This is a genomic window from Pseudomonas sp. T1.Ur (assembly GCF_023516725.1).
Taxonomy (GTDB): Bacteria; Pseudomonadota; Gammaproteobacteria; order Pseudomonadales; family Pseudomonadaceae; genus Aquipseudomonas; species Aquipseudomonas alvandae.
This window is the reverse complement of record NZ_JAMGSN010000001.1, coordinates 1,197,931-1,313,273: the sequence shown is the minus strand read 5'-3', so window position 1 is coordinate 1,313,273 and position 115,343 is coordinate 1,197,931. Positions and strand designations below refer to the sequence as shown.

The 115,343-nt window shown below is 61.3% G+C and carries 99 protein-coding genes (2 of these 99 only partly in view); 46 read left to right on the top strand and 53 right to left on the bottom strand.

The features are described 5' to 3' along the window. Nucleotides 1–2,785: the 5' portion of a non-ribosomal peptide synthase/polyketide synthase gene (locus M8Q45_RS06055; protein ID WP_249873938.1), read on the bottom strand. The gene continues 9,998 nt to the left of window position 1, outside the view; only the first 2,785 of its 12,783 coding nucleotides appear in the window; the start codon lies at nt 2,783–2,785; its stop codon lies off the left edge, out of view. Nucleotides 2,786–3,264: 479 nt separating this feature from the next. On the opposite strand from M8Q45_RS06055, the gene nirB reads away from it, so the two are divergent. From nirB to cobA, 4 genes are read left to right on the top strand one after another with little or no spacing between them, the layout of a single operon-like run. Further along, the gene (nirB, locus tag M8Q45_RS06050) at nt 3,265–5,718 is read left to right on the top strand and encodes a nitrite reductase large subunit NirB (protein WP_249873937.1); all 2,454 of its coding nucleotides are present in this window, start codon (nt 3,265–3,267) and stop codon (nt 5,716–5,718) included. Next, the gene (gene nirD / locus M8Q45_RS06045) at nt 5,715–6,035 is read left to right on the top strand and encodes a nitrite reductase small subunit NirD (protein WP_030141942.1); all 321 of its coding nucleotides are present in this window, start codon (nt 5,715–5,717) and stop codon (nt 6,033–6,035) included. Before nirB ends, nirD begins: the two co-directional genes overlap by 4 nt. Continuing rightward, nucleotides 6,032–8,749, top strand: coding sequence for a nitrate reductase (locus tag M8Q45_RS06040; protein ID WP_249873936.1), 2,718 nt, complete (start codon nt 6,032–6,034; stop codon nt 8,747–8,749). Before nirD ends, M8Q45_RS06040 begins: the two co-directional genes overlap by 4 nt. Before the next feature lie 10 nt (nt 8,750–8,759). After that, nucleotides 8,760–9,515 carry a uroporphyrinogen-III C-methyltransferase gene (gene cobA / locus M8Q45_RS06035; protein ID WP_249873935.1) on the top strand — a complete coding sequence of 252 codons (756 nt, stop codon included), beginning with the start codon at nt 8,760–8,762 and terminating at the stop codon, nt 9,513–9,515. A gap of 254 nt (nt 9,516–9,769) precedes the next feature. On the opposite strand, the gene M8Q45_RS06030 is transcribed toward cobA, so the two are convergent. The 8 genes from M8Q45_RS06030 to ppsA form a co-directional block, all read right to left on the bottom strand. Further along, nucleotides 9,770–10,804: an OmpA family protein gene (locus M8Q45_RS06030; protein WP_181288936.1), complete on the bottom strand. Its 1,035-nt coding sequence runs from the start codon at nt 10,802–10,804 to the stop codon at nt 9,770–9,772. Nucleotides 10,805–10,911: 107 nt separating this feature from the next. Continuing rightward, on the bottom strand, nt 10,912–11,502 hold the full coding sequence (gene sigX, locus M8Q45_RS06025) for an RNA polymerase sigma factor SigX (RefSeq protein WP_025212681.1): 591 nt from the start codon (nt 11,500–11,502) through the stop codon (nt 10,912–10,914). 91 nt (nt 11,503–11,593) lie between these two features. Then, the gene (locus tag M8Q45_RS06020) at nt 11,594–12,418 is read right to left on the bottom strand and encodes a mechanosensitive ion channel family protein (protein WP_003199523.1); all 825 of its coding nucleotides are present in this window, start codon (nt 12,416–12,418) and stop codon (nt 11,594–11,596) included. Between the two features lie 2 nt (nt 12,419–12,420). Then, on the bottom strand, nt 12,421–12,666 hold the full coding sequence (locus tag M8Q45_RS06015; RefSeq protein WP_014337331.1) for a hypothetical protein: 246 nt from the start codon (nt 12,664–12,666) through the stop codon (nt 12,421–12,423). A gap of 63 nt (nt 12,667–12,729) precedes the next feature. Continuing rightward, a complete protein-coding gene (gene cmaX / locus M8Q45_RS06010; protein ID WP_249873934.1) occupies nt 12,730–13,725 on the bottom strand; it encodes a divalent cation transporter CmaX in 996 nt (331 codons plus the stop codon). Between the two features lie 24 nt (nt 13,726–13,749). Continuing rightward, nucleotides 13,750–14,241, bottom strand: coding sequence for a ribonuclease E activity regulator RraA (rraA, locus tag M8Q45_RS06005; RefSeq protein WP_030141937.1), 492 nt, complete (start codon nt 14,239–14,241; stop codon nt 13,750–13,752). Nucleotides 14,242–14,368: 127 nt separating this feature from the next. Beyond that, nucleotides 14,369–15,358 (bottom strand): alpha/beta fold hydrolase, encoded by a 990-nt coding sequence (locus tag M8Q45_RS06000; protein ID WP_249873933.1) that lies wholly within the window; start codon nt 15,356–15,358, stop codon nt 14,369–14,371. 221 nt (nt 15,359–15,579) lie between these two features. Further along, nucleotides 15,580–17,955, bottom strand: a complete 2,376-nt coding sequence (ppsA, locus tag M8Q45_RS05995; protein WP_249873932.1) for a phosphoenolpyruvate synthase — start codon at nt 17,953–17,955, stop codon at nt 15,580–15,582. A gap of 184 nt (nt 17,956–18,139) precedes the next feature. Between ppsA and ppsR the strand changes: the two genes are divergently transcribed. Next, complete coding sequence (gene ppsR / locus M8Q45_RS05990) at nt 18,140–18,958, top strand: posphoenolpyruvate synthetase regulatory kinase/phosphorylase PpsR (protein ID WP_188251198.1); 819 nt, start codon at nt 18,140–18,142, stop codon at nt 18,956–18,958. Nucleotides 18,959–19,039: 81 nt separating this feature from the next. Here the strand turns inward: ppsR and M8Q45_RS05985 are convergent, their stop codons facing one another. Further along, nucleotides 19,040–19,885, bottom strand: coding sequence for a type 1 glutamine amidotransferase domain-containing protein (locus M8Q45_RS05985; protein WP_249873931.1), 846 nt, complete (start codon nt 19,883–19,885; stop codon nt 19,040–19,042). A gap of 103 nt (nt 19,886–19,988) precedes the next feature. Here M8Q45_RS05985 and M8Q45_RS05980 point away from each other — a divergent pair, with 103 nt between their 5' ends. Next, a complete protein-coding gene (locus M8Q45_RS05980) occupies nt 19,989–20,885 on the top strand; it encodes a LysR family transcriptional regulator (protein ID WP_249873930.1) in 897 nt (298 codons plus the stop codon). Between the two features lie 186 nt (nt 20,886–21,071). Here M8Q45_RS05980 and M8Q45_RS05975 read toward each other — a convergent pair whose 3' ends face one another. The 4 genes from M8Q45_RS05975 to M8Q45_RS05960 all read right to left on the bottom strand — a co-directional run bounded on the left by M8Q45_RS05975 (nt 21,072) and on the right by M8Q45_RS05960 (nt 25,046). Beyond that, nucleotides 21,072–21,299, bottom strand: a complete 228-nt coding sequence (locus M8Q45_RS05975) for an MbtH family protein (protein WP_030141931.1) — start codon at nt 21,297–21,299, stop codon at nt 21,072–21,074. Between the two features lie 84 nt (nt 21,300–21,383). After that, entirely contained in the window at nt 21,384–22,793 is a 1,410-nt protein-coding gene (locus M8Q45_RS05970; RefSeq protein WP_249877272.1) for an aspartate aminotransferase family protein, read from the bottom strand. Nucleotides 22,794–23,043: 250 nt separating this feature from the next. After that, entirely contained in the window at nt 23,044–24,369 is a 1,326-nt protein-coding gene (locus M8Q45_RS05965; RefSeq protein ID WP_249873929.1) for an ATP-binding protein, read from the bottom strand. Further along, nucleotides 24,366–25,046 carry a response regulator gene (locus M8Q45_RS05960; RefSeq protein ID WP_249873928.1) on the bottom strand — a complete coding sequence of 227 codons (681 nt, stop codon included), beginning with the start codon at nt 25,044–25,046 and terminating at the stop codon, nt 24,366–24,368. The genes M8Q45_RS05965 and M8Q45_RS05960 overlap by 4 nt, the downstream gene beginning before the upstream one ends. A 172-nt stretch (nt 25,047–25,218) precedes the next feature. On the opposite strand from M8Q45_RS05960, the gene dsbD reads away from it, so the two are divergent. The 3 genes from dsbD to dsbG are packed head-to-tail and all read left to right on the top strand — an operon-like array spanning nt 25,219 to nt 28,558. Next, complete coding sequence (gene dsbD / locus M8Q45_RS05955) at nt 25,219–26,946, top strand: protein-disulfide reductase DsbD (protein ID WP_249873927.1); 1,728 nt, start codon at nt 25,219–25,221, stop codon at nt 26,944–26,946. Then, nucleotides 26,946–27,815 (top strand): TlpA family protein disulfide reductase, encoded by an 870-nt coding sequence (locus tag M8Q45_RS05950; RefSeq protein WP_249873926.1) that lies wholly within the window; start codon nt 26,946–26,948, stop codon nt 27,813–27,815. Before dsbD ends, M8Q45_RS05950 begins: the two co-directional genes overlap by 1 nt. Beyond that, on the top strand, nt 27,791–28,558 hold the full coding sequence (gene dsbG / locus M8Q45_RS05945; RefSeq protein WP_249873925.1) for a thiol:disulfide interchange protein DsbG: 768 nt from the start codon (nt 27,791–27,793) through the stop codon (nt 28,556–28,558). Before M8Q45_RS05950 ends, dsbG begins: the two co-directional genes overlap by 25 nt. A gap of 189 nt (nt 28,559–28,747) precedes the next feature. Here dsbG and M8Q45_RS05940 read toward each other — a convergent pair whose 3' ends face one another. Next, complete coding sequence (locus M8Q45_RS05940; protein ID WP_249873924.1) at nt 28,748–29,560, bottom strand: alpha/beta fold hydrolase; 813 nt, start codon at nt 29,558–29,560, stop codon at nt 28,748–28,750. Nucleotides 29,561–29,753: 193 nt separating this feature from the next. Continuing rightward, nucleotides 29,754–42,740, bottom strand: coding sequence for a non-ribosomal peptide synthetase (locus M8Q45_RS05935; RefSeq protein WP_249873923.1), 12,987 nt, complete (start codon nt 42,738–42,740; stop codon nt 29,754–29,756). 282 nt (nt 42,741–43,022) lie between these two features. Between M8Q45_RS05935 and M8Q45_RS05930 the strand changes: the two genes are divergently transcribed. Next, nucleotides 43,023–43,571, top strand: coding sequence for an RNA polymerase factor sigma-70 (locus tag M8Q45_RS05930; RefSeq protein ID WP_030141922.1), 549 nt, complete (start codon nt 43,023–43,025; stop codon nt 43,569–43,571). A 104-nt stretch (nt 43,572–43,675) separates the two neighbouring features. On the opposite strand, the gene M8Q45_RS05925 is transcribed toward M8Q45_RS05930, so the two are convergent. The 3 genes from M8Q45_RS05925 to M8Q45_RS05915 all read right to left on the bottom strand — a co-directional run bounded on the left by M8Q45_RS05925 (nt 43,676) and on the right by M8Q45_RS05915 (nt 46,278). Continuing rightward, the gene (locus tag M8Q45_RS05925) at nt 43,676–44,689 is read right to left on the bottom strand and encodes a GNAT family N-acetyltransferase (RefSeq protein ID WP_249873922.1); all 1,014 of its coding nucleotides are present in this window, start codon (nt 44,687–44,689) and stop codon (nt 43,676–43,678) included. Nucleotides 44,690–44,757: 68 nt separating this feature from the next. Next, nucleotides 44,758–45,534: a substrate-binding periplasmic protein gene (locus M8Q45_RS05920; RefSeq protein ID WP_249873921.1), complete on the bottom strand. Its 777-nt coding sequence runs from the start codon at nt 45,532–45,534 to the stop codon at nt 44,758–44,760. 117 nt (nt 45,535–45,651) lie between these two features. Further along, nucleotides 45,652–46,278: a TetR/AcrR family transcriptional regulator gene (locus tag M8Q45_RS05915; RefSeq protein WP_249873920.1), complete on the bottom strand. Its 627-nt coding sequence runs from the start codon at nt 46,276–46,278 to the stop codon at nt 45,652–45,654. 177 nt (nt 46,279–46,455) lie between these two features. On the opposite strand from M8Q45_RS05915, the gene M8Q45_RS05910 reads away from it, so the two are divergent. Both M8Q45_RS05910 and ppnP read left to right on the top strand, forming a co-directional pair. Beyond that, on the top strand, nt 46,456–46,998 hold the full coding sequence (locus tag M8Q45_RS05910; RefSeq protein WP_249873919.1) for a 3'-5' exonuclease: 543 nt from the start codon (nt 46,456–46,458) through the stop codon (nt 46,996–46,998). Between the two features lie 86 nt (nt 46,999–47,084). Next, nucleotides 47,085–47,369 (top strand): pyrimidine/purine nucleoside phosphorylase, encoded by a 285-nt coding sequence (ppnP, locus tag M8Q45_RS05905; RefSeq protein ID WP_249873918.1) that lies wholly within the window; start codon nt 47,085–47,087, stop codon nt 47,367–47,369. 77 nt (nt 47,370–47,446) lie between these two features. Here the strand turns inward: ppnP and M8Q45_RS05900 are convergent, their stop codons facing one another. Beyond that, complete coding sequence (locus M8Q45_RS05900) at nt 47,447–48,256, bottom strand: MOSC domain-containing protein (protein ID WP_249873917.1); 810 nt, start codon at nt 48,254–48,256, stop codon at nt 47,447–47,449. A gap of 68 nt (nt 48,257–48,324) precedes the next feature. Continuing rightward, a complete protein-coding gene (locus M8Q45_RS05895) occupies nt 48,325–49,248 on the bottom strand; it encodes a chemotaxis protein CheV (RefSeq protein WP_249873916.1) in 924 nt (307 codons plus the stop codon). A 480-nt stretch (nt 49,249–49,728) separates the two neighbouring features. Between M8Q45_RS05895 and M8Q45_RS05890 the strand changes: the two genes are divergently transcribed. From M8Q45_RS05890 to M8Q45_RS05880, 3 genes are all read left to right on the top strand, one after another. Beyond that, nucleotides 49,729–50,199 (top strand): hypothetical protein, encoded by a 471-nt coding sequence (locus M8Q45_RS05890; RefSeq protein ID WP_249873915.1) that lies wholly within the window; start codon nt 49,729–49,731, stop codon nt 50,197–50,199. Between the two features lie 234 nt (nt 50,200–50,433). Further along, nucleotides 50,434–51,327, top strand: coding sequence for a sensor histidine kinase (locus tag M8Q45_RS05885; protein WP_249877271.1), 894 nt, complete (start codon nt 50,434–50,436; stop codon nt 51,325–51,327). Next, entirely contained in the window at nt 51,324–51,983 is a 660-nt protein-coding gene (locus M8Q45_RS05880) for a response regulator (RefSeq protein WP_030141912.1), read from the top strand. Before M8Q45_RS05885 ends, M8Q45_RS05880 begins: the two co-directional genes overlap by 4 nt. Here the strand turns inward: M8Q45_RS05880 and yegS are convergent. Beyond that, nucleotides 51,967–52,884: a lipid kinase YegS gene (gene yegS / locus M8Q45_RS05875; protein WP_249873914.1), complete on the bottom strand. Its 918-nt coding sequence runs from the start codon at nt 52,882–52,884 to the stop codon at nt 51,967–51,969. The two genes, M8Q45_RS05880 and yegS, sit on opposite strands and share 17 nt — an antisense overlap. 301 nt (nt 52,885–53,185) lie before the next feature. On the opposite strand from yegS, the gene M8Q45_RS05870 reads away from it, so the two are divergent. Further along, nucleotides 53,186–53,494 (top strand): hypothetical protein, encoded by a 309-nt coding sequence (locus M8Q45_RS05870; protein WP_249873913.1) that lies wholly within the window; start codon nt 53,186–53,188, stop codon nt 53,492–53,494. 61 nt (nt 53,495–53,555) lie between these two features. On the opposite strand, the gene M8Q45_RS05865 is transcribed toward M8Q45_RS05870, so the two are convergent. Together M8Q45_RS05865 and moaB are read right to left on the bottom strand one after the other, a co-directional pair. Beyond that, nucleotides 53,556–54,746 (bottom strand): molybdopterin molybdotransferase MoeA, encoded by a 1,191-nt coding sequence (locus tag M8Q45_RS05865; protein WP_249877270.1) that lies wholly within the window; start codon nt 54,744–54,746, stop codon nt 53,556–53,558. Nucleotides 54,747–54,768: 22 nt separating this feature from the next. After that, nucleotides 54,769–55,308: a molybdenum cofactor biosynthesis protein B gene (gene moaB, locus M8Q45_RS05860; protein ID WP_030141908.1), complete on the bottom strand. Its 540-nt coding sequence runs from the start codon at nt 55,306–55,308 to the stop codon at nt 54,769–54,771. Between the two features lie 78 nt (nt 55,309–55,386). Here moaB and mobA point away from each other — a divergent pair, with 78 nt between their 5' ends. Continuing rightward, on the top strand, nt 55,387–55,989 hold the full coding sequence (gene mobA, locus M8Q45_RS05855; protein ID WP_249873912.1) for a molybdenum cofactor guanylyltransferase MobA: 603 nt from the start codon (nt 55,387–55,389) through the stop codon (nt 55,987–55,989). 75 nt (nt 55,990–56,064) lie between these two features. Continuing rightward, entirely contained in the window at nt 56,065–56,286 is a 222-nt protein-coding gene (locus M8Q45_RS05850; RefSeq protein WP_030141906.1) for a YgdI/YgdR family lipoprotein, read from the top strand. 76 nt (nt 56,287–56,362) lie between these two features. Here the strand turns inward: M8Q45_RS05850 and M8Q45_RS05845 are convergent, their stop codons facing one another. The 3 genes from M8Q45_RS05845 to M8Q45_RS05835 all read right to left on the bottom strand — a co-directional run bounded on the left by M8Q45_RS05845 (nt 56,363) and on the right by M8Q45_RS05835 (nt 57,973). Then, nucleotides 56,363–57,253, bottom strand: coding sequence for a pseudouridine synthase (locus M8Q45_RS05845; protein ID WP_249873911.1), 891 nt, complete (start codon nt 57,251–57,253; stop codon nt 56,363–56,365). Between the two features lie 72 nt (nt 57,254–57,325). Further along, nucleotides 57,326–57,646, bottom strand: a complete 321-nt coding sequence (locus M8Q45_RS05840; RefSeq protein ID WP_181288911.1) for a transcriptional regulator — start codon at nt 57,644–57,646, stop codon at nt 57,326–57,328. Between the two features lie 90 nt (nt 57,647–57,736). Further along, nucleotides 57,737–57,973 carry a glutaredoxin family protein gene (locus M8Q45_RS05835; protein ID WP_249873910.1) on the bottom strand — a complete coding sequence of 79 codons (237 nt, stop codon included), beginning with the start codon at nt 57,971–57,973 and terminating at the stop codon, nt 57,737–57,739. Nucleotides 57,974–58,162: 189 nt separating this feature from the next. On the opposite strand from M8Q45_RS05835, the gene M8Q45_RS05830 reads away from it, so the two are divergent. Beyond that, nucleotides 58,163–59,875: a cation:proton antiporter gene (locus tag M8Q45_RS05830; RefSeq protein WP_249873909.1), complete on the top strand. Its 1,713-nt coding sequence runs from the start codon at nt 58,163–58,165 to the stop codon at nt 59,873–59,875. 6 nt (nt 59,876–59,881) lie between these two features. On the opposite strand, the gene M8Q45_RS05825 is transcribed toward M8Q45_RS05830, so the two are convergent. Continuing rightward, complete coding sequence (locus tag M8Q45_RS05825; RefSeq protein WP_249873908.1) at nt 59,882–61,090, bottom strand: ammonium transporter; 1,209 nt, start codon at nt 61,088–61,090, stop codon at nt 59,882–59,884. Nucleotides 61,091–61,429: 339 nt separating this feature from the next. Here M8Q45_RS05825 and M8Q45_RS05820 point away from each other — a divergent pair, with 339 nt between their 5' ends. From M8Q45_RS05820 to M8Q45_RS05790, 7 genes are all read left to right on the top strand, one after another. Then, complete coding sequence (locus M8Q45_RS05820; protein ID WP_030141900.1) at nt 61,430–61,744, top strand: ElaB/YgaM/YqjD family protein; 315 nt, start codon at nt 61,430–61,432, stop codon at nt 61,742–61,744. Between the two features lie 2 nt (nt 61,745–61,746). Next, nucleotides 61,747–62,136: a phage holin family protein gene (locus M8Q45_RS05815; protein WP_030141899.1), complete on the top strand. Its 390-nt coding sequence runs from the start codon at nt 61,747–61,749 to the stop codon at nt 62,134–62,136. Further along, the gene (locus M8Q45_RS05810) at nt 62,133–62,468 is read left to right on the top strand and encodes a hypothetical protein (protein ID WP_249873907.1); all 336 of its coding nucleotides are present in this window, start codon (nt 62,133–62,135) and stop codon (nt 62,466–62,468) included. Before M8Q45_RS05815 ends, M8Q45_RS05810 begins: the two co-directional genes overlap by 4 nt. A 148-nt stretch (nt 62,469–62,616) precedes the next feature. Further along, nucleotides 62,617–63,945, top strand: a complete 1,329-nt coding sequence (locus tag M8Q45_RS05805; protein WP_030141897.1) for a deoxyguanosinetriphosphate triphosphohydrolase — start codon at nt 62,617–62,619, stop codon at nt 63,943–63,945. Between the two features lie 364 nt (nt 63,946–64,309). Continuing rightward, nucleotides 64,310–64,936: a response regulator transcription factor gene (locus M8Q45_RS05800; RefSeq protein WP_249873906.1), complete on the top strand. Its 627-nt coding sequence runs from the start codon at nt 64,310–64,312 to the stop codon at nt 64,934–64,936. 11 nt (nt 64,937–64,947) lie between these two features. Beyond that, entirely contained in the window at nt 64,948–68,562 is a 3,615-nt protein-coding gene (locus M8Q45_RS05795) for a transporter substrate-binding domain-containing protein (protein WP_249873905.1), read from the top strand. Nucleotides 68,563–68,636: 74 nt separating this feature from the next. Continuing rightward, nucleotides 68,637–71,582, top strand: coding sequence for an HD domain-containing phosphohydrolase (locus tag M8Q45_RS05790; RefSeq protein ID WP_249873904.1), 2,946 nt, complete (start codon nt 68,637–68,639; stop codon nt 71,580–71,582). On the opposite strand, the gene msrC is transcribed toward M8Q45_RS05790, so the two are convergent. After that, nucleotides 71,583–72,065, bottom strand: coding sequence for a free L-methionine (R)-S-oxide reductase MsrC (gene msrC / locus M8Q45_RS05785; protein ID WP_030141893.1), 483 nt, complete (start codon nt 72,063–72,065; stop codon nt 71,583–71,585). Further along, on the bottom strand, nt 72,062–72,952 hold the full coding sequence (locus M8Q45_RS05780) for an ATP-binding protein (protein WP_249873903.1): 891 nt from the start codon (nt 72,950–72,952) through the stop codon (nt 72,062–72,064). Before M8Q45_RS05780 ends, msrC begins: the two co-directional genes overlap by 4 nt. Before the next feature lie 171 nt (nt 72,953–73,123). Here M8Q45_RS05780 and M8Q45_RS05775 point away from each other — a divergent pair, with 171 nt between their 5' ends. Beyond that, nucleotides 73,124–75,445, top strand: coding sequence for a hybrid sensor histidine kinase/response regulator (locus M8Q45_RS05775; protein WP_249873902.1), 2,322 nt, complete (start codon nt 73,124–73,126; stop codon nt 75,443–75,445). Here the strand turns inward: M8Q45_RS05775 and M8Q45_RS05770 are convergent. From M8Q45_RS05770 to msrB, 3 genes are all read right to left on the bottom strand, one after another. Then, on the bottom strand, nt 75,429–75,890 hold the full coding sequence (locus tag M8Q45_RS05770) for a MarR family winged helix-turn-helix transcriptional regulator (protein WP_249873901.1): 462 nt from the start codon (nt 75,888–75,890) through the stop codon (nt 75,429–75,431). The genes M8Q45_RS05775 and M8Q45_RS05770 overlap by 17 nt on opposite strands. Continuing rightward, entirely contained in the window at nt 75,887–76,372 is a 486-nt protein-coding gene (locus M8Q45_RS05765; RefSeq protein ID WP_249873900.1) for a glutathione peroxidase, read from the bottom strand. The genes M8Q45_RS05770 and M8Q45_RS05765 overlap by 4 nt, the downstream gene beginning before the upstream one ends. 246 nt (nt 76,373–76,618) lie before the next feature. Continuing rightward, nucleotides 76,619–77,014 (bottom strand): peptide-methionine (R)-S-oxide reductase MsrB, encoded by a 396-nt coding sequence (gene msrB / locus M8Q45_RS05760; RefSeq protein WP_030141887.1) that lies wholly within the window; start codon nt 77,012–77,014, stop codon nt 76,619–76,621. A 220-nt stretch (nt 77,015–77,234) separates the two neighbouring features. Between msrB and M8Q45_RS05755 the strand changes: the two genes are divergently transcribed. Together M8Q45_RS05755 and htpX are read left to right on the top strand one after the other, a co-directional pair. After that, the gene (locus tag M8Q45_RS05755) at nt 77,235–78,446 is read left to right on the top strand and encodes a pyridoxal phosphate-dependent aminotransferase (protein ID WP_018603142.1); all 1,212 of its coding nucleotides are present in this window, start codon (nt 77,235–77,237) and stop codon (nt 78,444–78,446) included. Between the two features lie 300 nt (nt 78,447–78,746). Beyond that, a complete protein-coding gene (htpX, locus tag M8Q45_RS05750) occupies nt 78,747–79,634 on the top strand; it encodes a protease HtpX (protein ID WP_003199411.1) in 888 nt (295 codons plus the stop codon). A 93-nt stretch (nt 79,635–79,727) separates the two neighbouring features. Here htpX and M8Q45_RS05745 read toward each other — a convergent pair whose 3' ends face one another. After that, nucleotides 79,728–80,381 (bottom strand): thiopurine S-methyltransferase, encoded by a 654-nt coding sequence (locus M8Q45_RS05745; RefSeq protein ID WP_249873899.1) that lies wholly within the window; start codon nt 80,379–80,381, stop codon nt 79,728–79,730. Between the two features lie 103 nt (nt 80,382–80,484). On the opposite strand from M8Q45_RS05745, the gene M8Q45_RS05740 reads away from it, so the two are divergent. Then, entirely contained in the window at nt 80,485–81,252 is a 768-nt protein-coding gene (locus tag M8Q45_RS05740) for a DODA-type extradiol aromatic ring-opening family dioxygenase (protein WP_249873898.1), read from the top strand. Between the two features lie 220 nt (nt 81,253–81,472). Here M8Q45_RS05740 and ltrA read toward each other — a convergent pair whose 3' ends face one another. The 3 genes from ltrA to M8Q45_RS05725 form a co-directional block, all read right to left on the bottom strand. Then, the gene (ltrA, locus tag M8Q45_RS05735) at nt 81,473–82,765 is read right to left on the bottom strand and encodes a group II intron reverse transcriptase/maturase (RefSeq protein ID WP_249873897.1); all 1,293 of its coding nucleotides are present in this window, start codon (nt 82,763–82,765) and stop codon (nt 81,473–81,475) included. 516 nt (nt 82,766–83,281) lie between these two features. Beyond that, on the bottom strand, nt 83,282–84,955 hold the full coding sequence (locus M8Q45_RS05730; RefSeq protein WP_030141884.1) for a DEAD/DEAH box helicase: 1,674 nt from the start codon (nt 84,953–84,955) through the stop codon (nt 83,282–83,284). Between the two features lie 533 nt (nt 84,956–85,488). Beyond that, nucleotides 85,489–86,244, bottom strand: coding sequence for a spermidine synthase (locus M8Q45_RS05725; RefSeq protein WP_249873896.1), 756 nt, complete (start codon nt 86,242–86,244; stop codon nt 85,489–85,491). A 141-nt stretch (nt 86,245–86,385) separates the two neighbouring features. On the opposite strand from M8Q45_RS05725, the gene M8Q45_RS05720 reads away from it, so the two are divergent. Then, the gene (locus M8Q45_RS05720; RefSeq protein ID WP_249873895.1) at nt 86,386–87,732 is read left to right on the top strand and encodes a class II 3-deoxy-7-phosphoheptulonate synthase; all 1,347 of its coding nucleotides are present in this window, start codon (nt 86,386–86,388) and stop codon (nt 87,730–87,732) included. Between the two features lie 200 nt (nt 87,733–87,932). Here M8Q45_RS05720 and M8Q45_RS05715 read toward each other — a convergent pair whose 3' ends face one another. Then, complete coding sequence (locus M8Q45_RS05715) at nt 87,933–89,162, bottom strand: winged helix-turn-helix domain-containing protein (protein ID WP_249873894.1); 1,230 nt, start codon at nt 89,160–89,162, stop codon at nt 87,933–87,935. Between the two features lie 64 nt (nt 89,163–89,226). Then, nucleotides 89,227–89,448: a DUF1127 domain-containing protein gene (locus M8Q45_RS05710; RefSeq protein WP_249873893.1), complete on the bottom strand. Its 222-nt coding sequence runs from the start codon at nt 89,446–89,448 to the stop codon at nt 89,227–89,229. A gap of 97 nt (nt 89,449–89,545) precedes the next feature. On the opposite strand from M8Q45_RS05710, the gene M8Q45_RS05705 reads away from it, so the two are divergent. Further along, nucleotides 89,546–90,400, top strand: a complete 855-nt coding sequence (locus M8Q45_RS05705; RefSeq protein WP_030141879.1) for a LysR substrate-binding domain-containing protein — start codon at nt 89,546–89,548, stop codon at nt 90,398–90,400. On the opposite strand, the gene M8Q45_RS05700 is transcribed toward M8Q45_RS05705, so the two are convergent. Then, complete coding sequence (locus M8Q45_RS05700; RefSeq protein WP_249873892.1) at nt 90,390–91,139, bottom strand: sulfite exporter TauE/SafE family protein; 750 nt, start codon at nt 91,137–91,139, stop codon at nt 90,390–90,392. The genes M8Q45_RS05705 and M8Q45_RS05700 overlap by 11 nt on opposite strands. Before the next feature lie 146 nt (nt 91,140–91,285). On the opposite strand from M8Q45_RS05700, the gene M8Q45_RS05695 reads away from it, so the two are divergent. The 3 genes from M8Q45_RS05695 (at nt 91,286) to M8Q45_RS05685 (ending at nt 93,538) form a co-directional block, all read left to right on the top strand. Next, nucleotides 91,286–91,747: a MarR family winged helix-turn-helix transcriptional regulator gene (locus M8Q45_RS05695; RefSeq protein WP_181288889.1), complete on the top strand. Its 462-nt coding sequence runs from the start codon at nt 91,286–91,288 to the stop codon at nt 91,745–91,747. Nucleotides 91,748–92,073: 326 nt separating this feature from the next. Next, the gene (locus M8Q45_RS05690; protein WP_198797281.1) at nt 92,074–92,493 is read left to right on the top strand and encodes an organic hydroperoxide resistance protein; all 420 of its coding nucleotides are present in this window, start codon (nt 92,074–92,076) and stop codon (nt 92,491–92,493) included. Nucleotides 92,494–92,527: 34 nt separating this feature from the next. Continuing rightward, nucleotides 92,528–93,538, top strand: coding sequence for an alpha/beta hydrolase (locus M8Q45_RS05685; RefSeq protein ID WP_249873891.1), 1,011 nt, complete (start codon nt 92,528–92,530; stop codon nt 93,536–93,538). A gap of 286 nt (nt 93,539–93,824) precedes the next feature. Here M8Q45_RS05685 and M8Q45_RS05680 read toward each other — a convergent pair whose 3' ends face one another. Continuing rightward, the gene (locus tag M8Q45_RS05680) at nt 93,825–94,394 is read right to left on the bottom strand and encodes an elongation factor P (protein WP_003226785.1); all 570 of its coding nucleotides are present in this window, start codon (nt 94,392–94,394) and stop codon (nt 93,825–93,827) included. 48 nt (nt 94,395–94,442) lie between these two features. Continuing rightward, complete coding sequence (gene earP / locus M8Q45_RS05675; protein WP_249873890.1) at nt 94,443–95,576, bottom strand: elongation factor P maturation arginine rhamnosyltransferase EarP; 1,134 nt, start codon at nt 95,574–95,576, stop codon at nt 94,443–94,445. A gap of 121 nt (nt 95,577–95,697) precedes the next feature. Here earP and M8Q45_RS05670 point away from each other — a divergent pair, with 121 nt between their 5' ends. Together M8Q45_RS05670 and M8Q45_RS05665 are read left to right on the top strand one after the other, a co-directional pair. Further along, the gene (locus tag M8Q45_RS05670) at nt 95,698–96,084 is read left to right on the top strand and encodes a hypothetical protein (protein WP_249873889.1); all 387 of its coding nucleotides are present in this window, start codon (nt 95,698–95,700) and stop codon (nt 96,082–96,084) included. 2 nt (nt 96,085–96,086) lie between these two features. Continuing rightward, the gene (locus M8Q45_RS05665) at nt 96,087–96,569 is read left to right on the top strand and encodes a GreA/GreB family elongation factor (protein ID WP_249873888.1); all 483 of its coding nucleotides are present in this window, start codon (nt 96,087–96,089) and stop codon (nt 96,567–96,569) included. A 7-nt stretch (nt 96,570–96,576) separates the two neighbouring features. Here the strand turns inward: M8Q45_RS05665 and cysB are convergent, their stop codons facing one another. The 4 genes from cysB to M8Q45_RS05645 form a co-directional block, all read right to left on the bottom strand. Then, complete coding sequence (gene cysB / locus M8Q45_RS05660; protein WP_003199376.1) at nt 96,577–97,551, bottom strand: HTH-type transcriptional regulator CysB; 975 nt, start codon at nt 97,549–97,551, stop codon at nt 96,577–96,579. Nucleotides 97,552–97,662: 111 nt separating this feature from the next. After that, on the bottom strand, nt 97,663–98,163 hold the full coding sequence (locus tag M8Q45_RS05655; RefSeq protein ID WP_030141871.1) for a universal stress protein: 501 nt from the start codon (nt 98,161–98,163) through the stop codon (nt 97,663–97,665). Between the two features lie 96 nt (nt 98,164–98,259). After that, complete coding sequence (locus tag M8Q45_RS05650) at nt 98,260–99,165, bottom strand: 5'-nucleotidase (protein ID WP_249873887.1); 906 nt, start codon at nt 99,163–99,165, stop codon at nt 98,260–98,262. 18 nt (nt 99,166–99,183) lie between these two features. Then, the gene (locus M8Q45_RS05645) at nt 99,184–100,137 is read right to left on the bottom strand and encodes a putative 2-dehydropantoate 2-reductase (protein ID WP_249873886.1); all 954 of its coding nucleotides are present in this window, start codon (nt 100,135–100,137) and stop codon (nt 99,184–99,186) included. A gap of 267 nt (nt 100,138–100,404) precedes the next feature. Here M8Q45_RS05645 and M8Q45_RS05640 point away from each other — a divergent pair, with 267 nt between their 5' ends. Beyond that, entirely contained in the window at nt 100,405–101,481 is a 1,077-nt protein-coding gene (locus M8Q45_RS05640; protein ID WP_030141868.1) for a 3-deoxy-7-phosphoheptulonate synthase, read from the top strand. A 175-nt stretch (nt 101,482–101,656) separates the two neighbouring features. On the opposite strand, the gene M8Q45_RS05635 is transcribed toward M8Q45_RS05640, so the two are convergent. Continuing rightward, nucleotides 101,657–101,938 (bottom strand): GNAT family N-acetyltransferase, encoded by a 282-nt coding sequence (locus M8Q45_RS05635; RefSeq protein ID WP_030141867.1) that lies wholly within the window; start codon nt 101,936–101,938, stop codon nt 101,657–101,659. Between the two features lie 636 nt (nt 101,939–102,574). Between M8Q45_RS05635 and oprI the strand changes: the two genes are divergently transcribed. Beyond that, entirely contained in the window at nt 102,575–102,826 is a 252-nt protein-coding gene (gene oprI, locus M8Q45_RS05630; protein ID WP_011335311.1) for an outer membrane lipoprotei OprI, read from the top strand. Nucleotides 102,827–102,950: 124 nt separating this feature from the next. Here oprI and M8Q45_RS05625 read toward each other — a convergent pair whose 3' ends face one another. From M8Q45_RS05625 to M8Q45_RS05615, 3 genes are all read right to left on the bottom strand, one after another. Beyond that, a complete protein-coding gene (locus M8Q45_RS05625; RefSeq protein ID WP_030141866.1) occupies nt 102,951–103,922 on the bottom strand; it encodes a L,D-transpeptidase family protein in 972 nt (323 codons plus the stop codon). 241 nt (nt 103,923–104,163) lie between these two features. Continuing rightward, nucleotides 104,164–104,457, bottom strand: coding sequence for a hypothetical protein (locus tag M8Q45_RS05620; RefSeq protein ID WP_003199347.1), 294 nt, complete (start codon nt 104,455–104,457; stop codon nt 104,164–104,166). Nucleotides 104,458–104,513: 56 nt separating this feature from the next. Then, nucleotides 104,514–105,119, bottom strand: coding sequence for an arylesterase (locus M8Q45_RS05615; RefSeq protein WP_249873885.1), 606 nt, complete (start codon nt 105,117–105,119; stop codon nt 104,514–104,516). Between the two features lie 10 nt (nt 105,120–105,129). Here M8Q45_RS05615 and M8Q45_RS05610 point away from each other — a divergent pair, with 10 nt between their 5' ends. From M8Q45_RS05610 to M8Q45_RS05595, 4 genes are all read left to right on the top strand, one after another. Next, complete coding sequence (locus M8Q45_RS05610) at nt 105,130–105,813, top strand: ABC transporter ATP-binding protein (protein ID WP_030141863.1); 684 nt, start codon at nt 105,130–105,132, stop codon at nt 105,811–105,813. Further along, the gene (locus M8Q45_RS05605) at nt 105,813–108,317 is read left to right on the top strand and encodes an ABC transporter permease (RefSeq protein WP_249873884.1); all 2,505 of its coding nucleotides are present in this window, start codon (nt 105,813–105,815) and stop codon (nt 108,315–108,317) included. The genes M8Q45_RS05610 and M8Q45_RS05605 overlap by 1 nt, the downstream gene beginning before the upstream one ends. Before the next feature lie 34 nt (nt 108,318–108,351). Beyond that, nucleotides 108,352–108,849 carry a transcription elongation factor GreB gene (gene greB / locus M8Q45_RS05600; RefSeq protein WP_030141861.1) on the top strand — a complete coding sequence of 166 codons (498 nt, stop codon included), beginning with the start codon at nt 108,352–108,354 and terminating at the stop codon, nt 108,847–108,849. 150 nt (nt 108,850–108,999) lie between these two features. Next, entirely contained in the window at nt 109,000–109,848 is an 849-nt protein-coding gene (locus tag M8Q45_RS05595) for a PI-PLC domain-containing protein (RefSeq protein ID WP_249873883.1), read from the top strand. A gap of 5 nt (nt 109,849–109,853) precedes the next feature. Here M8Q45_RS05595 and M8Q45_RS05590 read toward each other — a convergent pair whose 3' ends face one another. The 3 genes from M8Q45_RS05590 to M8Q45_RS05580 form a co-directional block, all read right to left on the bottom strand. Continuing rightward, nucleotides 109,854–110,162, bottom strand: coding sequence for a class I SAM-dependent methyltransferase (locus M8Q45_RS05590; protein WP_249873882.1), 309 nt, complete (start codon nt 110,160–110,162; stop codon nt 109,854–109,856). A gap of 250 nt (nt 110,163–110,412) precedes the next feature. Beyond that, complete coding sequence (locus M8Q45_RS05585; RefSeq protein WP_249873881.1) at nt 110,413–110,847, bottom strand: DoxX family protein; 435 nt, start codon at nt 110,845–110,847, stop codon at nt 110,413–110,415. 99 nt (nt 110,848–110,946) lie between these two features. Beyond that, entirely contained in the window at nt 110,947–112,368 is a 1,422-nt protein-coding gene (locus tag M8Q45_RS05580; protein WP_249873880.1) for an MltF family protein, read from the bottom strand. A 236-nt stretch (nt 112,369–112,604) separates the two neighbouring features. Between M8Q45_RS05580 and M8Q45_RS05575 the strand changes: the two genes are divergently transcribed. From M8Q45_RS05575 to M8Q45_RS05565, 3 genes are all read left to right on the top strand, one after another. After that, nucleotides 112,605–113,414 carry a TatD family hydrolase gene (locus tag M8Q45_RS05575; RefSeq protein WP_249873879.1) on the top strand — a complete coding sequence of 270 codons (810 nt, stop codon included), beginning with the start codon at nt 112,605–112,607 and terminating at the stop codon, nt 113,412–113,414. Nucleotides 113,415–113,620: 206 nt separating this feature from the next. Continuing rightward, the gene (locus tag M8Q45_RS05570; protein ID WP_249873878.1) at nt 113,621–114,838 is read left to right on the top strand and encodes a methyl-accepting chemotaxis protein; all 1,218 of its coding nucleotides are present in this window, start codon (nt 113,621–113,623) and stop codon (nt 114,836–114,838) included. Nucleotides 114,839–115,253: 415 nt separating this feature from the next. Then, on the top strand, nt 115,254–115,343 hold the beginning of the coding sequence (locus tag M8Q45_RS05565; RefSeq protein WP_249873877.1) for a terminase. Its footprint extends 273 nt past the window's final position; 90 of the gene's 363 nt are visible here — the first part of the coding sequence; the start codon lies at nt 115,254–115,256; the stop codon falls past the right edge of the window.

Here is a 115,343-nt window from a genome sequence, read left to right as displayed (position 1 = left end):
GCACGAGGCGGGTTTCGATTTCGCCGAGCTCGATGCGCAGGCCGCGCAGCTTGACCTGATGATCGAGGCGGCCGAGGTATTCGATCACGCCGTTGGCGCGCTGGCGCACGCGGTCGCCGGTGCGGTACAGGCGTGCGCCGTCATGGAACGGGCACGGCACGAAACGCTCGGCGGTCAGCGCCGGACGCTGGTGATAACTGCGCGCCAGCCCCGCCCCGCCCAGGTACAACTCGCCCGCCACGCCCCACGGCACCGGCGACAGGTCGGCGTCGAGCACGTGGGTGCGCAGGTTGGCGATGGGCTGGCCGATCGGCACACAATCCGCGCCCTCGTCGACGCAGGTCCAATGGGTCACGTCGATGGCCGCTTCGGTCGGGCCGTACAGGTTGTAGAGCGCGGCGTCCGGCAGTTTGGCGAAGACCTGCTGCTGCGCATCCAGCGGCAAGGCTTCACCGCTGCAGACGATGCGCTTCAAACCTTTGCAGGTGTCCACGCTCGGCTCATGGATGAATGCTTGGAGCATCGATGGCACGAAGTGCAGCGTGCTGACGCCATGACGGTTGATGGTGTCGATCAGTTGCCGCGGATCACGATGGGCACCGGGCGCGGCAATCACCAGTCGCGCCCCGGTCATCAGCGGCCAGAAGAATTCCCACACCGACACGTCGAAGCTGAACGGGGTTTTCTGCAACACCGCGTCGCCGCCGTCCAGGCCATACGCCTGTTGCATCCAGCACAAGCGGTTGACCAGTGCCGCGTGGCTGTTGCCGGCGCCCTTGGGTTTGCCGGTGGAGCCGGAGGTGTAGATGACGTAGGCGAGGTTCAGCGGGTCGACCGTCACGTCGGGGCGACTGTCGCTGTAACCGTCGAGCCAACCGTCGGGCTGGTCGAGCGCGATGAGCTCGATTCCCTCGGTCGCCAGCCCCGCCGACAGCAAACGTTGGGTCAGCAGCCATCCGATGCCGCTGTCCTCGATCATGTAGGCCAGGCGATCCCGTGGATATTCCGGGTCCAGTGGCACGTAGGCGCCGCCGGCCTTGTGGATCGCCAGCAGGCCGACCACCATTTCCAGCGAGCGCTCGACGCAGATCCCCACCAGGCTGTCCGGTCGCACACCGCGCCCGCGCAGCAGATGGGCCAGGCGATTGGCGCGGGCATCGAGCGCCGCATAACTCAGGCTTTGTTCGCCAAACATCAACGCCGGCGCGTCCGGGGTGCGCGCCACCTGGGCTTCGATCAGTTGATGCATGCACAGCTCGGTCGGGTAGCGTTGGGCCGTGGCGTTCCAACCATGGACCAGCGTGGCGTGCTCATGCGCATCAAGCAGCGGCAGCTCGCCGACACGCCGGGACGGATCGGCAATTATCGCCGCGAGCAATCGCAGCCAATGCCGCGCCATGCGCGCGATGGTCCGCGCCTCGAACAAATCCTCGGCGTAGGTCAGCGCGGCGTGCAAGGTGCCGGCTTTTTCATAGGTATCCAGGGTCAGGTCGAATTGGGTGGTGCGGGTCTGCCACTCGATCATGCCGAGTTCGAGGCCGGACGCCGTTCGAATCGTAGTGACGTCAGCCACCTGGGGTTGGTGGTTGTACATCACCTGGAACAGCGGCGTGTGGCTGAGGCTGCGTTCGAGCTTCAACGCGTCGACCAGGCGCTCGAAGGGCAAGTCCTGATGAGCCTGGGCACCGAGCGCGGTCTCCTTGACCCGGTGCAGCAACTCGTCGACCCGGGTCTGGCCATCCAGCTCGGTGCGCAGCACTTGGGTGTTGACGAAGAAACCGATCAGGCCTTCGATTTCATCCCGGTTGCGGTTGGCGATGGGCACGCCGACACGGATGTCGGATTGGCCGCTGTAGCGATGCAGCAGCACGTTGAACGCGCCGAGCAACAGCATGAACAGCGTGACGCCCTGCTGCTGGGCGGTGCTGCGCAGTTGCTCCGCCAACCCTGGGTCGATGGCGAATTCATACCGACTGCCACGGTAGCTCGGCATGGCCGGACGCGAGTGGTCGGTGGGCAATTCCAGCACGGGATGCTCATCGCCCAGTTGCGCCTGCCAGTACGCCAGTTGCCGCGCCTGCTCACCGGCCTCCAGCCAGCGGCGTTGCCACAGGGCATAGTCGCTGTACTGGATCGGCAGGTCAGGCAGCTGCGGCGACACGCCAGCTTCATGGGCGTCGTAGCAGCGGATGAACTCCTCGATCAGCACGTTCATCGACCAGCCATCGGAAACGATGTGGTGCAGCGTCAGCAGCAAAACGTGCTCCTGCGCATCAAGCGTGAGCAGTTCGACCCGCAGCAAGGGACCGTTGGAGAGGTCGAAGGGCCGCATCGATTGTGCCTGCGCAGCCTGGCGCACCGCTTGCTCGCGCTCGGCTGCCGGCAAGCCACTGAGGTCCTGTTGCTCGATCACCAGTGGCGCATCGGTGGGCACTTGCAGCAGGCTGTCGTCGGCCTGGCGCTGGAACACCGTGCGCAAGGTCTCATGCCGGGCCACCAGGCTGGCGAAGGCCTGTTCCAGCGCCGACAGGCTCAACGCCCCCTTGAGCCGCACCGCCCCGGGCAGGTTGTAGGCGCCGCTTTGCGGGTCCAGTTGCCAGAGAAACCACATGCGCCGCTGGGCGTAGGACAGTGCCTGGCGATCCTCGGCTTCGACGCCCTGGGGAATCGGGAAACGGCTGAAGTCCACGCCCTCCTTGTCCAGCGCGGCGAGGAACATCTGGCGCTTGTCCAGGGGCAGCCCGATAAACCGGCGAGCAAGTTTCAAGGCGTCTTCAGCATTCATTTCTGGGTATCCGGAATCAGTGGGCACAAGGCACAAAGGCATGTCGTCCCTATGAAACGAATGCAAACCGGAAAAATTAGCGATTGGGAATAAGTGTCAGCAAGCGCTGATCGACCGGGATCCAGGCCCCCACGCACTGACCGCTTGCCTGCCATTACCAAGCCATCGGGCCCGACGCTCCATTACTGGGCAATACGCTTTGATTCGGTGCAATAAATTCCCCGGCCACTCGCCCGACCTGGGAATCGGCCAGTAGATCCAGGCACCCGGGCCACTTGGCACAACCGCTGCATAACGTCCATCAACATACATTTGGCAACGCCTTCAACGATGAGGGCGGTGCTTCCCGAGAGAACGGGACCAGGACAAAGGCGTCCTCGCTAGTTTTGCTAGCGGGACGCCTTTTTTTGTTTTCGAAAAAATTGCCGAGCCAGCCTGACCGCCGTGATGAGACAGGCCTGAGCCCGCGGAGAACCCTGATGAAAAAACTCAAACTGGTGATGATCGGCAACGGCATGGCCGGGGTTCGAACCCTCGAGGAACTGCTCAAGCTGAGCAACGAGCTCTACGACATCACGGTGTTCGGTGCCGAGCCCCACACCAACTACAACCGCATCCTGCTCTCGCCGGTACTGGCCGGCGAGCAGACCTTCGAAGAGATCGTGCTCAACGACCTGAGCTGGTACCTGGACAACAACATCAAGCTGCTGCTCAACCGCAAGGTCGTGGAGATCGACCGGGTCAAGCGCCGGGTCATCGCCGAAGACGGCAGCGAAGCCGAATACGACCGCTTGCTGATCGCCACCGGCTCCACGCCGTTCATCCTGCCGATCCCCGGCAACACCCTGGACGGCGTGATCGGCTACCGCGACATCGCCGACACCCAGGCGATGATCAACACCGCCAAGACCCACAAGCACGCGGTGGTGATCGGCGGTGGCCTGCTCGGCCTGGAAGCCGCCAACGGCTTGAAGCTGCGCGGGATGGACGTGACCGTCGTGCACATCGGTGAATGGCTGCTGGAACGGCAACTGGACAAGACCAGCGGCCAATTGCTGCAAACCGCCCTGGAAAGCCGTGGCCTGAAATTCCGTCTCAGCGAGCAGACCCAGGCCCTGCACGACGCCGGCAATGGCCGGGTCGGCTCGGTCCAGTTCAAGAACGGCGACATCATTCCCGCCGACCTGGTGGTGATGGCCGCCGGCATCCGCCCCAACACCGAACTGGCGGAAAAAGCCGGCATCCCGTGCAACCGCGGGATCCTGGTCAACGACACCCTGCAGACCTACGACCCGCGCATCTACGCCATCGGCGAATGCGCCAGCCACCGCGGCACCGCCTACGGCCTGGTGGCGCCGCTGTTCGAGCAAGCCAAGGTCTGCGCCAACCACCTCGCGCAACTGGGCTTCGCCACTTACAAGGGTTCGGTGACGTCGACCAAGTTGAAAGTCACCGGCATCGACCTGTTCTCCGCCGGCGACTTCATGGGCGGCGAAGGCACCGAGACCATCACCCTTTCCGACCCCATCGGCGGCGTCTACAAGAAGCTGGTGATCAAGGATGACGTGCTGGTCGGTGCCTGTCTGTACGGCGATACGGCGGATGGCGGCTGGTATTTCCGCCAGATCCGTGAGAATCACGCCATCAGCGAGATCCGCGATCACCTGATGTTCGGGGAAAACGCCTTAGGCGACGTAGGCCACCAGGGCCAGGACAAAGCCATGAGCATGGCCGACACCGCCGAAGTCTGCGGCTGCAACGGTGTGTGCAAGGGCACCATCGTCAAGGCCATCCAGGAACACGGGCTGTTCAGCGTCGATGACGTGAAAAAACACACCAAGGCCGCCAGTTCCTGCGGCTCCTGCGCCGGGCTGGTGGAGCAGATCCTGATCAACACCGTCGGCGGCGCGGCGGACGTCAAGCCGAAAAGCGAAAAAGCCATCTGCGGTTGCAGCGACCTCAACCACGGCCAGATTCGCCAGGCGATCCGTGACCAGCATCTGCTGACCATCGCCGGGACCATGAGCTACCTGAACTGGCGCTCCCCGAACGGCTGCGCCACCTGCCGTCCGGCCCTGAACTACTACCTGATTTCCACCTGGCCTGGGGAAGCCCAGGACGATCCGCAGTCGCGCCTGATCAACGAACGCGCCCACGCCAACATCCAGAAAGACGGCACCTATTCCGTGGTCCCGCGGATGTGGGGCGGCGTGACCAACCCGTCCGAACTGCGGCGCATTGCCGATGTGGCCGACAAATACAACGTACCCATGGTCAAGGTCACTGGCGGTCAGCGCATCGATTTGCTGGGCATCAAGAAGCAAGACCTGCCCGGCGTGTGGAAAGACCTCGACATGCCGTCCGGCCACGCCTACGGCAAATCCATCCGCACCGTGAAGACCTGCGTGGGCAGCGAGTTCTGCCGCTTCGGCACGCAGAACTCCACTCAGTTGGGGATCGAGCTGGAGCACGACCTGTTCAACATGTGGTCGCCGCACAAGGTGAAGCTGGCCGTCTCCGGTTGCCCGCGCAACTGCTCGGAAGCGGGCATCAAGGATGTAGGAATCATCGGCGTCGATTCCGGGTGGGAGATGTACATCGGCGGCAACGGCGGGATCAAGACCGAGGTCGCCGAATTCTTCGTCAAGCTCAAGACCGCCGAAGAAGTGCGCGAATACAACGGTGCTTTCCTGCAGCTCTACCGCGAAGAAGCCTTCTACCTCGAACGCACCGTGCATTACATGCAGCGGGTCGGCATGGAGCACATCAAGAAAGCCGTGCTGGAAGACCCGGAGCGGCGCAAGGCCCTTCACGAGCGGTTGAAGTTTTCCCTGTCGCTGGAACAAGACCCTTGGAAACAGCGGCTGGAACAGCCCCAACTGAAAAAAGAGTTCGAGGTCATCCCCGTGAAAAACCTGGAGGTGCCGGCATGAACTGGCTGGATATCTGCGCGTTGGACGAAATCAACGCCCTGGGTTCACGCATCATCCAAGGACCGAAGGGCGATATCGCGATTTTTCGTACCAGTGACGATGAAGTTTTCGCACTCGATGACCGCTGCCCACACAAGGGCGGCCCACTGTCCCAGGGCCTGATCTACGGCAAGCGCGTGGCCTGCCCGCTGCACAACTGGCAGATCGACCTGGAAACCGGCCTGGCCCAAGCCCCGGACGTGGGTTGCGCCCATCACCACTCGGCCCGGGTCGAGAACGGCCGTGTCATGCTGGCCCTGCGGGAAGCAAGCTCATGAGCCGCCAGACCACCGCCTCGACCTGCTGTTATTGCGGGGTCGGTTGTGGCGTGCTGATCGAGCATGACGGCGAGCGCATCCTCGGCGTCAGCGGCGATCCCAGCCACCCGGCCAACTTCGGCAAATTGTGCAGCAAGGGCTCGACCCTGCACTTGACCGGCGATCTAGCCGCCCGCGCCCTGTATCCCGAACTGCGCCTGGGAAAAGGGCTGGCTCGCAGCCGCACCGACTGGAACAGCGCCCTGGACCACGCCGCCAGCGTATTCGCCGACACGATCGCCGAGCACGGCCCCGACAGCGTGGCGTTCTATATCTCCGGCCAATTGCTGACCGAGGATTACTACGCCTTCAACAAACTGGCCCGGGCCTTGGTCGGCACCAACAACATCGACAGCAACTCTCGGCTGTGCATGTCTTCTGCCGTGGTGGGCTACAAACGCAGCCTCGGCGCTGACGCCCCACCCTGCAGCTACGAAGACCTGGGGCTGAGCGATTGCGTGATGATCGTCGGCAGTAACATGGCCTACGCCCATCCAATCCTGTTTCGTCGCCTCGAAGAAGCCAAATCCCGCCGGCCAGAGATGAAAATCATCGTCATCGACCCCCGGCGCACCGACACCTGCGACCTGGCGGACCTGCACCTGGCGATCCTGCCGGGCACCGATGTCGCGCTGTTCCATGGGATTTTGCACCTGCTGTTGTGGGAAGACTGGATCGACCGCAGCTTCATCAAGGCTCACACAGAAGGCCTCGCGGACCTGAAGAACCTGGTGCGCGACTACACGCCCACCCTGGTCGCCCAGCTCTGCGGTATCAGTGTCGAACACCTGCACCAATGCGCCGAATGGGTCGGTACCTCACCCAGTTTCCTGTCGCTGTGGTGCATGGGCCTGAACCAGTCCACCGCCGGCAGCGCGAAAAACAGCGCGCTGATCAATCTGCACCTGGCCACCGGCCAGATCGGCCGGCCGGGTGCGGGCCCCTTCTCGTTGACGGGCCAGCCCAACGCCATGGGCGGCCGGGAAACCGGCAGCCTGTCGAACCTGCTGCCGGGCCATCGCGAAGCCGCCAACCCGGAGCATCGCACTGAAGTGGCCGATTACTGGGGCGTCGACCAACTGCCCGCGACCACCGGTTTGAGTGCGATCGAACTGTTCGATCACGTGCGCAGCGGCAAGATCAAGGCCCTGTGGATCGCCTGTACCAACCCGGCGCAGTCGATGCCTGACCAAGCCGCGGTACGCGAAGCCCTGCAAGCCTGCCCGTTCGTGGTGTTGCAAGAGGCCTTCCGCACCACCGAGACCGCCGCGTTCGCCGACCTGCTGCTGCCGGCGGCCAGTTGGGGCGAAAAAGAAGGTTCGGTGACCAACTCCGAACGGCGCATTTCCCACGTTCGCCGGGCAATCAACGCACCGGGAGAAGCGCGACCGGACTGGGCCATCACGGTGGATTTCGCACAACGCCTGGAGAAACGCCTGCGCCCGGGGCAATCCAGCCTGTTCGCCTTTGACGCGCCGGCCCAGTTGTTCGATGAATACAAGCAACTGACCCGTGGTCGCGACCTGGACCTGTCCGGGATCAGCCACGCGCTGATCGATCAACTCGGCCCGCAGCAATGGCCCTTCCGCGAAGGCGCCACGGTCGGCACCGCCCGTTTGTACGTAGATGGAATTTTTCCTACCGAAAGCGGCCGTGCCCGATTCGTCGCCGACCCTTATCGCGCCGCCAAGGAATTGCGTGACGCCCGCTATCCGCTGACCCTGAACACCGGTCGCTTGCGTGACCAGTGGCACGGCATGAGCCGCACCGGTACCGCGGCGCAGTTGTTTGGCCACGTGAACGAAGCGGTGCTCAGCCTGCATCCCGACGAATTGATTCGCCATCGCCTGCAAGCCGGTGACCTGGTCAGCCTCAAGAGCCGTCGCGGCAGCCTGATCGTGGCCGTCGACAGCGACGACAGCGTGCGCCCCGGCCAGGCTTTCTTGCCGATGCACTGGGGCGATCGGTTTCTCAAGGGTGGGGTGAACACCTTGACCCAGCCGGCGTTCGATCCTCTATCCAAACAGCCAGAGCTCAAGCACAGCGGCGTGCGCCTGGAAGCTGTGAACCTGCCCTGGCAACTTTTCGCCCTGGTCGAAGGCGATGTCCAACAACATTTGGAGACGTTGCGCCCGCTGTGTGAGGCGTTTGCCTACGTCAGCCTTAGCCTGACCGGTCGTGAACGTCCCGCGCTGCTGATTCGCGCCGCCAGTGCCGTTGCACCCGAACCGCAACTGCTGCAGGCGATTGACGAACAACTGGGCCTGATCGAAGGGCCGGTATTGGCCTACGACGATCCGCGTCGCGCCATCGGTAAACGGGTGCGGATCGAAAACGGACGTATCACCGCCATACGCCTGGCCGGCGAAACCCTGGCTCGGCATTGGCTGCAGAACCTATGGCAGGAAGGTCGTGCCGACGAACAACTGCGGCGTTGGCTGCTGGCGCCTTTGAGTGCGCCACCGGGCAACGCCGGCGCGGCCATGGGCGGCGGGAAGACACTGTGCAACTGCATGAACGTCAGCCAGCGCGCAGTGTGCGCGGGTATCGAGCGCGGCCTGGATTTGCAGGGCCTGAAAAAAGAACTGGGCTGCGGCACGCAGTGCGGTTCCTGCGTACCGGAAATCAAGCGCCTGCTGGTTGCCACCGCGCAACCGGTCGCCGCGATATCGTGAGGAAAACACTATGAACGCAAAAGTCTGGCTGGTGGGTGCGGGTCCCGGCGACCCTGAATTGCTGACCCTCAAAGCCGTGCGCGCCTTGGGCGAAGCCGACGTGGTGTTGATCGATGACCTGGTCAACGACGCGGTACTGGAGCACTGCCCCGGTGCACGCATCATCGCCGTAGGCAAGCGCGGCGGTTGCCGCTCGACCCCCCAGGCGTTCATTCACCGGTTGATGCTGCGTTATGCCCGCCAAGGCAAATGCGTGGTACGCCTCAAGGGCGGCGACCCGTGCATTTTCGGCCGGGGCGGTGAAGAAGCGCAGTGGCTGCGCGAGCGTGGTGTCGAGGTGGAACTGGTCAATGGCATCACCGCAGGGCTTGCCGGCGCCACCCAGTGCGACATTCCCCTGACGTTGCGCGGCGTTGCGCGGGGCGTGACGCTGGTCACCGCCCACACCCAGGATGGCAGCAGCCTGAACTGGCAAGCCCTGGCGCAAGGCGGGACCACCCTGGTGGTGTACATGGGCGTGGCAAAACTCAGCGAAATCCGCGAGCAATTGCTGGCCGGTGGCCTCGCGGCGGATACGCCCGTGGCGATGATTGAAAATGCTTCCCTGCCCCATCAGCGCGACTGCCGCAGCGACCTGGCCTCGATGGAAACCGACGCCGGAGCGTTTCAACTCAAGAGCCCGGCGATCCTGGTGATTGGCGCGGTGGCCGGTGCTGCCGAATTGGCCGCCTCGCCCTCCGCCTTCGCGCAGGCTTCAGTCCTCTAAAAGACAACCCCAAAACCTGTGGGAGCGAGCTTGCTCGCGATAGCGGTGGTCCAGTCACACGTACAATGACTGACACACAGCCATCGCGAGCAAGCTCGCTCCCACAGTTGGATCTGCGTACGCCGGGGGAGATAAGTCGGCAGTAGGGTCGCCTTCGCGAGCAGGCTCGCTCCCACAGGTTTTATGTTCCCTGTACAAATCCCAGGCAAAGAAAAACCCGGCCTAGGCCGGGTTTTTCCAAAGCTTTGGGCTAATTACTTAGCTTGGGCTTCAACCTGCGCTTCTACGCGACGGTTAACTGCACGACCAGCTTCAGTGGCGTTGTCAGCCACTGGGCGGGATTCGCCGTAGCCAACAGACTGAACGCGGGACGATTCAACACCGTACTGGTTGGTCAGAACTTGCTTGACGGCGTTTGCACGACGCTCAGACAGTTTCTGGTTGTAAGCGTCAGGACCGACGGAGTCAGTGTGACCTTCAACAGTGGTGCTGGTGGATGGGTACTGCTTCATGAAATCAGCCAGGTTCTTGATGTCGCCGTAGCTGTTTTCTTTGACAACAGACTTGTCGAAGTCGAACTTGACGTCCAGCTCAACACGTACGACTTCAGCAACAGCTGGGCAGCCATCAGCGTCAACGGTTACGTTGGCTGGGGTGTCTGGGCACTTGTCGACGTTGTCGCACACGCCATCGTTGTCGCTGTCGGAGCAGACTTCAGCCGGAGCTGGAACTGGAGCAGCAGCTGGCTTGGAGCCGCCACCGAAGTTCACGCCGATACCGACGCTAGGAGCCCACTCGGTGTCGCCCTGGTCGATGTTGTACTGAGCTTCAACGCCGGCACGGGCGTAGAAGTTTTCGGTGAAGTACAGCTTGGCGCCGCCACCGACGTTGGCGAAGGTAGAACGGTTACGACCGTTGCTGCCGTTCTGGTCGATGCTCTGGTCCGAGAAACCGGCAGAGACGTAAGGACGAACCATGTCACCTGGGTTGTTGAAGTGGTACAGAGCGTCCAGAGCGGTGTTGGCGCCCTTGACGTTGGTGCCGTCGTCAGTGCGTGCGTTGTGCACTTCGTCGTAAGCCAGACGCAGTTCTACGTCGTCGGTCAGGAAGTAACCAACCGAACCGCCGAACAGGTTGCCGTTGTTCTTGAAGTTACGAGCGCTGTCGAATTGCTCTTTCTTGGCGAAGCCTTCGATTTCAACTGCGCCTTGGCCTTGTGCCAGAGCGCCGAACGAAGTGGCAGCAATCAAAGAACCAATGGCAAAGCCCAAGGTGTTTTTCAGTTTCATCCGTTAAATCCCCATCTGGTGATTGTGAAGCAGTCCCGCAAACCGGGGGACAACTCGGCGGCAAGTCTATCAGAACTTGCCTACACGTAAGAGATATTTGCGCCGAACTAAGTTTCGGCAATGCCTGCAAATTTCTCACGCAGCTTGTCGAGAGCGCGCTTGTAACGCATTTTTGTCGCGCTCAAACCCATGTGCATTATGTCTGCGATCTCCTGGAATTCCAGTTCTGCGACAAATCGTAGCACCAGAATTTCCCTGTCGATCGGGTTCACATAAACTAGCCAGCGATCGAGTCCACCCTTTTCCTCGGGCTTGGGCGCCTTTTCTTCAGACGCTTCCTCGAGAGGGTCAAGGCTCAACGCGTCCATCAACCGACGCTTTCGCCTTTCCTTGCGATACTGTGTGATGCATTCGTTGTAGGTGATGCTATATAGCCACGTCTTGAACTTCGATTTCCCCTCGAAGTTCTTCAAGCCGTACAGCACCTTCAACATCACCTCCTGACAGACATCGTCAGCATCGCGATCGTTCCCAAGATACCGTGCACAAACGTTAAATAATGTTCTTTGGTAACGCCGCATCAGTTCTTCGTAGGCGCGTGTTACGTGGAACAGCTCCGTATGCGCGCGCGCAACCAACTCCTCATCGGAGAGATCACGGGGGTCGTAGCGCGTGGATAGCGATTGGGGTTTGTTCAAAACAAGTCGGGCCGACAGTCTAGGTCAATGTGCGCCGCAATCTGCGATGACAGGCATTTTGCGGCGGCATACATTAGCAGGATTTGCCGGGTTAGCGGCTACTCACATGCTGTTCCAGCAGGATCCGATTGGAAAGCGACACCAGCTCGCCCTCCTCGGTCAGCAATGTGGTTTTCACCGTGCCGATCTCTTCGATCTGGCCTTCGACCTCGCCAACACGCACTTGTTGCCCAACCTCATACAATTCACGCACATAGATTCCCGCAAGAATCTGACCGGCAATTTCCCGGCTTCCCAATCCCATTGCCAGCGCGACCGCCAGACCAACGGTAATCAAGACAATCACGATCACATGGTTGAGCAGGTCTGTCTTGACCTCCAACTGACTGATCGCAACCGAAATACTGATGATGATCACCAGGCCCTGGGCAATTCGCCCGACGCCGGCGGCGTAATCCAGCCCAACCCCCTCGGCCGCGCCGCGCACCAGCCCGTTGGCCAGTTGCGCCAGCAAGACACCGACCAGCAGCACCAGCGCGGCACCGAAGACCTTCGGCAAATACAGCGCCAGCATGTCGAGGGTCGCCGAAACGCGCTCCAGTCCCAGGGACTCAGCGGCGGAGACCAGGAATATAAGCAGGACAAACCAATAGACGATCTTGCCCACCAGCGTGGAGATCGGCACCTGGATGCCGCCACGGGACAACAGCTTGGTCAGGCCAGTGCCGCCCATCAGGCGATCGAGGCCCAACTTGGCGAGCAGTTTGGAAAGCAATGTGTCCAGCAGCTTGGCCACGACGAAGCCCAACAACAGCACCACCAGGGCACCGAAGAGATTGGGAATGAAATTAGCCACCTTGGTCCACAACGCGGTCATTGCCGTGACGAGGCTCTGGGTCCAGAGATCGAGTTCCATATTCAGTCAGCCTTATCAGCGGTGCGAGTAACAGGTTTGCGACGGGAAACCGGCGAGACGTGGGCCGACCCGTTGTTCAGGGCGATCATCAGCGCGGGCAGCCAACGGCCCAGCAGGCTGAACAGATCGCCAGCGCCGACCTGGCGGTTGGCGGTCTTGAGTACACGGCCCAGGCAGGCGTCATCGTCCCGGCTGGACGGCGAGGCCTTGAGCATGTCGCGCAGAGACTGTTCAAACGGATCGTGCATACGCACCTCTCGTGATGTCTGTGGAAGACGCGATCAAATTTCGCCGGGTCACATGAAATCCCATCACACCCAACGCAAACGGCGGAACAGCCACCATTGCCCCAGGGCCACGCAGACCATCAGCAGGCAGGCGACCATGAAGCCGTAGGGGCTTTCGGAAAACGGAATGCCGCCGACGTTGATACCCAGAAGCCCGGTAAGAAAACTCATCGGCAGGAAAATCCCGGTGATGATGCCGAAGCGGTACATGGTGCGGTTCATGCGCACCGAAAGACGTCGGTCCTCGGCCTCCAGCACAAGCCCCACGCGCTCTCGGGTCAATTCCAGCTCTTCGAGGTAACGGGTCAGGCTGTTGTTCAATTCATTCCAGTAGTCGCCATCGTCCTCGACAAACCAGGGCAACTTGGTTCGCGACATCTGCCCGAAAATATCCCGTTGCGGCGCCAGGAACCGCTTCAGCCCGGCGGCCCTCCGGCGGATGTGCAGGATGGCGTCATGCTCAGGGGTATACCGTTCGTCGGTGTCGAGTTTTTCTTCCTCGCCATCGACGATTTCAGACAGGCACGTCACCAGGTCCTGCACTTTGTTGGTCAGGTACTGCGCCATATAAAGGATGAGTTCCGACGCAGTCTTGGGCCCCTTGCCCTCGGCCAGCTCGGCCAGCAACTCATCGGTGGCGCGCAACGGCCGCAGCCGCAGGGAAATCACCCGCTGGGCGGCGGCGAAGATGCGCACCGAGACCATGTCTTCCGGCTCGGCGCCCGGGTTCAGGTTGATTCCACGCAAAAACAGCAGCAGCTCGGCGTTGGGCAGCGGCAGCAGGCGCGGCCGGGTGTTCTCCTCCAGCAGCAGGTCGCAGTTGAACTCACTCAAGCCACTGGATTTGCGCAACCACGTATGGGTCTGCGGATGACTGCGATCCCAATGCAGCCACAGGCTTTCGTGGGCCTGCAGTTGCAGATCGTCAAGTTCGGTCCGGGCTATCGAACGCGCGCCGCCTTTTCCATCCAGCACCAGGGCATGCACCAGCCCCCATTGCGCGTTTTCTTCCTCGAACATCCTCATCCCTTATGGCTAAGACGCTTATTCAGGCATTTTCAGCGGGCTCGGCGAGACGATCACGCCGTTGTTGTCCGCGTAGACATATTCGCCCGGACGGAAGGTCACGCCAGCGAAGGTCACTGCCACGTTGAGCTCGCCGACGCCACGCCGATCAGTCTTCATCGGGTGGCTGGCCAGGGCCTGGACGCCGAGGTCGGTCTGGGCGATGACGTCGACGTCGCGGATGCAACCGTAGATCACCAGCCCTTCCCAGCCGTTTTTCGCAGCTTTTTCGGCCAGCATGTCGCCCAGCAACGCCCGGCGCAGGGATCCACCGCCGTCGACTACCAACACCTTGCCCTTGCCGTCGAGTTCAACCTGTTCCTTGACCCGCGAGTTGTCCTCGAAGCACTTGATGGTGACGATTTCACCGCCAAAGGAATCGCGGCCACCGAAATTGCTGAACATCGGTTCCAGGACTTGCACCAGGTCCGGGTAGGCATCGCACAGGTCGGGCGTGAGGTAATGGTTCATCGAACAACTCCTGCTGGGCTTGAACGTCTGGCTGACTGAACAACCGTTTGTGACCGGAACAACGTAGCGCGTCATATCTTAGCCGCAAGCCGGCCAGAGCGAAATGCCCCTGGCCAGAGCCTCGGTATCAGACCGCTTCGGCCAGCCTGGGCTGATCCGCCAGCAATGACGCCTGCTGGTCTTGCAGCCAGCGCGCCACCAGCGGCCAGACCTCCGCTTGCGCAGCCTTGCTGACGAGCATCTCGACATGTCCAAAATCACCGGTGAAGCCCTGTTCCCGTCCCAGGCAGACAAACTGCTTGTGCTCGGAACCGATCTGCTCGAACAATTTTCGACACGCCCAGGTGGGATCCTGGTGATCGCCGGCCGCACTCACGGCCAGGACCGGCACCTGCACATCGGCCAGGCCTGCCCACCAATTTTTCTCGGCATCGCCGAAACGCCCGAACAGGCCGTACCAGCGCATGCTCTCCAGGGCCAGGCCAATGGGCTCATCCTCGGGACCGCGCTTGAGCCTGGCGCCAGACAATTGCGCGAAACGCTTGAGAATGAAGCGCCCGCTCCATTCCACCGGCGGGATTTTCAACGGCCAATAGGTGCGGCTGACCTGTGTGCCAAAAAATGCCGTCGACGCCACGGCAGGCGCGCCCAGGTAATGGCCGCCCAGGGCTGCTGCCAGGGTGATGCCGCCCAGGGAATGGCCGATCCAATGGGGCACCTGCCCGCTTTGCTCACGCACGAAGGCACCAATGGCTGGCAAGTCATAACGGGCGTAGTCGGCCACGCGGTTGTTGCGATAACCCTGGTTACGCTGGGACAACCCATGGCCGCGCATCTCGGGTATCCAGACATCGAAGCCCAGGCGTGCCAGGTACGCCCCCAGGCCAAGGCCCTTGGGCGAGTACCAGAAGCGTCGGTTGGAAAAACTGCCGTGCAACAGGATCACCGGGACACCACGGCTTTCGCCGGCATCGGCCATGCCCAGCCGGGTGACGGCCAGCTCGACACTGTAGTCCGGGCTGTTGCCGGGCTTGAGGCGATAGACATCTTCGCTCAGATCACCGCGCCGCTCGGCGCTGATCAGGGCGACGGGAAATAGATTGCTGCTGCTTTGCATGAGGCTCTTGCACAAAAAAGGGCGGCTTCCTTGTGGAGCCCGCCCTACTTCAAATCAAAAGGGACCGATAGACTGACAGCCATGGACCCTGTGGGAGCGAGCTTGCTCGCGATGGCGGTGGGTCAGCAACATCAATGCTAGCTGACACTCCGCTATCGCGAGCAAGCTCGCTCCCACAAAGGTTATCCGGCTTATATTATCGGCGCGGCCCCTTCACTCGATCAGACCGCAGCCTGACCCTCAGCCAGGAAGAACCAGGTCTCCAGCACGGAGTCCGGGTTCAACGAAACGCTTTCGATGCCCTGCTCCATCAGCCACTTGGCCAGGTCCGGGTGGTCCGAAGGGCCCTGGCCGCAGATGCCGATGTACTTGCCGGCCTTGTTGCAGGCAGCAATGGCATTGGCCAGCAGCTTCTTGACCGCCGGGTTACGCTCGTCGAACAGGTGGGCGATGATCCCGGAATCCCGGTCCAGGCCCAAGGTCAGCTGGGTCAGGTCGTTGGAACCGATGGAGAAGCCGTCGAAGAATTCGAGGAATTCCTCGGCCAGGATCGCGTTGGACGGCAGTTCGCACATCATGATCACGCGCAAGCCGTTTTCGCCACGGGCCAGGCCGTTTTCCGCCAGCAGGTCGACCACTTGGCTCGCTTCGCCGAGGGTCCGCACGAACGGCACCATGATCTCGACGTTGCTCAAGCCCATCTCGTTGCGCACGCGCTTGAGGGCGCGGCATTCGAGTTCGAAGCAATCGCGGAACGACTCGCTGATGTAGCGCGAAGCACCACGGAAGCCCAGCATCGGGTTCTCTTCTTCCGGCTCATAGAGCTTGCCGCCGATCAGGTTGGCGTATTCGTTGGACTTGAAGTCCGACAGGCGCACGATGACCTTTTTCGGCCAGAACGCCGCCGCCAGGGTGCTGATGCCTTCCACCAGTTTCTCGACATAGAAACCGACCGGATCGTCGTAGCCGGCAATGCGCTTGTCGACGCTGTCCTTGATTTCCTGCGGCAGGCCGTCGTAGTTCAGCAATGCCTTGGGGTGCACGCCGATCATGCGGTTGATGATGAATTCCAGGCGGGCCAAGCCCACGCCGGCGTTCGGCAACTGCGCGAAGTCAAAGGCGCGGTCCGGGTTGCCGACGTTCATCATGATCTTGAACGGCAGCTCCGGCATCGCGTCCACGGAGTTTTTCTTGATGTCGAAGCCCAGCTCGCCTTCGAAGATATAGCCGGTGTCGCCTTCGGCACAGGAAACGGTCACGCCCTGGCCGTCCTTGAGCAGCTCGGTGGCGTTGCCGCAACCGACCACGGCCGGAATGCCCAGCTCACGGGCGATGATCGCCGCGTGGCAGGTACGGCCGCCACGGTTGGTGACGATGGCACTGGCGCGCTTCATCACCGGTTCCCAGTCCGGGTCGGTCATGTCGGACACCAATACGTCGCCGGCCTGGACCTTGTCCATTTCCGAGACGTCCTTGATGATCCGCACCTTGCCGGCGCCGATGCGCTGGCCGATGGCGCGGCCCTCCACCAGCACGGTGCCGGTTTCCTTGAGCAGGTAGCGCTCCATGACATTGGCCTGGGTGCGGCTCTTCACGGTTTCCGGACGGGCCTGCACGATGTACAGCTTGCCGTCGTCACCGTCCTTGGCCCATTCGATGTCCATCGGGCACTTGTAGTGCTTCTCGATGATCATCGCCTGCTTGGCCAGTTCGCTGACTTCGGCGTCGGTCAGGCAAAAGCGCGCGCGATCGGCCTTGTCCACATCTACGGTCTTGACCGAACGACCGGCCTTGGCTTCGTCGCCGTAGACCATCTTAATGGCCTTGCTGCCCAGGTTGCGGCGCAGGATGGCCGGACGGCCGGCTTCCAGCGTGCCTTTGTGGACATAGAATTCATCCGGGTTCACCGCGCCTTGCACGACGGTTTCACCCAGGCCGTAGGCGCCGGTGATAAACACCACGTCACGGAAGCCCGACTCGGTGTCGAGGGTGAACATCACGCCGGCGGTGCCGGTTTCGGAGCGGACCATGCGCTGCACACCGGCGGACAGGGCGACCAATTTGTGGTCGAAGCCCTGGTGCACGCGGTAGGAAATGGCACGGTCGTTGAAAAGGGAGGCGAAGACTTCCTTGGCGGCCCGGATGACGTTTTCCACGCCACGGATGTTCAGGAAGGTCTCTTGCTGGCCTGCGAACGAGGCGTCCGGCAAGTCTTCGGCGGTGGCCGAGGAGCGCACGGCGACGGCGATGTCGGGGTTGCCTTCGGAGAGCTTGGCGAAAGCGGTGCGAATCTCGGCGTTCAGTTTCTCGGGGAACTCGGCTTCCATGATCCATTGGCGGATCTGGGCGCCGGTCTTGGCCAAGGCATTGACGTCGTCGACATCCAGGGCATCGAGCGCATCGTGGATCTGCTGGTTCAGGCCGCTCAGTTCCAGGAAATCACGATAAGCCTGGGCGGTCGTGGCGAAGCCACCTGGCACCGAGACGCCGGCGCCGGCGAGGTTACTGATCATCTCGCCCAGGGATGCGTTCTTGCCCCCCACATGCTCTACATCATGGACGCCGAGCTTATCGAGGGAAACTACGTACTCTACCAAGGTGATCTCTCCACTAACTGTGTTGGAAAAGCTCAAGGCACCGACGGCTCCAGGGGAGCGCTAGCCGGCGATATGGCCTGGACCTGGAAAATAAGTGAGAATGCGGGCCACGGGCGGCCGGCAAATCGCGCCTATCATATCCAAGAATCGTGACTAGCTCACTAGCTTAAGGCCCAAGGCGCAAATGAAACGATCTGCTTTCTTTATCTCCGACGGCACCGGCATCACGGCCGAAACGCTAGGCCAAAGCCTGTTGGCACAGTTCGAAAACATTACCTTCGCCAAATTCATACGCCCGTACATCGACAGCGTCGACAAGGCGCGGGCCATGGTACAGCAAATCAATAAAGCCGCCGAAACCGACGGTTTCCGGCCGATTATCTTCGACACCATCGTCAATCAAGACATCCGTGAGATTCTTGCAACGTCGAATGGTTTCATGATCGACATTTTTTCCACGTTCCTGGCGCCCCTGGAGCAGGAGCTGAGCGAGCATTCTTCCTACTCGGTCGGCAAGTCCCATTCCATTGGCCACAACTCCAACTACATGGAGCGGATCGAGGCGGTCAACTTCGCGCTGGACAACGATGACGGCGCCCGCACGCATTATTACGACAAGGCCGACCTGATCCTAGTGGGTGTGTCGCGGTGTGGTAAGACGCCGACGTGCCTGTATATGGCGATGCAATTCGGCATCCGCGCGGCCAACTATCCGCTGACCGAAGACGACATGGAGCGCCTGCAACTGCCCAACGCCCTGCGCGCCCACCAGCACAAGTTGTTCGGCTTGACCATCGATCCCGACCGCCTCACCGCGATCCGCAACGAGCGCAAGCCCAACAGCCGCTACTCAAGCTACGCCCAGTGCGAGTTCGAAGTGCGCGAAGTGGAGAACCTGTTCCGGCGGGAGAACATTCCCCACATCAACTCCACGCATTTTTCCGTGGAAGAGATTTCGGCGAAGATCCTGGTGGAGAAAGGGGTGGAGCGGCGGTTCAAATAAGGCAGCTGCAAGCTGCAAGCTGCAAGCTGCAAGCTGCAAGCCAGAGTGGCCGCTGTTAGCTTGTAGCTTAAGGCTTGCGGCTTAAGGCTTTAGTCGCTTCACCAGCGCCTGCCCCACCTCCAGCGCCGACGCCGGGTTCTGGCCGGTGATCAACTCCCGGTCCATGACCACATGGGACGTCCACGGCGACGCATTGCTGCTGTATTGGCCGCCCGCCTGCTCTGTTGCAGTCTGCGGGTAGAACTTCATGGCGCCGCCGCCCAGCAGCCCCTTGGCCAATTCCTCTTCCTGATTGCTGATGACCGTCATCTTGTACCCGGCATAGATCCAGCCGGACTGGGCCGAGGCCTGGCCTTTGGTGGTCAGTTGGCCGACGAAGCCGTTGGCATCGGGTAGCGTCGACAACAAGGCTATTGGCCCGTGGCAGACCAGCGCTGTGGTTTTGCCTTTCTCATGGAAGTGCGTCAAGACCCGCCCCAGCGGCGCGCTGGTGAGCAAATCCTGCATCGGCGCGTGTCCACCGGGAATGTACAGCGCATCGAACCGATCCAGGCCCATTTGTTCGACACGGGTCAGGCTGATCACCGGTGAATCCTCAGGCACGGTGATTTTCAGTCGAGCCAGCAACGCCTGGTAGCGCTCAAGCTCCGCCGCGTCGTTATTGAAATACATCTTGTCCACCGAGGTGCGGTCCAGGGTCGGCGCCTTGCCTCCAGGCGTGGCAAAGGTCACGTGATGGCCGGCATCCAGCAAGAGTTTTACCGGCTGTAGCAGCTCGTTGAGGTAGAACCCGGTGGAAAAGACCTGGCCATTTTTCAGGTCCAGGTGATCGGCGTCCGACAGGACCACCAGCACATTGTCGGCCTGGGCCGCGACGCTGATGCCTGTCAGAACAATGGACGTGGCCAAGGTGGTGAGCTTTTTCATGATGACTCCAGAACGCTTCGATAAAAGTTGCGCCCACTGTATTGATGCGCCTGCCGGCGATAAACTGGCCGCCAGGAACATCACTTGGCCTCTGGAGGCAATAATGGCCCGTCGCTTCGATCATCTGGCCGACGTGGAAGCCTGCGTCACCGTCGTGGAAAAAGGCACCCTCAGCGCCGGCGCCGTGGCGCTCGGGACCACGCCTTCGGTCCTGAGCCGCGCCATTTCGCGCCTCGAAGCCCGGCTCGGGGTGCAACTGTTGCGCCGCACGACGCGTCGGCTGAACCTGACCGATGCCGGGACGTTGTACCTGGAACAGTCGCGCTCGGCCTTTGCCCTGATTGACGATGCCGAGCGACGAATCCAGGGTCAGGACGGCGTGTTGACCGGTCGTGTGCGCCTGAGCGTGCCGACCACCTATGGCCACTACCGCCTGCCGGCGCTGCTGTCGCGTTTCGCCCAGGCGTGCCCGCAGGTGCGAGTCGAGCTGAGCATCACCAACCGCAACGTCGACCTGGTGGCCGAAGGGTATGACCTGGCGATCCGTCTCGGGCTGCTGCCGGATAGCGGATTGGTCGGCCGCAAATTGGAAGACGCCCGACTTTGTCTGGTGGCCGCGCCGCGCTACCTGGCGCGCGCCGGGACGCCCAGGCATTTCGACGAACTGGCCGCCCATACCTGCCTGCCCTTCGTGATGCCCAGCAGCGGACGCATCGCGCCGTGGCTGTTCCGAGAGAACGAGGAAGACCGGGAATGGTTGCCAACGGGCAATGTGCAAGTGTCCGACGACGTGCTGGGCATCGTTTCCCTGGCACAGGCCGGACTGGGGATCTGCCAGAGCTATGAATTCATCGTCCGGGAACGAGTCGAGCGAGGGGAACTGGTGGAATTGCTGAAGGACTTTGGCGGCCGCAGCCGAACGTTTTCAATCATCTACCCGCCCCATCGACAATTGCCGGCGGCGGCGCGGGCGTTGATTGATTTCATGGCGGAACAATAGGTGGTAAACCCCACCCCCTGTGGGAGCGAGCTTGCTCGCGATTGCGGAGTGTCAGTCAGCATCAATGTTGCTGATCCGCCGCTATCGCGAGCAAGCTCGCTCCCACATGGGGCCCGACGTGACTGCAAGATTTGTATTTCCCTACAGCCCTACTGGAAAATTTCCGTGCTGCCACAGCTTCAACAGTTAGTGAGCCGCTGCCGCCTGTTCTTCCATCTTCTTGCGCAAGCTCAACGGCCGCATGTCCGTCCAGACTTCTTCGATGTAGGCCAGGCATTCCTTCTTGAAGCCGCTCTTGCCGACGGTGCGCCAGCCCTCGGGAACGGCCTTGTAGTCCGGCCAGATCGAATATTGTTCTTCGTGGTTGACCACGACCTGGAAGAGGATGTCCTCGCGGTCGAATACTGAAGTCATGGTGTTTCTCCGTCGTTGCTCAAGGTTCGCCGCGCCACGGGCGCGGCCAAGGTATGAAAAGGGACGTACCGGGCCGGATAAAAATTAGGCGTCGGCGACGGCGGCTTCCAGGGCGCGCCGGAAAATCTCGGCGACCCGGTCGATTTCCGCTGCGGTAATGATCAACGGCGGCAGGAAACGCACCACGCCGCCCTGGCGGCCGCCCAGCTCGAGGATCAATCCGCGCTTGAGGCATTCACGCTGCAACCGCGGCGCCAGGCCTGCATGCACCGGTGGATGCCCCAAGGCATCCGGCTTGCCGGACGGATCCACCAGCTCGACACCGAGCATCAGGCCGCGACCGCGTATGTCGCCCAACTCCGGGAAATCCCTTTGCAGGATATGCAAGTGTTCACTCAAGCGCTGGCCCATGGCGGCGGCGTGGGCCGGGACGTTGTGCTCCACCAGGTAACGCATCACCGCAGAACCGGCGGCCATGGCCATCTGGTTGCCCCGGAAGGTCCCGGCATGGGCGCCCGGCAGCCAGGTGTCGAGCCAGTCGCGATACACCACGACCGCCATCGGCAGGCTGCCACCGATGGCCTTGGACAGCACGACCACGTCCGGAATGATTCCGGCGTGCTCGAATGCAAACATTTTCCCCGTCCGGCCAAAACCGCTCTGGATTTCGTCGACAATCAACGCCACCCCGGCCTGCTCGGTGATCCGCCGCAGGCCACGCAGCCAATCCAGGTCGGCCGGTATGACACCGCCCTCACCCTGCACCACTTCAACGATGACCGCTGCCGGCAATTGCACGCCGGCCTCCGGATCGTTCAGCAGGTTTTCCAGGTAATGCAGATTGGCCCTGATCCCCTCCGCGCCGCCCAGTCCGAACGGGCAGCGGTAATCATAGGGATACGGCATGAACTGCACGCCATTGCTGAGCAACGCCGCCAAAGGCTTCTTCGGCCCCAGGCTGCCCATCAGGCTCAACGCGCCCTGGCTCATCCCGTGATAACCGCCCTGGAACGACAACACCGTGCTGCGTCCCGTCGCGGTGCGGACCAACTTGAGCGCGGCTTCCACCGCGTCGGTGCCGGTGGGGCCGCAGAACTGGATTTTCGCTTCGGCGGCGAGGGCCGGCGGCAACAGGCCGAACAGGTCCTGGACAAAACGGTCCTTGACCGGCGTGGTCAGGTCCAGGGTATGCAGGGGCAGCTCATCGGCGAGCACTTGCTGGATCGCCTCGATCACCACCGGGTGGTTGTGCCCGAGCGCCAGCGTGCCGGCGCCGGCCAGGCAGTCAATGAACGTGCGGCCTTCGACATCTTCAACATACAGCCCCTTGGCGCGCTTGAGGGCCAGGGGGATTCGCCGCGGATAGCTGCGGGCATTGGATTCCTGGCGGTTCTGGCGAGCCAGCAATGGCGATTCGTTGAATTGATAAAGCGTCTCGACCGGAGCAGGGCTGAGCCGTGCTGGCGGTGCTTGGATAGGACGGGTGACTGGCATGTTCTCGACCCCGGGATGAATGACCAAAAGGCGCACCGGGCAGGTGCGCATTCCGAAGCGCACATGCAGGTTTCCTGTTGTGGAAACGCATCAGCGAGGCAAGGATTTACTGCGACAGCAGAGGAGCGGGCTGTGACTGCCTGGTAGGAGCTGCCGAGTGAAGCGAGGCTGCGATCTTTCTCCGGGCGATTGAATCCCAAGCGAAGATCAAAAGATCGCAGCCTCGCTTCGCTCGGCAGCTCCTACGGGATTAACCGGCTTGCACCGGCACGGTCAGCTCGACCCGCAACCCGTCCGGGCGGCTGTCGAACTGCAGGCCGCAACCGCAACGCTGGACGATGGCCTGGACAATCGCCAGCCCGAGCCCGCAGCCGTTGCTCTGGCCATTGCGCCAGAAGCGCTGGGTCAGGTGCTGGATATCGTCGGCTGCGATGCCGGGACCGTGGTCGCGTACCTGGAACCGCACGCGCTGGCCGATCATTTCCACGTTCAACTCGATCTCGGTGTCGTCCGGGGTATGGCGCACGGCGTTCTCCAGCAGGTTGCGCAGCGCGGCGATGGACAGCACGGCCGGCATTTGCACCGGCGCATCGGTCAGTTGGGGCGATACCCGCAGCCTGATCCGCTGGGGCGCGCCGCCGGTCGCGTCCTGAATGGCCAGCCGTGCGACCTGCTCGGCGTTGCATTGCACCCCGTCATCGAACGACAGGCTGCCCTCCACCCGGGCCAGCAGCAACAGTTGTTCCAGCGTGCGATGCAACCGGTCGGCGCCCTCCTCCGCCCGGGCCAGGGACTGGTCACGGGCGGCGCCCTCGGTCATGCGCGCCACCTGCAGGTGCGTCTTGATGGCGGTCAACGGGCTGCGCAATTCATGGGCGGCATCGCCGGTCAGCCGTCGCTCGCGCTCGATGGTCTTGCCGATGCGCTGGAGCAACTGGTTCTGGGTCTCCAGCAAAGGCCGCAATTCGCTGGGCAGTGGATGAATCTGCAGCGGCTCGAGGGAATCCGCGTTGCGCCGCGTCAGTGCATCACGCATGCGGTTGAGCGGCGCCAGGCCCTGGCCGATGCCCAGCCACAGCAGGCACAGGCAACCGAGCAAGGCCACGCCGACCGGCACCGAGGCCGCCAGCAGCACCGACAGGTTCAAGGCCTCGCGTTCGATCTGGCGATCAGCGGTGGTAATGCGCAAGTCGCCTCGGGCCAGGGTAAAGCTGCGCCATGGCGCGCCGTCGATCATCTGGTCGTGGAAACCCATTTTCTCGGCTTCCAGGGCCTGCCCCGGGGTGTCATGGCTGCGCGCAAGAATCTCCCCACGCAGGGAGCTGACCTGACAGGCCATGCCACCTGGGACACTCAATTGTTCAGCGCTGAAATGCGTGCCCTCGCCGTTGCTCGGAACCGGCGGCAACTGCTCCAGCAACCCGGCGACCATCCGCGCCGAAGCCACCAGGCGCTGGTCGAGGGAAAACATCATCTGGTTGCGCAGGTCGCTGAGCATCCACGCCGCAGCCAAGGCCCAGATCAGGGCAAAGGCCGCGCCGAGGGTCAGGCTCAGGCGCAGTCGCAGGCTGATCACTTGGCCGATTCCCCGCCATCGGCCGGCCCCAGGCGATAGCCCAGGCCGCGCACCGTCTCGACAATCCCGTTGCCTAACTTGCGCCGCAAGTGGTGGATATGGACGTTCAAGGCGTTGCTTTCCAGCTCGTCGTTGAAGCCATAGACACTGTCCTTGAGCTGCTCGGTGGAGAGCACCCGGCCACGACTGTGCAGCAGCGCCTGCAACAGCGACTGCTCGCGGCGGGACAGGTCCACCGGCTGGCCGTCCAAGGTGGTTTCCCGGCTGCTCGGGTCATAGGTCAAGCGACCATGCTCGATCAGGTTGACACTGCGCCCGGCCACGCGCCGCAGCAACGTGTGCAAGCGCGCCGCCAGTTCGCGCAGGTCGAAGGGCTTGAGCAAGTAATCATCGGCCCCGGCCTGCAAGCCGTCGACCCGGTCGGTCACCGAATCCCGTGCGGTGAGGATCAGCACGGGGATTTCCAGGCCTTGCTGGCGTAGCTGCTTGAGCAACTTGAGGCCGTCTTCATCCGGCAGGCCCAGGTCCAACACCATGACGTCGAATGTCGCCACGCCGACCATCGCCCGCGCCGCCGATGCCGTGGCGACGTGCTCGACGGTCAGGCCTTGAGCCGTGAGCCCGGCAACGATGCCGCTGGCAATCAACTCATCGTCTTCACAGACCAGTACGTGCATGGTAAGCCCCACGGAAAAAGGTAGATTAGGCGGGCGGCCGATTAAGCCGACATTATGCGACGAGTCGGGCAAATATGGGCGATCATTGGCGCCCGTCGGTATCGCTGGGTTAATCGACGGTTAATCGCCGGTCGCCACTGTGCCCTTCACTTGCTTCGTTAAGGCTTTGTCCATGCGTCGATTGTTTTTGCTGTGGCTGTTCCTGATCTCGGGCCTGGCCCAGGCCGCCAATCCCTTCGAAACCAAACCCGATTTCCTGCCGGTGGAGAAGGCATTCGTCTTTACTTCCGAACGCCTGGATTCCGGTGAGACCCAACTGTTCTGGCAGATCGCCGACGGGTACTACCTGTATCAGCAGCGGCTCAAGTTCGATGGCCTGGCCGACGCGCAAAAGCCGACGTTGCCCGAGGGCGAAGCACACAGCGACGAGTTTTTTGGCGACCAACAAGTGTATCGCCAGGCCCTGGAGCTGAAGATTCCCGCCGGGGCGACCGGCAAGATCAAGGTCGGCTTCCAGGGCTGCGCCGATGCGGGCCTGTGCTATCCACCCCAGACCCAAGTCGTCGACCTGGGCGGTGCCGCGCCGGCAACAGCCTCGGGCGAGGCGCAGGACCAGGCCCTGGCCAGCGGTTTGCAACAGCGCGCACTGGGCTGGAGCCTGCTGGTGTTCTTTGGCCTGGGGCTGTTGTTGGCATTTACCCCCTGCTCGCTGCCGATGCTGCCGATCCTGGCGGGATTGGTGGTGGGCAGCGGCGCCGGCCCCCGGCGCGGCCTGGCCTTGGCTGGCAGCTACGTGATCAGCATGGCCTTGGTCTATGCCGCCATGGGTGTGCTCGCGGCGCTGCTGGGGGCCAATCTCCAGGCAGTGCTGCAGCAACCCTGGTTGCTGGGGACTTTCGCGGCAGTGTTCGTGGTGTTGGCGCTGCCGATGTTCGGCTTTTTCGAATTGCAACTGCCAGCCGCCCTGCGTGATCGCTTGGAAAACGCCGGCCGCCAGCGCCGCGGTGGCAGCCTGGTGGGCGCCGGCATTCTCGGGGCGTTGTCCGGTCTGTTGGTCGGCCCTTGCATGACCGCCCCCTTGGCCGGCGCGCTGCTGTACATCGCCCAAAGCGGCAATGCGCTGCACGGCGGCCTGATCCTGTTCACCATGGGCGTCGGCATGGGCCTGCCGCTGTTGCTGCTGGTGACTGTCGGCAATCGCTTCCTGCCCAAGCCCGGCGCCTGGATGAACCTGCTCAAAGGCGTGTTCGGCTTTTTGTTCCTGGGGACCGCGCTGCTGATGATCCGCCCGGTCATCGATGGCTCGCTGTGGATCGGCCTGTGGGGCGCGCTGCTGGTGATCGCCGCCTACTGCGCCTGGCGCCAGACCGAAGGGTTCGGTCGCGCCGTCTATCTCTGGGGCAGCGCATCGCTGCTGTTCGGTTTGTGGGGCAGCCTGCTGGTGATTGGGGCAGCGGGCGGCAGCGACGATCTGTTCAAGCCGCTGGAGGTCTATGGCGGTGCCCGCGCCACTGCGACCGCCGAGGCCCGGGACGCGTTCACCACCGTCAGCGAACCCGCCGCCCTGCAAAGCGAACTGGACGCCGCCAAGGCCCAGGGCCAGTGGGTCATGCTGGATTACTACGCCGACTGGTGCGTGTCCTGCAAGATCATGGAAAAACAGGTATTCGGCCGCGCAGAGGTGCTCGACGCCCTGAAAGGCGTGCGCCTGCTGCGCCTCGACGTCACCGCCGACACGCCCGCCAGCCGCGAACTGCTCAGCCGCTATCAGGTACCGGGACCACCCAGCCTGTTGTGGATCGGCACCGACGGTGAAGAACGTCGCAACCAGCGGATTACCGGCGAAGTCGACGCCAAGGGTTTCCTGGAGCGCTGGAACATGACCCGGAACGCGCCTTGATGCTGACGTTGACCTTGGGCACCTTTGCCATCGCCCTCAATCACTTGCTGCTGATCAGCGCATTGGCCTTGGCGACTTTCGTCGGCTGGAGGGTCGCAAGGCGCGGCGGCGAAAACCCCGAATCGGTGCTGTTCGGACTGTTCTTGCTGGGACTCCTGGCCGCAAGGATCGGGTTTGTCATCGCTTACTGGGCCCATTATCGGGATGACCCGTGGCAGATCGTCGACCTGCGCGACGGCGGCTTCCTGGCCTGGCCGGGCATCGTCGCACTGCTGGTCGGCGCCCTGCTATGGGCTCGGCGCCGCCCGGGCCTGCGCCGACCGTTGGCTTTCAGTGTCACCGGCGGCCTGCTGTTCTGGCTCGTGGGCACAATGTCGCTGACGATCTATGAACAAGGCACCCGCTTGCCGGAGATCGACCTGCGCACCGCCGACGGCGAAACGGTGAACCTCATCGATTATCAGGGCGGCCCGCTGGTGATCAATCTCTGGGCCACCTGGTGCCCGCCCTGCCGACGTGAAATGCCGGTGCTGGAAGAAGCCCAGAAACAGCGCCCGGACCTGACGTTCCTGTTCGTCAACCAGGCCGAAAGCATGCAAAGCGTCAGCACCTACCTTGCCACGCAGGGCTTGAGCCTCACCAACGTGCTGTTCGACGGCAGCGGCCGCCTTGGCCAGGCCGTGGGCTCGATGGCCTTGCCGACAACGCTGTTCTACAGCGCCGATGGCCGCCTGCTGGGCAGTCACCTGGGCGAGTTGTCTGAGGCGAGCCTGGCCCGCGCCCTGGAAAATTTCGATACGCCGGATACCACCACGGCGGCCCACCCCGCGACAAGGAAACTGCCATGCCCCGCCTCCACCACCTGCTGACCCTGGCCTTCGCCGGCGCGCTGTTGCAAGCACCGCTGCTCCAGGCCGAAGAGTTGCCTGCGGCTATCAAGAAGATCGAAGCCAAGGGCGCGAAGATTGTCGGCACCTTCGAAGCACCGGACGGCTTGCGCGGTTACGCAGCGCAGTACCAGAACCGTGGCATGGCCCTGTACCTGACGCCGGATGGCCAGCACGTGCTGCTGGGCAACCTGTATGACGCCGACGGCAAGGACCTGAGCGCCGAGCCGCTGCAAAAGCTGGTCTACGCCCCGATGGCCAAGGCCATCTGGGCGAAGATGGAGACCAGCCACTGGATCGCCGACGGCAACAAGGACGCACCGCGCACGGTGTACCTCTTCAGCGATCCGAATTGCCCGTATTGCAACATGTTCTGGGAACAGGCCCGGCCCTGGGTCAAGGCCGGCAAGGTACAGTTGCGCCACATCATGGTGGGCATCATCCGCGAAGACAGCCCGGGCAAATCGGCCGCGCTGCTCGCCGCCAAGGAGCCGGAAAAAGCCCTGGCGGACCATGAAAAGGCCGGCAAGGCCAGTCCGCTCAAGCCGCTCAAGGAGATCCCGCCGGCCATCCAGGCAAAACTGGACGCCAACCAGGCGTTGATGGACGAGCTGGAGCTCTCCGCCACGCCGGCGATCTTCTATCTGGATGACCAGGGCGAACTGCAACAGCAGCAAGGCGCGCCGTCGCCGGACAAACTGCTGAAAATCCTCGGACCTAAATGATCCGGAACACTGAACTGTGGCGAGGGAGCTTGCTCCCGCTGGGCTCTGTAGGAGCTGCGTAGGAGCTGCGTAGGAGCTGCCGAGCGAAGCGAGGCTGCGATCTTTCCCCAGCCACTTGAATCTCAAGCGAACAGATCGCAGGCTTCGCCAGCTCCTACAGAGCCCAACGAGAGCTCCCTCGCCACAGTTTCAGCGCATTTGTTTCAGGAACGCCAACAACGCCTCCGTCACAAACTCCGGGTTCTCCAGGTTGGAAATATGCCCCGCCTGCGGAATCAGCACATGATCGCAGCCAATCAGCTCGGCCATTTCCAACGCCTCGGACGGTGGCCGAGGCTTGTCCTGGTCACCGCACATCACCAGCGTGCGCTTGGCATCCAATCCGGACAGGCGCGCCAGGATGTCATCCCGACCAAAAATGATCCGCCCCAACGGCACGATGCTGTCCTTCAGGCGCTCAGTCGGCAGCGCGGCCAAGCTGGCGCGGAACTGCTGGTAGAGCGCCGATTGCGGATCGATGCCCGGCCGAAAGAAGATCGGCACGATGATGTCCAGCAAAGGCTCCGGAATTGCGCCGCTGGCTTCGATCTTGTCGAACAGCGAAAAGTAATACAGCCGGGTCGGCTCCGGCTCGACGCCGACGTAGGTGTCCATCAGTACCAGCGACTTCACGCGCTCGGGCGCGGCCAGCGCCAGCCGCGCGCCCCACATCCCGCCCACCGACAATCCGACCAGGTTGAAGCAGTCGATCTCCAGGTGATCCATCAACGCCAGCGTTTGACGGGACAGGTCGTCCAGCGAGTTGATGCCCTCAGGCAAACGCCCGGACTGCCCGTGGCCCCAAAGCTCCGGGACGATGACTCGATAGTGCTCCGATAAAGCATCAATCTGCGGCGCCCACATGCTGTGGTCCCACAGATAACTGCTGCCCAGCACCACCACCGGGCCATGGCCCTGGTCCAGGTAATGCAGCGGTTGTCCGTCAATCGTTGCAAAGGGCATCGGTGGCCTTCTTGTTTGGGAATTAAAAACCTTGGGAGACTGGGCCGCAGCGAGCCAGTCGTCAACCTTGGGTTTTGGGGGGCTGCCAATGAACCCATCGCGAGCAAGCTCGCTCCCACAATGGATCGGAGTCCAGAGATCAAATTGTGGGAGCGAGCTTGCTCGCGATGGGGCCGCTACAGGCACCGCAGCACTACAACCCTTCCAATTCCGCCATCAGGTCATTCAACCGATCCACCTTCTCCCCGGTGATTTCACTGGCCTCCAACCCACCGATGTATTCGGCCAATTCCCGCACGGTGCTGCACTCGAACATGGCCCTGAGCGGTACGTCGCGTTGCAGGGCTTTTTGCACGCGGGAGGCGATTTGTGTCGCCAGCAACGAGTGCCCGCCCAGTTCGAAGAAATTGTCCCGTACGCCCACCCGTTCGACCTTCAACACCTCGGCCCAGATACCGGCCAGGATTTGTTCAAGATCGCTGGCGGGCGCCTGGTAGTCCTGGCTTTGCAATTGGCCGATTGCCAACGCCGGTAACGCCTTGCGGTCGAGTTTTCCATTGGCGTTGAGGGGCAAGTGGTCGAGCCACAGCCAGTGCAGCGGCACCATGTATTCCGGTAATTCGCTGCGCAGGCGCTGTTTGATTCGATCCAGGCGTTCGCTCGGGCTCAGCGTGGCGTCGGCGGCAACCAGATAGCCCACCAGGTGCTTGCCATTGACGCCTTCCTGCACACCGACGGCCGCGTCGCGGACTTCGGGCTGCTCGTGCAACCGTGCTTCGATTTCCCCCAGCTCGATGCGGTAGCCACGGATCTTCACCTGATGGTCGATGCGCCCGACGTACTCCAGCACGCCATCGCTACGGCGGCGCGCCAGGTCGCCGGTGCGGTACAGCCGCTCGCCCGGTGCGCCGAACGGGTTAGGCACGAACACCGGCGCGGTACGCAGCGGATCGCCGACATAACCACGCCCCACTCCGGTGCCGGCGACGCACAACTCGCCCACCGCGCCCAATGGCACCAGTTCCAGCGCGCCGTCGAGCAGGTACAAACGGTTATTGTCGGTCGGCGCGCCAATGGGCAGGTAGATGCCACGGGTCGACGCCATGTCGACCCGGAAGAACGCCACGTCATCGGAACATTCGGCCGGGCCATAGGCGTTCACCAGGCCGATGTCCGGGTACCGCGCCAGCCATTGGTGAGCCAATTCCGGTGGCATCGCTTCGCCGGTGGGCAGCATCCAGCGCAAGCCATCCAGGCCGATGCGCTCCAGGGCGAGCATGCCCTGGATCAGCGACGGCACGCTCTCCAGCACGGTAATGCCCTGGTGCCCGACATGGTCGAGCAGACCTTGAGGGTCGTGGGCGATGGCATTGGGCACGATGTCCACCCGAGCCCCGAACAACGGCGCGGCGAGGAACTGCCACACCGAAATATCGAAGCTCTGGGACGCGGTCTGGGCAATCACATCCGTTTCATCTAGCGCCAGGTACGGCACCTTGCTGAGCTGGTTGTTGAGCATGCCGCGCTGCTGGACCATCACGCCTTTGGGCAACCCGGTGGAGCCAGAGGTGTAGATCACGTAGGCGAGGTGGTCCGGCCCGCTGTAAACGCCGGGATTGTCCACCGCCCTATCACTGGCCTGGACGTCTTCCCACACCAGCAGCTTCGGCCGCCCGGCACAGGCGAACGCCTCCAGCAAGGCCAGCGCCTGCTCGTGACAAGCCCGCGTGCACACCAGCAGCGGTGTGCGGCTCAGCTCGATGATGCGACTCAGGCGCTGGCTCGGCAGGCCTGGATCCAGCGGCAGGTAACCGCCGCCGGCCTTGAAGCTGCCGATGATCATGCCGAGCAAATCCAGGTCGCGCTCAGCGAGCAGCGCCACTGGCTGGTCGGGACCGACGCCCGCCTCCACCAGCGCGTGACCGAGGCGGTTGCTGCGCTCGTTCAACTCGGCATACGTCCAGGTGTCGTCCTGGCAACTGGCGGCAATACGTTGCGGATGAGCCGCCACCCGGGCCTCGAACAGCTCGACGTAACTCTGCTCCAGCGGATAGGTCCGCGCGCTCTGGTTGCAACCTTCGATGAGGAAATCCTTCTCTTCAGATCCGATCAGCGCCAACTCGGCCATGTCACCGTGGAAACCTTCCATCAACGCCAGCAGCAATCGCTTGAACTCGCCCAGCAGCCCTTGGACCGTCGACTCATCGAAGTAGCGCTGGTCGTAGGACAGGTGCAGCCCCAGGTCATCGCCCGGATAACACACCGCCGTCAGCGGGAAGTTGGTGTGGGTGCGGCCCGAATCCGAGGTGGCATCGAGGCTCTGGGCGCGGTCCAGCACCGAGACTTCCACCGGCGCGTTCTCGAACACGAACAGGCTGTCGAACAACGGCTGGCCCTTGGGCAGCTCGCTGACCTCCTGGATGCTCACCAGCGGCAGGTATTCGTACTCGCGCAGTTGCATGTTGCTGTCCAGCAAGCCGTTGAGCCATTGGCGCACGCTGCAGCGCTGGTCATCCGCCGGGATCCGCACCCGCAAGGCAACGCTGTTGATGAACAGCCCCACCGTGCGCTGCATCTGCGGCAGCTCCACCGGACGCCCGGCCACGGTGACGCCGAACAATACGTCGCGATCACCGCTGATACGGCGCAGCACCAGGGCCCACGCCGCCTGGGCGAAGGTGTTGACGGTCAATTGATGGGCCTGGGCCAGCTCCCGCAGGCGCGCACCGTCCCGGGCGTCGAGGCGGGTGTAGCAATCGCCGACGACCATGCCACCGCTGTCACCGGCGTGTTCGCGCAGGAACGGTCGGTCACCCGGGATCGGCGTGGTCCGTTCGAAGCCTTGCAGGTTCTGCTGCCACCACTGCCGGGCTTCGGCCAGGCCCTGGCGTTGCAGCCAGCCGATGTAGTCGCGATAGCGCGGCGGCACGGCCAGGCGAGGCTCGCGCTGTTCACCGAGGGCGGAGTAGATCTCGAAGAAATCATCCATCAGCAACGAACGGCACCACGCGTCGATGAGGATGTGATGGTTGCTCATCATGAACCAGTAGCGCGCCGCGCCGACCCGGATCAAACGCAAGTGGAACGGCGCCTCGTTCAACAGATCAAAACCCGCTTCGCGCTCGCGCTTGAGCAGCGCCTGGAGCTTGGGCTCCTGGGCGTCCTCGGGCACTTGCGTCCAGTCGAGGTATTCCACCGGTGTGCGGCCGGGCTTGTGGATGACCTGCAACATGTCTTCGCCGACATTCCAGCAGAACGAGGCGCGCAGGGCTTCGTGACGGGCGATCACTGCTTGCCAGGCCTGGGCGAAACGCTGGGGGTCGAGTTCGCTGTTGATGCGATAGCGGTCCTGCATGTAGTACAGGCCCGTGCCCGGTTCCAGCAATGTGTGCAGCAGCATGCCTTCCTGCATCGGCGTCAGTGGGTAGACGTCTTCGATCTCCGCCGCCGGCACCGGCAGGTTGTCCAGCTGTGCCTGGGTCAGTTTCGCCAGCGGGAAGTCCGACGGCGTCAGGCCGCCCGCCTCGTCCGCGAGGCAGTGTTCGATCAGGTGCTGCAACTCGTCGAGGTAGGTGGCGGCCAGCGCGGCGATGGCCTGGCGGTCATGACGCTCGGCGCTGAAGGTCCAGCGCAACGCCAGTTCGCCGCCACTGACCTGGCAGTCGAGGCTCAGTGCGTTGGGCAGCGGTGCGTCGGGGTCATGGATCGCGCCAAGCGCTTCGTCCACAGGTCGGAACAGCGCGTCCTGGCCGAGGGCATGGTCAAGCTGGCCGAGGTAGTTGAAGGTGATCGTCGCTTGCGGCAGGCCGGCCATCGCCTCGCGGGTGCCAATGTCTGCCAGGTAACGCAGCACGCCATAGCCGAGGCCCTTGTGCGGCACCGCGCGCAGCTGTTCCTTGATGGCTTTGATCGAGGTGCCGATATCAGCGGCGGACGGGCACAGGCGCAGCGGATAGACGCTGGTGAACCAACCCACGGTGCGGGTCAGGTCGATGTCATCGAACAGCGCCTCACGGCCATGACCTTCGAGCTGGACCAGCACCGATTCATGCTGGCTCCAACGGCACAGCACCCGGGCCAGCGCGGTGAGCAACAGGTCATTGACCTGGGTGCGATAGGCGCTTGGGGCTTGTTGCAGCAATTGCCGTGTGAGTTCGGCGTCCAGGCGCAGTCTGACAATCTCGGCATGCCGTTCCTGCCGCCCGCCGTCGGGACGCGCGCAAGGCAGCGTTACGTCCGGGCCGCTCAACTGGCCTTGCCACCAGCTCAACTCTTCGCGCAGGGATTCACTGCCGGCATAGGCCTGCAACCGAGCGGCCCAGTCACGGAACGGGCTGGTCTTGGCCGGCAATTGCAGCGTTTGTTTGTCGGCACATTGGCGGTAGGCCGTCTGCAGATCGTCCATCAACACCCGCCACGACACGCCGTCCACCACCAAGTGGTGAATGGCGATCAGCAGACGCTGCCGACCGTCAGGCAGCTCCGCCAACACGGCTCGCAGCAGCGGCCCAGTCGTCAGTTCGAAGCCCTGCTGCGCTTGGGCAAACACGGCTTCGCAGGCTTGCGGCGAATCCACCGACACGGCCTCCAGCAGCGCCCCTTCGAACACGGGTTGATGCTCGGCGCGCCACTGACCGGCGCTGTTGCCGAAGCCCAGGCGCAAGGCGTCGTGCTGCTCGAACACCGCGCGCAACGCTTGCTCCAGGTAACCCGGCTCCAAACGCAGGGTCGGCTCCAGCAACAGCGCCTGGTTCCAGTGATGTCGGTTGGGTATTTCATTGGCGAAGAACCAATGCTGGATCGGCGTCAGCCCCGACTCACCGCTCAATAATCCCTGCTCGGCGCTCACCTGCTCGTTGTGCGTGGCGACGGTCGCCAGGGCCTGCACGGTCTGGTGCTGGAACAAGTCCCGCGGCGTGAAATGCAGACCTTGTTGCCGGGCCCGGCTGACGACCTGGATCGACAGGATCGAATCGCCGCCCAGCTCGAAGAAGTTGTCGTTGAGGCCGACCTGCTTGACGTTCAGCACGTCGCACCAGATCGCCGCCAACGCTTGCTCCAGGGCATTGCTCGGCGCCACGTACTGTTGGCGATTGAGTTCGGGATCGGGCATCGGCAAGGCGCGTCGGTCAAGCTTGCCGTTGGCGGTCAGCGGCATGCTCGGCAACAGGATCAAGTGCCCGGGCACCATGTAGTCCGGCAGTTGCGCCTTGAGGTGATGCTTCAGCGCTTCGCGCAGCGCCGCTTGCCCGGCGGCATCCTGTTCGGCGATGTCGCTGACCAGGTAACCGGCCAATTGCTTGCCGCCCGACATATCCAAGGCCAATACCACGGCCTCGCGCACGGCGTCGTGTTCCAACAGGCGGTTTTCGATTTCCCCCAGTTCGATACGGAAACCGCGAATCTTCACCTGATGGTCGACCCGTCCCAGGTACTCCACCTGACCGTCGCCGCGCTGGCGCACCAGGTCCCCGGTGCGGTACAGCCGTCCGCCGTCAGCGCTGAACGGGTCGGCGACGAAACGCTCGGCGGTCATGCCCGCACGCTGATGATAACCCTGGGCCAACCCGGCGCCGCCGACATACAACTCACCCGTCGCGCCTTGGGGCACCAATGCCAGGTCGGCGTCGAGAATGTAGGCCACGCGGGCGCCGATCACGCTGCCGATCGGCACGCTGCCCGCGCCCTCTTCCAGTTGTTCCGGGGCGAGGCTCGCCAGGGGCATGACCACGGTTTCGGTCGGGCCATAGGCGTTGAAGAACAGGCTCGGGCTGAACGCGGCGCGGATGCGCTGCAAATGTTCGCCGGTCAGGGCTTCGCCACCGGTGATGCACATGCGCACCGGCAGCGTCTGGCCCTGGGTTGCCAGCCATTGCGCCAATTGGCTGCCATAGCTGGGCGTGAAACCGAGGATGTTGATGCGGTGCTGGCGGATCAGGCCGCAGATTTCTTCGGCATCCCACTGGCCCTGCGCACGCAGCACCACGTGGGCGCCACTGAGCAACGGCACCAGCAAGCGCTCGGTGGCGGCGTCGAAATTGATCGAATAAAAATGCAGTTCGCAGTCATCAAAGCGCATGCCGAAGCGTCGGATTACCGCCTGGCAATGCATGGCGATCTCACCGTGGGACACCACCACCCCCTTGGGTTTTCCGGTAGAGCCGGAGGTGTAGATCAGATAGGCCTGATGTTGCGGCAGGTTGATCGGCGACGGCGATTGGTCGGGATAATCCGCCAGGGCCGCACGGTCGTCTTCCAGGCACCAGCGCTGCACGCCTTCCGGCAGTTCGCCGAGGGCCTGGAACATGACCCGATCGCTGAGCAGCAAGCAGACGCCGCTGTCCTCGATCATGTAGAGCAAGCGGTCCAGCGGGTATTCCGGGTCCAGCGGCACGTAGGCGCCACCCGCCTTGAGGATCGCCAGCAGGCCGACGACCATGTCCAGCGAGCGCTCCAGGGCCAGCCCTACCCGGACCTGCGGGCCGACGCCGCGGTCGCGCAACATCCAGGCCAGGCGATTGGCCCTGCGTTCGAGTTCGCCATAGGTCAGGGTCTGCCCGGCGAACGTCAGCGCCGGCGCATCCGGGCGCAACCGGGCCTGCTCTTCAAACAATGAATGGATGCATTGATCCAGGCGATGCTCACCCGGCTCTTCGCCGAGGCTGTCGAGCAACTGCTGCTGTTCACTGGCGTCCAGCAGCGGCAGCTCGCTCAGCCGCCGAGCCGGATCCACCAGCAGCGCTTCCAGCAGGTTGCGCCAATGCCCGGCCATGCGGGCGATGCGGGGTTCGTCGAACAAGTCGGTGCTGTAGGTCAGGCAGCAGCCCAAGCGCTGGTCAAGGTCAGTGACCTCCAGATTGAGATCGAACTTGGTCGCCCGCGCATCGTTGACCAGGTAGTCGACGTTCATGCCGGCCAGCGTGCGGCTCTGCTGGAATTCCCAACGCTGCACGTTGCACATCACCTGGAACAGCGGGTTGTACGCCGCGCTGCGCGGTGGCTGCAAAGCGTCCACCAGATGATCGAACGGCAGGTCCTGGTGGGACTGGCCCTCAATCACCGTGTGGCGCACCTGCTCGAACAGCTCGCCCACGGACATCTGCCCGTCGAGTTGGCAACGCAGCACTTGGGTATTGAGGAACGCGCCGATCAGCCCTTCGCTTTCCGGACGGATGCGATTGGCCACCGGCGCGCCGATGCGCAGGTCGGTCTGGCCGCTGTAGCGATAGAGCAGCACGGCCAGGGCGGCGGTCATGGTCATGAACAGGGTCAAGCCATGTTCGGCGTTGAAGGCACGGACCCGCGCGGCCAAGTCGTCGCTGAGGTCGAAACGGAACAGCTCGCCGCGATGACTTTGCACCGCCGGACGCGGGCGGTCCGCCGGCAATTCCAGCAAGGGATGTTCGCGGCCCAGTTGCGCGGTCCAGTAATCGAGCTGGCGCTGGCGCTCGCCGGACTCCAGCCATTGGCGCTGCCAGGCGCTGTAGTCGAGGTATTGCACCGGCAACGGCTCCAGCGGTGACTCGCGGTCATCGATGAAGGCTTCGTACAGCGCACTGAGCTCGCGGGCGAAAATGTCCATCGCCCAACCTTCGGTGACGATGTGGTGCAGCGTCAGCACCAGGTAATGTTCGCGCTCGGCGGTCTTGACCAGGCAGGCCCGCAGCAGCGGCCCGGTTTCCAGATCGAAGGGTTCGTGGGCCTCGCTGTCCGCCAGTTGCTGCACGCGTTGTTGGCGAAGGTCGGCGTCGAGCATGGAAAAATCTTTCCAGTCCATGCGCAGGCCCGTCTCGTCGTGTACCTGTTGGCGAGGCACGCCGTCGATGCTTGGGAACGTGGTGCGCAGGGTTTCATGGCGCAGGATCAAGGCCTGCAACGCCGCTTCGAAGCGCCCGACATCCAGCACCCCGCGCAGGCGTGCCATGCCGCCGACGTTATAGGCCGGGCTGTCCGGCTCCATTTGCCAGAGGAACCACATGCGCTGCTGGGAATAGGACAGCGGCACCGGTTGGCTGCGGTCGACTTTCTCGATCGGCGGCTGGCGGTTGGTCCGGCCGCTGGCCTGGATCAGCCGCACCTGCTCGGCGAAGGCGCCCAGCTCGCTGGCTTCGAACAACGCACGCAACGGCAGCTCGACGTCGCAGGCCTGGCGCGTGCGGGAGATGATCTGGGTCGCCAGCAACGAATGGCCGCCCAAGGCAAAAAAATCATCCCGCAGGCCGATGCGGGCAAGACCGAGTACGTCGCGCCAGATTCCGGCGATCTGCTGTTCGAGGGCGGTGGCCGGCTCGACGTGTTCGCGCACCTGCCATTGCGGCTCCGGCAAGGCGCGACGGTCGAGCTTGCCGCTCGGGCTCAAGGGCATGGCGTCCAGGCGCAACAATTGCGCGGGCACCATGTAGTCAGGCAGCTCGCTGGCGAGGGCGTTTTTCAGGCGAGCGGCCTGGGCGGCGGCAGCTTCATCAAGCGCTGCTGCGGTGTAATAACCGATCAACTGCGGACCGGCCGCCGTGTCACGCACCAGTACCGCTGCCTGGACGATGCCATCCTGGGCCAGCAAGCGCGCCTCGATTTCCTGTGGCTCGACGCGGAAACCGCGCAGCTTGACCTGCTGATCGAGGCGGCCAAGGTATTCGATCACGCCGTCGGCATCCCAGCGCGCCAGGTCGCCAGTGCGGTAAAGCCGCGCGCCAGCCAGTCCCTGGGGATCGGCGATAAAACGTTCCGCCGTCAGCGCGGGACGCCCGAGGTAACCCCGGGCCAGGCCCAGGCCACCGATGCACAGCTCACCCGGCACGCCGACGGGCACGGGATTGAGTTCGCTGTCGAGGATGCGGCACAGCACGTTAGCCAAGGGACGACCGATGGGCGAGCGCTCGCCATCGTCGGCGGTGCAATGCCAATGGGTGACGTTGATGGCGGTTTCGGTCGGGCCGTAGCGATTGTGCAACTGCGCCGCCGGCAACTGCGCGAGCACGCGGCTGCGCAATTCGGCCGGCAAGGCTTCGCCCCCGGAGAAAATCCGCCGCAGGCTCGTGCAACGGGCACTCAAGGGCTCGTCGACAAACAGGCTGAGCAGCGCCGGGACGAAGTGCAACGTGGTCACGCCGAACTGCTCGACCAGTTGCGCAATGCGGTGCGGGTCGCGGTGTTCGCCCGGGCCCGCCAGGACCAATTGGCTGCCGGTGATCAGCGGCCAGAAGCACTCCCACACCGACACGTCGAAACTGATCGGCGCCTTTTGCATCAACACGTCGGTCTCATCCAGCCCATAGGCGGCCTGCATCCATTGCAGGCGCTCAGCCAGGGCCGCGTGAGTATTGCCGACGCCCTTGGGTTGGCCGGTCGAGCCGGAGGTGTAGATCACGTAGGCCAGATGATCGCCGTGCAGGTGCAGCCCCGGCGGATTGCTCGGCCATTGCTCCAGATGCAGCGCGTCCATGGCGATGACGCTGACGCCCTCGCAGGCCGGCAAGCGGTCGAGCAGCGCGGTTTGCGTCAGCAGCAGATCGACACCGCTGTCGTGGAGCATGTAGGCCAGGCGTTCGCTCGGGTAATCGACATCCAGCGGCACGTAGGCGCCGCCGGCCTTGATGATCGCCAGCACGCCGATAAGCAACTGCGGCGAGCGTTCGGCGGCAATCGCCACGCACACGTCCGGGCCGACACCTTTGTCCCGCAGATAATGGGCCAGCCGATTGGCCTGGGCGTGCAGCTCGGCGTAGTCCAGCGAACCACCGTCCCACTGCAATGCAGTGCGTTGCGGCGTGCGGCGGGCCCGTTCGTTGAGCAGCTCCGGGAGCCATTGCGTGGCGGGCGCGCAGGGCGCCGCCGCCCAACACTGCTGCTGAGCCAGTTCTTCGGCGCTCAGCAGCGGCAAATCGCCGAGGGCCTGTTGCGGATCAGCGCTGACCGCCCGCAGCAAGCTGCAAAAGTGTTCGGCCAGGCGTGCGATGGTCGCCGCCTCGAACAGCTCGTCCGCGTAGTCGAACGACAGTGTCAGCCGCCCCTGGCGGTCTTCTTCGCTGTGCAATTGCAGGTCGAACTTGGCTTCGCGGCTGTGCCACGGCAATTCATCGGCCAACAACCCCGGCAGGCGGCGCAACGCGCCAAGGTCGCGCTGCTGGTGGTTGAACATCACTTGGAACAGGCCTTGTTCGCGAGCCTGGGGGAAGGTTTCCAGCAATTGTTCGAAGGGTAGGTCCTGATGAGCCTGGGCGCCGAGCGTCGCCTCCCGGGCCTGGGCCAGCAGCGCGGCGAAGGGCTGGCGCGAATCGGTTTGCGCGCGCAGCACCTGGGTGTTGATGAAGAAGCCGATCAGCCCTTGGGTTTCCAGGCGCGGGCGGTTGGCGTTGGGCACGCCGATGCGCAGGTCGGATTGGCCGGTGTAGCGCTGCAACAAGGCCTGGAACGCCGCCAGCAACAGCATGAATACCGTGGCGTCGTGCGCCTGGGCGACCTGGCGCAGGGCATCACCGAGCGTTTTGTCCAGGCGCAGGCTATGGCGCGCGGCGCTGCGATGCCGCTGGGTACTGCGCGGATGGTCGGTATTCAACGCCAGGGTCGGGTGCTCGTCGCCCAATTGCTCTTTCCAATAGCGCAGTTGGCGCTCGGCTTCGCCCTGGGCGAGCCATTGTCGCTGCCAACTGCCGTAGTCGGCGTATTGCAGGGGCAGCGGTGCCAGTTCGGCGGTGTGTCCTTGGGACGCGGCGGCATACAGCCGCGAGAACTCGTCGATCAAGACGTTCATCGACCAGCCATCGGCGATGATGTGATGCATCGTCACCAGCAATTGGTGATCGTCTTCAGCCAGGCGCAACAAGGTGACCCACAGCAGCGGTCCCTTTTCCAGATCGAATTGAGTGGCCGCTTCGTCTTCGCGGATCTGCCGCGCCCGGGCTTCGCGCTCGTAGGCAGGCATGTCGCTGAGGTCGATCACCTGAAGATTGAACTCACCGGCCGGATCGATCTGTTGCAGGGCCACGCCATCGCGCTCCAGAAAGCGCGTGCGCAAGGATTCGTGGCGCTCGATCAATTGCTGGAAGCCCTGGCGCAGCGCTTGTTCGTCCAGCTCGCCACGCAGGCGCAGGGCGCCGGGGATGTTGTAGGCGCGGCTAGCAGGGTCCAACTGCCAGGTCAGCCACAAACGGTTCTGGGCCAGGGACTGCGGCAGGGCTTCATCGCGCGCCAACGCCTTGATGGCGCCTTGGGGTTGGCCACCGTCCTGTTGCAGGTTCGCCACCGCCGTCGCAAAGGCGCCCAGGGTCGGCGCTTCGAAAAGCAGGCTCAGGTTGAGCGCCAGGCCAAGGACTTCACGCAGCCGCGCAATGACTTGGGTGGCTGCGATGGAGTTGCCGCCCAGCAGGAAGAAATGGTCGTCGCCCCGCACCCGATCGATCTGCAACTGCTCGCACCAGACTCGGCCGATCAGCGCTTGCAGCTCGGACACCGAGGCGGACTCGTCGACCGTCTCAGCCTTGGCCGAGGGAAACAACGCATAGCTGTCGAGGCTGCCGTCCACCCATCGGGTGCGACACGCCGAACGTTGCAGCTTGCCGCTGGACGTCTTCGGCAGCGCCCCCGGGTTGAGCAGCACCACCACGCTCGGCGCTTGCTGGCAGGCGTCGGCCACGGCTTGGCGAATCGTCTTGATCAGGGTTTCGGGAGGCAGGATTTTTTGCACGCTGCGGCTGATCTCGGCGGCAATCCCGATGCCCTCTTCGCCCGCCTCATTGACGGCGAAGGCCGCGACACGGCCTTTGCGCACCACCTCCACTTCACGCTCGATGGTTTGCTCGATGTCCTGCGGGTAAAGGTTGTGCCCGCGTACGATCAGCATGTCCTTCAAGCGTCCGGTGATGAACAGCTCGCCTTCGCGGACAAAACCCAGGTCGCCGGTGCGCAGCCAGGTGCGGCCGTCATGCCGGACGAAGGTCTTGGCGCTAGCCTCGGGGTTGCGCCAGTAACCCTGGGCAATGCTCGGCCCGGCGGCCCAGACTTCGCCGACCTGGTTGTCGGCCAACGGTTGCAAGGTGTTGGGCTCGACGATCAGCACCGCATGGCCCGGCTGGCTCACACCGCAGCTCATCACCGCGCTGCCCTGCCCCGGTTCGGCGCGGTTTTGCGTCAAGGCCGCGTCGTCCATGCGCATCGAGGGAATGCCCTGGCCACGCGGCGTGCCGGCGACGAACAACGTCGCCTCAGCGAGCCCGTAGGAGGCCATGAAACTGTCCGCCGTGAAGCCGCACGCCGCGAATTTCCCGGCGAAGCGCTCCAGGCTGTCGAGGCGGATCGGCTCGGAGCCGGAATAAGCGACGCGCCAGCCGCTCAGGTCGAGGCGGCCCAGGGCAGACTCACTGACCCGTTCGCTGCACAAGCGATAGGCGAAGTCCGGGCCGCCGCTGATGGTGCCACCGTATTCGCTGATCGCTTCGAGCCAGCGCAACGGCCGGGCGAGAAAATAGGCCGGCGACATCAATACGCAAGGCACGCCACTGAAGATCGGCTGCAGCAACCCGCCGATCAGCCCCATGTCGTGGTACAGCGGCAGCCAGCTGACGATGACATCGTCGGGGTTCACATCGATGCCGAAGCCATGGCGGATCAGCAGCTCATTGGCGACGAGGTTGCCGTGGCTGACTTGCACGCCCTTTGGCAATGCGGTGGAGCCGGAGGTGTATTGCAGGAAAGCGATGTCATCATCTTGCAGGTCCGGCGCCCGCCATTGCTCGGCGCAGGCCGGATCAAGGGCGTCGACGCACATCACCGACGGCGCCGATTCGATGGCTTGCAAGGCCTCGCGCAAATCAGCAGTGGTCAGCAATAGCCGCGGCTCGGCGTCGGCGATGATCGACAGCAAGCGCTCCTGATGATGCCGACGGGTGGACTCCGGCGGGTAGGCCGGCACGGCGATCACGCCGGCGTACAGGCAGCCGAAGAACGCCGCGACGTAATCCGGGCCGCTGGGGAACAGCAGCACCGCCCGATCGCCGATTTTCGCTTCGCCCTGCAACGCCGCCGCGATCGTCCGGGCGCGCCGGTCCAAGTCGCAATAACTCAGTACCACGCCCTGCTGCGGATTGTCGGCCAGGAAGCGCAAGGCGACCCGATCCGGTGTCAACGCGGCGCGGCGCTGGAGGGCATGGGCCAGGGTGCTGGGGAGTTCGAACGCGTCGGTCATGGGGGTTCCTGCCTGAAATTCGGCTTGCAAGTAGTCACCCATGGGGACGGATAACACCGCCAGATAATTAGTCGCCGCCCTCGGGCACCGCGCGCGCAGCGGCGCTCAGGCGCGCAGGACCCCGTGACAACGAGTCGCAGCGTCCAGGCTGGACTTCCTTTCATCAATAATTCTTCTTCTCAATTGACAATAATTATCATTAAGCCTAATTTGGCCCCCGATGTGTAGGACGGATCCGCTGGCCCGACCGTCCTGCTAACTAATTGCAGCAAGGTGAATTCCATGACGGAACAAGTATCCACAAGCAGGTGCGACTCACCGCTACTTCAGGCATTCGTCGATAACCGAACCATCCTGGTCAAGATCGCAGCGCGCATCACCGGTTGCCGATCCCGCGCGGAAGATGTGGTTCAAGACGCGTTTTTCCGGCTGCAATCGGCGCCGCAAATCACCTCCTCCATCAAGGCCCAGCTCAGCTATCTGTTCCAGATCGTGCGCAACCTGGCGATCGACCATTACCGCAAGCAAGCGCTGGAACAGAAATACTCGGGCCCTGAAGAGGAAGGCTTGAACGTGGTGATCCAGGGAGCTTCGCCGGAAACGTCGCATATCAACTTTTCCACGCTCGAGCACATCGCCGACGCGTTGACCGAGCTGCCCAGCCGTACTCGCTACGCCTTCGAGATGTACCGCCTGCACGGGGTGCCGCAGAAGGACATCGCCAAGGAATTGGGCGTCTCGCCAACCCTGGTGAACTTCATGATCCGCGACGCCCTGGTGCATTGCCGCAAGGTGTCGGGGGTGCGCGGGGATACGTTTGCGCGGCGGTGATCCTTCGGTGGACTGACTGGCCTCATCGCGAGCAAGCTCGCTCCCACATGGACTGCTGCGATACTGGCGTGGGAGCGAGCTTGCTCGCGATGGGACCCTGGGGATTACATCAACGAACAGCGGTCGAAAAACCGTTCCCGCCCCAGGATCATCAGCGCCGCCCGCTTATGCGGGAAGTCGAATTCCTTTTCACAATGGAAGCATTGGTTGTGCAAATGCCCGATCATCCGGGCGTTGTCGGCCCGCGGCTCGGCCACCACGCGCTGGGTGCGTGGATCGTCGAGAAACAAGTAGTGCACCAGCGCTGACAGCCAGCTCGCGACTTTATGCGGGCCCCGGTGTTGCTCCTCGCCCACCAGCATGTGGATGCCGCGGTCGTAATCGTGGGCGTCATAGAACGGCGCGATTCGATCTTCCTTGGCCCAATAGGCTTCGAAATAGGCGAATGGCTGCTCGTCGAAACAGCCGATCAGCGTCAAGATCCGAGGGTCGTGCTGCAGTTTGCCCAGATACTCGCGATGCTGCTCCAGGCTGCCCTCTTCTTGCCAGAAGCTGGCAACCCGAGGGCTGTTCTGCCAGCGATTGAAGCGCGTCAGGTCCTGCTCGATTTCGAGGGTTCGCAGGGACACCCAAGCCCCCAGCCGCGCATCGAAACGTCGATACACCTCGCCTCGTGGCTTGATCGGTCGACGAGGATGGCGCTTGCCATCGGTGATGATCATTTGCTGTGGATAACTGCCATTGAATGCTTCCCCCAGCCAGGGTTGCGGCAGTTGCCAGAACAAGACGCGCTCACAGACGTATTCGTTCACCTCTGGCGTGCCCGCCAGCAGGCCACTGAGCAAGGCTTCGCCGGGACGTTCGTCAAGGTGCCAGACCAGTTGCTGGCAATCGGGATCCCTGGCAAACAACCAATAGCAGGCGGCCCACAGCGCCGGCCCTACAGGCCGGTCATTGGGTTCTTGAAGATGCACATGAAGTTGAGGGCCGCGCTCCAGGCGCAGACGAATCAAGGGCGCGCCTTCGAGCATCAGGCTCAGATGACGCTCGGTTTCATCAGCGCCGAGGTGGCGGCCACCCGGCAAGGGCAGCGTTGTGGAAGGTTTGGAGATGGGCATTGAAGCGGCTCACGTATTCGTCGATGGTCAACGAGTGACGTGAGCCAGCATGGGAAATTTAGTCTGGCTCAATGAGCGTGTGGTGGCACCAACTCGATCCGGTAGGGCTGGAAGATCTCCAACATCTGCCCATTGCCCCGCAGTTTCTGCAGCAACTGTTGGAACACATCGGCACTGAGGGGCGCCTGGGGTCGGATCAGCGCGTAATGGTGATAGATCTGGTCGATGCGCTCGGAAACCAGCAACTGGGGGCCTACCTCAGGATTTCGCAACAGGTAGTCGCTGAGGTAAGAGCGGGTCACCAAGGCAATATCCGCGCGCCCGCGCAGCACCATCTGCAAGTTGCTGTCGTGGGAATAGGTCAGCGTGGCGTTGTACTGCCCGATAAGGAACTTGGGGTCGGGGTTGAACTTGGCAAAGGCGTAATGATAACCGCTGAACAACGCCAGGCGCTTGCCCCTCAGGTCAGCGAAATAGGATTGCTGGCGATCTGGCTGGCGCTGGGTCACAAAGATCTCGGCGTCTTCCAGTCCCATGTCGACTGCGGTGTGTGGCACATCCTGCCAGCCCCAGTCCGGGTTCTCGAAGATCGCCATGTCGACGCGTCCCTGCTTGAAATCATTGAAGCGGCGCGGAATCGAAGTGGGCACCAGGACGAACTGGTAATCGGCCTGCGATCGGTTCAAGGCCTCCACCAGTTGCGGCAGCAGGCCGGTGTCGGCGCCGTTTTCGGGTCGAACGGTATAGGGTGGAAAATGTGCCGCGCCAATCCGCACCCGCTGCGCCGCCTCGAGGGAAGACGTCAGGAAAAGAGCCAGAGCGGCCAGCAAAACACGTGAGGTCATCCCCATCGGCAATAACGTCAAGATACCCCACTCCCCTAAAAGACCCATCAATACAGTGACGCTAGGCGGTTTCAGCCGCTTAGCCAGCCATGCGGCCAATTTTAAGCCAGCGATTGCTTATTGTTTTTCTGCCAACACGAGGATCAGGGCCTGCTCGGCCAGTTCATCGAGACTCAGGCTGCCTTCGGTGCGAAACCAGGTAGTGGTCCAGGACAACGCACCGGTCAGGAAGCGCCGGGTAATGGACACGTCCCCGCGAATATACCCGGCCTCCTTGGCCCGCCCCAAGACTTCAAGCCAGACATCTTCATAAATATTGCGCAGGGCCAGGACGTGGCGCTGTCCGTCCGCGGACAGGGAACGCCACTCATAGACCAGCACCGCCATCGCCTCGCCGGTGCCGCCCATGATCGACTGCAATTCGCAGCGGATCAGCGCCAGCACCTGCTCACGCACACCGCGAGCCTCGACCAGGGCCGCGCGCATCAACGCAGTGTTGTAGCGGATGGTTTCCTCCATCACCGCCCGAAGGATCTCGTCCTTGCTCTTGAAGTGATGAAAAATGCTCCCCGACTGGATGCCCACGGCACTCGCCAGGTCGCGCACAGTGGTGCGCTCGAAGCCTTTGTTGCGAAACAGGTGAGCCGCGGTCTGGAGCAGTTTGCCGCGAGCGCTGTCCGGGTCGGTCAGTTGACCGTTGTCGACCAGCTCGCGCATCACACCCTGGGTTTTTTGCTCGTCCACCTGCGTTCTCCCACAGTCGATCAACCCATGCACGGCCATTTCATCAAATCGCCAACGGCGTGGGCAATTTAAGCTGGCCGGGGCAACCTAGCAAGCACTCGGGGCCAGGACTAGGCGGATACGCCGGGTTTGACTACGCTCAAACCCATCAGCACGCCGATACCGGGAACCTTAGCGATGCCTCACTGGCTGGTGATTGATCTGGAGGCCACCACTGATGAAGGTGGCTGGCCGGTAAGCGAAATGGAAATTATCGAAATCGGCGCCAGCCTGGTGAACCGAGACGGCCGTGAGGTGGATCATTTCCAGCGGTTTGTCCGGCCACTGCGGCGACCGCTGCTCACCCCTTTTTGTCGCCAGCTGACTCACATCAGCCAGGCCAACATCGACAGCGCCGCCCCGCTGACCGAGGTCTGGCCTGTGTTCGAGCGTTGGTTGGCGCCCTATCACGCCAATCTTGAGGGCTGGATCAGCTGGGGTGACTACGATCGCAAGCAATTGCTGCAGGAATGGCAGCAACAACAACTGCAAAGCGTGCTTGGCCAGGTTCAGCATATGAATCTCAAGCAACGCTTCGCCAAGGTCCGCCGGCTGGAGCGCCCCTTGGGGCTCAATGCCGCGTTGCAATTGGCCGGGTTGCAGTTCTGTGGGCAACAGCACCGCGCACTGGAGGACGCCCGCAACACGGCGCGATTATTGCCCCTTGTGCTGACAGGCTGAGCGGTTGCCGGGCGCGACAGATGACGACTGTTGTGGCCTTGTGCATACTGGCCGGCCTTTTTCAGCCCTTTCTCGAGGAATCGCCCATGTTTAAAGTCAACGAGTACTTCGACGGCACCGTCAAGTCGATCGCGTTCGGCACTGCCGAAGGCCCAGCGACCATTGGCGTCATGGCACCGGGCGAATATGAATTCGGCACTGCCCAGCGGGAAATCATGCACGTCGTGTCTGGCGCCCTGACCGTAAAGCTGCCTGACAGCACCCACTGGGAAACCTTCGAGGCCGGCAGCCAGTTCAACGTCCCGGCCAACAGCAAGTTCCAGCTCAAGGTCGCCGTCGACACGGCCTACCTGTGTGAATATCGCGCCTGATATTTTCGTGGAGAACGTTGTCTGGTAAATAGAAATGCCCGTGTCATTGGACACGGGCATTTTTGTTCTTGGGTGTTTTATTCCAGCACTTCGACCGGCATCCCCACTTCAAGCCTGCCGTTGCCGTCATTCACCAGGTTCTGCCCGAACATCGCGCCGTCAGGCGTCGAACGGTACTGCTGCAACGTCGCGAAAGGCTCACGATTCGGATCGCGCTCACCGGTTTGCGGATCGACGGTGGTCATGATGCATCTTGAGCATGGCTTGACCACCCGGAATTCCACGTCGCCGATACGAATCCGCTTCCAGCCGTCTTCGGCAAATGCCTCGCTGCCCTCGATCACCAGGTTGGGACGGAAGCGCAGCATTTCCAGGGGGCGGCCGACCTTGCCAGACAGATCCTGCAATGAGGCCTGTCCAATCAACAACAAAGGAAAACCATCGGCGAAAGCGACCTTGTCGTCGTCCCGGCCATAGCCGGCTGCCGTGGTACGGGCCAATTCCACCGGGACATGGACCAGCCGGGTGCGCTGGCCGATGAATTCGCTGACCCAGGCCGCCGCCTCGTCCCCGGCGTCTGGCACCCGCAAGGTGTCGCGCCAGATGATCACGCCGCGTCGTTGTTCTTCGATGACCGGCGGCAACGCCGCTTCGAAGGTGCCGTAGCCCGGCGCACTGAGCGTCAGGCCGCCCGCCTCGTTCCACAAGGCCGACAGCTGGCTCATTTTCGCCACGGCCCGCTGGGTCAGGAATCGCCCGCTGCCTTCATCGACGAGCATCCAGCGGCGGTCACCGTCCAACCCCAGCTTGTCCAGGCCAATCCCTTGCAGCGACTGCCCCCTGCCGGATTTCAACGGATAACGATACAGCGCGCTCAGCCGCAACATGGTCAGCTCCCCAGGCGAAAAAAAGCCACCTTATACGAGCCGGCCACCGAAGCAAACCGGGATCGGTATCAGTCGAGCATCAGCCGCTGGCGCACCACGTCTACCAGCTTGTCCGGCTGGAATTTGGAAAGGAAATTGTCACAGCCGACCTTCTTGACCATCGACTCGTTGAAGCTGCCGGAGAGCGAGGTATGCAGCACCACATAGAGTCCACGCAAGCGCTGATCGTTGCGAATCTCGGTGGTCAGGCGATAACCGTCCATTTCCGGCATTTCGGCATCGGTGAAGATCATCAGCAACTTGTCAGTCATCACCTCGCCGAAGTCCGCCCAGGCCTTGAGCATGTTCAGCGCCTTCAGGCCGTCGCTGGCGATGTGCATCTTCACGCCCAACTGGCCCAGGGTGTCACGCAATTGCGAGAGCGCGACGTTGGAGTCGTCCACCAGCAGCACCTCACGGCCACGGGCGCGCTCCAACACCGGGTCTTCGAGCTTGTCCCGGGAAACCTTGGCGTTGTAAGGGACGATTTCGGCCAGGACTTTTTCCACGTCGATGATTTCCACCAACTGGTCGTCCACCTTGCTGATGGCGGTCAGGTAATGCTCCCGGCCAGCGCTGGTCGGGGGTGGCAGGATGGCTTCCCAGTTCATGTTGACGATGCGGTCCACGCCACCCACCAGGAACGCTTGGACGGAGCGGTTATACTCGGTGACGATGATGGTACTGTTCGGCCCCGGCACCAGCGGACGCATGCCAATGGCCTGGGACAGGTCGATGACTGGCAACGTCTGGCCACGCAGGTTGACCACGCCGCAGACGAATGGATGGCGCTGGGGCATCAAGGTCAGCTTCGGCAGTTGCAACACTTCCTGGACCTTGAACACGTTGATGGCGAACAATTGCCGCCCGGCCAGCCGAAACATGAGAATTTCCAGGCGATTCTCACCCACCAGTTGGGTTCGTTGATCTACTGTGTCGAGAATGCCGGCCATCGATGACTCCTGGGCTTGTTCGGATGAATCCTGTAATGGCGCTATCGGCGCCCTGCGCCAAATCTTGACCCTGAAATGAAATATCAAGGCGAGAGATTGATATCACATTAACATCATGCTTTACTGGCCTCCTGCTTTTTTCACCCCCTGTTTCCCGCCGCGCGACTTCGGTTTGCGGACAAAGTTCCCCTACCTAAGGGTTTCCCCTAGGCACAATCAGGTCCAACCTGATATTCCCGCTATTCAATAGCCATTAATGTGACGCCATTCTCATTGCTGAACGGAGTCAGGCTTTTGTGCGCGACCACAGGACATCGACCTTCCAGCCTTTCGGCCGATCCCACCCGTGCAATCGTTTGCGTGCCGGACTCTGCCAAGCGGCGGGGATGCGCGAGGCGCCGTCGTTCGTTCACGGCCATGAGATCCAGCGTTCGCCACACGCGATTTACTTTCGCCTGACATGATGTTGTGGAGATAAGCATGCCGAACGATCGCAAGAACTGGAGCCAGCGCCTTCCAGAGTTCCTGACCGAAGCCGAGACACTCTTGGCCAAGTCGGAGGAATGCCTGAGCCACCTGCAACTGATCAACAACGACAAGGACGCTATTGATTGCATGCTCAGCACGTTGCTGAAATTGGCAAACAAGGCCGATGCCCTGGCGTTGGAGGCCGTTTCGGATTTTTCATTGCATATCCATGGCCTGCTCACCCATGCGCAAAATCACATGGAGTTGCACGACCAGGCGTTGGGCGCATTGAAAGACTGCTTCACACTGATGGCCTGGCAGCTCGAACTGGTTGACCAAACCACCGGCAAATTGAGCCTGGACAGCAGCGAACAGACCTCTCTGATCGAAGCGTTCGCGTTCCAGGTGGGCCAGAATCCTTGCCAGGGGCCGCAAACTCCACGCCCGCTGGCGCTGGTACCCTACGCTCAGAAACAAGCATGAAACCGCCCGTCGTGGCAGCCAGCCAAGTGCCCGGCTCACCGAGCTTTGCTACCACCAAGCCGAGCGCGACCAACGATATTTGAAGTGGTACTATGTCTTCCGTCAGTCACTTCGAACCGCCGCGCCAAAAGCCGCCAACCGAAGCCGTCCTCGACCTGAACCTTTTACCCGACCCGGCCCGTCAGATTCCCTGACTGGCCTGCCCGCAGCGAACATCCATTGGCTCCATCCGTTATGTACGCCAGCTTCAAGTCATTTACCTCCTGGCCACCTTCCCGAGAAAACGCCCGTCGGCTCACACTTTTGCTGTGCATCTGCTCGACCCTCGGCTGCCTGCTGGCCTACTGGTCGGCCATGACGGTGCCGCTGAGCTTGCTGACACTGAACATGGCGGCCTTGACCTGCGTCTGGATCCAGTATCGACTGTCGCGCAAGTCGATCAAGTTCCAGCCCCAGGAACTGGCCGACCGACTGCTGGAAGTCCAGGAAAACGAACGTCATCGACTCAGTCGCGAATTGCACGATGACATTGGCCAGTTGCTGACCGCGGCCAAGCTGCAGAGCGAATGGCTCAAGCGCCGCATGCCGCAAGAGCTGCAAGACCAATGCACCGTCCTCAGCGAAACGCTCGACGAGACCCTGAACAAGGTGCGCGATGTGTCGGCGATTCTCAATCCGAGGCAATTGACCAGCCTGGGCCTGGAAGCCAGCCTGCGTGCGCATTTGCTCAAGACACTGGCCAATACGCCCGTGAACTGGAGCCTCGATTGCCAGCAGCGCATGACCGGCATACCGGAAGAAATGACCGTCGCCGCCTTTCGCATCACCCAGGAAGCGGTCACCAACATTCTGCGCCACGCCCAGGCAAAGAATCTCCTCGTGCGCCTGCAACGGCTGCCCGAAGGTTTGACATTAGTGATCAGCGACGACGGTCAGGGATTTGTCCCAGCCGACCACCCTGCCCGCGAAGGACAGCGCGGCATGGCCGGCATGTCGGAGCGGGTCGAGCAACTGGGCGGCACGCTCAAAGTAGTCAGCGAGGCCGGCAAAGGCACGCATATCGAAGCTCGTTTTCCCTGGGCACCCCGCGCCCTGGAGCGGGCCAGCAAGAATAAGGTTCTCCATTGACTTGTAATTTGCTCTTGGTAGATGACCATTCGCTTATCCGTGCGGGTGTGCGCGCCCTGGTCCTGGACCTGCCTGGCTACGCCGTTGTCGGCGAAGCCAATGACGGCTCGCAGTTGCTGGAGCTGGTAGAACGGCTCAATCCCGACATCGTGCTGCTGGATATCTCCATGAAAGACACCAGCGGCCTGCAAGCCTTGCAGCAACTCAAACGAGTGCGTCCGCACAGCAAGGTCCTGATCCTGTCCATGCACACCGACCCCGCGCTCATCATGCAGGCGCTGGAATCAGGAGCGCACGGCTACCTGCTCAAGGACACGACCCCCACCGAACTGGGCCACGCGCTGGAAGCCCTGCGCAACGACGAACGCTACCTGAGCCCGGCCATTGCCCACACCGTGATCAACCAGGCCCTGACCCGCGTCCAAAAATATCAGCCAGATCCTGCCCAGACCCACAACCTGACGGCACGCCAGCTGGAAATCCTGCGACTGATCGTTCGCGGCAAGTCCACCCGGGAAATCGCCAACGGCCTGAGCCTGAGCATCAAGACGGTGGAAACCCACCGGGCTCAAATCATGAAGCGCCTGCAAATCCACGACGTGGCCGGGTTGGTCTTGTTTGCCGTGCGCGAGCAGATCATCAGCCTGGACGATTGAGCTTCGTCGAGCCTCCCAGCAGAGGCGAATCGGCGGGCAGATGGACACGTAGCGCCTGGGGGCGAACCGTAAAACGCAGGTCGTCTACTTGCAACGGTTCGCCGTCCAGATTGATGTCGAGGCCTTGGGCCACCTTGATTTCCACCCACGGCAAGCGTGCTCGCACGAACATGTTGTCGATGCCCAGCCCACCGGCCAGCAAATCCTTGAGCGTACTCACCACTTCCTGAGGCGCCGGCAAGATACTGATATCGAGCAAGCCATCGTCCGCCAGCGCCTCCGGACACAGCAAATGCCCTCCTCCGGCCTGCCGGCCATTGCCAATGCCCAGCGCCAACAGATCGCCCCGCCAATGAAAACCGGGCCCCTGCAGCTCGCCATAGGCTGCGCTCAACTCGCTGAAGCGCGATAAGCCGGTGAACAGATAGGCAGCGCCACCGAGGATTTTTTTCAGGTCCTCGGAGGTGTTCGCGGTCACCTGGCTACCGAAACCGCCCGTGGCCATGTTCAGAAAGATCTGCCCGCCAACTTCACCAAGATCGACCGCCCGCGGCGTGACATCCAGCAAGTCCAAGGCGCGATCCGGTTCCAGCGGCACGCCGGCGGCCCGGGCAAAATCGTTCGCGGTACCCAAAGGCAGCAATACCAGGCTGGCATCGCCGGATTGCTGGGCAATGGCTTCGGCAATATCGCGCAAGGTCCCATCCCCGCCGCCAGCAATCACCCGGTTATAACCCGCGTCCAGGGCCTCATCCACGCACCGCCGGGCATCCCCCGCTTCCCACGTCAACCGCACGGCCAGGTCCCAGCCTTGTTTGCGCTTGAGCATCACTGCCGCGCGAACCTCTTCGTTGAGCGCTTGCTTGCCGTGCAGGATCAATAGCGCCTTGCCTTTGCTCATCGTTGTCTCCGTCATTGGAAGGTTCAGGAAATGGGACCGCACATTCGCTGGAAATAGCCCCGGACTGGGCGATATCCATAAAAAACCGGATCAATTTCTCGATTCCAAGAACTTTCTTACAAGACTTGGCGAATCAGCTCAATTGACCCCCTAACCGTATTGAGACACCTTGACAGGGTGTTGTGCTAAACCTCTAAACAACCATCAGACAAGGATGTGTAACCCATGGATGGATATGTCACGGCCCCCTGGGGCCCGCTCACGCGCTCAAGAAATCATGGCGACAGGGAGGAAATGCCCGATGCATAGCCATGAATACAAGCTGTCACCCCGCCACCTCGCGTCCTTCGGGAACGAACCGGCAGATCTCAAAAGCGCATGCAAACGTTGCAGTAATCCCGTTGGAGGAATTGATTTGGAACCGCGCGTCGTTGAATTGGAAACCCACCTCAAATACATCCGAAGGGACATGGATGAAATCCGTACCGACGTCAAGGCCGTACGACACCGCCTTGCCTATCTGGCGGGTGCGGCGGCAGTCGTGGTCGGGCTGCTGGGGTGGGTCGCGAACAATCGTTTCGACCAGTTGGTGATGCTGCTGTCGCGATAAAGGCAACAGCGCGTAGAGACCCGATGCAGAATCGGGCCGCAGCGCGTTAGCGATTGCCGGGCTAGTCCAGGACTTCGCTCAAGGGGATGAAACTGACGATATCGCCTTCAGCCAGCGTCCTTCCTTCGAGGACTTCCACCAGCCCTTCGGCCCAGGCGGCACTACGCAGGACACCGGAGCTCTGGTTGCGATAGATGATGGCTCGACCATTTTCGATGCGTCCTCTCAAGAACTCTCGTCGATTGCCTGCCTTCGTCCAGACGAAACCGGCGGGCACCTGGAACTTGAGAGGCGACACCGCCTGAACGCCTTGGCGACGCAACAGATAAGGCCGCGCCAACAGGGCGAAGGTCACCAGGGTCGAGGCAGGGTTTCCAGGCAGGCCGATTACCGGCACGCCGCGAAAATGCCCGAACGTCAGCGGTTTTCCCGGCTTGATGGCGAGTTTCCAGAGCGTCAGCTCTCCTTCTTCACGCAACGCAATGCCCAGGAAATCCGCCTCCCCCACCGATACACCGCCCGTGGAAAGAATCAGGTCGACGTCCGATAGCTGAGCCAGGCATGTGCGAGTAGTGGCCAGGTCATCAGGCAGGATACCCGCATCGACCACATCACAACCCAGGCGTTGCAACCAACCACAGAGCAATACGCGATTACTGTTATAGATCTGCCCCGGCCCCAAGGGCTGGCCGGGCTCTACCAGCTCATCACCTGTGGACAGCACAGCAACTCGCACCCTGCGTATCACGTCCAGCGATGCACACCCCAAGGATGCCGCAAGCCCCAACTCAATCGGCCCCAGGCGAGTGCCGGCGCCGAGAACCTGCTCTCCAACGGTTGTTTCCTGTCCTTGAGGACGGATGTTCTGCCCGCAGGCCATGGGCTGGCTGAATCGCACCCGCTGGTCGTCTTCGACGATGACGTTTTCCTGCATCTCGACGCAATCGGCGCCCATCGGGGTCGGCGCCCCCGTAAAGATCCGTGCACAGGTGCCTGCGGCAAGGGGGGCCGGAGATTGCCCGGCAAAAATCCGCTGGCTGACCACCAGCGGTGTTTCACCGTCCCAGTCAGCCAGGCGCAAGGCGTAACCGTCCATGGCGCTGTTGGGCCATGGCGGGAGGTCGAGCGTCGAGACCAGATCCTCCGCCAGCACTCTTCCCTGGGCCTCGGCCAACGGCACTCGTTCGTGCTGGACGATGGGCGTGGCGGCCGCCCTCTCGAGCAAGCGCTCCAAGGCGACCTCGACGGCCATCAAGGCACCCGTCTTGCCCGGTTTACCCACGGGATTCACAAGGCGCCGCCTGTTTCAAATGGGCCACGAAATTGCACGGCCTGTGCCGCGCGTCGAGCTGCTCGGCGAGGATTCCGTCCCATCCCGTGCGCACCGCGTTGGTCGACCCAGGCAGGCAACATACCAGCGTCCCGTTGGCCAGGCCGGCCAGTGCCCGTGACTGGACAGTGGAAGTGCCGATGTCCGCCACGGAAATCTGCCGGAACAGCTCGCCGAAACCATCGACCTGCTTGTCCAGCAGGCACGCAACGGCCTCCGGCGTGCTGTCGCGCCCGGTAAAGCCAGTACCACCGGTAATCAACACCACCTGTACGACATCGTCGGCGATCCAGGCGGCAACTTGCGCCCTGATCTTGTACAGATCATCTTTGAGCAGGACCCGTGCCGCGAGGTTGTGCCCGGCCTCCGTGAGGCGATCGACAAAGACCTGGCCCGAGGTGTCGGTTTCCAGGGTACGGGTATCACTGACAGTCAGCACCGCGACATTGAGCGGCACGAAAGGTACATCAGCCTTGGCTTTCATAGGCTCGTCCAGTTGTAGGGGAAACAGCCTGGTGTTATATCACAGCGTCCCATTTTTTCGCCCGTGCGGAGACACCCGATGAGCTTGAATAATCCCCTGCCACCTTGCTCTGTCCTGCTCCTTGCCGGCGGACGCGGTCAACGCATGGGGGGGCAGGACAAGGGCTTGCTGGAATGGCGAGGTGAACCGCTGATTGCCCACCTTCATCGGCAAACCCGCACCCTGAGCGACGACCTGATCATTTCCTGCAACCGCAACCTGGAACGCTATGCATCGTATGCCGACCAGTTGGTTCATGACGACGAAGGTGACTTTCCGGGCCCGCTGGCTGGAATCCGGGCAGGTCTCAAGGCAGCGAAGCATCCCTATCTGCTGGTGTTGCCGTGCGACGTACCGCAAATCGACTCGAGTCTGCTGGACAGCATGCGCGAAACTGCCAGCAAACATCCTGACAAACCACTGATGGTGCGTCACGGCGAACATTGGGAGCCGCTGCTGTGCATCATTCCCCGCGCCTTGTCAGCCACGTTCGAACAGGCCTGGAGCGACGGAGAACGCAGCCCCGGTCGCATCATGCGCACGCTGCAAGCAGTCGCCTTGCAATGCCCGTCCAACGATCCCCGACTGGCCAATCTCAACACGCCGGAACTCCTCGCCCAACACAAAGGCGTGTCAGATTGACACTAGCCAGGAACTTGCGCGCGATGTATACGTCTGAAGGTCAGTAACTTGAAGAATCCATTTCGGAGAAACACCATGAACCAACGGACCCTCGCTACTTTCATGCTCGCGCTGGGCCTCGCCACTCTCGCCGGGTGTGCATCGCCAACAGTGATCACCTTGAATGACGGTCGCGAAATCCAGGCCGTCGACACGCCTAAATACGACGAAGAGAGCGGCTTCTACGAATTCGAGCAACTGGACGGCAAGCAGACTCGCGTGAACAAGGACCAGGTTCGTACCGTTAAAGATCTGTAATCTTCAACGTCACAGCCAGATACAGAAAAGCCCGCATTGATTGCGGGCTTTTTGTTGCCTGTCGAAAACACAATGGCTACCACTGCAGCGTAATGTTGCTTTCAAAAACCCGATCCTGATTCGTGACCGGATCGATGAAACGCAGTCCTTGGGCCAATAACTTGAGCGGATTGGAGTAGTCATCCTGGGCATCCCGAATCACATCGGGGTAGAACGGATCGTTACAGATAGGCGCGCCCAAGGCATTCATATGCACGCGCAGCTGATGTTTTTTACCGGTGACCGGATACAGTCCATAGCGCCACAGGTCACCGTTTTTTTCCAGCACGTCGATGGCCGTCTCGGTATTGGGTGCGCCCGCCCCCTCCTGCATTCGGAAAAACGGCTCGCCATCGACCAACCGGCTCTCATGCACGCGCGGAAAACTCAATCCAGGCAACGCGGGTGCAATCGCCTGGTAGCTTTTTTCGATTTGGCGTGTCGGAAACAATGATTGATAGATCGAACGGGTCTGCGGGTTGGCTGAAAACAGCACCAGCCCGGCCGTGTGCCGATCAATACGGTGCAGGGGCACCAGATGGGGGTTATCCAGCCGACGGATCAATCGCCGCAACAAGGTCTGTTCGACATATTCGCCCGCTGGCGTGACAGGGAGATAATGCGGCTTGTCTGCCACCACCAGATGCTCGTCGGCATAGAGGATCGACTCGAGCACCGGGATCGGTTTTTCATCGGGCACTTCACGAAAATAGTGGATACGAAGGCCTTCACGGTATGGCAGATCGGCATGGATCGCCTTGCCCTCCCCGTCCAGCACCCGGCCCCGGGCAATCCGGTCCAACCATTGCTCACGACTGATCGCGCTGAAATGCTCGCAGAGGCACTCCAGCACGGTCTGCCAGGCACCGGGCGGCAGGTACAACGTGCTGGCCTGATGATGAGCTGCGGAGAACGATGAACCGGGCATTGGAGACTCTTTACCTTTTGCTGGGGCCCGCATTATCCGACAGTCATCTACGCCAGCCCAGCGATACTTGGCTCAGGCAGAGACCGTCGTCCGCCTTGCTGCGGCTTCGGTGAACTCCTTCAACCAGCGCAGCACCTCGACCGCCTCCCAGCGCCCCGGATCGTACAAGGCATACAAGAGGCCCTGATACCCCACCACATCCAGTTGCCTGTGGTAGCCGGCGCGCTGAAACAGCGCTTCTATCTCGGCGAAACAGGTATTGAAGTGCAGCTTGTTGAAGGGTGTCTTGCCTTCCGTGACCAGACCGTCCAGGCGCAATTCCAGTACCGCTTCGCGCACGACGTCCGCGGACATCCGGTTCACGCTGTTTTTCAATTGCTCGACATTGACCAAGGACTGCACTCCAGTAGCTGTATGGACATACAGTAACCGAAGAACACCCTTTCGCCAATGGCGGCATGCAGGTTCAACCGATGGAAGGCATCAACGCAGGAAGGCGACAACCTGATCGGTATCGAAGGGCCAATCCAGCTCCGCCCCCGTATCGAGCCTGCGTAATACGGGAATGCGCAAACTGTAGTCTTCGAACAGGGCCTCGTTTTCGGCGATGTCCAACAGTTCCACCCATAACCCATGTTCGACTAGAGGCATCAATTGAGCCTCGGCGGCTTCACACAGATGGCAACCTACGGTGCCGAACAGCTGGCATTCCGGTGTCATGGCAGGTACCCAAAAAAGACAGATCGCCATTCTAGGCCCGCCCCACGCAACCGTCGAGCCGGGTACCATGTCGCAGGTTGTTTCGGTAAAACGCTGACGCAAATCACTGAGCCCAAATGCTTTTCCAGTGATGCTCGATGTTTTTTCTGTCCTACGCTGGGTCTCGTAAACCTTGAAACGGAGTTTCTCTTGTTCGCCAACCTGCTGATCATTCTCGCCTCGTCCCTGGTGGTCATCGCCCTGTTCAGGCGCCTGCGCCTGCCACCGGTACTGGGCTATTTGTGCGTCGGCCTGGCTGTCGGGCCCACTGCGCTGGACTGGGTGAATGACAGCGAAGAGCTGCCAGACCTCGCCGAGCTTGGGGTGGTTTTCCTGTTGTTTTCGTTGGGGCTGGAGTTCTCGCTGTCGAAGATGCTCGAATTGCGTCGGGTCGTGTTTGGCCTTGGAAGCCTGCAAGTCCTCTGCTCGGCCGCGCTGCTGGGCGTGCTGCTGGCAGGCAGCGGCGCTCCGCTGGCGGCGGCACTGCTACTCGGCGCAGGTCTGGCACTGTCTTCTACGGCCATTGTCAGCAAGGAGCTGTCCAGCCTGGGAGAGATTTTCAGCAGCCACGGCCAGAACGCGATCGGAGTGCTGCTGTTCCAGGACGTCGTCGCGGTATTGCTGTTGACCCTGGTGCCAGTGTTTGCAGGTAACAGTGACGACGCCTGGTATTGGGCGTTGCCCTTGACCCTGGGCAAGACGCTGGTGCTGTTCGGCGGCCTGTTGCTGGCCAGCCGGCTACTGCTGCCGCGCCTGTTCCATGAAGTGGCGGCATCCCGCTCCGCCGAGCTATTCGTTTTGCTGGCCCTGGTGATTGTGTTGCTCACGGCGTGGCTTACCCACCTGCTCGGCCTGTCACCGGCCCTGGGAGCGTTCCTGGCTGGGATGCTGCTGGGTGAAAGCCATTACCGGCACCAGATCGAGGCGGATATCCGCCCGTTCCGCGACATCCTGCTCGGGCTGTTCTTCGTCAGCATCGGCATGCTGATCGACCTGCAACTGTTCATGGATGATGGCCTGCTGATCCTTGGATTGACCCTCGGCTTGATGGTCATCAAGGGCTGCGTGGTGGCCGCACTGGTGAAATGGCGCGGCAGCGATGGCGAAACGGCCTGGCGCAGCGGCCTGGCCCTGGCCCAGGGTGGCGAGTTCTGTTTCGCCCTGATGGCTCTGATGCAACAGAACCACTTCATGCCCGCCGATATCGGTGGCCTGCTACTGGCCGCGACATTCTGCTCGATGCTGGTGACTCCTTTATTCCTCCGCGCCGCGCCAGGCATAGCTGCCCGGCTGCACCGAAAACCCAACGAAGAAGCGCAACTGGAGCAGATCAGCGAACTCAATGCAGGCCTGTCTGGCCACGTGGTCATTTGCGGGTATGGTCGCGTCGGCCAGTCCATTGGCCGTTTCTTGCGTCGCGAGGGGCTGGAGTTCGTCGCCCTGGACGATGACCCGGTCATCATCCGGGAAGCCACTGCGGGCGAACATTGCGTGCATTATGGCGACTCACGCCGGGCGGACCTGCTTACCGCGGTCGGGCTCGGTCGCGCAAGATTGGTGGTGATCGCAGTGGACAAGACGGACATCGCGATGACGGTACTCAAGGAGGTCCGGCGGGTGAATTCGCACGTACCTGTCCTGGTGCGCACGCGCGACGACAGTCAACTGGCCGAATTGCAGGCCGCCGGAGCCACCGAAGTGGTCCCGGAACTGCTGGAGTCCAGCCTGATGCTGGCGTCCCACGCGCTGATCATGCTCGGGCTGCCTGAACAGCGTGTCCGACATCATGTCGATCAAGTCCGCCACGAGCGTTATGGGCTCCTGCACGGCTTTTATCCGGGCAACCAGGACAAGGAGCCGTGATACCGATCAGTCCAGGTTGACCGCGCCGATCTTATGGATCGACAGGTCGGCGCCGTAATACTCTTCTTCCTGGGTCAGACGCAGCCCCAACAACGCCTTGATCGCCCCGTACACCGCGAACCCGCCGATCAGCGCAATCCCCACGCCTAGTGCCGTACCGATCAGTTGGCTGGCCAGGCTCACCCCGCCCAAGCCGCCCAAGGCCTGCTGGCCAAAGATCCCGCAGGCGATACCGCCCCAGACACCGCACAGCCCATGCAACGGCCAGACACCCAGTACGTCATCGATTTTCCATTTGCCCTGGGCCGCTGTGAAACACCACACGAACAGAGCGCCGGCAATCGCGCCGGTCGCCAGCGCTCCAATCGGATGCATCAGGTCGGAGCCCGCGCAAACCGCCACCAAGCCAGCCAACGGCCCGTTGTGCAGGAAGCCTGGGTCGTTGCGCCCGACAATCAACGCCGCCACGGTCCCGCCCACCATCGCCATCAAGGAATTGACCGCCACCAACCCGCTCACACCGGGCAAGGTCTGGGCGCTCATCACGTTGAAGCCGAACCAGCCGACGATCAGGATCCACGACCCCAACGCCAGGAATGGAATGCTCGACGGGGCGAATGCCACCAAGCGCCCGTCCCGGTAACGCCCGTTACGCGGTCCGAGCAGAAGAACAGCGGCCAACGCCAGCCAGCCACCCATGGCGTGGACCACCACGGAACCGGCAAAATCGTGGAAACCGGCACCAAAATGGCTCTGCAGCCAAGCTTGCAAGCCGAAATTACCGTTCCAGGCCACGCCTTCGAAAAAGGGATAGACAAACGCCACGATCAACACCGTGGCGCACAGTTGCGGCGCGAATCGAGCGCGCTCGGCTATTCCGCCGGAAATAATGGCCGGGATCGCAGCGGCAAATGTCAGCAAGAAGAAAAACTTCACCAGGCCATAGCCGTGGTCCGCGGCAAGGGTCGCCGCCGGTTGCACAAATGTCACGCCGTAGGAAACCCAATAACCGATGAAAAAATAGGCCAGGGTCGAGACAGCAAAATCACTGAGGATCTTTGATAGCGCGTTGACCTGGTTTTTTTGCCGGACCGTCCCGACTTCCAGGAACGCAAACCCGGCATGCATGGCCAAGACCATGACAGCACCGAGCAGGATGAACAGCGTGTTGGAACTATGGACCAGACTGTCCACGGCGCTTTGCATATTTTCCATGGTGATTGGCAGACCTGAAAAAGTTGAAAAAGCACCGAAGCGGTTCATTTCGCGCCATTAGCGCACCAAATTAAAACAATCCGCCAGCCTGTCGAAGGCGGTCGAACCGCTTTGGTGCATGACAATGGGCGAACCGATGCCCTGCTTCGTCGTGCTTTGCGTTTTTTGATTTTCTGGATCAAGGTTTTAGGGCGCTCGCCCAGCTTCAGCGCACTGGCGCGAGCTCACGCACCAGTACATGGCAAAAAGCCGAGCAAAAGTTGTACCAGTCAGTTTCACTGAACCTTCCTGCATGGCTCATACTCGAACGCTTCAGACGCCACCTACGGAGATCCACCCATGGCCAGAACCCAGGCAAAGACTGCTCAAGAAACGCTGATGGAAGACTTTCAGACGCTGGTCAGCGATACCGAGCGACTGCTGGATCACACCGCGACGCTGGCGGGCGACCAGGCTGACGAACTCCGCAGCCAGATCCACGAGACCCTGCTGCGCGCCCGCGAGACGCTCAAGCTGACCGAAGAGTCCGTGCGCGAGCGCGGCCAGGCCGCCGTGATCGCCACCGAAGAATATGTACAGGCCAATCCCTGGCAATCGGTTGGTATTGCCGCAGGCGTTGGCTTTTTGATCGGATTGCTGGCGACACGGCGCTAATGATGGGTATCGACGAATCCGGCTCGCCCGAAACGGGCACAAGACCTACCGCACGACGCCTGGGCGCGGCGTTCCTCGGCTTGCTGCACAGCCACGTCGAATTGTTCGGCATCGAATTGCAGGAACAGAAGGCCCGTACCGTCAGCCTGTTGCTATTTGCCGGCCTGGCGCTGGTTTTTGCCTTGCTGCTGCTGGTTGGCCTGTCGGCGCTCGTGCTGATTCTGGTGTGGGACACCTACCGCCTGGCGGGGATCATTGGCCTTTGCCTGTTTTACCTGCTGGCGGCATTGTTCTGCGGGCTTCGGCTCAAGGCAGCGATCTACGACGAATCCTCACCTTTCCACGCCACTCTCGAAGAATTGGCCAATGACCGGGAGCGCCTGTTGCCATGAGCCTGCCCGATATTCCCCAAGCCCGTACCCGGCAGGAGATGCGCAAGGCGCTGGTGCGTTTGCGCATGGAGATGCACCGCCAGGAGATTCGCCAGGAAACGCGGCAACTCCTGCACCCGCTGCAACGGGTGCGGGGGTTTACGCAAAGTTGGCATGAGGGCTTCGGGCTCAAGCATGCCTCGCTTTGGGGCGTTGCCGCAGTCACTTTGCTGGGTTTCCTCGGCGGCAAGCGAACCCGACGCGGCCGTACCGGGGGCTTGTCGCGCCTGATCCGGCTGGCAACGACGCTGCTTCCGCTGATCAAGCTGGCCAAGAGTACGCGTAAACCCTGATGCTGCTCGACGGGCCCTTCTCATCGAACGGCCCGATTCGACTGTCAACGCAACACCCTGGCACAACTGATCGCAGCCCTCAGGCCTTGCAGGACTCCGCGCGAACCGGGAAGCTAGGGCATCGACTCAACAAACGGAGCAACCGGCCTTGGATTGGCACACCCTGCTGACTCGCGAACGCCTGGGAAAAACGCTGCACAGTCCGGAAGAACTGGGCCGCAGTCCATTTCACAAAGACCATGACCGCATTATCTTCTCCGGTGCATTCCGTCGCCTTGGGCGCAAGACCCAGGTGCACCCGGTGTCCAGCAACGACCATATCCATACGCGCCTGACCCATTCGCTGGAGGTCAGCTGCGTCGGTCGGTCGCTCGGCATGCGCGTCGGAGAGACCATCCGCAGCGCCCTGCCAGACTGGTGTGAACCCAGCGACCTGGGCATGGTCGTGCAATCGGCCTGCCTGGCCCACGATATCGGCAACCCGCCGTTCGGCCATTCCGGCGAGGACGCCATCCGCTATTGGTTCCAACAGGCCGCAGGGCGTGGCTGGCTTGATGCGATGAGCGAGGCCGAGCGTAACGACTTCCTGAATTTCGAAGGCAACGCCCAGGGATTCCGGGTTCTCACCCAGCTTGAATATCATCAGTTCGACGGTGGCACCCGGCTCACCTATGCAACCTTGGGCACTTACCTGAAATACCCTTGGACAGCCCGTCACGCCGACTCACTGGGCTACAAGAAGCACAAATTCGGCTGCTATCAGAGCGAATTGCCGCTTCTGGAGCAAATCGCCCACAAACTTGGCCTGCCGCAGATCGAGGATCAGCGCTGGGCCAGGCATCCGCTGGTCTACCTGATGGAGGCCGCCGATGACATCTGTTACGCGCTGATCGACCTGGAAGACGGCGTGGAAATGGACCTGCTGGAATATTCGCAGGTGGAATCGCTGCTGCTGGACCTGGTCGGAGACGATCTGCCGGAAACCTATCGCCAGCTTGGACCATTGGATTCCAGGCGGCGAAAGCTGGCCATCTTGCGCGGCAAGGCCATCGAACACCTGACCAACGCCGCCGCCCGTGCGTTCGTCGAACAACAGGATGCGCTGCTTGCCGGCACACTGCAGGGCGACCTCGTGGAGCATATGCACGGGCCGGCCAAGCGCTGCGTGTTGAATGCCAAGGACATGGCCCGCAAGAAAATATTCCAGGACAAGCGCAAGACGCTCAACGAGATCGGTGCCTACACCACGCTGGAAATCCTGCTCAACGGTTTTTGCGGCGCTGCCCTGGAACAACACGGTGGCCGAACGCCCTCATTCAAGAATCGCCGGATCCTCGATTTGCTGGGCAACAACGCCCCCGATCCTGACGGGCCGCTGCATGGCGCTTTCCTGCGGATGATTGATTTCATCGCCGGCATGACCGACAGCTACGCCAGCGAAATGGCCCAGGAAATGACGGGGCGCACCCGCCAATGAACTGACCCGGCCAACGACCGGAATCCTGCGGGAGCGAGCGGCCGCGTTCCCGCAATCGGTGGTCTAACTGCTTTTTCAATAAACATTTTCCAATGGCTTGGAAAACGCCGGCGAGTGGCTGGAAATAGCTGAAAACTGCAGCCCTGCTTAGTTTCATAACTTGAAGATACATACACAGACTCGAAGATAAACATCCCCTTCCCACGCTACCCACCTACTAATTGGCTAAGTACATCGTGGTATCTCGCGCCTTTTTTTGTAGGAAAGTTCTGAAATTGATCGCGCGTAGCCCGTCTCCTCGTACGAGCTGGTCTTAACTGGGCTAAGGTGCGCGCTTTATTTAAGCTTGCAGGGGACTTTATTCATGAACTCCGTTTTCATTGTCGACGATCATCCGGTCATCCGTCTCGCCGTTCGAATGCTGCTGGAGCATGAAGGTTTTAAAGTCGTAGGGGAAACTGACAACGGCGTCGATGCGATGCAAATGGTGCGCGAGTGCATGCCCGACTTGGTCATCCTGGATATCAGCATTCCCAAACTCGACGGATTGGAGATTCTTTCACGCTTCAATGCCATGACCACGCCGCTCAAGACATTAGTGCTGACGGCTCAATCCCCAGCGCTCTTTGGCATTCGCTGCATGCAATCCGGCGCCTCCGGCTACGTTTGCAAACAGGAAGATCTCAGCGAACTCGTCAGCGCAATAAAAGCCGTACTGTCCGGCTACAACTATTTTCCCAGCCAGGCGCTGACGCCCCTCGCTCATGACGATCCCCGCAGTATCGAGCTGGACCTTTTCAAGAGTGTCAATGACCGCGAGTTGATGGTTCTGCAACTTTTTGCCCAAGGCCGCACCAACAAGGAAATAGCCAAGGGCATGTTCCTGAGCAATAAAACAGTCAGCACCTATAAAAAACGGCTCATGCAGAAACTTAAAGTTAAGTCGTTGGTAGACCTGATAGAAATGGCAAAGCGAAACTCGCTGGTGTGAGAACCCATCGGATGTTCAAACGCATAAGCAACTATCTTCTGCTGTTAGGCGCAGGGTTATATGCGCAGATGCTCATGGCGACGCCGAATATGCCCCAGCGCTACGCGCTATTGAGTCGTGCGACGACGGATCCTATCGAAATCCGTCTCGATGAGACCCAACGAGCCTGGCTGCAAGGTCGTCAAGAATTGGTCCTCGGAACTTCCGCGCCGGATTACCCGCCCTTCGACCTTTCCACCAGCGGGCGCGATTATGAAGGCATGACCGCCGATTATGCGGGCCTCATCGCCAAGGCGACCGGCCTGCCAATGAAAGTCCTGCGCTTCGCCTCCCGCGAGGCGGCCATTACAGCGCTCAAGCAGGGGCAAATCGACCTGCTCGGCAGTGCCAACGGTTTCGAAGCCCGAACCACCGGCATCGTCCTGTCGACTCCCTATGCCGTGGATCAACCGGTCCTGGTCACCCGGACGAGTGAAAACCGGCCCCTGACCGACGATCTCGAAGGGCTGCGGTTGAGCATGGTCTATCACTACCTGCCCCTGCACGAAATCGAAAAGCTGTACCCCAAAGCGTCTATCACCGCCTACCCCTCGTACCAGAACGCCATCAATGCAGTTGCCTTCGGGCAGGCCGATGTATTTCTCGGCGACACCATTTCCACCCATTACATGATCAACAAGGGGTACTTGGGCAACATCCGCATGGCCAGCTTCGCCAAACATGAGTCGTCCGGGTTCGCCTTCGCGCTGCGACACGACGACACCCGATTGCTGGACATCATCAACGCCACGCTCAACCAGACCCCCCTCGCTGAACAAGCGGCCATTTCCAAGCGCTGGAGTGCCGGCAGCGATCTGTACCTCACGGATCACAAGATACAACTGACCGACCGCGAACAACGCTGGCTGGCCCAGCACCCCAGGATTCGAGTGGCAGTGAACGAAACGTTCGCCCCGTTTACCTTTTTCGATCCGGACGGCGATTTTCGCGGCATCAGCGCCGACTTGCTGGAACTGGTCAGGCTGCGTACCGGCCTGCGCCTGGACGTCCAGCGCCACGGGACAGACGACGGCATGATCGCCGCAGTCCTGAACGGCCAGGCTGACGTCATTGCCGCGCTCTCGCCCAGCCGCGAACGGCAACAACTGCTGAGATTCAGCCGTCCCTACATGGACAGCTCCTTCGTCCTGTTGACGCGCAAGCAGTCCGACACCCCGGCGACACTGGACCAGTTCGCGGGCAAGCGCCTGGCGATCGCCAAAGGCAACCCCGTCATCGATTGGCTACGCAGCCAGTACCCGGGCCTGCAAATAATCGAAACCGTCGACTCGCTGCACGCCGTCCAGTTGCTCGCCCAAGGGCAAGCGGATGGCAGCGTGAATTCCCTGGTCATGGCCAATTACTTCATGTCCTCCCATACCTTGCGCGACACCTTGCAAATCAGTAGCACCGTGGGCACCCAGCAGGCAATGTTCTCCCTGGCCACCGGAAAGAATGCCACGGAGCTCAGTTCCATCCTCGACAAAGCCTTGACCAGCATCGACCCGGACGAGCTGGGCGTCATTAATAACCGTTGGCGTGGCTACGTCCCGGCGTCGGAGGTGGCCTGGCGCACCTATAACCGCGTATTCCTGCAGGTCGCCGCGGGCGCTGGCCTGTTGCTCCTGCTCTCCCTGGCCTGGAATGCCTACATGCAGCGCCAGATCAGGCAACGTCAGCAGGCGGAGCTGGCGCTCAATGACCAGCTCGAATTCATGCATGCCCTGCTCAACGGCACGCCCCATCCGATCTATGTACGGGACCGCAAGGGTTTTCTGCAAAGCTGCAATGACAGCTACCTTGAAACGTTCAATGCGAGACGCGAGGACGTCATCGGCAAGAATGTCATGCCCGGTGCCATGAGCAATGCCTTCGAGGCGCAGGAGTATCAGGCGGACTATCAACGGGTGATGACCGAAGGCATCCCGCTGATCGTTGATCGGCCGCTGCACATCGGCGACCGGAAGCTCACGATCTACCACTGGATCCTGCCCTATCGTAATTCGGCCGCCCAAGTACAAGGCATCATCGGCGGCTGGATCGATATCAGCGAACGGCGAGAGTTGTTCGACGAATTGCGTGCCGCCAAGGAGCAGGCCGAGAATGCCAACCGAGCCAAAAGTACCTTCCTGGCGACCATGAGCCATGAGATCCGCACGCCGATGAACGCCGTGATCGGCATGCTCGAGCTCGCCCTCAAGCACGCCGACAAAGGCCATGTGGACCGCTCGACCATAGAGGTCGCGTACGAATCGGCCTCCGGCATGCTGGAGCTGATCGGCGATATCCTCGACATCGCCCGTATCGAATCAGGCCATCTGAGCCTGGCGCCCGAACGTGTCGACCTGAGAGCCCTGTTGCAGTCGGTCATTCGCGTGTTCGCAGGATTGGCCCGGCAGAAGAACCTGGCGTTGTCATTGCACTTCGAGCCTGCCGAAGGCAATCCGAACGTGCACATCGACCCATTGCGATTCAAGCAGGTCATCTCGAACCTGATCAGCAACGCCCTGAAATTCACCGAGCAAGGTGAGGTCAAGGTGAGCGTGAAGCTGTCGCCAACCGTCCACGAAGAAACGCTGCACATGCAACTGGAGGTCAGCGACAGCGGCATCGGTATCAGCCCGGCGGACCTGGGGCGGCTGTTCGAGCCGTTTGCCCAGGCCGATAACAGCAACCGGATGGCGCGCAACGGCGCGGGCCTGGGCCTGGTGATCAGCCGCCACCTCTGTCGGATGATGGGAGGCGATCTGCGGATGGACAGCCAGCCAGGCGTTGGCACGCAGGTCCGGGTCTCCTTGCAATTGACCGCCCTGCCGGGAGCCCCGGCGCACCCTGACCCCGAGCCCACGGTCGAAACCGCCGCCTGTGCATTGAGCGTCCTGGTCGTGGACGATCATCCGGCGAATCGCCTGCTGATGTCCCAGCAATTGGAATACCTGGGTCATCGCCACCACCTCAGCCACGACGGCGAGCAAGGGCTCAAGGCCTGGCTGGACGGGGATTTCGACCTGGTGATCGCTGATTGCAACATGCCCATCATGAGCGGCTACGAACTCGCCAGGGCGATCCGTCTGCGCGAGACGGAACAGCAACTATCGCCCTGCACCATCCTGGGATTCACGGCCAACGCACAACCCGAGGAAAGACAGCGTTGCAAGGATGCCGGCATGAACGATTGCCTGTTCAAGCCGATCAGTCTGAGCGCGCTGAATCAATGGATGAACCAGATCAAACCCGCCAAGCGTCCCCCTGCATTCAACGCGCAATGCCTGCGCGCCCTGACCGGAGGCAACCCCGTGGCGACGCGACGCCTGCTGGCGGAACTGCTCAGCAGCAACCGTTCGGACCGGCAGGAGTTGCTTGACGCCGCTGAAAACGGAGACAGGCGAGCATTGGCCGAGACAGCCCATAAAATCAAAGGCGTCGCCCGCATCGTACAGGCGACCGCGTTGGTTCAACTCTGCGAGGCATTGGAGCTAGCCTGTCATCAAGCGCCAGGGCGAATCGAAGGGCATGCCCAGGCCCTCGAACAGGCGATGACAGAACTGGGGCAGGCCCTGCAAACGGAGATCGTCAAGGCAGAATAATCCAGTGTTTACTATGCTGTTCGCTCAGCAGTGCGTAGCGGGGGCGATCCCCCCGAACACTTGGAGTGACGGAAATGCCCAGCGCACCGCGTCCGGAAAAACGCCGGTTTCCCCTGCACGTCCATATCAGCGTGATGTTCACGCTGCTCTTGCTCCTGACGGGCGTGGTGTTGGGTGTATTCAATTACCAGCAAACCACCCAGATCATCCTGTCCAGCAGCGAAAAACTGTTCAATCGCGTCGAACAGGATGTGCGCGTGGACCTGTACGACACCTACGAACCGATCCGTCATCTGTTGGGCCTGCTGGCTGATTATCCGGCAACCCGCGAGCCCCGGATGGCGGAACGATTGGCCTTGCTCGCACCTTTCAGCCGGGCGCTGCGGGACAACCCGAACCTGGCGTCGCTGTACCTGGGCGATCGCAATGGCGACTTTCTGATGGTTCGGCCATTACGCACCGGGACCTTGAGAACCGCCCTCGAGGCCCCGGCCGACGCGACGTATCAGGTCTGGACCGTGGAACGTACGAGCGATGGCCAGGTTCACTCCCGATCGCTGTTCTATGACCAGGCCCTGACGCTCGTCGGCCAACAAGACAATCCTGACGAAACCTTTGATCCACGCGGCCGGGGCTGGTTTCGCAGCGCCATGGAAACGGCGGAGCAGATTACAACCGAGCCCTATGTGTTCTTTTCCACCCGGAACATCGGCACGACCCTCGCCCGCCGCAGCGGCGAGCGTGCGGTCATCGGTGCCGACCTGACCCTGGCCGCCCTGTCCCAGACGCTGGCCAAGCACAAGGTCACCCCTGGCACCGAGATCGTCCTGCTCGACCCCCAAGGCAACGCGGTGGGCTACCCAGACAGCGGCCGACTGATCGTTGATACCGAATCATCACGGCTGATCAAGGCCCGAGACCTGAACCCGGCGATTGCCGCCGCGCTCGATGAAAACAGCGACACGCCGCGCCTGGAGTCGGCGGGTCGCCAATGGATCGTTTCCCGCAGCCACATGCAGGAAGGCGGGCCACAAGGCCTGGAACTGGCGTTGTTGGTGCCGGAAGACGAGTTATTGGCCGATGCCTATCGCATGCGCTGGCAAGGCGCCCTGATTACCCTCGCCACCTTGCTGCTGTGCCTGCCCTTGGGCTGGCTGACCTCCAGGATCCTGGTCAAGCCGTTACGGTCCCTGGTGCAGGAGGCCGATGCGATTCGCAGCTTCGACTTCGATTACCCGGCGTCCCGCCGCTCCCCGGTGCTGGAGGTCGATCAATTGGGCGTTTCCATGGCCCGCATGAAAGAGACCCTGGCGAGCTTTTTCGAGATCACCGCCAGCCTGCGTGCCGAAACCCGCTTCGCCCCGCTTTTGGAAAGGGTGCTCTTCGAGACCGTGAAGATCGGCCAGGCCCAGGCCGGGCTGATCTATCTGCGCGAAAGCGATGGCGAGCAGGTCAAGCCGTATGGACTGGTCATCGACGGAACCCCTCGGGACCTGCAAACGCTCGAACTGCAAAGCTATACGCTGAATGCTCCGAGCGGCCCGCATTGGTTTCAACGATTGGCCGTCGCGGAAACACTGGTGTGCTCCCTCGGCTTCGAACAGGCCGGCGATCTGCGCGGTGTCCTGCTGGCGATGGACGCACCACGCGTCCACCTGATCGGCATTCACCTGCGCAACCGTCATCAGGAAACCGTCGGCGTGCTGGTGCTGTTGATCGGCGACAGCGGCACCGACGCCGACCTGGAAAAACTCCAGCCAGACCGCATCGCATTCTTGCAGGCCGTGTCCGGCGCCGCGACGGTGAGCATCGAAAGCCAGCGCTTGCAAGCCAGGCAGAAGCAACTGCTGGACTCGTTCATTCAACTGCTCGCCGGCGCGATCGATGCGAAGAGCCCTTACACCGGCGGCCATTGCCAGCGAGTGCCCGCGCTGACGCTGATGCTCGCCCAAGCGGCAGCCGCCAGCCAGGCGCCTGCGTTCGAAGGGTATCGACCGACGCAAGACGAATGGGAGGCGCTGCACATAGCGGCCTGGCTGCACGACTGTGGCAAGGTCACTACACCTGAGTACGTGGTGGACAAAGCCACCAAGCTGGAAACCTTGAACGACCGCATCCATGAGGTCCGTACCCGCTTCGAAGTCCTCAAGCGCGATGCCTGGATCGATTACTGGCAGGCGCTGGCAAGCGGTGGCGAAGCGTCATCCCTGGCGCGGCAACGCGATGCGGCATTGGCCGCCCTGGATGATGACTTCGCCTTCGTCGCACGTTGCAACCTGGGCTCCGAAGCCATGGCCGACGATGACCTGCAACGTCTGCAACATATCGCCCAGCGCACCTGGACCCGCACCCTGGATGATCGCCTGGGCGTCTCCTGGGAGGAAAACCGCCGCCAGGCACGCGTGCCCAAACCGACGCTGCCCGTCACCGAATCATTGCTGGCGGACAAACCCGAGCACCTGTTCGAGCGGCATGAGGCCGAGCTGATTCCGGCGGACAATCCGTGGGGCTTCCAGCTCGACGTGCCCACCTGGAAATACAACCGCGGCGAACTCTACAACCTCTGCGTCACGCGCGGCACGCTGACCCGCGAAGAGCGCTACGTGATCAATCACCACATGGTCCAGACCATCCTGATGCTCAGCCAGTTGCCCTTTCCCAGCCACTTGGAAAACGTCGCGGAGATCGCCGGCGGTCATCACGAGAAAATGGACGGCACCGGTTATCCCAAGCGACTCAAGCGCGAACAGATGAGCCTGCCGGCGCGAATGATGGCAATCGCCGACATCTTCGAAGCCCTCACAGCGGCGGACCGACCGTATAAGAAAGCCAAGAAACTGAGCGAGGCCCTGGGCATCATGGCCACCATGTGCCGTGACGCCCATATCGATTGCGAGCTCTTCAAGCTGTTCATCGACGAGCGGATCTACTTGCGCTATGCCGAGGAATATCTTGACCCGCGCCAGATCGATGAAATCGATCCGGGCCGCCTGTTGGCCAAGGCGGGATTGAACGCGTGATCAGCACTCGGTCAAACGCAGGAATATCGCCGCCAATTGCTCGATGCCGGCCTGGTCATGCTCGGTAAAACGCGCCAGTTTCGGACTGTCCAGGTCCAGCACGCCGATCAGGCGCCCGTCCTTGACCAGCGGCACGACCAACTCGCTGTTCGAGGCGCTGTCGCAGGCGATGTGCCCGGGGAAGGCGTGGACATCTTCGACGCGCTGGGTCTGGAGCGTCGCGGCGGCGGCACCACACACGCCGCGACCGAAGGGAATCCGTACACAGGCAATCTGCCCCTGGAACGGGCCCAGCACCAGTTCTTCGTTGCGATTAAGGTAAAAACCGGCCCAGTTCAGGTCGTCCAGCTGATTGAACAGGAACGCCGAGAACTGCGCCGCGTTGGCGATGAAATCGCGCTCATCCGCCAGCAACGATTGCAGCTGCGCCGACAGCAGTCCGTAGCCTTCGAGGCCTGCGCCGGTGTTCGTCAAATCGATCATGCGTTGTGCTCCAGAAGCTTGAGGCCTACCCAATAACGGGCAAATTGATAGGCGCACCGTCCATTGCGGTTGCCGCGCCCCGTCGCCCAGCGGACCGCTTCTATGTCCAGCGCTTCGTCACGTTGCCAGGCCAGCCCGGCCTTGGCGGCGAGTGTGCCGATCCAGTGCTCTACCACGTCGAGGAAATGCTCTTGGGTGAAGGGATAGAACGACAACCACAAGCCGAAACGGTCGGACAAGGCGATCTTGTCTTCGACAGCCTCGCTGGGGTGAAGCTCGCCGTCGACCCGCTTCCAGTTCTCGTTGTCGCTTTCCTTTTCAGGCACCAGGTGACGCCGGTTGGAAGTCGCATACAGCAGCACGTTATCCGGCGCCTGTTCGAGGGAACCGTCCAATACGCTCTTGAGCACGCGATAGTCGCCTTCACCGGATTCGAACGACAGATCGTCGCAGAACACCACGAAGCGCTGGGGCAGCTGGGCGACCTGCTCGACCACCCGGGGCAGATCGGCCAGGTGATCACGCTCGATCTCGATCAGCCGCAGGCCATGCCCGGCGTGCTCGGCCAACAACGCCCGCACCAGGGAGGACTTGCCCGTGCCGCGCGATCCCCAGAGCAGCGCATGGTTGGCTGGCATGCCGTCGATGAACTGCCGGGTATTGCGGCCCAACTGTTCAACCTGGCGATCCACGCCAATCAGGTCCGACAGGCGCATGTCGAGACTGACTTCAAGCGGCAGCAGGAAACCGCTGCGCCCGTCACGTTGCCAGCGCGCGGCCAGGGTCTGCGTCCAGTCGATGGCGGGCCTTGGCGCCGGCAAGAAGGGTTCTATGCGCGCCAGCACCGCATCGGCGCGGTCAAGAAAAGCAATTAATCGAGCGTCCACGTCTTCTCCTCGGACAGGTTCACGGTAATGATGACGCTACAGCGACGAAACGACGAAACGACGAAGCCGATGGCGGGTCTGTTTCACACACTACACACCGGTCGCACCGGTATTCAGAGATGATCAGCTATGCTTGACCGGCGAAGGGAAACGTAAGTGGTTCACCATTCCATGGACATCAGGTTCACCCAACGGCTGTCGTACAAGCAGGCCCGACTGACCGTCCTGGTGGGTTTCGTGCTGGGCACGTTGTTAAGCCTGGTGCAAATCGGCATCGATTATGCCAGCGAAGACGCGTCGATCAACCGTGAAATCCTGTCCCTGCTGGAAATCAGCCACAACCCGGCATCGCGCATCGCCTACAACATTGACGCCGAACTCGCCCAGGAACTGGCCCTGGGCCTGTTGCGTTCACCGGCCATCATCGGCGCCGAACTGATCGATAACAACAATACGGTGCTGGCGAGCGTCAAGCGTCCTGAACTGCAAAGCAACTACCGGTTTATCAGCGACTTTCTTTTCGGCGCCCAGCGCCAGTTCGAAGACCGACTCTATTTGAATCACTTGCCTGATGAGTCCCTGGGTATCTTGCGACTGGATGTCGATACGTATTCCTTCGGCAGTCGCTTCCTGCGTCGGGCCGAGGTCACCCTGCTCAACGGTTTCGCCCGCAGCCTGATCCTGACCGGCCTGCTGCTCGCCTTGTTTTACGTCATGCTGACCAAGCCGCTGGTACGGGTCATCCGCGAGCTGAGCAGCCGCGACCCGAGCAGCAGCGAGCAAAGCCCCCTGGAATGCCCTACCGGCCACCAATACGACGAAATCGGTGTGCTGGTGTCGGTTGCCAACCAGCAGTTTGAAAACATCTCGACCGAAATACAGCAACGGCGCACGGCTGAAAATCGCCTCACCGACTATCTTGCGCAGCTGGAAAACATCGTTTCAGCGCGCACCGCCGAACTCAAGGCCATCAATGCCCGCCTCAGCCAGTCCAACGACGAACTGGAAGTTGCCCGGCGTACCGCCCTGGACATGGCCGAAGCCCGCTCCGCGTTCCTGGCCAACATGAGCCATGAAATCCGAACGCCACTCAACGGACTGCTGGGGATGATCGCGTTGTCCCTGGACGGTCCATTGACAGCCGAACAACAGCAACAGCTCTCAATTGCCCACGACTCGGGCAAGGTACTGGTGGAGCTGCTCAACGATATCCTCGACCTGTCCAAGTTCGACGCCGGCCAACTGGAACTTGAACGCATACCGTTCGACCTCGGCTCGCTGATCGAGGACACCGCCAACCTGCTTTCCCAAAATGCCGCGCCGAGCGTCGAACTGGCATGCCTGATCGAACCGCAGTTCCCCGCCCAGGTATTGGGCGATCCGACCCGCGTTCGCCAGATCGTCAGCAACCTGCTGTCCAACGCCTTGAAGTTCACCCGCTTCGGCCGGGTCGACGTGCGCTTGAGCCAACACGAAGGCGGCGTGCGGATCGAGGTCTGCGACACGGGCATCGGCATACCCCTGGAGGCCCAGGCCCGGATCCTCCAGCCGTTCACCCAGGCTGGCGCCGGCATCACGCGCCAGTTCGGCGGCACCGGGCTCGGGCTGGCACTGACCTACAACCTCTGCGAAGCCATGCAAGGCCGGTTGACGATCAGCTCCGAGGCTGGCTTCGGCAGCCAATTCTGCGCAGACCTGCCACTGCCTTGTCACACGCCCGCCGCCCCCATCGAGCCCTTGCGTGGCAATGTCGTCGCCATTACTACCGCCAATAGCGGATTGGCCGAATTGTTGGGGATGCTGGTGCCCGGCTGGGGATTGGACTATGTACAACGTTCCGTGGACGACGGGCTGCTGGGGCTCAAGCCCGACATCCTGATCACCGATTGCCCGGAATGCCTGTTCAATCTGCGACCAACTTTCGCGGCGCCGATCCTGCTGGTGACCGCCTACGGCAGCTTCATGCCCAGCGAAGAGGCGGCCGCCCTCGCCCCCTTGCTGCAACAAGCCCGGCCGCTGGCGCGCCATGCGCTTTATCAGATCTTGCGGCGCGCCCTGCAAAGCGAGGCGACCACCATCAACGACGCGCAGATCGAGGCGCTGGCGCCTTCGCGCCGCGGGCGAGTGCTGTTGGTGGAAGACAACCCCGTCAACCAGTTGGTGGCCAAGGGCATGCTGGTGAAACTGGGCTGCGAGGTCGTCGTCGCGGCCCACGGCATCGAGGCCCTTGACCAGCTCGAACAGCAGGATTTCGATCTGGTGTTGATGGACTGCAACATGCCGGTCATGGACGGTTATGAAGCCAGCCGGCAGATTCGTCGCAGCGGGCGCTGGCTAAACCTGCCAATTGTCGCCCTGACCGCCAATGCGATGCCCGAGGAACGCGAGCGCTGCCGCGCCGCCGGCATGAGCGATTACCTGTCCAAGCCGTTCCGACGCGAAGAGCTCGCGGCATTGTTGGATCAGTGGGTGCCGACTACGTCAGCGCTTTGATCTGGGCCAACAAATGATCCAGGCTGTCTCGCAGGTCACCTATGCGATCCAGGTCGATGCCGCTGTCGCAGAGCAGACGGGCCTTGAGCGGGCCGACCTGCCCGCGCAAGGCCTTTCCGCTGTCCGACAAGCTCAAATGGACCTCGCGCTCATCACGGGCTGAACGCTGGCGCTGGACCAACTCCAGTTGCTCCAGACGCTTGAGCAACGGCGTCAGCGTGCCGGAATCAAGCAGCAGACGCTCCCCCAGTGCCTTGACCGTGGGTTGTTCCGGAGCGCTTTCCTGCCATTCCCACAGCACCAGCATTGCCAGATACTGCGGGTAGGTCAGGCCGAGCTGATCCAGCATCGGCTTGTAGCCGCGAATCACCGCCCGCGACGCGGCATACAGCTTGAAGCACAGCTGGCTGTCGAGCTTCAGCGAATCGACTGACAGATCGTTCATTTGAGCAGGGCTTCGATCTCGGCAGTGAGGTCCTGGGGCTTGGTGGTCGGGGCGAAGCGCTTGACCACCTGGCCATCCTTGCCAATCAGGAACTTGGTGAAATTCCACTTGATGCCTTTGGACCCCAGCACGCCAGGCGCCCGCTGCTTGAGCTGGACGAACAGCGGATGGGCATTGGCACCGTTGACCTCGATTTTCTTGAACAATGGAAAGCTCACGCCGAAGTTGAGTTCGCAAAACTCGGAAATCGCCCCCTCATTGCCCGGCTCCTGCTTGCCAAATTGGTTGCAGGGAAAGCCCAGTACCACCAGCCCCCGATCCTTATAAGACTGCCACAACGCCTCGAGCCCCTTGTATTGCGGGGTAAAGCCGCATTGGCTGGCGGTATTGACCACCAGCACGGCCTTGCCGGCGAAATCGGCAAGGGTCTTTTGCTCGCCCTTGATGGTTGTGCACGGGATGCTCAGCAGAGTGTCGGTCATGGGGCGGCTCCTGGAGAAGTTGGAGGGGTAAAGATAGCGAGCAATTAAATTGTGTGCAATTTAATTATCGGGACACACCGACGTGTCGAGAGGCTTTTGTGGCGAGGGAGCTTGCTCCCGCTCGACGGCGCAGCCGTCGTAACCCCGGCGGACGCGGTCTATCTGGCAAACTCCGGCAAATCGGTTTTGGGGCGGCTGCGCCGCCCAGCGGGAGCAAGCTCCCTCGCCACAGGACCGCGCAGAATTTTACTCGCGTGGCACGAGATCCAGGCACACCGAGTTGATGCAGTAACGCAGCCCGGTCGGCGGCGGGCCATCCGGGAAGACATGCCCCAAGTGCGCATCGCATTTGGCACAGACCACCTCGGTGCGGATCATGCCATGGCTCACATCCCGCACCTCCACCACCGCGCTGCCTTCGATCGGCGCGTAGAAACTCGGCCAGCCACAGCCCGAATCGAATTTGGTCGTCGAATCGAACAGCGGCTCGTTGCAGCAGATGCAGTGGTACACACCGTCGGTCTTGGTCGCGTTGTATTTCCCGGAGAACGGTCGCTCGGTGCCTTTGAGCCGGCAGACGTTGTATTGCTCCGGGTCGAGCATGTCACGCCATTCTTCAAGGGTTTTCTGCAACTTTTCCATCGTCCTACCTCGGCAATTGAAAAAGCCCGTTCCGACGCTTTTCCGCGGATCGGGCGGCACGTATGATTGCGCCTCGTCAGGCGCCAGTCTGGCAGTCACGTCATGCGCATTCAAATGGATTGTGGCGCATCTACCGCGTCCGGCCCGGGCACAGACGCAGGATCCCCAGTACGGTAGTTCATATGCCGCCTGGATCGTTCATTTTCGGGAACACATCGCCATGCAGGTCAGCAAATCGAACAAGCTCGCCAACGTCTGCTACGACATTCGCGGCCCGGTGCTCAAGCACGCCAAGCGCCTGGAAGAGGAAGGCCACCGTATCCTCAAGCTGAACATCGGCAACCCGGCGCCCTTTGGTTTCGAAGCGCCCGATGAAATCCTCCAGGACGTCATCCGCAACCTGCCGACCGCCCAGGGCTACAGCGACTCCAAAGGCCTGTTCAGCGCGCGCAAGGCCGTGATGCAGTACTACCAGCAAAAGCAGGTAGAAGGCATCGGTATCGAAGACATCTACCTGGGCAACGGTGTGTCCGAGCTGATCGTCATGTCCATGCAGGCCTTGCTCAACAACGGCGACGAAGTGCTGGTGCCGGCACCGGACTATCCGCTGTGGACCGCCGCCGTGAGCCTGTCCGGCGGCAACCCGGTGCATTACCTGTGCGACGAGCAGGCCAACTGGTTCCCTGACCTGGCGGACATCAAGGCCAAGATCACCCCGAACACGAAGGCCCTGGTGATCATCAACCCGAACAACCCGACCGGCGCCGTCTATTCCCGGGAAGTGCTGCTGGGCATGCTGGAACTGGCGCGCCAGCACAACCTGGTGGTGTTTTCCGACGAGATCTACGACAAGATCCTCTATGACGACGCCGTGCACGTCTGCACCGCCTCCCTGGCGCCGGACTTGCTGTGCCTGACCTTCAATGGCTTGTCCAAATCCTACCGGGTGGCGGGTTTCCGCTCCGGCTGGATCGCCATCTCCGGGCCCAAGCATCATGCCCAAAGCTACATCGAAGGCATCGACATGCTGGCCAACATGCGTCTGTGCGCCAACGTACCGAGCCAGCACGCTATCCAGACCGCACTGGGCGGCTACCAGAGCATCAACGACCTGGTCCTGCCCCAGGGGCGGCTGCTGGAACAACGCAATCGTACCTGGGAACTGCTCAACGACATTCCTGGCGTCAGCTGTGTCAAGCCAATGGGCGCCTTGTATGCCTTCCCACGGATCGACCCGAAAGTCTGCCCGATCCACAACGACGAAAAATTCGTCCTGGACCTGCTGCTCTCGGAAAAACTGCTGGTCGTCCAGGGCACGGCATTCAACTGGCCATGGCCGGACCATTTCCGTGTCGTGACCTTGCCGCGGGTCGATGACCTGGACCAGGCCATTGGCCGCATCGGCAATTTCCTCAAGTCCTACCGCCAATGATCCAGACAGCGTGCGAGGCCCCTCACCTCGCACGCTGTCTGATTCAGCAACACATCCGTTCTATCAGCGCCACCAGGCCTTCTACACTGGGATTCAAGAGCGGATGGTCGACGCCACTCAACGTTCGCGGGACGCGGATGCCGAATCTCATTTCCAGAGTCACTTTCAGAAAAGTCTTTCAAACATTTAGGACGGTTGTAGGACACAGTTTGAAATAGTAGGCGAGTTGAATAGCCCGCGGCAGCACCTTATATACCCCGCATAACGCTACATCTTTAGCATGAGGAGATTGCTACCACCATGATGCGCATCCTGCTGTTTTTGGCCACTAACCTGGCGGTCGTGCTGATTGCCAGCATCACCCTGAGCCTTTTTGGCTTCAACGGGTTCATGGCGGCCAACGGGGTTGATCTCAACCTCAATCAGCTGCTGATCTTCTGTGCGGTGTTCGGTTTCGCCGGTTCGCTGTTCTCGCTGTTCATCTCCAAGTGGATGGCGAAGATGAGCACCAGCACCCAGATCATCAGCCAGCCGCGCACTCGCCACGAACAATGGCTGCTGCAGACCGTCGAGCAGTTGTCTCGTGAAGCCGGGATCAAAATGCCCGAAGTCGGGATCTTCCCGGCCTACGAGGCGAACGCCTTCGCCACCGGCTGGAACAAGAACGACGCACTGGTCGCCGTCAGCCAGGGCCTGCTCGAACGCTTCTCGCCGGATGAAGTCAAGGCCGTGCTGGCCCACGAGATTGGCCACGTTGCCAACGGCGACATGGTTACGCTGGCACTGATCCAGGGCGTGGTGAACACCTTCGTGATGTTCTTTGCCCGCATCATCGGCAATTTCGTCGACAAGGTGATCTTCAAGAACGAAGAAGGCCAGGGCATCGCCTACTACGTGGCGACCATTTTCGCCGAACTGGTCTTGGGCATCCTCGCCAGCGCCATCGTCATGTGGTTCTCGCGCAAACGCGAGTTCCGCGCCGACGACGCCGGTGCACGCCTGGCGGGCACCAGCGCGATGATCGGCGCCTTGCAGCGCCTGCGCGCAGAACAAGGCCTGCCGGTGCACATGCCCGACACCTTGAACGCCTTTGGTATCAACGGTGGCATCAAGCAGGGCTTGGCGCGCATGTTCATGAGCCACCCGCCGCTGGAAGAGCGAATTGACGCGCTGCGTCGCCGTGGTTGATCGCTAGAGCCCCAAAAGGAAAGCCCGCAGCAATGCGGGCTTTTTTTGGGTTTCCAATTCATCTGCAACCTCGCCTGGCACAAACACTACACATCAACGCCTGGAAATCAGATACACCCGCTCGTCCAACCGCTTCACCCCCGCCTGCAAGAATTTCCAGCTCTCCCCAAGCACATCCTGCTCCTGCAAAACCTCCAGGCGCCAAGCGCCACCCAGCAACCGCTGCACTTCTTCATGCCCAACGGAAAACGGCGGCCCTGGCATTTCGTCCTGGTTGTAATCGAGGGTAATCAACAGCCCGACGCAGTCTGGCAATATTTTCAGCAAATGCGCCACGTACCGCTCGCGCATCGGCGCAGGCAAGGCGATCAATGCAGCACGGTCATACAACGTCGCGCAATCGGCCACGTCCAAAGGCGTCAGCGCAAAAAAATCACCGCAGCGGATTTCGATGGCACCGGCACGAAATATCTTGAAAGCGCCCTCCTCACTCACGTTCGGCTCAAGCTGATGCTCCTGGAAAAAATCAGTGACGGCTTTCTCTGACAACTCGATTCCCAGTACGGAAAAACCTTGTTGCGCCAACCACAGCAGATCCAGACTCTTGCCGCACAAGGGCACCAACACTCGAGTTTCCTCGGGCAATCCCAATTGGGGCCAGAAACGCTGGAGATAAGGGTTCACCTCCGGCAGATGAAAGCCGATCTGGTTGGTTGACCAACGCTTGTGCCAAAACTCGGGGTCCATGGGTCCGCTCCATAAATTCGATCAAAACAGGCTAAAACTTATATTAGATTTTGATCATTGACCTGACAGAAGATGGCACATCTTAACGCTCAGGAGCCCGTCCATGCTGCCCAGCCTGTTTATTTCCCATGGCTCACCGATGCTCGCCCTGGAGCCCGGCGAAAGCGGCCCGGCGTTGGCTCGCCTGGCCGCGCAATTGCCCAGGCCAAAGGCGATCGTCATTGTCTCGGCTCATTGGGAGAGCGACGAACTGCTGGTCAGCGCCAACCCGCGACCGCGCACCTGGCATGACTTCGGTGGTTTCCCACCCGACCTGTACAAGGTGCAATATCCCGCGCCAGGCGAACCCCAGCTGGCAGGACAGGTCGCCGAGCTGCTCAATGCCGCGCATCTGCCAGCACGCCTCGACACGGGACGCCCTTCCGACCATGGGGTCTGGGTGCCGCTGTCGTTGATGTATCCGGAGGCCGACATTCCCGTGGTGCAGGTCTCCTTGCCCAGCCATCAAGGCCCGACACTGCAAACGCAAGTCGGCCGCGCATTGGCGAGCCTGCGGGAACAAGGCGTGCTGGTGATCGGTTCCGGAAGCATTACGCATAACCTGCGGGACCTGGATTGGAACGCCGGCCCTGAAACCGTCGAACCCTGGGCCAAGGCGTTTCGCGATTGGATAGTCACCCAACTGGCTTCGAACGACGAGGTGGCGCTGCACGATTATCGCCGCCAGGCGCCCAATGCCGTGCGCAGCCATCCCAGCGACGAGCATTTGTTGCCACTGTATTTCGCCCGGGGTGCTGGCGGGACCTTCAGCGTTGCCCACGCGGGGTTCACCATGGGGACGCTGGGGATGGACATCTATCGGTTCGACTGAGGGACCGAATCGCTCCATTCGCGAGCAGGCTCGCTCCCACAGGGGATTTGTGAGTGCGGAAATCCAATATGGGAGCGAGCCTGCTCGCGAATGGCCTCCCCCAACGCCATCATGTAACCCTTGAATGACAATCGGCATAGGGGTCGGCCTTTTCACAGGCCGCTCCCCTGCCACACCACCCGGCATGCGGGTCCGCACCGGGCGGTTCGAGAGATTGAGGTTATGAGAGTCGCACCAGACCCAGCCTGTCGAACCAGGCCACATCCAGCACTCGATTAAGCTCAAAGCGGCTGTTACGCCACCAACTACATGAGTTAGCCGCCACTTTCCGTGCGGTTTGAGCACTGGCCCCCAGAGCCCGCAGTTCGCGATAGATCGTCGGTCCACGCCTCCATTGCTTAAGCTGGATCGCTCGCAGTCGGTGTCGTATCCATTCGTCCAGCTCTCGCCAGACCTTCGGTGTTTGCGATAACCCAAAATAAGCTTTCCAGCCCAAGAGATAAGGACGTAAGTTTTCGACAACCTGCCCCATGCTGCGTCCCCCTGAGCGACGGGTGAGCACGCGTATTCGCTGCTTGAACTGCTTGCGCGCCTTGACCGACACCGCTCTCTTGACGCCTTTGGGTGACGCCCAAAAGGCATAGCCCAGAAACTTGCGACCAAATGCACTCGCCACCGCACTCTTGCTCTCGTTGACACTCAAGTGCAGTTTTTCATACAGACGCTTCAGCAGGACCATCACTCGCTGCCCAGCCTTCTTGCTGCGAACGTACACATTCGCATCATCGGCATAACGCACGAAACAATGGCCCCGACGTTCAAGCTCTCGATCCACTTCGTCCAGCAGCACATTCGCCAACAGCGGCGACAGCGGACCGCCTTGCGGCGCCCCGCAGCGGCTTTTCTCGACTACTCCATTGATCTGCGTTCCCGCATCCAGATACGCCCGAATCAGCCGGATAGCCGCCCGATCCGCAATCCGCTTGCATAAACGATCAATCAAAATGTCGTGGTCGACCCGGTCGAAGAACTTCTCCAAATCAACATCCACTACCACTTTGCGTCCCGAAGACACATGTCGCTGAGCCGCCAAAATGGCGTCCTGCGCACTGCGCCCCGGACGAAAACCGTAGCTGTGTTCACTGAAGGTTGGATCGAGCAGTGGCTGCAGGACTTGCAGCAATGCTTGTTGGATCAACCGGTCGGTGACCGTTGGAATGCCCAACTCGCGTTCGCCGCCGTCAGGCTTGGGGATGACCGCGCGTCGTACCGGACTGGGCCGGTAGACGCCTGAGAGAAGCTGTTCACAGATCACAGGCCATCGGGTCTGCAAAAGTTTCGCGGTCTGTTCAATGTCCAAACCGTCGACTCCTGCCGCCCCTTTGTTAGCCCTGACTCGTTTCCAGGCTCGTTTCAGGTTTGCTCTCGCAAAGGCCCGTTCCAGCAGCCCTTGCCCTGCGTTGTCGGTTTCATTTTGCGGGCAATTGACCTCGTCGCTGATGGGGCTTCTCACGGCTTCACCGCTCGCGTCCTCACATCCGCCCCGCGTTTGGCAGGCTTCTGACTTCCGGTTTCTCGCATCAACATGGCCTATAACGCTTTCTCTCGTTCGGCCCTTCGTCAAAAAAGACTACTACGGCCTCTGCTGACTTCTCGCTCCGGTTTTTTTTCACCGTCGCCCTTTCAGGCACAAGGCGAGATCTCCCCAGGTAAGAACGCAATCCTTCCCCGCACAACCGCCGAATTTACGCTGCCGCCCTTTGACCACAAGAGCTTCGCGATTTGCAGCTCGCTCGCCCTGGTCAGCATCGCCTTATATCCAGTTCTTGTTCATCGGCTCGCGGTTTCGATTCACGCTTCCTCCCCACACTCGGTCGCCCTCATGCAGTTGCGCTTCACTTCGTTCGCTGTGGTCAGCTCACGGTGGGACTTTCACCCACAAGATTGCGCCCATGCTGGGCGCACGGCAAAAAAAATCCCCGAACCAGTCGGGGATTTTTCATGCTCGATCAATCAACCCGCAGGTCGATCAATCCTCGCGGTAGCGACGCAGCTTGAGCTGCTTGCCGGCCACGCGGGTGTCCTTGAGCTTGGTCAGCAACTTCTCCAGGCCATCTTCCGGCAGTTCCACCAGGCTGAAGCTGTCACGCACCTGGATGCGACCGATGGCTTCGCGGGCCAGGCCGCCTTCGTTCAGGATCGCGCCGAGCAGGTTCTTGGCGGCAATGCCGTCACGAGCGCCCAACGCGGTACGGCAACGGGCACGACCTTCGGCCAACGGGATCGGTGCACGACGCTCGCGATCACCACGGTCCGGACGATCGCCACTGCGCTCAGGACGGTCGCCACGCGGTGCGTTGTTCGGCACCAGTGGACGTTCCTTCTCGATCGCAGCCAGGTTCAGCGCTTGGCCGTTGGTGGCCTTGCGCAGCAGGGCAGCGGCCAGGGCACGCGGGGTGCAACCGATGTCGGCGGTCAGGCGATCGAGCAGATCACCGTGGGTCGATTCGGCGTCAGCCACCAGCGGCGACAGGCTGTTGGTCAGTTTCTTGATGCGCGCATCGAGAACAGCCTGGGCGTCCGGCAGGCGAACTTCAGCCACCTTCTGGCCAGTCACGCGCTCGATCACCTGCAGCATGCGGCGCTCACGCGGGGTAACCAGCAACAGCGCGCGACCTTCGCGACCGGCGCGGCCAGTACGGCCGATACGGTGAACGTAGGATTCCGGATCGTACGGCATGTCCACGTTGAACACGTGGGTGATGCGCGGAACGTCCAGGCCACGGGCAGCAACGTCGGTCGCCACAACGATGTCCAGGCGGCCATCCTTGAGGGAGTCGATGACGCGCTCACGCTGGTTCTGGGCAATGTCACCGTTCAGCGCAGCGGCTTTGTAGCCTTTGGCTTCCAAGGCGCTGGCCAGGTCCAGGGTCGCTTGCTTGGTGCGCACGAACATGATCAGGGCGTCGAAATCTTCGACTTCCAGCAGGCTCAGGACGGCAGAGGTCTTCTGGTCGGCGTGAACCAGCAGGTGAGCCTGCTCGATCGCGGTGACGGTCTGGGTCTTGCTCTGGATCTTCACGTGCTTCGGATCGCGCAGGTGGCGTTCGGCGATGGCACGGATCGATTGTGGCAAGGTGGCCGAGAACAGGACCGTCTGGCGGGTCTCAGGCATGGCCTTGAAGATGACTTCCAGGTCGTCCATGAAGCCCAGCTTGAGCATTTCGTCCGCTTCGTCGAGAACCAGGTGGTTCACAGTGGCGAGGACTTTTTCGTCGCGACGCAGGTGGTCGCACAGACGGCCCGGGGTGGCGACAACGATCTGTGCGCCATTACGGATTGCTTTCAGCTGTGGGCCCATCGGCGCGCCGCCGTAGACAGCCACAACAGTCACGCCTGGCATTTGCTTGGCGTAGGTTTCGAAAGCGGTTGCAACTTGTAGCGCCAACTCACGAGTTGGGGCCAGGATCAGAGCTTGCGGCTCGCGCTTGGACGGATCAATGCGGTGCAGGATCGGCAGTGCGAACGCGGCGGTCTTACCCGTACCGGTTTGCGCCTGACCAATCATATCGTGACCGGCGAGAATGATCGGGATCGACTGCTGCTGAATGGCCGAAGGCTCTTCATAGCCGGTAGCGACTACTGCAGCGACAATATTGGGATGAAGTTCAAGAGCGGCGAAGCCGCCGATTTCCTGGGTCATGGGTCTGCCTCTAAGTGCATCCGCAAAGACCCATGCTCCAAAGCTGCGCATGCCGTGTTGAGACTCAAGAGTCGCCCTGGCAGCTTTGTCGGCGGGGATTTGCGAAAACGAATGAATGAAAAAGAACGTCGCGGAAGCATCCGTTGTGCGGACATGCAACCGAAGCTGGCTTCGGGGAATTGCGCTACCTTGACGCGGCCCGGCTAAAGGCCGGCGCGCACTATACCGGAATTCGCCAAAAAAGGGAGATTTTTTTACTGAAAACACCGTGATAGGGCTCGCCACCAAAAGCCTTGGGGCAGCCGGCTAAAACGGTTCATCTCCAAACGCGGCCCCCGTGGCGAGGGAGCTTGCTCCCGCTCGGCTGTGTAGGAGCTGGCGAAGCCTGCGATCTTTTGATCTTTTTGATCTTTCACTTGAAACTCAAGTCTCTGGGGAAAGATCGCAGCCTCGCTCCGCTCGACAGCTCCTACAGGCCCAGCGGGAGCAAGCGCCCTCGCCACGGGGAACTCATTTGTCGCAGGGATCGTGTATCACGTCGCCGGTCGGATCGCCTTGATCAACGACTGCAACGAGTAACCCAACCGCGGCGCCAGCCCTTCGGCCCGGGCAACCAGGCCGTCCATATCCAGCTCCTGGTCGAGGTCCGCCGGCACGATCAGGATCACGTTGCCCTCCTTCACCGGCAGCTCCCAATAATGCCGATGATAAAGACCACGCAACAACGCGGCGCCCAAGGGCTTGCCGTCATCGGTCGCCCATTGGTTGATCACCAGCCAGCCACCTGGATTGAGGCGCTTCTGGCAGTTTTCCAGGAAGCCCCAGGCCAGATGGCCTACGCCGGGACCGACGTCGGTATAGAGGTCGACAAAAATCAGGTCCGCCGGCTCTGCCGTTTCAAGCAATTCCAAGGCATCGCCGACGCGAATGTACAAACGCGGATCGTCATCCAGCCCAAGATATTCAATGGCCAGGCGCGGCACGTCGGGGCGCAGTTCGATCGCCTCGACATCGTCCAACGGCAGGAACTTGAGGCAGGCCTGGGTCAGCGTCCCAGCGCCCAGCCCCAGGAACAACGCGCTTTCAGGCTGCTCATGACACAACGCACCAATGAGCATGGCGCGGGTGTAGTCATATTCGAGCCAGCTCGGGTCGGCCGTGAACACGCAGCTCTGCTCGATGGCATCGCCGAATTCGAGAAACCGGTAATCGGCCACTTCGAACACGCGGATCATGCCGAACTCGTCGTGCACCTCGGCGAGCAAATGCTCGACGCGCTCCTCTGTCATTTCATCTCCTGATGTTGCCGGGCGGGCATGGGCCTGCGCATACGGGGCAAAGGCGCGATTGTCCGCGAAGCAAGCGGAACAGGTCACGCACTAATTTGCTGATAACATGAGCGCCCGAGCGTAAACCACCTAGAGATCATGATGAGCCAACCCTGGAGCCCTGACAGCTGGCGCGCCCTGCCGATCCAGCAACAACCCCGCTACCCCGACGCCGCGCACCTGTCGCAGGTGGAGCAGACCCTGGCCAGTTATCCGCCATTGGTGTTTGCCGGTGAAGCCCGGGAGTTGCGCCGTCAGTTCGCCGAGGTCACCCAGGGCCGGGCGTTCCTGTTGCAAGGCGGCGACTGCGCCGAGAGCTTTGCCGAGTTCTCGGCCGCCAAGATCCGCGACACCTTCAAGGTGCTCTTGCAGATGGCGATCGTCATGACGTTTGCGGCCGGTTGCCCGGTGGTCAAGGTCGGGCGCATGGCCGGGCAGTTCGCCAAGCCGCGCTCGGCCAACGACGAAACCATTGACGGGGTCACGCTGCCGGCCTATCGCGGTGACATCGTCAACGGCATCGGTTTCGACGAAAAAAGCCGCGTGCCGGACCCGGAGCGATTGCTGCAGTCCTACCACCAGTCCACCGCCACCTTGAACCTGCTGCGCGCCTTCGCCCAGGGCGGCTTTGCCGATCTGCACCAGGTGCATAAGTGGAACCTGGATTTCATCGCCAACTCCGCCCTGGCGGAAAAATACAGCCACCTGGCCGACCGCATCGACGAAACCCTGGCGTTCATGCGTGCCTGCGGCATGGACAGCTCGCCGCAATTGCGCGAAACCAGTTTCTTCACCGCCCACGAAGCGCTGCTGCTCAATTACGAAGAAGCCTTCGTGCGTCGCGACAGCCTGACCAATGAATATTACGACTGCTCGGCCCACATGCTGTGGATCGGCGACCGCACCCGTCAGCTGGACGGCGCCCACGTCGAGTTCCTGCGTGGGGTGAACAACCCGATCGGGGTCAAGGTCGGCCCGAGCATGAACCCTGACGACCTGATCCGCCTGATCGACGTGCTCAACCCGGACAATGACCCGGGCCGACTGAACCTGATCGCGCGCATGGGGGCCAACAAGGTCGGCGATCACCTGCCGCAACTGCTGCGCGCGGTGCAGCGCGAGGGCAAGCAAGTGCTGTGGAGCTCCGATCCGATGCATGGCAACACCATCAAGGCCAGCAGCGGCTACAAGACCCGGGATTTTGCGCAGATCCTGGGCGAAGTGAAGCAGTTCTTCCAGGTCCATGAAGCCGAAGGCACCTATGCCGGCGGTATCCACATCGAGATGACCGGGCAGAACGTCACCGAATGCATCGGTGGTGCGCGACCGATCACCGAAGACGGCCTGTCGGATCGCTACCACACCCACTGCGACCCACGGATGAATGCCGATCAGTCGCTGGAGCTGGCGTTTTTGATTGCCGAGACGTTGAAGCAGGTGAGGCGATGAGCCAGACAGTTTTGTAGTGCCTGGCCTATCGCTTTCGCGAGCAAGCTCGCTCCCACATTGGATCTGCTGTGGACACAAAATCTGTGGTCACCGAAGCCCCTGTGGGAGCAAGCTCGCTCCCGCATTGGATCTGCTGTGGACACAAAATCTGTGGTCACCGAAGCTCCTGTGGGAGCGAGCTTGCTCGCGATGAGGCCAGCTCAATCAGCCTCGATCTGCGCCAGCGCCACCGCCAACCGAACCCCACTCGCCCTCCCACAATTGAGCTGAACCCGCTCCAACCCCAACCAGTTGGCCATGCGCCGCAGATTCGTCGCCAACGCCAGCATCCCCTCCTCGTCCAGCCCCGCCTCTTCCTCATGCACCGCATGCACTGCCAATTGCCCCAACGCCCGCTCCGCCCGCAAGTCCACCCGCGCTGCAATCCGCTCGTTGTGCAAAAACGGCAAGACGTAATAGCCATACACCCGCTTGTGCACCGGCGTGTAGATCTCCAGTCGATAGTGAAAATCGAACAGCCGCTCGGTACGACTGCGCTCCCAGACCAGCGAATCGAACGGCGACAGCAGCGCACTGGCGGCGACCTTGCGCGGAATTTTCACCGTGGGTCGGCACCAGGCCGGCTGCTTCCAGCCCTGGACCTGGCAGCGCAGCAACTCGCCCGCCTCCTCCAGTTCGGCAAGCCGTTCACGGCTGTCCGCCGGACTCAAGCGAAAGTAGTCGCGCAGGTCCTTTTCGGTAGCGACTCCCAAGGCTTCGGCGGCATGGATGAGTAAAGCGCGCTGGGCCTGGGCTTCGTCCGGCAGAGGTTGTTGCAGCACGGAGTCCGGCAGGACCCGTTCCGGCAAATCGTAAAGCCGCTCGAAGCCCCGCCGTCCCGCCACCGTCACTTCGCCCGCCGCGAACAGCCATTCCAGCGCATGCTTTTCCGCGCTCCAGTCCCACCACGGGCCGGCCTTTTCCTGGCGCGTGGACAAACTGCCCGCGCCAATCGCCCCCTGGTCCCGGACCGCTTGCAGGACGCGGCGAATCACGTCTTGCTGTTCAAGGCCGAAACGCGACAGTTGTTGATAGATACCTTCGCCGCGCGCAGCACGGGCCATGCGCCAGCGCATCAACGGGTACATCGCCACCGGCAGCAGCGAGGCTTCATGCCCCCAATATTCAAATAGCGTGCGCCGGCGGCCCTGGCTCCAGGCGGCTTGATCGAGCAAATCGCGATTGTAATGACCGAGGCGGGAAAACAGCGGGAGGTAATGCGAGCGCACCAGCGCATTGACGGAGTCGATCTGCAAGACGCCGAGGCGTTCGATCAAGCGGTTGAGGCGCGAGGGTTGCACCGAAGCTGGCGACAGCCGCCCATCGAATCCTTGGGCGGCCAACGCCAGACGCCGGGCCTGTTTGAGGGTAAAGGATACAGTCGCGGGCATGGAGATCTCCTTGTCTGCTCGCAACCTACCTCACCATTGAACGGTTTGTGTAGGGAAGGATGGCTCATTTGTGCATCGGGTCATCCCAGAATGGCCGAACCACTTCCTGTTCCACGTCAGCACGACTCACGCCGATGTCCTTGAGCGCCTCGTCGCTCATCGAAGCAAGCAATTCACGTTCATGGTGCAATTCGTACCAGCGGCTAAACTTGTGCAACAGCGCGCTGAGCGAAAAACCATGGGATGAGAATTTGTCGATCAGTAAATACCCTTTTTGACCTTTCATCGTGATGTCCTCCGTTGGGGATGGCTCTAGTCTCGCGCCAAGGCTAAGATCAATCCAACGAATGTTTCTTATGCAATACATCTCGGAGATTGATCAATTGTCGAGTTACCCGAGCATCGATACCGAAGTGCTGCGCACCTTTGTCGCCATCGCCGACCAAGGGGGGTTCACCCGTGCCGGGGAACTGGTCAACCGCACGCAATCCGCCGTCAGCATGCAGATGAAGCGCCTGGAAGAGGACGTATTGCAGCGGCGGCTGTTCGAGCGCGACGGACGCCAGGTCAAGCTCACCGCCGAGGGCCAGGTGTTGCTGGGTTATGCCCGGCGGATCCTCAAGCTGCACAGCGAAGTGTTCAATACGCTGCGTGAACCGCACATGGTCGGCACGGTGCGCATCGGCACGCCGGATGATTACGTGATGCGATTCCTGCCCGGGATCCTGCAACGCTTCGCCCAGTTCTATCCGCTGATCGAAATTGAAGTGCACTGCGAATCATCCAAGCAGTTGCTGCTGCGCCAGGACCTGGACTTGTCCATCGTCACCCGCAAGCCCGGGGATGAGATCGGCCAACTGCTGCGCAAGGAACGCTTTGTCTGGGCCGAAGCCGCCTGCTTCAACGTCCATGAACAAACACCGCTGCCGCTGGCGATGTTCAACAGTGATTGCTTCTGTCGGCAATGGGCGTGCAATGCATTGGATGCCATGGGCCGCGATTATCGCGTGGCGTACAACAGTTCGAGCCTGTCGGCGCTGATGGCCGTGGTGGGCGCGGGCCTGGCGATCACCGCGCAACTGGAAAGCCTGCTGACCCCGGACATGCGGGTGCTCGGTGAAGCGGAGAACCTGCCGGAGCTGCCCGAGGCCAGCATCATGTTGATCCGCAACTTGCACAACCCGTCGCCGATCACCGAGTGCCTGGCCGAACACATTGTCGAAGGCTTCAAGCTTTAAAGATAAGCAACATCGCGCACAGCACCAGGAAACCGCAGAACAGCCCGCGCAGCAGTCGCTCCGGCAAGGCGTGGGCGACTTTCACGCCCCAACTGATGCTCATCAGCCCACCGACGGCCAGCGGCAGGCCGATCCACCAATCCACCTCATGGTGAAACGCATAGGTGGCGAGGGTCACGCCGGTGCTGGGCAGGGCCAGCGACAGCGACAATCCCTGGGCAACGACCTGGGTGGTGCCGAACACACTGGTGAGGATCGGCGTGGCGACAACGGCCCCGCCGACACCAAACAGACCGCCCATCGTCCCTGACGCCGCCCCCAACACGCCGAGCCATGGCCAGCCGTGGCGCATCTGCGCCGAAGCGGGTGCCGTCGCGGCGAACATTCGGATGAGGTTGTAGGCCGCCAGCACGACCAGGAACACCACGAAACCGATTCGCATGCTTTGCGCGTCAATGCCCACGGCCCAGATGGAGCCGAGCCACGCGAAGCAGAACCCCATGGAGGCCAACGGCAGGACATGACGCATCTCGATGCGATTGCGTTGGTGATAACGCCACAGCGCCAGCATCACGTTGGGCACCACCATCACCAGCGCCGTGCCCTGGGCGATCTGCTGGTCCAGACCGAACCATACGCCCAACACCGGTATCGCAATCAATCCGCCACCAATGCCAAACAATCCCCCCAGGGTGCCCAGCGCGGCGCCCAACAGCAAATACAGCACGACCTCGACCACAGACGATTCTCCCTTTATCAGGGCGCCTATCCTACGCAGTTGGCGATAACCAGGAAATGCATAGCTGATCAGGTCGTCAGAATTATCTGGTGCATTAAAGGTTCGTCCGCTAGATTCGTTAGGACTACTGATTGAAAGGTTTCGCCATGAGCACCCAACACGACAGTCCCGACCCTTGCGACGCCCTGTTATTGGATAACCAGGTCTGTTTCGCCCTCCATTCCACGTCGCTGCTGATGACCAAGGTCTACAAGCCGCTGCTCCAGGCATTGGGCCTGACCTATCCGCAATACCTGGCGATGATGGTGTTGTGGGAAAAAGACGGTTTAACCGTCGGTGAAATCAGCAACCGCCTGCTCACCGACCCAGGTTCGCTGACGCCACTGCTCAAGCGCCTGGAGGCCGAAGGTTTGCTGAGCCGCACCCGCAGCCGGGAAGACGAACGCGTGGTGATCGTCGAGCTCACTGAGCAGGGCCGCGCCCTGCAAAAAAAGGCCCTCGACATCCCGCAATGCATCCTTGCCGCCAGCGGCCAGACCCTGGAACAGCTGAAAAAACTGCAGCTTGACCTGCAAGAGCTGCGCGGGCATTTGCAAGACAGCCTCTAAATCACCGAAACACCGCTAATCCCTGTGGGAGCAAGCTCGCTCCCACATTGGATTTCTGATGTGAGCTAGGTCTCGTCATCCAGCAACCTCTGTGGAACGAGCCTGCTCGCGATAGCGGCAGCCCTGTCTACACTCCCCCCCCGAAAAATTTCCACTCTCAAAAACCGCTCTAGCTAAAGGCTTTCAGGCCTTTTCAGTTTGCCGATTCTATCTTGCCCTGAAAATTTATCTTGCGCACAAGTTATTAGCGCACTACATTCTCCCCACACCTACTTAGCGCGCAAACATTTAGCGCTAAACACTCAACCAGAAACGAGGCCTCCACCATGAAAACTCTCTATACCGCAATCGCAACCTCCACCGGCGGCCGTGACGGTCGTGCCATCTCCAGCGACAACATCCTCGACGTCAAGCTCGCCACGCCCAAGGAACTCGGCGGTGCAGGCGGTGCGGCGACCAACCCTGAGCAACTCTTCGCCGCCGGCTACTCGGCCTGCTTTATCGGTGCGCTGAAATTCGTCGCCAGCCAGACCAAACGCAAAATCCCGGATGACGCCTCGATCACCGCCCATGTTGGCATCGGCCAGATTCCCGGTGGTTTCGGTCTCGACATCGACTTGCACATCAGCTTGCCGGGCCTGGATCAAGCCGAAGCCCAGAGCCTCGTTGACGCAGCGCACCAGGTTTGCCCGTACTCCAACGCCACCCGCGGCAACGTTGATGTGCGCCTGCACGTAACCGTTTAACCCTCGCCCCCGACCGAATTTCAAGGAGATAGACATGAACATCAGCAAAACCCTGACCGGCGCCCTTCTCGCCCTGAGCATCAGCAATGCCTTTGCCGACGATATCGTCGAACACAATACCCAGGCGTTTCTCGACGCACTGAATGCCGGCACTGGCAAGCCCCTGGAGCAGTTGTCGCCCAAGGATGCCCGCGCGGTACTGGTCGGCGCCCAGGCAGGTGTGAAATTGACCCTGCCCAAGGCCGACGTCAGCGAGAAAACCATCAAGGTCGACGGCCAATCGATCAGCCTGACCATCGTCCGTCCGGCCGGGGTCAAGGGCGAGCTGCCGGTGTTCATGTTCTTCCACGGCGGCGGTTGGGTGCTGGGGGATTTCCCGACTCACGAACGATTGGTTCGGGATCTGGTAGCGGGTTCGGGTGCCGTCGCGGTGTTCGTCAACTACACGCCGTCACCCGAGGCGCATTACCCGGTGGCGATCAACCAGGCTTACGCCGCGACGAAATGGGTTGCCGAGCACGGCAAGGAAATCAATGTCGATGGCAAGCGCTTGGCCGTGGCGGGTAACAGCGTGGGTGGCAACATGGCGGCGGTCGTGGCGCTGATGGCCAAGGACAAGGGTACCCCGGCAATCCGCTTCCAGGCCTTGTTGTGGCCGGTGACCGATGCCAGTTTCGAGACGGCGTCCTACAACCAGTTTGCCGAAGGACATTTCCTCAGCAAGAACATGATGAAGTGGTTCTGGGACAACTACACCACCGATGCCGGGCAGCGTAACGAGATCTATGCCTCGCCACTGCGGGCAACCACCGCGCAACTCAAGGGCCTGCCGCCCGCGCTGGTGCAGACTGCCGAGGCCGACGTACTGCGCGACGAAGGCGAAGCGTACGCTCGCAAGCTGGACGCGGCCGGCGTTCCCGTCACGGCGGTCCGTTACAACGGCATGATCCACGACTATGGTTTGCTCAACGTCGTGAGCCAGGTGCCAGCGGTGCGTTCGGCGATGTTGCAGGCGTCGCAAGAGCTTAAGCAACACCTGAAGTGAAGGGAGTCCGCAGCCTTCGTGGCGAGGGAGCTTGCTCCCGCTCGGCTGCGTAGGAGCTGGCGAAGGCTCGGGCCGCGTTCGGACGATCTTTTGATCTTTTGATCTTTTGATCTTTTGATCTCTCACTTGAGACTCAAGTCTCTGAGGAAAAATCGCAGCCTCGCTCCGCTCGACAGCTCCTACAGGCCCAGCGGGAGCAAGCTCCCTCGCCACAGGGGCCGGGTCAAAATAGAAATATAAAAAAGCCCGACTCAATGGTCGGGCTTTTTCATACAGAAGACTTCGCTTATTTAGCGCGGCCTTTGTAGGAACCGCCTTCGCGGGTATCGATCTCGATCATGTCGCCGATTTCGATGAAGTCAGCAACCGACAGCTCGGTACCGTTCTTCAGTTTGGCAGGCTTCATCACCTTGCCGGAAGTATCACCGCGAGCGGAGCCTTCGGTGTAGTCGACCTGACGCACGATAGTGGTCGGCAGTTCTACGGAAACCAGGCGCTCTTCAAAGAATACGGCTTCGCAAACGTCGGTCATGCCTTCTTCAACGAATGGCAGAACGCTTTCGATGTCTTCGGCGTTCAGCTCGTACATGGTGTAGTCAGTGGTGTCCATGAACGTGTAGGTGTCGCCGCTGATGAACGACAGGGTCGCTTCCTTGCGGTCCAGGATCACGTCATCCAGCTTGTCGTCCGCACCGTAGACGGTTTCGGTCTTGTAGCCGGTCAGCAGGTTTTTCAGCTTGGTCTTCATGATCGCGCTGTTGCGACCCGACTTGGTGAATTCAGCTTTCTGAACCAGCCAAGGATCGTTGTCGATACGAATCACGGTACCGGGTTTGAGTTCTTTACCAGTTTTCATTGCGAATATCCGAATTTGGATGGGATTTACAAAAATCTAGGCCGCGTATCATATCCAATTTCGGTAAAACTTCACCAGCGCCGTGGCAAGATCGGCTCGTGACGCCTGTTCCAGGCACCACGACTGGGCATGTTCGGCCAACTCCCGATCCTTCTCGCAGGCGGCTTTCCAGTGTTCGGCCATGTCTTGACCGGCATTCCAGGCGCGCCATAGACCGCTGATCGCTTTTTCCACTGGCTCGGAAAGTCCTTCGGTGTACAGCTTGAGAAATGCCTCGAGTTTCTCCAGGTGGACATCTTCTTCCTGTTGATAAATGTGCCAGAGCAGCGGCCGCCCCGCCCATTGCGCCCGCACGAAGGAGTCCTCGCCGCGCACGGCGTTGAAATCACAGCACCACAACAGCCGGTCGTATTCATCCTGGCGGACGAAAGGCAGTACCTGCACCGTCAGGGCGCCACGGCGATACAAGGCACCCGCCCCAAGGCCATCGATGCCCGCCCAACGCTCGACGTCGCCCAGGATGCGTCCCTCCGGAACCAGGACATGCCACGGACGGGTATCCGTCGCCATCGCATCAAACCAGCTCGGCAACCCCGCATTCTCATAGGCGAACAACGAAATCAGGCGCGCCCCGGGCTCCCGCTCGACGCCCAGCTCCCGGAGGAAAGCCTGTTGTGCCGCGCCATCCTGCTGGAATTGTCGACGACGCTCCAACAGACCCGCTTCGCGCAGCAAGCCACCGGTGCCTTCCTGGAAACCTGGAAAGAAGAAATACTTCTGCACGTGCTTGTACTTCACCGACGGCAGACCGTGACAACCGATCACCCAGTCCTCGGCGCTCAGGTAATCGAGGTTCATCCACAACGGCGTAACCTGGCGCTCGGCCATCGCATCCATGTAGGCGCTGGGCAACTGGCAGGCAAACGCGGCGATCACCACATCGGCCGCCTCGACAGGCGGCCAATCCTTGGGCCAGTGACGCACTTGAACGCCCTGCTGCCACTGTTCGGACAGCGTGGGATCTATTTCCGGACACAGCCGTTCAAACGCACGCAGGTCATCGACCCAAAGCCGAACCGCGACCCCATGCTCGGCCACCAATTGCCGCGCCAGGCGCCAGGTGACGCCAATGTCGCCGAAGTTATCCACGACGGTGCAAAAAATATCCCAACGCACGGTCATTCCCGACTCCCTGTGGCAAAGCCTGATTGTCCCGTATTCAACCCATGATGCAGAAGGGCCGACGGCGATTAATCTTCATGCGACAATCAGCGCCTAACCATGCCCCTGCCAGGAAGCAGTCATGCCTGATTACCCATCGCCCCCGCGCCTCTCAGCCTTGAAATTGACCGTCAGTATCGCCTTGGGCCTGTGGCTGGGATTCGTCGCCATCATCCTGACGAGTTGGTTGCTGTCCAGGTTCCTCTTCGCGGAACAACTGGCCCCGGTGGCCGCTGCGGTTCATCAACTGGCGCAACCGCCAGCGGTGCAACCGGCGCCCGAGCCGCCCACGCCGATGTTCGAGCAATACCAGCAGAATCTACAGAAGAACGAGCAGCGCCAGGCGCTGGAACAGGTGCGCAGCAACCCGCGCAACCTGTCGAACCCCAAATGCCAGTTCTGGCTGCAACAGGACCAGAACGCGCCGAGCGAGAAAAGCCGAGCCAATGTCCTTCAGTTTTGCGAGTGATCATGAACAAACAGACTGTCCACCAGTTGATCCTCGACAAACTCGGGATTGACCTCGACATTGCCGAACGCGCCGCGCAGACCGCCTACGAAACCGCGACCCACGAAGAAAATATCGCGGAAAACAAGTACGACACCCTCGGCCTGGAAGCTTCATACCTTGCCGCCGGACAAGCCCGGCGCGTCGAGGAGATCCGCCAGGCGCTCGCTCTCTGCCAGAACCTGACATTGAGGCCTTACGATGAAGAGCGCGGTATCCAGGTCGGCACCCTGATCGGGCTGGAAGACGAGGACGGTCGCCAACAGTGGCTCTTCCTTGGGCCGGACGCGGCGGGGCTGAAGGTCTCGCTGGTGGGGCAACCGATCACCGTCATCACCCCTCGCTCGCCGCTAGGCCGAAGCCTGCTGGGCAAGTTCGAAGGGGATGAAGTGGAAATCGTCGTGGCGGGTGCCCGGCAACAGTTCGCAGTCACCGAGGCTATCTAGCTATCGGTCAGTGCACCGGCAATTCGACGCCGTCGAACAGCTCTTCGAGTTCCTGCTTGTTGTGGCACTGGATGGCCTTGGCCATGACTTCGCGCGTCAGGTGCGGTGCGAACTTCTCGATGAAGTCGCACATGAAGCCACGCAGGAAGGTGCCACGACGGAAGCCGATCTTGGTCACGCTGGACTCGAACAACTCACTGGCATCCAACACCACCAGATCACTGTCGAGTTTGGTATCGACGGCCATTTTCGCGACGATGCCCACCCCCAGGCCCAGGCGAACGTAGGTCTTGATCACGTCGGCGTCGGCGGCGGTGAACACCACTTTCGGCGTCAAGCCACGATGGCTGAAGGCTTCGTCGAGTTTCGAGCGACCGGTGAAACCGAACACGTACGTCACGATCGGATATTCGGCCAAGGCTTCGAGGGTCAACTTCGGCAGCTTGGTCAAAGGATGGCCTTGGGGCACCACCACGCAACGGTTCCAGCGATAGCACGGCATCATCACCAGATCGCCGAACAGCTCCAGGGCTTCGGTGGCAATGGCGAAGTCCACGGTACCATCAGCGGCCATCTCGGCGATCTGCATCGGCGAGCCCTGGTGCATGTGCAGCGCGACATCCGGGTATTGCTTGATGAAATTGCTGATCACCGGGGGCAGCGCATAACGGGCCTGGGTGTGAGTGGTCGCGATGGACAGCGTGCCTTTTTTCTCGTTGGAAAATTCCTGGGCAATCTGCTTGATGCTCTCGACCTTGCGCAGGATCTCGCCAGCCGTGGTGATGATGCGTTCGCCGGCCGGGGTCACGCGGGTCAGGTGCTTGCCGCTGCGGGCGAAGACTTCGACGCCCAGTTCGTCTTCCAACAGGCGGATCTGCTTGCTGATGCCAGGTTGCGACGTGTAGAGGCTTTGTGCGGTAGCGGAAACGTTGAGGTCGTGGTGCGCCACTTCCCAGATGTAGCGCAATTGTTGAAGCTTCATATGTATCCCTCAAAGCAGTTGGATGCGACGGGCATCAGCGACGGCATATAACTATATGAATGGTTGTATTAATAAATCTAGAACTTTTTATAAAAAAGCCATCATTTAGCCTTAGGCCTCTCCTTGCCGCCGGCGCTGGACCAGCGGCACCAGGTAGACCGGCACCCGGGATAACTGCAATACCCGTGCGGCGGTCCTGCCCAAAGGAGTCTCTCCATTCGCCCCCTGGCAGTGACTGCCTACGATCAACAAATCGACGGAGAGTTTCGCAGCCTGCTCGAGAATGACCTGGGAAGGGTCACCCTGGAACACCCTCACCGACTTGATCAGTTGCAAGTCTTGCTGGCCCTCCCCCAACTCCTCGCGAAAGCTGTCCAGTACTCGCTGCTCGATGTTGGCCATCACCGTATTCAGACCCTGGCGATGAAATTCGTTCAGCGCCTGCTCGTCCAGATAGCTTTGCAACACCGACTCGGCGAACAGCCCCATCGGCTCCACCGCATGCACTACATACAACTCGGCTTCAAACGTCCGTGCCAACGCCAAGGCATGCTGCATCACATAAGGGGCATAAAGCCCCAGGTCTGTGGCGTACAGCATCGAACGAATCATGTGACCTCCTCGAATGCCAGAATGGCGGAGATTGATTCAGCTTAGCAGCGCGCCAACGAGCATGACGTGTGGCGTAACGCCTCAAAGTACGGGCGGTCAGAGCTTCACTTCGTTGCTGATGCCGTGGGGCACATGGCCGGTGGCAACCACCTCGCGGGCAAGCTCGCAGTGGCCGGTCTGGTCATCGAAAAACACGTCGGCGGCAAAGGCTTCGAGGAATGCCGACTTGGTCAGGCCGCCCAGGAACAGCGACTCGTCCAGGCGAATATCCCATTCACGCAGCGTACGGATGACCCGTTCATGGGCCGGCGCCGACCGAGCCGTGACCAACGCCGTGCGGATCGGACAGGCATCCTCCGGGAATTCACGCTGCAGGGCATTGAGCGCCGCCAGGAATCCCTTGAACGGGCCGCCTCGCAGTGGCTCGCGCGCGGCCTGGCGCTCACTGGCCTGGAAGGCTTCGAGGCCACCGCTCTGGTAGATGCGTTCCGACTCATCGGAAAACAGCACCGCATCACCGTCAAACGCAATGCGCAGCTCCTCGCTGGCGGCACGGCTGGCCCCGCCTGACAGGATCGTTGCCGCCGCAAATCCGGCATCCAGCGCACTGCGCACGTCTTCGGCGTGGGTGGAGAGGAACAGGTCGCAGCCGAACGCCTTGAGGTACGGGTAAGGACTTCGACCGCCAACGAACGCGGCGCGGGAAATCGCCAGGCCGTAATGATGAATAGAATTGAATACCCGCAGACCGGTGTCGGCGCTGTTGCGCGACACCAGGATCACCTCGACACGGGCTCGCCCCAGGTGCTCGTTGAGGTTGAGCAATTTCTGCACGAGGGCAAAGGCGTCCCCGGGCGCCAGGACCTCGTCTTCATGCTCGATCTGGTATTGCCGATAGGCCTCGACACCGCTGGAAAGATAGACCTTGTGGCTTTCCCTCAGGTCGAACAAGGCACGCGATGAAATCGCCAGCACCAGTTTGTCATCAATGTTATTCGCCATGCTGTCCCCCTTCATCCATCAACGATTGCGGCGGTCCAGGAACGCCAGCGCCTGGTACAAGGCTTCGATCTTCGGCAAATCGCAGCCCGCCGCCTTCGCTGCTGCCAGTGGCCGGCCGTAGATCGCATCCAGCTCCAGCGGCCGTTCATGGGAATAATCGTGATACATGCTCGGCCAATAGTCGGGCATCTTTTCGGTCATCGTAAAGAGATAGTCGGCATACCCAGGTGCGATTTGATGCCCGCAGGCTTGCGCACCGCGTACGACCTCCTTCATTAACGCCTGGATCAGACCACGACTGTCGTCATTGGCCATCAACGGCGTGGTGCTGGCGCCCAACAGCACCGAGAGGCCGTTGTACGGCACGTTCCATACCAGCTTCTGCCAGCGAGCCTGTTGCAGGTCGGGCATGGACTGGGAGTCGATACCGGCCGCACGAAACAACCCTGCCCCCTCCTCGACAATCGCCATGCGTTCGTCCTGGCCCTGGCAAGGACCGCTGTGATAACCGATATTGACTGCGCCAAGCGCCTGATGGACAACGCTGCCCGGTCCGACACGGTGCACGCAGACCAGGCACAGGCCACCCAATAAATGCAGTGAGTCGGGCAGTAGCGGTCGCAGGTCGTCCTCGACATCGAGACCGTTCTGCAGCAACAGGACTTTAGCGCCATCGGCGGCAGCCTGGATGATGGCCGGGGCCAGGTCGGCATTGCTGGTGGTCTTGGCGCCCACCAGCAGCCAGTCGCAAGGCGGCATTTCGCTTGCCGAACGGTACGCCTGGACCGGGTTGAGGGCCAGCGGGCCATGGACTGCGCTGTCGACTCGCAGGCCGCCTTCGGCCACGGCGGCAAATTCACTGCGCAGCAGGAAATGCACATCGAAGCCGGCACGTGCCAGCATCACGCCGTAGAAGCCGCCAATCGCCCCGGTTCCGATCATTCCTATCCGCGCTTTTACGCCTGACTGCATTACCGTAGCCCTCTTTGAAAACAATCCGTGCACACTATCAACGGGGGCCAGATGGCATGCAATCCAGATTGTAAGCAGCCGTGAAATTAATCCCCGGCCTGCCTTCGGTGTCGATGGCCAGACAAATAGGGATTAAACCCATGCCTGCCCATTGTCGAGCCACCTCTTAACGCGCTAAGGTTCGGCTCCCCGACGCGCTTAAATCCGCTGTGCACCGCCGCGCGGGGATCGCTGGCGGCCGGCACCCGTGACCTGACGAGTAACACGATGGCTGATTTACCGATCAACGACCTTAACGTCGCCTCCAACGAAACCCTCATCACGCCTGACCAGCTCAAGCGCGACATTCCCTTGAGCGACGCTGCCCTGCGCACCGTGACCAAGGGTCGGGAAGTCATCCGCAACATCCTCGACGGCACCGACCATCGCCTGTTCGTGGTCATCGGGCCTTGCTCGATCCATGACATCAAGGCTGCCCACGAGTATGCCGAGCGCTTGAAAGTGCTTGCGGCGGAAGTCTCCGACACCTTGTACCTGGTGATGCGGGTGTATTTCGAGAAACCTCGGACGACCGTTGGTTGGAAGGGCCTGATCAACGACCCGTACCTGGACGACTCCTTCAAGATCCAGGACGGCCTGCACATCGGCCGCCAGTTGCTGCTGGACCTGGCCGAAATGGGCCTGCCCACCGCCACCGAAGCCCTGGATCCGATCTCCCCGCAATACTTGCAGGACCTGATCAGCTGGTCGGCTATCGGCGCGCGTACCACCGAATCCCAGACACACCGCGAAATGGCCTCCGGCCTGTCGTCGGCCGTCGGCTTCAAGAACGGCACTGACGGCGGCCTCACCGTCGCCATCAACGCCTTGCAGTCGGTTTCCAGCCCCCACCGTTTCCTGGGCATCAACCAGGAAGGCGGCGTGTCGATCGTGACCACCAAGGGCAACGCCTACGGCCACGTCGTGCTGCGCGGTGGCAACGGCAAGCCGAACTATGACTCGGTCAGCGTCGCGCTGTGCGAACAGGCGCTGAACAAAGCGAAGATCAAGCCGAACATCATGGTCGATTGCAGCCACGCCAACTCCAACAAGGACCCGGCACTGCAACCGCTGGTGATGGAAAACGTCGCCAACCAGATCCTGGAAGGCAACCAGTCGATCATCGGCCTGATGGTGGAAAGTCATCTGAATTGGGGCTGCCAGGCAATTCCGAAAGACCTCGCCGACTTGCAATACGGCGTCTCCATCACCGATGCCTGCATCGACTGGAGCGCGACCGAGAAGACCTTGCGCGGCATGCACGCCAAGCTCAAGGATGTGTTGCCTAAGCGCCAGCGCGGCTGAAGAGATCGCAGCCTCGTTGCACTCGGCAGCGCCTACACAGCTCCTACATAGCTCCTACACTTTGGCGCAGGGACGTAGGAGCTGGCGAAGCCTGCGATCTTTGGGCTTCCTTCAGACATAAAAAAACGCCGGGCTTTGCAGCCCGGCGTTTTTTTTATGGTGAATTCTTGGTCTATCAAAGCTTCGCCGCGTGGCGCTGGTGGCGTTCCATGTAGCGCTCTACATAGGAGCAGGACGGGATCACCGTATAGCCCATTTCTTCAGCGAACCGCAGCGCTTCTTCGGTCAATTTCGCCGCAATCCCCCTGCCGCGCAATGCGTTGGGCACGAAGGTGCGATAGATGTCCAAGGTCTGCTTGCCCAGGTCCATATAGGTCAGATAGGCACGATGACCGTCCACAATGGTCTCGAACTGATGACCAGCCTGGTCATGGTGGATGGAAACCGCCTCGCTCATCACTACTCCTCGCGGGTCTGAATGCCGACCCCTACCTTACCGATGTTTTTCCGGCGAAGGAACCTCTACGCCACCCCGTGCCAATCCGGTCACCGAGGGCAAAAAACCAGCCGCCCAAACCTGAGCACGTCGTGAATAGTAGGCACCAATGACGCAAATGCTCAAGACACGCCTGTCACTGAAGTGCTGAACCTCGACGGGTTTATCGGTTGAGCCTCACTTTCAAGCGCTAGTCGGTCCAGACGCTATAGCTGAACATCGCCAGTTGTTGAGTCTTGAGACGAGCGCCCGCTGTTAAAGTCACCGCCATTAGCAATAAAAGATCCCTGGCGGACTGCACAAAAAATGAACAAAAGTCTAGGAGAATCAATAAGCAGCGACTTTTAGCGCCTTCGGCTGAGTTGACGGGTCCGCGGAACTTTTTTTCAGCGGCACGCTCCATTCCCACCGTTGAGGCTGTGTATTTTTTAAACAATCAACAGAAAAGTTGCCTGAAAAAGAATCACCGCCTACAATTTTTTTGCTTCTTGCGCTACGTCAGTTTACTTACTACAAGTAATGAGTAGTATGTACGCCGGCTAACTCCTCACTCTGGGGAGACAGTCACTAAATAGAAAGTCCTTGAAGGGGAACACGATGAACAACGTTCTGAAATTCTCTGCTCTGGCCCTGGCCGCAGTTCTGGCTACCGGTTGCAGCAGCGCATCGAAAGAAACCGAAGCACGTCTGACTGCCACCGAAGACGCAGCAGCTCGCGCCCAAGCTCGTGCAGACGAAGCCTACCGTAAAGCTGATGAAGCTCTGGCTGCTGCTCAAAAAGCACAACAGACTGCTGACGAAGCTAACGAGCGTGCTCTGCGCATGCTGGAAAAAGCTAGCCGCAAGTAATAGTCCTTCGGGATTGTTATCGAGCCGACCCACTAGTGGGTCGGCTTTTTTATTGCCCGGTATTCTCCTGGCGATAAAAAACCCGCCGACATCCTGGAATGTGGGCGGGTTGTCGTAGCGTCGCTTATTGGGTCAGATCGACCGGCGCGCTCGATACCATCGGTGCCGAAGTATTCGGAACGGCAACCTCTACCGGCAGGCCGTCTTCGGCAGCCACCACGTCACGCACCACGTCCCAGTTCATGCGCAAGTTGCTGGTGATGTCTTCACGCTTGAGCATCGCGTTGATGACCGCGGTGTGCTTGTCCACTACGGACGGGTTGCCCTTGTCGTCCAGCGGGGTATGGGCTTCCAGGTAAACCTTGCCGCCGCTTACGCCCAACTTGTACGGGTCGTTGATGATTCGCACCGACGTCCCCACCGGCACCATGCTCGCCATTTCCAATACGTTGTTGTTGAACATCCGGAAGCAACCGTGGCTGGTACGCATGCCAATACCGAACTTCTTGTTCGAACCATGGATCAGGTAGCCCGGGGTGCCCAGGGTGAACTTGAACGGGCCCAGCGGGTTGTCGGGGCCGGCCGGTACGACGTTGGGCAGCGGATCGCCATCGGCGGCGTGTTCAGCCTTGATCGAAGCTGGAGGCGTCCAGGTCGGGTTCGGTGTCTTGGCGATGATGCTGGTGTGGGCGATAGGCGAGCCCCAGCCTTCACGGCCGATCCCCAGCGGGAAGGTGTAGACCACGTTCCGCCCCTTGGGGAAATAGTAGAGACGGTATTCGGCGAGGTTGATCACGATCCCTTCGCGCGGGCCTGGCGGCAGGATGAAGCGGGTCGGCAGGACGATTTCGGTGCCTGCGCCCGGCAGCCACGGATCGACCCCGGGGTTGGCCGCGACCATCTCGCTGTAGCCCAGGTCATAGGTGGTGCCCAGGTCGGCGAAGGTGTCTTCGTACTTGGCCTTGATGACCTGCACCTGGCCGACGATGTCTTCACCCGGCGGTGGCAGGGGCAGCTCCAGGGCAGCAACGGGACCAGCCATACACAGGGCGGCAAGAGACAGGCAGCGGGCGACGGCAGGCAAGCGCGGCAACATCCGGGAAATCCTTCGCAGATCGAACAGAGGGTGTGGAAGCGGCGATTGTACACTGCCACCCGTTATTTCGGGGAGAGCGGCGCTGAAGGGCCCGATGCGCAGCATCTTTCATACAAGAACAGGCCCCAGTAGGAGCGAGCCTGCTCGCGAAAGCGGTGGGCCTGCTTGCATCAGCGTTGAATGTGCGGGCGCCTTCGCGAGCAGGCTCGCTCCCACAAAGGCAAGACCTTGAATCCTGGGATCACAACTCGAACCGCAACTCCGGCCAGATCGGCGAAGTCCCGCGTTTCTGGGACTCCAGGATTGCCCGGCACAACGAGCACAGGCGATGGTCCTGGAAAATCTTGCGATCGACGCTCGACCAGCGCGGCTGGGCCGGCAGCAGGCTGCCACACAGGGTCCGGTCGGCCGAACCGCCAAGCTCCAACTGCCGGGTCACCAAGTGCACCCGTACTTCCTGGCAGGCGAACAGATCCAACTGCTCGTCGGGCTCGATCAGTTGGTAGGCAAACAGGGACCAGGCTGGACGCGGCATCGGGGGCTCCAAATCGGGGGCGCCACATTAGCCGAAACACCGCGTGTAGAAAAGCGTCAAAGCAGCGGTTTCAGCGTCGGCCAGACATTTTCCAGCAACTTGCCCTGGGCCGCGACGGACGGGTGCAATCCGTCGCCTTGCATCATCCCGGGCACACCTCCGATCTCCTTGAGAAAAAACGGCACCAGCGGCACGTTTTTCTCCTCCGCCAACGTGCTGTAGACCCGTGCGAACGCATCGGTATAGCGGCGTCCATAGTTGGGGGGCAGTTGCATCCCCAGCAAAAGCACTTTCGCACCGCTGGCGCGGGAGCTGTCGATCATCGCTGCAAGGTTTTGTTGCAATTGTGTTGGCGGTTGTCCGCGCAAGCCATCGTTGCCCCCCAGCTCCAGGATGACGAGGTCCGGCTTATGGGCTGAAAGCAGCGCCGGCAGCCGCGCCAACCCTCCTGCGCTGGTGTCGCCACTGATCGAAGCATTGACCACCTTATCGTCGAAACCCTCGGTCTTGAGCCGTTGTTCGAGCAACGACACCCAGCCTTGCCGGGTATCCAGGCCGAAAGCCGCGCTGATACTATCGCCAACGATCAGGACTGTACCCGCCGCTGCGTTCTGGGCCATGCACATCAAGGCCAGGCCGGCACTCAAAAACCACACTCGCATCGGATTCTCCATGGGCTCAAGCATTCTCACCGCGACGGACCTTAGCAAAGTGGTTCCCAGCGCGGAAGGTGAACTGACCATCCTGCACGAACTCAGCCTGGAACTGAACAAAGGCGACAGCCTCGCCATTGTCGGCGCATCCGGTTCCGGCAAATCCACGCTCCTGGGCCTGCTCGCCGGCCTCGACCTGCCCAGCGGCGGTGAAGTCACCCTTGCCGGCCAGGCCCTCAGTACATTGGATGAAGATCAACGGGCCCGCGTGCGCGCCGAACACGTCGGCTTCGTCTTCCAGTCGTTCCAGTTGCTCGACAGCCTCAATGCGCTGGAAAACGTCATGCTGCCGCTGGAACTGGACGGTCGCAAGGACGCCCGCGAGCGCGCCACCCAACTGCTGCAACGGGTGGGGCTTGGCCAGCGGCTGACCCATTCGCCACGCCAGCTCTCCGGCGGTGAACAGCAGCGCGTCGCGATTGCCCGTGCGTTTGCCGCCGAACCCGACGTGCTGTTTGCCGACGAACCCACCGGCAACCTCGACAGCCACACCGGCGAACGCATCAGCGATCTGTTGTTCGAGCTGAACAAGGAGCGCGGTACCACCCTGGTGCTGGTCACCCACGACGAACGCCTGGCCCATCGCTGCCGGCGCCTGATCCGACTTGAAGCCGGCCAGATGGTCGCGCCCCTGGAGCCTTGATGGCACGCTTGCCCCTGTTGCGCCTGTTCAGTCTTGCCATCCGCCAGTTGCTGCGCGATGCCCGCGCCGGTGAACTGCGCGTGCTGTTCTTCGCCCTGTTGGTGGCCGTGGCGGCGAGCACCGCCATCGGTTATTTCGGCGCCCGGCTCAATGGCGCGATGATGATGCGCGCCACCGAATTCCTCGGCGCCGACCTGTTGCTCGAAGGCAGTTCCCCTGCCCGCCCGGAACAGATCCGCAGCGGCACCGAGCTGGGTCTGGAACATGCTCGTGTGGTCGAGTTTTCCAGCGTGGTCGCCACCGACAACGGCATCCAGCTGTCCAGCGTCAAGGCAGCCGATGACATCTACCCTTTGCGTGGCGAGTTGAAAAGCGCCCCGGCCCCTTTCGCCCCGGAAGAAACCGGTGGACGACCGGCCCCGGGGGAAACCTGGGTAGAAGCGCGCCTGTTGACGGCACTGGACCTGAAGATTGGCGACAGCATCGATGTCGGCAACAAGACCCTGCGCCTGAGCCGGGTGCTGACCTATGAACCGGATCGCGCCGGTAATTTCTACAGCCTGACGCCTCGGGTCATGATCAATCTCCAGGACCTGGATGCCACAGGCGTGGTGCAACCGGGCAGCCGGGTCAGCTATCGCGACCTTTGGCGCGGTCCGGCGCCAGCGCTGCAAACCTACCGCGACCTGGTCAAGCCGGGCCTGGAGCCCAACCAGCGCTTGCAAGACGCCCGGGATGGCAATCGACAGATCGGCGGTGCCCTGGGCAAGGCCGAGCGCTACCTGAACATGGCCAGCCTGGTGGCGGTGTTGCTCTCCGGCGTCGCCGTCGCCCTCTCGGCCAACCGCTTCGCCACCCGACGCTTCGATGCCAGTGCACTGTTGCGCTGCCTGGGCCTGTCCCGCCGCGAAACCATGGTGCTGTTCAGCCTGCAACTGGCAATGCTGGGCCTGTTGGCGAGCATCAGCGGCGCGCTGCTTGGCTGGATCGCCCAGTTGGGGTTGTTTGGCTTGCTGCATGACCTGCTGCCCACCACCGTGCCGCCAGGCGGGATGCTGCCCGCCATCGCCGGGATCGGCACCGGGCTGGTGGCCTTGGCAGGGTTCGCCTTGCCCCCGCTCGCCGCCCTGGGTCGGGTACCGCCACTGCGGGTGTTGCGACGGGACATGCTGCCGATACCTTCCAGCAGTTGGGTCGTCTATGGCGCCGCATTGGGCGCGCTTGGGCTGATCATGTGGCGCCTGAGCCTGGACCTGGTGCTGACCTTCGCCTTGCTCGGTGGTGGTGTGATTGCTGCGCTGGTGCTTGGCGGCTTGCTATTACTGGCGTTGCAAAGCCTGCGCAAGATGCTGGCGCGTGCCTCGCTGCCTTGGCGGCTGGGGCTCGGCCAACTGCTGCGTCATCCCCTGGCGGCTGCCGGCCAGGCGCTGGCGTTCGGCCTGATCCTGCTGTCCATGGCCTTGATTGCGCTGCTGCGCGGCGAGTTGCTGGACACCTGGCAAAACCAGCTGCCAAAAAACGCGCCGAACTATTTTGCCCTGAACATCCTGCCCAACGACAAGCAGGCCTTCACCGACAAACTGGTCGCCCTGTCGGCGCAATCGGCCCCGCTTTATCCCGTGGTACCCGGGCGCCTGATCAGCATCAACGGCGAGCCGGCCACGGAATTCGTCACCAAGGATTCGGCCGGTGACCGGGCATTGCAGCGAGACCTGAGCCTGACCTGGGCTGCGGACTTGCCGGCGGGCAACGTCGTGACTGCCGGGTCCTGGTGGTCGCAACAGCCGTCGGACGATATCCCGGGGGTCTCGGTCGAAGGCAAGGTCGCTGAAAACCTCAAGATCAAGTTGGGCGACCGCCTGGTGTTCAGCGTTGGCGGCGTCAATCGGGAAGCGAAGGTCACCAGCTTGCGGGAGATCAACTGGGACAATTTCCAGCCGAACTTCTTCATGATCTTCCAGCCCGGTACCCTGAAGGATCTGCCAGCCACCTACCTCACCAGTTTTTATCTGGCGCCCGGCCATGATCAACAGATCGTCGACCTGTCCCGGGCCTTCCCGGCAGTCACGATCCTGCAAGTCGAGGCGTTGCTGGAACAGCTGCGCAGTATCCTCGCCCAAGTGACGCTGGCCGTGGAGTATGTCTTGCTGTTCGTGCTGGCGGCGGGCATGGCCGTGCTGTTCTCGGGCTTGCAGGCCACCCTTGACGAAAGGATCCGGCAAGGCGCATTGCTACGCGCCCTGGGCGCCGAGCGGCCGCTGCTGACCAAGGCCCGGCGTATCGAGTTCGGATTGCTGGGTGCGGTCAGCGGCCTGCTGGCCGCCCTGGGTTCGGAACTGGTGAGCCTGGTCCTCTACCGCTATGCCCTTGACCTGCCTTGGCATCCACACCCATGGCTACTGGTGCTGCCGTTGGTGGGGGCATTGCTGATCGGTGGCGCGGGTGTATTCGGTACCCGCCGAGCGCTCAACGCCAGCCCGCTGACAGTGTTGCGCGAGGGTTGATAGACTTCGGGCCTCGTCATCACAAGAAGTCGCCATGAGTCGCTATCGCCCTCCCCGCACCGCCGGCACCGCGCTGATCACCCCCGAGGGTGAAGCGCGGATGCGCGCCGAACTTCATGAGCTCTGGCACGTGCGCCGTCCCCAGGTGACCCAGTCGGTCAGCGAAGCGGCGGCCCAGGGCGATCGCTCGGAAAACGCCGAGTACACCTACGGCAAGAAAATGCTCCGGGAAATCGACAGTCGCGTGCGTTTCCTCACCAAACGCCTCGAAGCGCTCAAAGTCGTCAGTGAAAAGCCCAGTGACCCGAACAAGGTGTATTTCGGCGCCTGGGTCACTGTGGAGGACGAGGACGGCAACGAGTCGCGCTATCGCATCGTCGGGCCAGATGAGCTGGATTTGAAACAGCACCTGATCAGTATCGATTCGCCGCTTGCCCGGGCATTGATTGGCAAGGCCCTGGATGCCGAAGTCCGAGTCCAGACACCTGCCGGAGAACAACTGATCTATATCACCCGCATCGAATACTTATAACTAACCCGATTATATTTTTTTCACCAACGAAACATTGAAGTACAAGACGAACACATCCTGGGTTTGACTTCAACTGGCTCATGCAGGAGATTAAATATGCACCAGGCGCGCACATTTAATTAACCACCTGACTATTCAAGGATGAATAACATGAACGCAAACTTCAGCGACCGCTGGATGGATAACACACCGGGCATTTATAAACTTCGTATCGATGAATTGATCTTGCCCGGCACGCATGATTCGGGGGCTGACAGGGAAGCCCCGAAAATGATGCTGCCCAACGAAATCACCCAGGACGTGCCTGTCCGCGATCAGATCATGCGGGGGTTTCGGGTGCTCGACTTGCGTGTAGAGCTATTCCCTCGCCAACCCATTGGCCATCCACGTCGTTTTCAGCTGTATCACCTCACCGCTTCTGGCCGCACCGTGGCCGACGATGTGCTAGGCGCGCTCAATGCTTTCTATGCGATTCCCGGACGCCAGAATGAAATAATCATTTTAAACTTCCATCAATTCAAGAATTTTACCGAAGCGTCACATGAAGAACTCCACGCCCTGATCAATCAAACGATCGGGCACCGCTTAATACCGTACGCTCAAAGTTATCTTACGCTGGAGCAACTGCGACAACAGTTGCCTGGAAAGAACGTCGTCATTTCCTATAACCGGCGCTCCGGGGACGGTTACTGGCCCGGTGTCGAACAACAATGGATCGAAAAAAACTACATAAGCACTTCGACGCTGAAAGACTTCATGGACAAAGCCAGCTCCGAGCCCAAAAGGACCTACGCTCTGCGTGCCATCCAATGCGCCAAATACACAGGTTTTTTTGTCCCGGACGATTTCAGCGACAAAGTGGACCTCTGGTTCGCGTCCAAGGACAGCGAGAGCTATATCCAGCGCTTTCATATCATCAACACCGACTGGTCGACACGAAGCAACATCGTGCTCAACTGCATGCACGCCAACCAAATCAGGGCCCGGGCCAAAGGCTGACGCCCTTAACGGCGTGTAATCAGCCCTTGCCTGGCTACACGGGTCAGTTGCTTGATCATTTCGGGAGCGTGCGCCCCCGTAGGCAACTGGATGACCGCCAGGTCGAAACTGTCATTGGCGAAACGCGCCAACGACTCACCGTCCTCGACAAACTGAATCAGGAACGCCGCCGGGCCATGACTACGCCGCGGCCAGCCATCGAGATAACGCAACAGCGTTGGCTGGTGAGTACCGCCGAGGAGAATTTTTGGGTTGCGTCGGACAAGGTTCGCCGTGATTGGCGCAAGACGTACAAGGGGGCTGGATGTGTTCATCGTGTCGTGTCTCTGCCTCAAAAGTCTGCATGGCAGGTGAGAGGCAACACCGAACCAGCGCTTTAGCGGTATTTCGAAGCCGTGTGTCCTGGCTTCTATCGGCAACTGGATGAGTCACCTGGCGCCCCGCAAGTAGCTGTTTAAATCGGCGCATGAGCGGCATCCTAGAGAAGCCGGGCGGGCAGTGTCAAGAATCGCCACCCACAAAAAAGGCCCGTACTGGACGGGCCTCGATGATTCAAGCGAGCGATCAGCCAGCGATGGAACGATCCACGGACAGCTTGCCTGCGCCTTCGATCAGCACCGCGACACTGCCCGCCAACAAGGCCAAGGCAAACTCGTAACCGTTGTTGGCCATGAACAGACCATTGCCGATATGCACGGAGAAAATCGCAACCAGCGACAAGATCGCCAGCCCCAGCGCCGCCGGGCGCACCAACAGACCGATGATCAAAGCCAGCCCGGCGAAGAACTCGGTGCCGCCAGCCAAGGTTGCCATCAGGTAACCCGGAGCCAGGCCAATGCTTTCCATCCATTGCGCCGTCCCTGCCAGACCATAACCGCCGAACAGGCCGAACAGCTTTTGCGAACCGTGGGCGGCGAAGATGATCCCGACGACGATGCGCAAAACAGTCAGGCCGTAGCCAGCGCGGGAGGACAGTACTTTGTTGATGAGAGTGCTCATGGGTGCATTCCTTGGTATATGTGTGGTTGGACGCCATATTAATCAAATAATTTTATCTGAATAGCGCAAAATCTCCGCTATAACAATCAAATTACTCGATCACTTCCGCAAAACCACCTCTCGTTCCTGGGACTCCAGCGACTCTCGCTCCCGGTCAAACGCCAGATAGTATTTATTCACACTATTAACGTAGCTGACGGCGCCCATTCCCACCTGCTCCATGGCGATTCGCTCGACCTGGAAAAACCACTGGTCAGGATTGAGGCCTCGCCGCCGGGCCTCGGCACGCATGCCTTGGACGCGCTCGGGGCCCATGTTGTAGGCGGCGAGGACAAACGCCATCCGCTCGCGCTCGTTGAGCTTGGAACTGGCGAAGAACTTGCGGCGGATCATGGCCAGGTATTTGGCACCGGCCTGCACATTGGCATCCAAGTCCTGGATGTTATCGACTCCAACCCGCTGGGCCGCGGACGGCGTAATCTGCATCAGGCCCGTAGGGGCGCCACCGCTGCGCGCCTTGGGTTGCAGGGCGGATTCCTTGAACGCCAGGGCCGCCAGGTTGAGCCAGTCCATGCCTTGGGCCTGGGCATGCTTCTGCAGGACCGGCCGCAGTTTTTCGAGGCGCTGGCGATCGGCCCGGGCCAGCGGATAGTGAACCTGATACAAGCGGCGGTAGATGCGCAAGAAAGCCGCATCCTCATTGGCCGGCACCTTATAAGTTGCCAGGAACCGGTCGATGCTGGCGCGCAACATCGCGGCGTCACGGCGAACGAACCAATATTCGTCGCTTGGCTCGCCGATGAGCACCTGCCGGTCAAAGCGCAGCTTGGGGAGGATCTTGCCCCAGCGTTCGGCGATCGGTTGCTCGACGATGGTCAGGTGGAAGATTCCGCCCTGGACCATTTCCAGCACGTCCTCCACTGCCAGCGTGGGATCGACCCATTCGATCTTCACCGCAGGCAACTTCAGCAACGCCAGCTTCTGGTTGATCTGGCTGACCGCGTCCCCCGCCGCGCTGCCGTTGGGCAAGGCCAGTGTCTTGCCAGACAATTGTTCGACACGGGTATAACGCTTCTCGCCTTTGATGCCCACCAGCAGCAGGGGCACATCGGTGCGGATCGGATCACTGGCGCTGACCGCATGGCCCGCTTGTGGCTCAAGCAATTCGCCAGGCGCCACCAGGTCCCCCTCCCCACGCTGCAAGGCACCGAGCAACTGGTCCTTGGCTTTAGGAATGATCTTGAGGGTAATTTCCTGGCCATCCCGGGCATGGCCATTGAGGTATTGCTCGAAAGCACGCAACCGATGATATTCGACGCCGATGGGTTGGCCCTGGACTTCGCCGGAACTGTTGCGGCTCTGATTGACCAGGACCTTCAATACCCGGCTGCTGCGTATTTGCGCCAGGTCGCGCGCCGTCCCCGGCGCAACGGCCTGCACCGGCCCAGGCAGCCGGGCGTCGGCCAGCATCGGCAACAGCAGCGAACAACACAACAGTAGCAACACCTGGGGACGTGTCATCCACTCTCCGGAACGATACTGGCGAGCCAATTGCCTTGAAAAAGCGAGACTGGGTCGACAGAAACAGAGCGCTTGGGGCGCTGAAAAGTGCGAAAGACTGGCACAGCGATGGCATTTGCACCACCCCGACCTGTCTCGTGGCCTCAACAGACAGCTCCAACTCGTTGTAGTTCTTGGCTTTTCTTGTATTTCTACAGCTCTGATATGCTTTCCGCCCTTTGGGCCGAGGTAGCACCATGCAACTCATCGATATCGGCGTCAACCTGACCAACCCCAGTTTCACCGACAAACACCAGGCCGTGCTTGAGCGCGCCTATGAAGCCGGGGTCTGCCAATTGGTGCTGACCGGCACCAGCATCGAGGGCAGCGAACAGGCGCTCGAACTGTGCCAGCATCTCGATGAAGACGGGCAACGACTGTTTTCCACCGCAGGTATCCATCCGCACAGCGCCAGCGACTGGACCGCCGACAGTGCCCGGCACCTGAAGGATCTGCTCAAGCAGGACCGCGTCCGCGCGGTGGGTGAATGCGGATTGGACTTCAACCGTGATTTTTCTCCACGCCCCCAGCAGGAAAAAGTCCTAGAGGAGCACCTTGCCCTCGCCGTCGAGTTGCAATTGCCGGTCTTTCTCCATGAGCGCGACGCCGACCAGCGCCTGCTGGAAATCCTCCGGGATTTCCGTGACCGATTGCCCGCGGCGGTGGTGCATTGCTTTACCGGCGAGAAGAAAGCGCTGTTCAGCTACCTCGACCTGGATCTGCACATCGGTATTACCGGGTGGATCTGCGATGAGCGCCGGGGCACGCATTTGCATCCCTTGGTGCGCGAGATTCCCCGCGGCCGGCTGATGCTCGAAAGCGATGCGCCGTACCTGCTGCCACGTACTCTGCGGCCCAAACCGAAGAACGGTCGCAACGAGCCGGCCTACCTGACGGACGTGTTGCGCGAAGTGGCCTTGCACCGGGGCGAAACCCAGGAAGACCTGGCAGCCCACAGCACTGCCTGCGCCCGGGCGTTTTTTGGTTTGCCGAACCTCTCCAATTAAATGAGGGCCCTTGTGGGAGCGAGCTTGCTCGCGATGGCGGTGCATCAGTTTGCAAGCATGTGACTGACCTACCGCTATCGCGAGCAAGCTCGCTCCCACAAGTGGGTTTGGGCGTTCGTTGACCCACATCAAAACCCGGTCTTCCGAATAGCAGCAAAATAATGGCACCTTGCCAAAACTGTTTCCGCTATCAGAGAAGACCTTCCATGGGTGCCTGGCTTAGCAATATTTCGCTGAAATACAAATTCTGGGCGGTCAACGCCGTCGCCTTCGCCACTACATTGCTGCTGGTGCTCTATGCCATGCACCTTGAACAACAGGTCCGAGGGGTGAGCCTGGGCCAGGTCTTCGGCGAACGCTTCGGTCAGTACGCGATGGCGGTGTTCGTGCTGATGCTGGCGATGCTCGGCGCGTCGCAATTGCTGATCCGCTTTCTGCTCAGTCAGCTCAACACCTTGAAAGACGTGATGCTGCACGTGGAGAAAACCGGTGACCTGTCTGCCCGCGTGCCGTTGGCCTGCAAGGACGAAGTGGGCCAGATGGCCGCTGCGTTCAACGCCATGCAGGCCGGCTATCAACGCGTGGTCGACACCGTTGCCAGCACCGCCCGACAACTGGACAGCGGCGCGGCGCGACTGGCGTCGAGCATGAACGAAGTGCGCCACGGCATGCTCGGCCAGCAGAGCGAAACCGATCAGGCCGCCACGGCGATCAACGAGATGTCGGCCACGGTTTATCACATTGCCCAGCACGCCGGCGCTACCCGCGACCTGTCGAAAACCACCGACACCCTGGCCGGCAATGGCCGCGAAGTGGTCAGTCGCGTACAGCAATCGATCACCGGGCTGTCTACCGGCGTCCAGCAGACCGCCGAAATGATCCAGCGCCTGGCCGAAGACAGCCGGAAGATCAACGGCGTGGTCAGTGTGATCCACAGCATCGCCGAGCAAACCAACCTGTTGGCGCTCAATGCGGCCATCGAAGCGGCCCGCGCCGGCGAGATGGGACGGGGCTTCGCCGTGGTGGCCGATGAAGTGCGCAACCTGGCCAAGCGGGTCCAGACCTCAACGGATGAAATCACCACCATGGTCTCGGCCCTCCAGGCGGGAACCCGCGATGCGGTGGATTTCATGCAGGAAAGTTCGCACAAGGCCGACGACTGCGTGCAACAGGCTTGCGAGGCCGGTGACGCCTTGGCACAGATCACCGAGGCGGTGGCGCAGATGCGCGAGAGCAACACCCAGATCGCCGTCGCGGCCGAACAGCAGAGCCATGTCGCTGAAGAAATGAACCGGGCGGTGGTGAGCATTCGCGACGTGACCGAAAACACCGTGCGCCAGACCGTGGAGTCGGCCACTACCAGTCATGAACTGGCGACGTTGGCGGGTGAATTGAACAAAGCGATCGGGCAGTTGAAGCTTTGACCTCCTGGATAAGGGGTACGCTCGCCCCCGCCGGGCGCTGTAGGAGCTGGCGAAGCCTGCGATCTTTTGATGTTGCGCTAGAGATGCCAGTTGATTTGGAAGATCGCAGCCTCGCTTCGCTCGGCAACTCCTACAGAGCGCTGTAGGAGCTGGCGAAGCCTGCGATCTTTTGATCTTGATCTTTCGCTCAGGGCTCAATGAGCGGGGGAAAGATCGCAGCCTCGTTGCACTCGGCAGCTCCTACAGAGCCGAGCGGGTGCAAGCTCCCTCGCCACAAGAGCAGGCCACCTGACCAGAGCAACCTGGCCTTATGGCTATGGCCACTATCGCCACGATAGCCAACCGCGATTCGCCGCCCTGCCCGGCCCGACCTATCCTTGGGTTATTCGGTTTAACGGACTCAAGGAACAGCATCATGGGCAAACGTCACCCCAACCTTCCGGCCTGGCAATGGCGCGCCTACCCTGACAATCATCGCCACCCGACCAACCTGGTCTTGCACCTG

What these genes read in the sequence shown, in the direction of transcription:
- M8Q45_RS05900 (WP_249873917.1), bottom strand. Translation starts at nt 48,256, where the DNA reads ATGTTGCGGCTGAGCGCGCTGTATCGTTATCCGTTGAAATCCGGCAGG.
- M8Q45_RS05775 (WP_249873902.1), top strand. Translation starts at nt 73,124, where the DNA reads ATGGACATCAGGTTCACCCAACGGCTGTCGTACAAGCAGGCCCGACTG.
- M8Q45_RS05770 (WP_249873901.1), bottom strand. Translation starts at nt 75,890, where the DNA reads ATGAACGATCTGTCAGTCGATTCGCTGAAGCTCGACAGCCAGCTGTGC.
- M8Q45_RS05585 (WP_249873881.1), bottom strand. Translation starts at nt 110,847, where the DNA reads ATGAGCACTCTCATCAACAAAGTACTGTCCTCCCGCGCTGGCTACGGC.
- M8Q45_RS05850 (WP_030141906.1), top strand. Translation starts at nt 56,065, where the DNA reads ATGAACCAACGGACCCTCGCTACTTTCATGCTCGCGCTGGGCCTCGCC.
- M8Q45_RS05710 (WP_249873893.1), bottom strand. Translation starts at nt 89,448, where the DNA reads ATGAAAGGTCAAAAAGGGTATTTACTGATCGACAAATTCTCATCCCAT.
- M8Q45_RS05790 (WP_249873904.1), top strand. Translation starts at nt 68,637, where the DNA reads ATGCCCAGCGCACCGCGTCCGGAAAAACGCCGGTTTCCCCTGCACGTC.
- M8Q45_RS05920 (WP_249873921.1), bottom strand. Translation starts at nt 45,534, where the DNA reads ATGACCTCACGTGTTTTGCTGGCCGCTCTGGCTCTTTTCCTGACGTCT.
- M8Q45_RS05655 (WP_030141871.1), bottom strand. Translation starts at nt 98,163, where the DNA reads ATGATTCGTTCGATGCTGTACGCCACAGACCTGGGGCTTTATGCCCCT.
- M8Q45_RS05725 (WP_249873896.1), bottom strand. Translation starts at nt 86,244, where the DNA reads ATGACAGAGGAGCGCGTCGAGCATTTGCTCGCCGAGGTGCACGACGAG.
- M8Q45_RS05795 (WP_249873905.1), top strand. Translation starts at nt 64,948, where the DNA reads ATGTTCAAACGCATAAGCAACTATCTTCTGCTGTTAGGCGCAGGGTTA.
- M8Q45_RS05745 (WP_249873899.1), bottom strand. Translation starts at nt 80,381, where the DNA reads ATGGACCCCGAGTTTTGGCACAAGCGTTGGTCAACCAACCAGATCGGC.
- M8Q45_RS05975 (WP_030141931.1), bottom strand. Translation starts at nt 21,299, where the DNA reads ATGACTTCAGTATTCGACCGCGAGGACATCCTCTTCCAGGTCGTGGTC.
- M8Q45_RS06000 (WP_249873933.1), bottom strand. Translation starts at nt 15,358, where the DNA reads ATGCAAAGCAGCAGCAATCTATTTCCCGTCGCCCTGATCAGCGCCGAG.
- dsbG (WP_249873925.1), top strand. Translation starts at nt 27,791, where the DNA reads ATGCCCCGCCTCCACCACCTGCTGACCCTGGCCTTCGCCGGCGCGCTG.
- ppnP (WP_249873918.1), top strand. Translation starts at nt 47,085, where the DNA reads ATGTTTAAAGTCAACGAGTACTTCGACGGCACCGTCAAGTCGATCGCG.
- M8Q45_RS05960 (WP_249873928.1), bottom strand. Translation starts at nt 25,046, where the DNA reads ATGCACGTACTGGTCTGTGAAGACGATGAGTTGATTGCCAGCGGCATC.
- M8Q45_RS05610 (WP_030141863.1), top strand. Translation starts at nt 105,130, where the DNA reads ATGGGCTCAAGCATTCTCACCGCGACGGACCTTAGCAAAGTGGTTCCC.
- M8Q45_RS05890 (WP_249873915.1), top strand. Translation starts at nt 49,729, where the DNA reads ATGCCGAACGATCGCAAGAACTGGAGCCAGCGCCTTCCAGAGTTCCTG.
- M8Q45_RS05715 (WP_249873894.1), bottom strand. Translation starts at nt 89,162, where the DNA reads ATGCCCGCGACTGTATCCTTTACCCTCAAACAGGCCCGGCGTCTGGCG.
- earP (WP_249873890.1), bottom strand. Translation starts at nt 95,576, where the DNA reads ATGACCGTGCGTTGGGATATTTTTTGCACCGTCGTGGATAACTTCGGC.
- mobA (WP_249873912.1), top strand. Translation starts at nt 55,387, where the DNA reads ATGAGCTTGAATAATCCCCTGCCACCTTGCTCTGTCCTGCTCCTTGCC.
- M8Q45_RS05595 (WP_249873883.1), top strand. Translation starts at nt 109,000, where the DNA reads ATGAACGCAAACTTCAGCGACCGCTGGATGGATAACACACCGGGCATT.
- M8Q45_RS06030 (WP_181288936.1), bottom strand. Translation starts at nt 10,804, where the DNA reads ATGAAACTGAAAAACACCTTGGGCTTTGCCATTGGTTCTTTGATTGCT.
- rraA (WP_030141937.1), bottom strand. Translation starts at nt 14,241, where the DNA reads ATGAACCATTACCTCACGCCCGACCTGTGCGATGCCTACCCGGACCTG.
- M8Q45_RS05730 (WP_030141884.1), bottom strand. Translation starts at nt 84,955, where the DNA reads ATGACCCAGGAAATCGGCGGCTTCGCCGCTCTTGAACTTCATCCCAAT.
- M8Q45_RS05685 (WP_249873891.1), top strand. Translation starts at nt 92,528, where the DNA reads ATGAACATCAGCAAAACCCTGACCGGCGCCCTTCTCGCCCTGAGCATC.
- M8Q45_RS05810 (WP_249873907.1), top strand. Translation starts at nt 62,133, where the DNA reads ATGAGCCTGCCCGATATTCCCCAAGCCCGTACCCGGCAGGAGATGCGC.
- M8Q45_RS05755 (WP_018603142.1), top strand. Translation starts at nt 77,235, where the DNA reads ATGCAGGTCAGCAAATCGAACAAGCTCGCCAACGTCTGCTACGACATT.
- M8Q45_RS05670 (WP_249873889.1), top strand. Translation starts at nt 95,698, where the DNA reads ATGCCTGATTACCCATCGCCCCCGCGCCTCTCAGCCTTGAAATTGACC.
- M8Q45_RS05930 (WP_030141922.1), top strand. Translation starts at nt 43,023, where the DNA reads ATGACGGAACAAGTATCCACAAGCAGGTGCGACTCACCGCTACTTCAG.
- M8Q45_RS05910 (WP_249873919.1), top strand. Translation starts at nt 46,456, where the DNA reads ATGCCTCACTGGCTGGTGATTGATCTGGAGGCCACCACTGATGAAGGT.
- M8Q45_RS05590 (WP_249873882.1), bottom strand. Translation starts at nt 110,162, where the DNA reads ATGAACACATCCAGCCCCCTTGTACGTCTTGCGCCAATCACGGCGAAC.
- M8Q45_RS05825 (WP_249873908.1), bottom strand. Translation starts at nt 61,090, where the DNA reads ATGGAAAATATGCAAAGCGCCGTGGACAGTCTGGTCCATAGTTCCAAC.
- M8Q45_RS05740 (WP_249873898.1), top strand. Translation starts at nt 80,485, where the DNA reads ATGCTGCCCAGCCTGTTTATTTCCCATGGCTCACCGATGCTCGCCCTG.
- M8Q45_RS05950 (WP_249873926.1), top strand. Translation starts at nt 26,946, where the DNA reads ATGCTGACGTTGACCTTGGGCACCTTTGCCATCGCCCTCAATCACTTG.
- M8Q45_RS05645 (WP_249873886.1), bottom strand. Translation starts at nt 100,137, where the DNA reads ATGCAGTCAGGCGTAAAAGCGCGGATAGGAATGATCGGAACCGGGGCG.
- moaB (WP_030141908.1), bottom strand. Translation starts at nt 55,308, where the DNA reads ATGAAAGCCAAGGCTGATGTACCTTTCGTGCCGCTCAATGTCGCGGTG.
- M8Q45_RS05620 (WP_003199347.1), bottom strand. Translation starts at nt 104,457, where the DNA reads ATGCCGCGTCCAGCCTGGTCCCTGTTTGCCTACCAACTGATCGAGCCC.
- M8Q45_RS05665 (WP_249873888.1), top strand. Translation starts at nt 96,087, where the DNA reads ATGAACAAACAGACTGTCCACCAGTTGATCCTCGACAAACTCGGGATT.
- M8Q45_RS05980 (WP_249873930.1), top strand. Translation starts at nt 19,989, where the DNA reads ATGGCCCGTCGCTTCGATCATCTGGCCGACGTGGAAGCCTGCGTCACC.
- cmaX (WP_249873934.1), bottom strand. Translation starts at nt 13,725, where the DNA reads ATGTTCGAGGAAGAAAACGCGCAATGGGGGCTGGTGCATGCCCTGGTG.
- M8Q45_RS05605 (WP_249873884.1), top strand. Translation starts at nt 105,813, where the DNA reads ATGGCACGCTTGCCCCTGTTGCGCCTGTTCAGTCTTGCCATCCGCCAG.
- M8Q45_RS06015 (WP_014337331.1), bottom strand. Translation starts at nt 12,666, where the DNA reads ATGCACGATCCGTTTGAACAGTCTCTGCGCGACATGCTCAAGGCCTCG.
- M8Q45_RS05695 (WP_181288889.1), top strand. Translation starts at nt 91,286, where the DNA reads ATGAGCACCCAACACGACAGTCCCGACCCTTGCGACGCCCTGTTATTG.
- M8Q45_RS05580 (WP_249873880.1), bottom strand. Translation starts at nt 112,368, where the DNA reads ATGACACGTCCCCAGGTGTTGCTACTGTTGTGTTGTTCGCTGCTGTTG.
- cysB (WP_003199376.1), bottom strand. Translation starts at nt 97,551, where the DNA reads ATGAAGCTTCAACAATTGCGCTACATCTGGGAAGTGGCGCACCACGAC.
- M8Q45_RS05940 (WP_249873924.1), bottom strand. Translation starts at nt 29,560, where the DNA reads ATGCCCTTTGCAACGATTGACGGACAACCGCTGCATTACCTGGACCAG.
- M8Q45_RS05820 (WP_030141900.1), top strand. Translation starts at nt 61,430, where the DNA reads ATGGCCAGAACCCAGGCAAAGACTGCTCAAGAAACGCTGATGGAAGAC.
- M8Q45_RS06020 (WP_003199523.1), bottom strand. Translation starts at nt 12,418, where the DNA reads ATGGAACTCGATCTCTGGACCCAGAGCCTCGTCACGGCAATGACCGCG.
- M8Q45_RS05800 (WP_249873906.1), top strand. Translation starts at nt 64,310, where the DNA reads ATGAACTCCGTTTTCATTGTCGACGATCATCCGGTCATCCGTCTCGCC.
- greB (WP_030141861.1), top strand. Translation starts at nt 108,352, where the DNA reads ATGAGTCGCTATCGCCCTCCCCGCACCGCCGGCACCGCGCTGATCACC.
- ppsR (WP_188251198.1), top strand. Translation starts at nt 18,140, where the DNA reads ATGAAACGATCTGCTTTCTTTATCTCCGACGGCACCGGCATCACGGCC.
- msrB (WP_030141887.1), bottom strand. Translation starts at nt 77,014, where the DNA reads ATGGAAAAGTTGCAGAAAACCCTTGAAGAATGGCGTGACATGCTCGAC.
- M8Q45_RS05570 (WP_249873878.1), top strand. Translation starts at nt 113,621, where the DNA reads ATGGGTGCCTGGCTTAGCAATATTTCGCTGAAATACAAATTCTGGGCG.
- M8Q45_RS05635 (WP_030141867.1), bottom strand. Translation starts at nt 101,938, where the DNA reads ATGAGCGAGGCGGTTTCCATCCACCATGACCAGGCTGGTCATCAGTTC.
- M8Q45_RS05625 (WP_030141866.1), bottom strand. Translation starts at nt 103,922, where the DNA reads ATGTTGCCGCGCTTGCCTGCCGTCGCCCGCTGCCTGTCTCTTGCCGCC.
- M8Q45_RS05575 (WP_249873879.1), top strand. Translation starts at nt 112,605, where the DNA reads ATGCAACTCATCGATATCGGCGTCAACCTGACCAACCCCAGTTTCACC.
- msrC (WP_030141893.1), bottom strand. Translation starts at nt 72,065, where the DNA reads ATGATCGATTTGACGAACACCGGCGCAGGCCTCGAAGGCTACGGACTG.
- M8Q45_RS05835 (WP_249873910.1), bottom strand. Translation starts at nt 57,973, where the DNA reads ATGACACCGGAATGCCAGCTGTTCGGCACCGTAGGTTGCCATCTGTGT.
- cobA (WP_249873935.1), top strand. Translation starts at nt 8,760, where the DNA reads ATGAACGCAAAAGTCTGGCTGGTGGGTGCGGGTCCCGGCGACCCTGAA.
- M8Q45_RS05680 (WP_003226785.1), bottom strand. Translation starts at nt 94,394, where the DNA reads ATGAAAACTGGTAAAGAACTCAAACCCGGTACCGTGATTCGTATCGAC.
- dsbD (WP_249873927.1), top strand. Translation starts at nt 25,219, where the DNA reads ATGCGTCGATTGTTTTTGCTGTGGCTGTTCCTGATCTCGGGCCTGGCC.
- M8Q45_RS05870 (WP_249873913.1), top strand. Translation starts at nt 53,186, where the DNA reads ATGCATAGCCATGAATACAAGCTGTCACCCCGCCACCTCGCGTCCTTC.
- nirD (WP_030141942.1), top strand. Translation starts at nt 5,715, where the DNA reads ATGAACTGGCTGGATATCTGCGCGTTGGACGAAATCAACGCCCTGGGT.
- M8Q45_RS05690 (WP_198797281.1), top strand. Translation starts at nt 92,074, where the DNA reads ATGAAAACTCTCTATACCGCAATCGCAACCTCCACCGGCGGCCGTGAC.
- M8Q45_RS05985 (WP_249873931.1), bottom strand. Translation starts at nt 19,885, where the DNA reads ATGAAAAAGCTCACCACCTTGGCCACGTCCATTGTTCTGACAGGCATC.
- M8Q45_RS05765 (WP_249873900.1), bottom strand. Translation starts at nt 76,372, where the DNA reads ATGACCGACACTCTGCTGAGCATCCCGTGCACAACCATCAAGGGCGAG.
- nirB (WP_249873937.1), top strand. Translation starts at nt 3,265, where the DNA reads ATGAAAAAACTCAAACTGGTGATGATCGGCAACGGCATGGCCGGGGTT.
- M8Q45_RS05615 (WP_249873885.1), bottom strand. Translation starts at nt 105,119, where the DNA reads ATGCGAGTGTGGTTTTTGAGTGCCGGCCTGGCCTTGATGTGCATGGCC.
- M8Q45_RS05845 (WP_249873911.1), bottom strand. Translation starts at nt 57,253, where the DNA reads ATGCCCGGTTCATCGTTCTCCGCAGCTCATCATCAGGCCAGCACGTTG.
- M8Q45_RS05720 (WP_249873895.1), top strand. Translation starts at nt 86,386, where the DNA reads ATGAGCCAACCCTGGAGCCCTGACAGCTGGCGCGCCCTGCCGATCCAG.
- M8Q45_RS05865 (WP_249877270.1), bottom strand. Translation starts at nt 54,746, where the DNA reads ATGGCCGTCGAGGTCGCCTTGGAGCGCTTGCTCGAGAGGGCGGCCGCC.
- M8Q45_RS05640 (WP_030141868.1), top strand. Translation starts at nt 100,405, where the DNA reads ATGGCTGATTTACCGATCAACGACCTTAACGTCGCCTCCAACGAAACC.
- M8Q45_RS05970 (WP_249877272.1), bottom strand. Translation starts at nt 22,793, where the DNA reads ATGCCAGTCACCCGTCCTATCCAAGCACCGCCAGCACGGCTCAGCCCT.
- M8Q45_RS05935 (WP_249873923.1), bottom strand. Translation starts at nt 42,740, where the DNA reads ATGACCGACGCGTTCGAACTCCCCAGCACCCTGGCCCATGCCCTCCAG.
- oprI (WP_011335311.1), top strand. Translation starts at nt 102,575, where the DNA reads ATGAACAACGTTCTGAAATTCTCTGCTCTGGCCCTGGCCGCAGTTCTG.
- M8Q45_RS05650 (WP_249873887.1), bottom strand. Translation starts at nt 99,165, where the DNA reads ATGGCGAATAACATTGATGACAAACTGGTGCTGGCGATTTCATCGCGT.
- M8Q45_RS05925 (WP_249873922.1), bottom strand. Translation starts at nt 44,689, where the DNA reads ATGCCCATCTCCAAACCTTCCACAACGCTGCCCTTGCCGGGTGGCCGC.
- M8Q45_RS05885 (WP_249877271.1), top strand. Translation starts at nt 50,434, where the DNA reads ATGTACGCCAGCTTCAAGTCATTTACCTCCTGGCCACCTTCCCGAGAA.
- htpX (WP_003199411.1), top strand. Translation starts at nt 78,747, where the DNA reads ATGATGCGCATCCTGCTGTTTTTGGCCACTAACCTGGCGGTCGTGCTG.
- M8Q45_RS05895 (WP_249873916.1), bottom strand. Translation starts at nt 49,248, where the DNA reads ATGGCCGGCATTCTCGACACAGTAGATCAACGAACCCAACTGGTGGGT.
- M8Q45_RS05815 (WP_030141899.1), top strand. Translation starts at nt 61,747, where the DNA reads ATGGGTATCGACGAATCCGGCTCGCCCGAAACGGGCACAAGACCTACC.
- M8Q45_RS06040 (WP_249873936.1), top strand. Translation starts at nt 6,032, where the DNA reads ATGAGCCGCCAGACCACCGCCTCGACCTGCTGTTATTGCGGGGTCGGT.
- yegS (WP_249873914.1), bottom strand. Translation starts at nt 52,884, where the DNA reads ATGAGCAAAGGCAAGGCGCTATTGATCCTGCACGGCAAGCAAGCGCTC.